This window comes from Microbacterium sp. Leaf161, assembly GCF_001423645.1.
In the GTDB taxonomy this organism is placed as follows: Bacteria; Actinomycetota; Actinomycetes; order Actinomycetales; family Microbacteriaceae; genus Microbacterium; species Microbacterium forte.
Map to the genome: position 1 here is coordinate 449,667 of NZ_LMOW01000001.1, position 112,707 is coordinate 562,373.

Annotated in this window: 112 protein-coding genes and 1 tRNA gene (2 of these 113 running past the window's edge); 30 read left to right on the forward strand and 83 right to left on the reverse strand. The window is 67.1% G+C overall.

Translation table 11 applies throughout. The features are described from left to right. The 23 genes from rplR to ASF87_RS02360 form a co-directional block, all read right to left on the reverse strand. Position 1, reverse strand: partial view of a 50S ribosomal protein L18 gene (gene rplR, locus ASF87_RS02250; RefSeq protein ID WP_042538778.1) — a 1-nt sliver only. 359 nt of this gene lie to the left of the window's left edge; just 1 of its 360 coding nucleotides falls inside the window; its start codon straddles the left edge of the window (only 1 of its three bases is visible, at position 1); its stop codon lies beyond the left edge, outside the window. 2 nt (positions 2-3) lie between these two features. Beyond that, a complete protein-coding gene (gene rplF, locus ASF87_RS02255) occupies positions 4-540 on the reverse strand; it encodes a 50S ribosomal protein L6 (protein WP_042538776.1) in 537 nt (178 codons plus the stop codon). Between the two features lie 6 nt (positions 541-546). Then, positions 547-945, reverse strand: coding sequence for a 30S ribosomal protein S8 (gene rpsH, locus ASF87_RS02260; RefSeq protein ID WP_042538774.1), 399 nt, complete (start codon positions 943-945; stop codon positions 547-549). A gap of 120 nt (positions 946-1,065) precedes the next feature. Next, on the reverse strand, positions 1,066-1,656 hold the full coding sequence (rplE, locus tag ASF87_RS02265) for a 50S ribosomal protein L5 (RefSeq protein WP_056373847.1): 591 nt from the start codon (positions 1,654-1,656) through the stop codon (positions 1,066-1,068). Further along, positions 1,656-2,015: a 50S ribosomal protein L24 gene (gene rplX, locus ASF87_RS02270; protein ID WP_056312869.1), complete on the reverse strand. Its 360-nt coding sequence runs from the start codon at positions 2,013-2,015 to the stop codon at positions 1,656-1,658. Before rplX ends, rplE begins: the two co-directional genes overlap by 1 nt. A gap of 3 nt (positions 2,016-2,018) precedes the next feature. Next, positions 2,019-2,387 carry a 50S ribosomal protein L14 gene (rplN, locus tag ASF87_RS02275; RefSeq protein ID WP_042538766.1) on the reverse strand — a complete coding sequence of 123 codons (369 nt, stop codon included), beginning with the start codon at positions 2,385-2,387 and terminating at the stop codon, positions 2,019-2,021. Continuing rightward, positions 2,384-2,701 carry a 30S ribosomal protein S17 gene (gene rpsQ, locus ASF87_RS02280; protein ID WP_042538763.1) on the reverse strand — a complete coding sequence of 106 codons (318 nt, stop codon included), beginning with the start codon at positions 2,699-2,701 and terminating at the stop codon, positions 2,384-2,386. The genes rplN and rpsQ overlap by 4 nt, the downstream gene beginning before the upstream one ends. Further along, on the reverse strand, positions 2,701-3,018 hold the full coding sequence (rpmC, locus tag ASF87_RS17945) for a 50S ribosomal protein L29 (RefSeq protein WP_017829202.1): 318 nt from the start codon (positions 3,016-3,018) through the stop codon (positions 2,701-2,703). Before rpmC ends, rpsQ begins: the two co-directional genes overlap by 1 nt. Next, positions 3,018-3,437 (reverse strand): 50S ribosomal protein L16, encoded by a 420-nt coding sequence (gene rplP / locus ASF87_RS02290; RefSeq protein WP_042538761.1) that lies wholly within the window; start codon positions 3,435-3,437, stop codon positions 3,018-3,020. The genes rpmC and rplP overlap by 1 nt, the downstream gene beginning before the upstream one ends. Continuing rightward, complete coding sequence (gene rpsC / locus ASF87_RS02295) at positions 3,437-4,192, reverse strand: 30S ribosomal protein S3 (RefSeq protein ID WP_042538759.1); 756 nt, start codon at positions 4,190-4,192, stop codon at positions 3,437-3,439. Before rpsC ends, rplP begins: the two co-directional genes overlap by 1 nt. Then, entirely contained in the window at positions 4,192-4,590 is a 399-nt protein-coding gene (rplV, locus tag ASF87_RS02300) for a 50S ribosomal protein L22 (protein WP_042538756.1), read from the reverse strand. The genes rpsC and rplV overlap by 1 nt, the downstream gene beginning before the upstream one ends. A 25-nt stretch (positions 4,591-4,615) precedes the next feature. Further along, entirely contained in the window at positions 4,616-4,897 is a 282-nt protein-coding gene (gene rpsS, locus ASF87_RS02305) for a 30S ribosomal protein S19 (protein ID WP_017829205.1), read from the reverse strand. 12 nt (positions 4,898-4,909) lie between these two features. Next, the gene (gene rplB / locus ASF87_RS02310) at positions 4,910-5,749 is read right to left on the reverse strand and encodes a 50S ribosomal protein L2 (protein ID WP_042538755.1); all 840 of its coding nucleotides are present in this window, start codon (positions 5,747-5,749) and stop codon (positions 4,910-4,912) included. A 20-nt stretch (positions 5,750-5,769) separates the two neighbouring features. Beyond that, complete coding sequence (gene rplW / locus ASF87_RS02315) at positions 5,770-6,093, reverse strand: 50S ribosomal protein L23 (RefSeq protein ID WP_042538754.1); 324 nt, start codon at positions 6,091-6,093, stop codon at positions 5,770-5,772. Then, the gene (gene rplD / locus ASF87_RS02320) at positions 6,090-6,752 is read right to left on the reverse strand and encodes a 50S ribosomal protein L4 (protein WP_042538752.1); all 663 of its coding nucleotides are present in this window, start codon (positions 6,750-6,752) and stop codon (positions 6,090-6,092) included. Before rplD ends, rplW begins: the two co-directional genes overlap by 4 nt. A gap of 2 nt (positions 6,753-6,754) precedes the next feature. Then, positions 6,755-7,414 (reverse strand): 50S ribosomal protein L3, encoded by a 660-nt coding sequence (gene rplC / locus ASF87_RS02325; RefSeq protein WP_042538750.1) that lies wholly within the window; start codon positions 7,412-7,414, stop codon positions 6,755-6,757. 8 nt (positions 7,415-7,422) lie between these two features. Beyond that, on the reverse strand, positions 7,423-7,731 hold the full coding sequence (rpsJ, locus tag ASF87_RS02330; RefSeq protein WP_005050520.1) for a 30S ribosomal protein S10: 309 nt from the start codon (positions 7,729-7,731) through the stop codon (positions 7,423-7,425). Positions 7,732-8,592: 861 nt separating this feature from the next. Next, positions 8,593-8,805: a hypothetical protein gene (locus ASF87_RS02335; RefSeq protein ID WP_056373849.1), complete on the reverse strand. Its 213-nt coding sequence runs from the start codon at positions 8,803-8,805 to the stop codon at positions 8,593-8,595. A 158-nt stretch (positions 8,806-8,963) separates the two neighbouring features. After that, positions 8,964-9,914 carry a M23 family metallopeptidase gene (locus ASF87_RS02340; protein ID WP_157549979.1) on the reverse strand — a complete coding sequence of 317 codons (951 nt, stop codon included), beginning with the start codon at positions 9,912-9,914 and terminating at the stop codon, positions 8,964-8,966. Positions 9,915-9,982: 68 nt separating this feature from the next. Continuing rightward, complete coding sequence (locus ASF87_RS02345; RefSeq protein ID WP_157549980.1) at positions 9,983-10,489, reverse strand: hypothetical protein; 507 nt, start codon at positions 10,487-10,489, stop codon at positions 9,983-9,985. 78 nt (positions 10,490-10,567) lie between these two features. Then, positions 10,568-11,992, reverse strand: coding sequence for a sugar transferase (locus tag ASF87_RS02350; RefSeq protein ID WP_056376294.1), 1,425 nt, complete (start codon positions 11,990-11,992; stop codon positions 10,568-10,570). A 155-nt stretch (positions 11,993-12,147) separates the two neighbouring features. Continuing rightward, the gene (locus ASF87_RS02355) at positions 12,148-13,884 is read right to left on the reverse strand and encodes a DUF4012 domain-containing protein (protein ID WP_056373855.1); all 1,737 of its coding nucleotides are present in this window, start codon (positions 13,882-13,884) and stop codon (positions 12,148-12,150) included. A gap of 73 nt (positions 13,885-13,957) precedes the next feature. Further along, positions 13,958-16,036: a hypothetical protein gene (locus ASF87_RS02360; RefSeq protein WP_056373857.1), complete on the reverse strand. Its 2,079-nt coding sequence runs from the start codon at positions 16,034-16,036 to the stop codon at positions 13,958-13,960. 166 nt (positions 16,037-16,202) lie between these two features. Between ASF87_RS02360 and ASF87_RS02365 the strand changes: the two genes are divergently transcribed. Both ASF87_RS02365 and ASF87_RS02370 read left to right on the forward strand, forming a co-directional pair. Then, complete coding sequence (locus ASF87_RS02365; protein WP_056373859.1) at positions 16,203-17,330, forward strand: glycosyltransferase; 1,128 nt, start codon at positions 16,203-16,205, stop codon at positions 17,328-17,330. Then, a complete protein-coding gene (locus ASF87_RS02370; protein WP_056373861.1) occupies positions 17,327-18,292 on the forward strand; it encodes a glycosyltransferase family 4 protein in 966 nt (321 codons plus the stop codon). Before ASF87_RS02365 ends, ASF87_RS02370 begins: the two co-directional genes overlap by 4 nt. Here the strand turns inward: ASF87_RS02370 and ASF87_RS02375 are convergent, their stop codons facing one another. From ASF87_RS02375 to ASF87_RS02395, 5 genes are all read right to left on the reverse strand, one after another. Then, entirely contained in the window at positions 18,293-19,393 is a 1,101-nt protein-coding gene (locus ASF87_RS02375) for a glycosyltransferase family protein (protein ID WP_056373863.1), read from the reverse strand. After that, complete coding sequence (locus ASF87_RS02380) at positions 19,390-20,439, reverse strand: polysaccharide pyruvyl transferase family protein (RefSeq protein WP_056373864.1); 1,050 nt, start codon at positions 20,437-20,439, stop codon at positions 19,390-19,392. The genes ASF87_RS02375 and ASF87_RS02380 overlap by 4 nt, the downstream gene beginning before the upstream one ends. Positions 20,440-20,565: 126 nt before the next feature. Beyond that, the gene (locus tag ASF87_RS17950) at positions 20,566-22,275 is read right to left on the reverse strand and encodes an ABC transporter ATP-binding protein (RefSeq protein WP_235558847.1); all 1,710 of its coding nucleotides are present in this window, start codon (positions 22,273-22,275) and stop codon (positions 20,566-20,568) included. Further along, positions 22,268-23,119, reverse strand: a complete 852-nt coding sequence (locus tag ASF87_RS02390) for an ABC transporter permease (protein WP_056373865.1) — start codon at positions 23,117-23,119, stop codon at positions 22,268-22,270. The genes ASF87_RS17950 and ASF87_RS02390 overlap by 8 nt, the downstream gene beginning before the upstream one ends. A 107-nt stretch (positions 23,120-23,226) precedes the next feature. Beyond that, the gene (locus tag ASF87_RS02395) at positions 23,227-24,393 is read right to left on the reverse strand and encodes a nucleotide sugar dehydrogenase (protein WP_056373867.1); all 1,167 of its coding nucleotides are present in this window, start codon (positions 24,391-24,393) and stop codon (positions 23,227-23,229) included. A gap of 53 nt (positions 24,394-24,446) precedes the next feature. Here ASF87_RS02395 and ASF87_RS02400 point away from each other — a divergent pair, with 53 nt between their 5' ends. Then, positions 24,447-26,780, forward strand: a complete 2,334-nt coding sequence (locus ASF87_RS02400) for a glycosyltransferase (RefSeq protein WP_056373869.1) — start codon at positions 24,447-24,449, stop codon at positions 26,778-26,780. 80 nt (positions 26,781-26,860) lie between these two features. Here the strand turns inward: ASF87_RS02400 and ASF87_RS02405 are convergent, their stop codons facing one another. Then, the gene (locus ASF87_RS02405; protein WP_082508724.1) at positions 26,861-31,636 is read right to left on the reverse strand and encodes a glycosyltransferase family 2 protein; all 4,776 of its coding nucleotides are present in this window, start codon (positions 31,634-31,636) and stop codon (positions 26,861-26,863) included. A gap of 24 nt (positions 31,637-31,660) precedes the next feature. On the opposite strand from ASF87_RS02405, the gene ASF87_RS02410 reads away from it, so the two are divergent. Next, the gene (locus tag ASF87_RS02410) at positions 31,661-32,866 is read left to right on the forward strand and encodes a glycosyltransferase (protein WP_162238667.1); all 1,206 of its coding nucleotides are present in this window, start codon (positions 31,661-31,663) and stop codon (positions 32,864-32,866) included. A gap of 25 nt (positions 32,867-32,891) precedes the next feature. Here ASF87_RS02410 and ASF87_RS02415 read toward each other — a convergent pair whose 3' ends face one another. The 20 genes from ASF87_RS02415 to ASF87_RS02500 form a co-directional block, all read right to left on the reverse strand. Beyond that, positions 32,892-33,965: a polysaccharide pyruvyl transferase family protein gene (locus tag ASF87_RS02415; RefSeq protein WP_056373874.1), complete on the reverse strand. Its 1,074-nt coding sequence runs from the start codon at positions 33,963-33,965 to the stop codon at positions 32,892-32,894. Further along, complete coding sequence (gene glf, locus ASF87_RS02420) at positions 33,962-35,098, reverse strand: UDP-galactopyranose mutase (RefSeq protein ID WP_056373876.1); 1,137 nt, start codon at positions 35,096-35,098, stop codon at positions 33,962-33,964. Before glf ends, ASF87_RS02415 begins: the two co-directional genes overlap by 4 nt. A 60-nt stretch (positions 35,099-35,158) precedes the next feature. Continuing rightward, the gene (locus tag ASF87_RS02425) at positions 35,159-36,283 is read right to left on the reverse strand and encodes a polysaccharide pyruvyl transferase family protein (RefSeq protein WP_056376295.1); all 1,125 of its coding nucleotides are present in this window, start codon (positions 36,281-36,283) and stop codon (positions 35,159-35,161) included. 185 nt (positions 36,284-36,468) lie between these two features. Next, positions 36,469-36,780, reverse strand: a complete 312-nt coding sequence (locus ASF87_RS02430; protein ID WP_157549981.1) for a hypothetical protein — start codon at positions 36,778-36,780, stop codon at positions 36,469-36,471. A gap of 564 nt (positions 36,781-37,344) precedes the next feature. Next, the gene (locus tag ASF87_RS17610) at positions 37,345-37,971 is read right to left on the reverse strand and encodes an acyltransferase (RefSeq protein WP_162238668.1); all 627 of its coding nucleotides are present in this window, start codon (positions 37,969-37,971) and stop codon (positions 37,345-37,347) included. 1,291 nt (positions 37,972-39,262) lie between these two features. Beyond that, the gene (locus tag ASF87_RS02435; RefSeq protein ID WP_056373880.1) at positions 39,263-39,925 is read right to left on the reverse strand and encodes a VanZ family protein; all 663 of its coding nucleotides are present in this window, start codon (positions 39,923-39,925) and stop codon (positions 39,263-39,265) included. 189 nt (positions 39,926-40,114) lie between these two features. Continuing rightward, entirely contained in the window at positions 40,115-41,305 is a 1,191-nt protein-coding gene (gene tuf / locus ASF87_RS02440) for an elongation factor Tu (RefSeq protein ID WP_042538710.1), read from the reverse strand. A 148-nt stretch (positions 41,306-41,453) separates the two neighbouring features. Further along, the gene (gene fusA / locus ASF87_RS02445) at positions 41,454-43,571 is read right to left on the reverse strand and encodes an elongation factor G (protein WP_056373882.1); all 2,118 of its coding nucleotides are present in this window, start codon (positions 43,569-43,571) and stop codon (positions 41,454-41,456) included. Positions 43,572-43,656: 85 nt separating this feature from the next. Next, a complete protein-coding gene (gene rpsG, locus ASF87_RS02450; protein WP_042538706.1) occupies positions 43,657-44,127 on the reverse strand; it encodes a 30S ribosomal protein S7 in 471 nt (156 codons plus the stop codon). A 5-nt stretch (positions 44,128-44,132) separates the two neighbouring features. Continuing rightward, a complete protein-coding gene (rpsL, locus tag ASF87_RS02455) occupies positions 44,133-44,501 on the reverse strand; it encodes a 30S ribosomal protein S12 (protein WP_042538704.1) in 369 nt (122 codons plus the stop codon). A gap of 220 nt (positions 44,502-44,721) precedes the next feature. Beyond that, a complete protein-coding gene (locus tag ASF87_RS02460) occupies positions 44,722-48,462 on the reverse strand; it encodes an SCO7613 C-terminal domain-containing membrane protein (protein WP_056373884.1) in 3,741 nt (1,246 codons plus the stop codon). Next, positions 48,462-48,680 (reverse strand): helix-turn-helix domain-containing protein, encoded by a 219-nt coding sequence (locus ASF87_RS02465; protein ID WP_056373886.1) that lies wholly within the window; start codon positions 48,678-48,680, stop codon positions 48,462-48,464. Before ASF87_RS02465 ends, ASF87_RS02460 begins: the two co-directional genes overlap by 1 nt. Continuing rightward, positions 48,680-49,156 carry a DUF2975 domain-containing protein gene (locus tag ASF87_RS02470; RefSeq protein WP_056373889.1) on the reverse strand — a complete coding sequence of 159 codons (477 nt, stop codon included), beginning with the start codon at positions 49,154-49,156 and terminating at the stop codon, positions 48,680-48,682. Before ASF87_RS02470 ends, ASF87_RS02465 begins: the two co-directional genes overlap by 1 nt. A gap of 149 nt (positions 49,157-49,305) precedes the next feature. Continuing rightward, on the reverse strand, positions 49,306-49,953 hold the full coding sequence (locus ASF87_RS02475) for a hypothetical protein (RefSeq protein WP_056373890.1): 648 nt from the start codon (positions 49,951-49,953) through the stop codon (positions 49,306-49,308). Positions 49,954-50,012: 59 nt separating this feature from the next. Beyond that, entirely contained in the window at positions 50,013-50,444 is a 432-nt protein-coding gene (locus tag ASF87_RS02480; RefSeq protein WP_056376296.1) for a hypothetical protein, read from the reverse strand. Positions 50,445-50,512: 68 nt separating this feature from the next. Further along, on the reverse strand, positions 50,513-51,523 hold the full coding sequence (locus ASF87_RS02485; RefSeq protein ID WP_056373893.1) for a hypothetical protein: 1,011 nt from the start codon (positions 51,521-51,523) through the stop codon (positions 50,513-50,515). Between the two features lie 132 nt (positions 51,524-51,655). After that, the gene (locus ASF87_RS17615) at positions 51,656-51,808 is read right to left on the reverse strand and encodes a hypothetical protein (RefSeq protein ID WP_153302240.1); all 153 of its coding nucleotides are present in this window, start codon (positions 51,806-51,808) and stop codon (positions 51,656-51,658) included. A 72-nt stretch (positions 51,809-51,880) separates the two neighbouring features. Next, positions 51,881-52,810: a sugar ABC transporter permease gene (locus ASF87_RS02490; RefSeq protein WP_056373895.1), complete on the reverse strand. Its 930-nt coding sequence runs from the start codon at positions 52,808-52,810 to the stop codon at positions 51,881-51,883. A 1-nt stretch (position 52,811) separates the two neighbouring features. Then, on the reverse strand, positions 52,812-54,416 hold the full coding sequence (locus ASF87_RS02495; protein WP_056373897.1) for an ABC transporter permease subunit: 1,605 nt from the start codon (positions 54,414-54,416) through the stop codon (positions 52,812-52,814). A 67-nt stretch (positions 54,417-54,483) separates the two neighbouring features. Next, positions 54,484-55,692, reverse strand: a complete 1,209-nt coding sequence (locus ASF87_RS02500; RefSeq protein WP_042538694.1) for a sugar ABC transporter substrate-binding protein — start codon at positions 55,690-55,692, stop codon at positions 54,484-54,486. A 187-nt stretch (positions 55,693-55,879) separates the two neighbouring features. On the opposite strand from ASF87_RS02500, the gene ASF87_RS02505 reads away from it, so the two are divergent. Both ASF87_RS02505 and ASF87_RS02510 read left to right on the forward strand, forming a co-directional pair. Further along, positions 55,880-56,368 (forward strand): YajQ family cyclic di-GMP-binding protein, encoded by a 489-nt coding sequence (locus ASF87_RS02505; RefSeq protein ID WP_042538692.1) that lies wholly within the window; start codon positions 55,880-55,882, stop codon positions 56,366-56,368. A gap of 438 nt (positions 56,369-56,806) precedes the next feature. After that, entirely contained in the window at positions 56,807-57,442 is a 636-nt protein-coding gene (locus ASF87_RS02510; protein ID WP_228385561.1) for a GntR family transcriptional regulator, read from the forward strand. 19 nt (positions 57,443-57,461) lie between these two features. Here the strand turns inward: ASF87_RS02510 and ASF87_RS02515 are convergent, their stop codons facing one another. From ASF87_RS02515 to ASF87_RS02540, 6 genes are all read right to left on the reverse strand, one after another. Further along, positions 57,462-58,469, reverse strand: coding sequence for an alpha/beta hydrolase (locus tag ASF87_RS02515; protein WP_056373899.1), 1,008 nt, complete (start codon positions 58,467-58,469; stop codon positions 57,462-57,464). 28 nt (positions 58,470-58,497) lie between these two features. Then, positions 58,498-59,541, reverse strand: coding sequence for a hypothetical protein (locus tag ASF87_RS02520; RefSeq protein WP_056373901.1), 1,044 nt, complete (start codon positions 59,539-59,541; stop codon positions 58,498-58,500). 62 nt (positions 59,542-59,603) lie between these two features. Further along, entirely contained in the window at positions 59,604-60,998 is a 1,395-nt protein-coding gene (locus ASF87_RS02525; RefSeq protein ID WP_056373903.1) for an FAD-dependent oxidoreductase, read from the reverse strand. Between the two features lie 59 nt (positions 60,999-61,057). Beyond that, positions 61,058-62,119: a polyprenyl synthetase family protein gene (locus tag ASF87_RS02530; RefSeq protein WP_042538684.1), complete on the reverse strand. Its 1,062-nt coding sequence runs from the start codon at positions 62,117-62,119 to the stop codon at positions 61,058-61,060. 45 nt (positions 62,120-62,164) lie between these two features. After that, positions 62,165-62,884, reverse strand: coding sequence for a class I SAM-dependent methyltransferase (locus ASF87_RS02535; protein WP_042538682.1), 720 nt, complete (start codon positions 62,882-62,884; stop codon positions 62,165-62,167). Further along, positions 62,881-63,444, reverse strand: a complete 564-nt coding sequence (locus tag ASF87_RS02540) for a hypothetical protein (RefSeq protein WP_056373905.1) — start codon at positions 63,442-63,444, stop codon at positions 62,881-62,883. Before ASF87_RS02540 ends, ASF87_RS02535 begins: the two co-directional genes overlap by 4 nt. A 62-nt stretch (positions 63,445-63,506) precedes the next feature. On the opposite strand from ASF87_RS02540, the gene ASF87_RS02545 reads away from it, so the two are divergent. Continuing rightward, positions 63,507-64,766 carry an isochorismate synthase gene (locus ASF87_RS02545; RefSeq protein WP_056373907.1) on the forward strand — a complete coding sequence of 420 codons (1,260 nt, stop codon included), beginning with the start codon at positions 63,507-63,509 and terminating at the stop codon, positions 64,764-64,766. Positions 64,767-64,788: 22 nt separating this feature from the next. Here the strand turns inward: ASF87_RS02545 and ASF87_RS02550 are convergent, their stop codons facing one another. The 3 genes from ASF87_RS02550 to ASF87_RS02560 are packed head-to-tail and all read right to left on the reverse strand — an operon-like array spanning position 64,789 to position 67,704. Next, the gene (locus ASF87_RS02550) at positions 64,789-65,631 is read right to left on the reverse strand and encodes a polyphosphate kinase 2 family protein (protein WP_056373908.1); all 843 of its coding nucleotides are present in this window, start codon (positions 65,629-65,631) and stop codon (positions 64,789-64,791) included. 43 nt (positions 65,632-65,674) lie between these two features. Continuing rightward, positions 65,675-67,339 carry a 2-succinyl-5-enolpyruvyl-6-hydroxy-3-cyclohexene-1-carboxylic-acid synthase gene (menD, locus tag ASF87_RS02555; protein ID WP_056373911.1) on the reverse strand — a complete coding sequence of 555 codons (1,665 nt, stop codon included), beginning with the start codon at positions 67,337-67,339 and terminating at the stop codon, positions 65,675-65,677. Next, positions 67,336-67,704: a PLD nuclease N-terminal domain-containing protein gene (locus tag ASF87_RS02560; RefSeq protein WP_042538672.1), complete on the reverse strand. Its 369-nt coding sequence runs from the start codon at positions 67,702-67,704 to the stop codon at positions 67,336-67,338. The genes menD and ASF87_RS02560 overlap by 4 nt, the downstream gene beginning before the upstream one ends. A gap of 88 nt (positions 67,705-67,792) precedes the next feature. Between ASF87_RS02560 and ASF87_RS02565 the strand changes: the two genes are divergently transcribed. Together ASF87_RS02565 and ASF87_RS02570 are read left to right on the forward strand one after the other, a co-directional pair. Beyond that, complete coding sequence (locus ASF87_RS02565; protein WP_235558848.1) at positions 67,793-68,206, forward strand: hypothetical protein; 414 nt, start codon at positions 67,793-67,795, stop codon at positions 68,204-68,206. Positions 68,207-68,293: 87 nt separating this feature from the next. After that, positions 68,294-68,947, forward strand: coding sequence for a DsbA family protein (locus ASF87_RS02570; RefSeq protein ID WP_056373912.1), 654 nt, complete (start codon positions 68,294-68,296; stop codon positions 68,945-68,947). A gap of 14 nt (positions 68,948-68,961) precedes the next feature. On the opposite strand, the gene ASF87_RS02575 is transcribed toward ASF87_RS02570, so the two are convergent. The 3 genes from ASF87_RS02575 to ASF87_RS02585 all read right to left on the reverse strand — a co-directional run bounded on the left by ASF87_RS02575 (position 68,962) and on the right by ASF87_RS02585 (position 70,666). Next, a complete protein-coding gene (locus tag ASF87_RS02575; protein WP_056373914.1) occupies positions 68,962-69,492 on the reverse strand; it encodes an RNA polymerase sigma factor in 531 nt (176 codons plus the stop codon). Next, positions 69,489-70,106: a hypothetical protein gene (locus tag ASF87_RS02580; protein WP_056373916.1), complete on the reverse strand. Its 618-nt coding sequence runs from the start codon at positions 70,104-70,106 to the stop codon at positions 69,489-69,491. Before ASF87_RS02580 ends, ASF87_RS02575 begins: the two co-directional genes overlap by 4 nt. Before the next feature lie 158 nt (positions 70,107-70,264). Further along, on the reverse strand, positions 70,265-70,666 hold the full coding sequence (locus ASF87_RS02585) for a MerR family transcriptional regulator (protein ID WP_042538666.1): 402 nt from the start codon (positions 70,664-70,666) through the stop codon (positions 70,265-70,267). 49 nt (positions 70,667-70,715) lie between these two features. Between ASF87_RS02585 and ASF87_RS02590 the strand changes: the two genes are divergently transcribed. Further along, the gene (locus ASF87_RS02590) at positions 70,716-71,696 is read left to right on the forward strand and encodes an oxidoreductase (protein WP_200933686.1); all 981 of its coding nucleotides are present in this window, start codon (positions 70,716-70,718) and stop codon (positions 71,694-71,696) included. A gap of 20 nt (positions 71,697-71,716) precedes the next feature. Here ASF87_RS02590 and ASF87_RS02595 read toward each other — a convergent pair whose 3' ends face one another. Then, positions 71,717-72,784 (reverse strand): PQQ-dependent sugar dehydrogenase, encoded by a 1,068-nt coding sequence (locus ASF87_RS02595; protein WP_082508728.1) that lies wholly within the window; start codon positions 72,782-72,784, stop codon positions 71,717-71,719. Positions 72,785-72,896: 112 nt separating this feature from the next. Here ASF87_RS02595 and ASF87_RS02600 point away from each other — a divergent pair, with 112 nt between their 5' ends. Next, positions 72,897-74,972: a bifunctional lysylphosphatidylglycerol flippase/synthetase MprF gene (locus ASF87_RS02600; protein WP_056373920.1), complete on the forward strand. Its 2,076-nt coding sequence runs from the start codon at positions 72,897-72,899 to the stop codon at positions 74,970-74,972. Between the two features lie 9 nt (positions 74,973-74,981). Here ASF87_RS02600 and arfB read toward each other — a convergent pair whose 3' ends face one another. After that, positions 74,982-75,422 (reverse strand): alternative ribosome rescue aminoacyl-tRNA hydrolase ArfB, encoded by a 441-nt coding sequence (arfB, locus tag ASF87_RS02605; protein WP_056373922.1) that lies wholly within the window; start codon positions 75,420-75,422, stop codon positions 74,982-74,984. Between the two features lie 33 nt (positions 75,423-75,455). Beyond that, the gene (locus ASF87_RS02610; protein ID WP_235558849.1) at positions 75,456-76,757 is read right to left on the reverse strand and encodes an MFS transporter; all 1,302 of its coding nucleotides are present in this window, start codon (positions 76,755-76,757) and stop codon (positions 75,456-75,458) included. A gap of 70 nt (positions 76,758-76,827) precedes the next feature. On the opposite strand from ASF87_RS02610, the gene ASF87_RS02615 reads away from it, so the two are divergent. Both ASF87_RS02615 and ASF87_RS02620 read left to right on the forward strand, forming a co-directional pair. Further along, positions 76,828-77,442, forward strand: a complete 615-nt coding sequence (locus ASF87_RS02615) for a TetR/AcrR family transcriptional regulator (RefSeq protein ID WP_056373926.1) — start codon at positions 76,828-76,830, stop codon at positions 77,440-77,442. 88 nt (positions 77,443-77,530) lie between these two features. After that, positions 77,531-78,724 (forward strand): low temperature requirement protein A, encoded by a 1,194-nt coding sequence (locus ASF87_RS02620; protein WP_056373928.1) that lies wholly within the window; start codon positions 77,531-77,533, stop codon positions 78,722-78,724. Between the two features lie 33 nt (positions 78,725-78,757). On the opposite strand, the gene ASF87_RS17620 is transcribed toward ASF87_RS02620, so the two are convergent. The 4 genes from ASF87_RS17620 to ASF87_RS17625 form a co-directional block, all read right to left on the reverse strand. Further along, positions 78,758-78,833: transfer RNA gene (locus ASF87_RS17620), tRNA-Met, on the reverse strand. A gap of 119 nt (positions 78,834-78,952) precedes the next feature. Then, positions 78,953-79,414 (reverse strand): lysozyme, encoded by a 462-nt coding sequence (locus ASF87_RS02625; RefSeq protein WP_056373929.1) that lies wholly within the window; start codon positions 79,412-79,414, stop codon positions 78,953-78,955. A 36-nt stretch (positions 79,415-79,450) separates the two neighbouring features. Beyond that, a complete protein-coding gene (locus ASF87_RS02630; RefSeq protein WP_056373932.1) occupies positions 79,451-79,822 on the reverse strand; it encodes a hypothetical protein in 372 nt (123 codons plus the stop codon). Between the two features lie 3 nt (positions 79,823-79,825). Next, positions 79,826-80,059: a hypothetical protein gene (locus tag ASF87_RS17625; protein WP_157549983.1), complete on the reverse strand. Its 234-nt coding sequence runs from the start codon at positions 80,057-80,059 to the stop codon at positions 79,826-79,828. A gap of 237 nt (positions 80,060-80,296) precedes the next feature. Between ASF87_RS17625 and ASF87_RS02635 the strand changes: the two genes are divergently transcribed. Then, positions 80,297-81,211 (forward strand): hypothetical protein, encoded by a 915-nt coding sequence (locus ASF87_RS02635; RefSeq protein ID WP_056373934.1) that lies wholly within the window; start codon positions 80,297-80,299, stop codon positions 81,209-81,211. Here ASF87_RS02635 and ASF87_RS02640 read toward each other — a convergent pair. Continuing rightward, on the reverse strand, positions 81,199-82,206 hold the full coding sequence (locus tag ASF87_RS02640) for a helix-turn-helix transcriptional regulator (protein WP_056373936.1): 1,008 nt from the start codon (positions 82,204-82,206) through the stop codon (positions 81,199-81,201). The genes ASF87_RS02635 and ASF87_RS02640 overlap by 13 nt on opposite strands. A gap of 61 nt (positions 82,207-82,267) precedes the next feature. Between ASF87_RS02640 and ASF87_RS02645 the strand changes: the two genes are divergently transcribed. Together ASF87_RS02645 and ASF87_RS02650 are read left to right on the forward strand one after the other, a co-directional pair. Next, positions 82,268-83,305, forward strand: coding sequence for an ATP-binding cassette domain-containing protein (locus tag ASF87_RS02645; RefSeq protein WP_082508729.1), 1,038 nt, complete (start codon positions 82,268-82,270; stop codon positions 83,303-83,305). After that, entirely contained in the window at positions 83,302-84,084 is a 783-nt protein-coding gene (locus ASF87_RS02650; protein ID WP_056373939.1) for an ABC transporter permease, read from the forward strand. Before ASF87_RS02645 ends, ASF87_RS02650 begins: the two co-directional genes overlap by 4 nt. 56 nt (positions 84,085-84,140) lie before the next feature. Here the strand turns inward: ASF87_RS02650 and ASF87_RS02655 are convergent, their stop codons facing one another. From ASF87_RS02655 to ASF87_RS02660, 3 genes are read right to left on the reverse strand one after another with little or no spacing between them, the layout of a single operon-like run. Further along, positions 84,141-84,833, reverse strand: a complete 693-nt coding sequence (locus ASF87_RS02655; RefSeq protein ID WP_327037333.1) for an NADP-dependent oxidoreductase — start codon at positions 84,831-84,833, stop codon at positions 84,141-84,143. Further along, positions 84,809-85,138, reverse strand: coding sequence for an alcohol dehydrogenase catalytic domain-containing protein (locus ASF87_RS18140; protein WP_327037334.1), 330 nt, complete (start codon positions 85,136-85,138; stop codon positions 84,809-84,811). The genes ASF87_RS02655 and ASF87_RS18140 overlap by 25 nt, the downstream gene beginning before the upstream one ends. A 34-nt stretch (positions 85,139-85,172) precedes the next feature. After that, a complete protein-coding gene (locus ASF87_RS02660; RefSeq protein ID WP_056373941.1) occupies positions 85,173-85,886 on the reverse strand; it encodes an SDR family oxidoreductase in 714 nt (237 codons plus the stop codon). Positions 85,887-85,991: 105 nt separating this feature from the next. On the opposite strand from ASF87_RS02660, the gene ASF87_RS02665 reads away from it, so the two are divergent. Further along, entirely contained in the window at positions 85,992-86,594 is a 603-nt protein-coding gene (locus ASF87_RS02665) for a TetR/AcrR family transcriptional regulator (RefSeq protein ID WP_056373942.1), read from the forward strand. 21 nt (positions 86,595-86,615) lie between these two features. On the opposite strand, the gene ASF87_RS02670 is transcribed toward ASF87_RS02665, so the two are convergent. The 5 genes from ASF87_RS02670 to ASF87_RS02690 form a co-directional block, all read right to left on the reverse strand. Beyond that, positions 86,616-88,037: a DUF6716 putative glycosyltransferase gene (locus ASF87_RS02670; protein ID WP_157549984.1), complete on the reverse strand. Its 1,422-nt coding sequence runs from the start codon at positions 88,035-88,037 to the stop codon at positions 86,616-86,618. Next, positions 88,034-88,906, reverse strand: a complete 873-nt coding sequence (locus ASF87_RS02675; RefSeq protein ID WP_056373945.1) for an N-acetylneuraminate synthase family protein — start codon at positions 88,904-88,906, stop codon at positions 88,034-88,036. Before ASF87_RS02675 ends, ASF87_RS02670 begins: the two co-directional genes overlap by 4 nt. An 85-nt stretch (positions 88,907-88,991) precedes the next feature. Continuing rightward, the gene (locus tag ASF87_RS02680) at positions 88,992-90,272 is read right to left on the reverse strand and encodes a cytidylyltransferase domain-containing protein (RefSeq protein ID WP_442922792.1); all 1,281 of its coding nucleotides are present in this window, start codon (positions 90,270-90,272) and stop codon (positions 88,992-88,994) included. After that, positions 90,248-91,606 carry a polysialyltransferase family glycosyltransferase gene (locus ASF87_RS02685; RefSeq protein ID WP_056373947.1) on the reverse strand — a complete coding sequence of 453 codons (1,359 nt, stop codon included), beginning with the start codon at positions 91,604-91,606 and terminating at the stop codon, positions 90,248-90,250. Before ASF87_RS02685 ends, ASF87_RS02680 begins: the two co-directional genes overlap by 25 nt. Next, entirely contained in the window at positions 91,603-92,583 is a 981-nt protein-coding gene (locus ASF87_RS02690) for a glycosyltransferase family 2 protein (protein ID WP_056373949.1), read from the reverse strand. Before ASF87_RS02690 ends, ASF87_RS02685 begins: the two co-directional genes overlap by 4 nt. A 154-nt stretch (positions 92,584-92,737) precedes the next feature. Between ASF87_RS02690 and ASF87_RS02695 the strand changes: the two genes are divergently transcribed. Both ASF87_RS02695 and ASF87_RS02700 read left to right on the forward strand, forming a co-directional pair. Next, a complete protein-coding gene (locus ASF87_RS02695) occupies positions 92,738-93,631 on the forward strand; it encodes a hypothetical protein (RefSeq protein WP_082508731.1) in 894 nt (297 codons plus the stop codon). Positions 93,632-93,668: 37 nt separating this feature from the next. Continuing rightward, positions 93,669-93,971 (forward strand): DUF4229 domain-containing protein, encoded by a 303-nt coding sequence (locus tag ASF87_RS02700; RefSeq protein ID WP_200933687.1) that lies wholly within the window; start codon positions 93,669-93,671, stop codon positions 93,969-93,971. A 1-nt stretch (position 93,972) separates the two neighbouring features. Here the strand turns inward: ASF87_RS02700 and ASF87_RS02705 are convergent, their stop codons facing one another. From ASF87_RS02705 to ASF87_RS02720, 4 genes are all read right to left on the reverse strand, one after another. Further along, positions 93,973-94,950, reverse strand: a complete 978-nt coding sequence (locus ASF87_RS02705; RefSeq protein ID WP_042538638.1) for a 1,4-dihydroxy-2-naphthoate polyprenyltransferase — start codon at positions 94,948-94,950, stop codon at positions 93,973-93,975. Positions 94,951-95,004: 54 nt separating this feature from the next. After that, on the reverse strand, positions 95,005-95,652 hold the full coding sequence (locus tag ASF87_RS02710; RefSeq protein ID WP_200933734.1) for a dihydrofolate reductase family protein: 648 nt from the start codon (positions 95,650-95,652) through the stop codon (positions 95,005-95,007). Between the two features lie 34 nt (positions 95,653-95,686). Further along, complete coding sequence (locus ASF87_RS02715) at positions 95,687-95,977, reverse strand: DUF4287 domain-containing protein (RefSeq protein WP_056373957.1); 291 nt, start codon at positions 95,975-95,977, stop codon at positions 95,687-95,689. Between the two features lie 113 nt (positions 95,978-96,090). Next, a complete protein-coding gene (locus ASF87_RS02720) occupies positions 96,091-96,549 on the reverse strand; it encodes an Lrp/AsnC family transcriptional regulator (RefSeq protein WP_056373959.1) in 459 nt (152 codons plus the stop codon). 72 nt (positions 96,550-96,621) lie between these two features. On the opposite strand from ASF87_RS02720, the gene ASF87_RS02725 reads away from it, so the two are divergent. Together ASF87_RS02725 and ASF87_RS02730 are read left to right on the forward strand one after the other, a co-directional pair. Next, positions 96,622-98,061 (forward strand): DUF6421 family protein, encoded by a 1,440-nt coding sequence (locus tag ASF87_RS02725; RefSeq protein WP_056373961.1) that lies wholly within the window; start codon positions 96,622-96,624, stop codon positions 98,059-98,061. Positions 98,062-98,166: 105 nt separating this feature from the next. Further along, positions 98,167-98,808 carry an SDR family oxidoreductase gene (locus tag ASF87_RS02730; protein ID WP_056373963.1) on the forward strand — a complete coding sequence of 214 codons (642 nt, stop codon included), beginning with the start codon at positions 98,167-98,169 and terminating at the stop codon, positions 98,806-98,808. A gap of 54 nt (positions 98,809-98,862) precedes the next feature. Here ASF87_RS02730 and ASF87_RS02735 read toward each other — a convergent pair whose 3' ends face one another. Continuing rightward, a complete protein-coding gene (locus tag ASF87_RS02735) occupies positions 98,863-100,368 on the reverse strand; it encodes an MFS transporter (RefSeq protein ID WP_082508732.1) in 1,506 nt (501 codons plus the stop codon). Between the two features lie 89 nt (positions 100,369-100,457). On the opposite strand from ASF87_RS02735, the gene ASF87_RS02740 reads away from it, so the two are divergent. Further along, positions 100,458-101,525, forward strand: coding sequence for a threonine aldolase family protein (locus ASF87_RS02740; protein ID WP_056373965.1), 1,068 nt, complete (start codon positions 100,458-100,460; stop codon positions 101,523-101,525). Between the two features lie 90 nt (positions 101,526-101,615). On the opposite strand, the gene ASF87_RS02745 is transcribed toward ASF87_RS02740, so the two are convergent. Beyond that, positions 101,616-102,215, reverse strand: a complete 600-nt coding sequence (locus tag ASF87_RS02745) for an NUDIX hydrolase family protein (RefSeq protein ID WP_042538622.1) — start codon at positions 102,213-102,215, stop codon at positions 101,616-101,618. A 113-nt stretch (positions 102,216-102,328) separates the two neighbouring features. Here ASF87_RS02745 and ASF87_RS02750 point away from each other — a divergent pair, with 113 nt between their 5' ends. The 8 genes from ASF87_RS02750 to ASF87_RS02785 form a co-directional block, all read left to right on the forward strand. Beyond that, positions 102,329-102,985 carry an alpha/beta hydrolase gene (locus ASF87_RS02750; RefSeq protein ID WP_235558850.1) on the forward strand — a complete coding sequence of 219 codons (657 nt, stop codon included), beginning with the start codon at positions 102,329-102,331 and terminating at the stop codon, positions 102,983-102,985. 257 nt (positions 102,986-103,242) lie between these two features. After that, complete coding sequence (locus ASF87_RS02755; protein ID WP_056373968.1) at positions 103,243-104,925, forward strand: ABC-F family ATP-binding cassette domain-containing protein; 1,683 nt, start codon at positions 103,243-103,245, stop codon at positions 104,923-104,925. Positions 104,926-105,036: 111 nt separating this feature from the next. Beyond that, the gene (locus tag ASF87_RS02760) at positions 105,037-109,611 is read left to right on the forward strand and encodes an ATP-dependent helicase (protein WP_056373970.1); all 4,575 of its coding nucleotides are present in this window, start codon (positions 105,037-105,039) and stop codon (positions 109,609-109,611) included. Positions 109,612-109,645: 34 nt separating this feature from the next. Next, positions 109,646-110,548, forward strand: coding sequence for an EI24 domain-containing protein (locus ASF87_RS02765; RefSeq protein WP_082508733.1), 903 nt, complete (start codon positions 109,646-109,648; stop codon positions 110,546-110,548). After that, entirely contained in the window at positions 110,548-111,321 is a 774-nt protein-coding gene (locus ASF87_RS02770; RefSeq protein ID WP_056373972.1) for a DNA-formamidopyrimidine glycosylase family protein, read from the forward strand. The genes ASF87_RS02765 and ASF87_RS02770 overlap by 1 nt, the downstream gene beginning before the upstream one ends. Positions 111,322-111,403: 82 nt before the next feature. Beyond that, positions 111,404-111,811: a DapH/DapD/GlmU-related protein gene (locus ASF87_RS02775; protein ID WP_042540126.1), complete on the forward strand. Its 408-nt coding sequence runs from the start codon at positions 111,404-111,406 to the stop codon at positions 111,809-111,811. Between the two features lie 54 nt (positions 111,812-111,865). Next, a complete protein-coding gene (locus ASF87_RS02780) occupies positions 111,866-112,606 on the forward strand; it encodes a LysR substrate-binding domain-containing protein (RefSeq protein WP_200933688.1) in 741 nt (246 codons plus the stop codon). Positions 112,607-112,672: 66 nt separating this feature from the next. After that, positions 112,673-112,707, forward strand: partial view of a glutamine amidotransferase-related protein gene (locus ASF87_RS02785; RefSeq protein ID WP_056376304.1) — the start only. 688 nt of this gene lie beyond the right edge of the window; 35 of the gene's 723 nt are visible here — the first part of the coding sequence; the start codon lies at positions 112,673-112,675; its stop codon lies off the right edge, out of view.

A 112,707-nucleotide genomic window follows, 5' to 3' on the forward strand; every position in this document is an offset into this window, starting at 1 on the left:
TGGTTACTTACCACTCTTTCCGGCCTTGCGACGCACGATCTCGCCGGCGTAGCGCACACCCTTGCCCTTGTACGGCTCGGGCTTGCGGATCTTGCGGATGTTCGCAGCTGCCTCGCCGACAGCCTGCTTGTCGATACCACTGACCGTGAGCTTGTTGGTGCCCTCGACCGTGAGCGTGATACCGGCGGGCGGGTCGATGAGGACCGGGTGCGAGAAGCCGAGGGCGAACTCGACCGAGCTGCCCTTCTGCGCCACTCGGTAACCGGTTCCGACGACCTCGAGACCCTTGGTGTAGCCCTGGGTCACGCCGATGATGTTGTTGTTGATGAGCGTGCGGGTCAGGCCGTGAAGCGACCGGGACTCGCGCTCGTCGTCGGGACGGGTGACGAGAACCTGGTTCTCCTCGACCGCGACCTCGATGGGCTTGGCGACCGTCAGGGTGAGCTCACCCTTGGGGCCCTTCACCGCGACCTCACGGCCGTCGACCGAGATGGTCACGCCCGCGGGAACGTCGATGGGAAGTCGTCCAATACGCGACATTATCGATTACCACACGTAGGCGAGAACTTCTCCGCCCACGCCCTTCTGCTCTGCCTGACGGTCAGTGAGAAGACCGGAGGAGGTGGACAGGATGGCCACGCCGAGTCCGCCGAGGACCCTGGGCAGCTCGGTGGACTTCGCGTACACGCGGAGGCCAGGCTTCGACACGCGCTTGATGCCCGCGATCGAACGCTCACGGTTGGGACCGTACTTGAGCTGCAGGGTGAGGTTCGTGCCGACGCGAGCGTCAGTCGTCTCCCATCCGGCGATGTAACCCTCCTGCTGGAGGATCTCGGCGATGTGCGTCTTGAGCTTGCTCGACGGCAGGGTCACGGAATCGTGATGCGCCGAGTTCGCGTTGCGCAGACGGGTCAGCAGATCTGCGACCGGGTCTGTCATTGTCATTGTTGTTTTCCTTTGTTCATGAGGTTCCGGCTGCCGTTACACGACAGACGGCCTGCGATGACACGCAATCTTCAATTGTACGGGATCGGGCGGGGCGCTGTGCGCCCCGCCCGAAACCGCTTACGCCGTGGCGTCTTCCGTACGGAAGGGGAAGCCGAGGTGACGCAGAAGCGCGCGGCCTTCGTCGTCCGTCTTCGCGGTGGTGACGACAGTGATGTCGAAACCGCGAACCCGGTCGATCTTGTCCTGATCGATCTCGTGGAACACGCTCTGCTCCTGGAGACCGAAGGTGTAGTTGCCGTTCCCGTCGAACTGCTTGCCCGACAGACCGCGGAAGTCGCGGATGCGGGGCAGAGCGAGCGAGACGAGACGGTCCAGGAACTCCCACGCACGGTCACCGCGGAGGGTGACGTGTGCGCCGATGGCCTGGCCCTCGCGCAGCTTGAACTGCGCGATCGACTTGCGAGCCTTCGTGACGAGCGGCTTCTGACCGGTGATCTTGGTGAGATCGTCGATCGCGCCGTCGATCACCTTGCTGTCGCGGGCCGCTTCACCGACACCGGTGTTCACGACGACCTTGACCAGACCGGGGATCTGCATCACGTTGGTGTAGCCGAACTCATCCTGCAGCTTCTGCTGGATCTCGGCCTTGTACTTCGCCTTCAGGCGGGGCTGGATCTTGCCAGCCACCGCAGCGTCGGTGGTTGCCATCAGAGGTCCTTACCTGACTTCTTCGCGTACCGCACACGAACGGTGCGCTTGACGCCGTCCTTGGTCTGCTCCTCGACCCGGTGGCCGACCTTGGTCGGCTTCTTGGTCGAGGGGTCGACGAGTGCGACGTTCGAGATGTGGATGGAGGCCTCGACAGTCTCGAGGCCGCCCGTCTTGGTGCCACGCTGCGTCTGACCGACGCGCGTGTGCTTGGTGACGTAGTTCACGCCTTCGACGATGACGCGGTTCTTGTCGGCCAGGATCTCGAGGACCTTGCCCTGCTTGCCGCGATCTCCGCCACGCTCCTGCGTCGCTCCGGTGATGACCTGAACCAGGTCACCCTTCTTGATCTTCGCCATGACTTAAATAACCTCCGGCGCCAGCGAGACGATCTTCATGAACTTCTTGTCACGAAGCTCGCGACCGACCGGTCCGAAGATACGGGTGCCGCGGGGCTCCCCGTCGTTCTTCAGGATCACGGCGGCGTTCTCGTCGAACTTGATGTACGAGCCGTCGGGACGACGCGTGGACTTGACCGTACGGACGATGACGGCCTTGACCACATCGCCCTTCTTGACGTTTCCGCCCGGGATCGCGTCCTTGACGGTCGCGATGATCGTGTCACCGAGACCGGCGTAACGACGGCGCGAGCCGCCGAGCACACGGATGGTGAGCAGTTCCTTCGCGCCGGTGTTGTCGGCGACCTTGAGGCGGGATTCCTGCTGGATCACTTGGCCTTCTCCAGAATCTCAACCAGACGCCAGCGCTTCGTGGCGCTGAGCGGGCGGGTCTCGTTGATCAGGACGAGGTCGCCGATGCCGGCGGAGTTCGCCTCATCGTGCGCCTTGACCTTCGAGGTGCGGCGGATGACCTTGCCGTAAAGCGGGTGCTTCACGCGGTCCTCGACCTCGACCACGATGGTCTTGTCCATCTTGTCGCTGATGACGTAGCCACGACGCGACTTGCGGTACCCACGGGCATCCGCATCGCGAACATCGTGTGCTGCGTGCTCAGCCTCGACGGCAGCTTCCTTCTTGGTGGCCATCACTCAGCCTCTTCCTTCACGGCGTCGTCGGCGGAGTCCGCCTTCTTCGCCTTCGACTTGGTCGCCTTCTTGGCCGGAGCCTCGACGGGAGCGGGCGTCGCACGGATGCCCAGCTCACGTTCGCGGATCACGGTGTAGAGACGCGCGATGTCGCGCTTGACGGCGCGGATGCGGCCGTGGCTCTCCAGCTGGCCGGTGGCCGACTGGAAACGGAGGTTGAACAGCTCCTCCTTGGCCTTACGCAGCTCCTCAACGAGGCGCTGGTCTTCGAACGTGTCGAGCTCTGCCGGAGCGAGCTCCTTGGTGCCGATCGCCATTACGCGTCGCCCTCCTCGCGCTTGATGATGCGTGCCTTGAGAGGCAGCTTGTGAATGGCACGGGTCAGTGCCTCGCGAGCGAGTTCTTCGCTCACGCCTGAGACCTCGAAGAGGACGCGACCCGGCTTGACGTTGGCGACCCACCACTCGGGGGAACCCTTACCGGAACCCATGCGGGTCTCGGCAGGCTTCTTCGTGAGGGGACGGTCGGGGTAGATGTTGATCCACACCTTGCCGCCACGCTTGATGTGACGCGTGACCGCGATACGAGCGGACTCGATCTGACGGTTCGTCACGTAGGCAGGCGTGAGCGCCTGGATCCCGTAGTCACCGAAGGAGACCTTCGTGCCACCAGTCGCCTGGCCGCTGCGACCGGGGTGGTGCTGCTTACGGAACTTGACCTTGCGGGGAATAAGCATCAGGCAGACGCTCCTTCTGCGACAGGGGCCTCGTTGCGCGGCGCGCGGCGGCGGTCGCCACCACGGTCGTCACGACGGGACTTCGGTGCGTTGGCCTGCTCGCGAGCAAGCTCCTTGTTGGTCAGGTCACCCTTGTAGATCCAGACCTTCACGCCGATGCGGCCGAAGGTGGTCTTCGCCTCGTAGAAGCCGTAGTCGATGTTCGCGCGCAGCGTGTGCAGCGGCACACGACCCTCGCGGTAGAACTCCGAGCGGCTCATCTCGGCGCCGCCGAGGCGGCCGGAGACCTGGATGCGGATGCCCTTGGCGCCAGCGCGCTGAGCGCCCTGGAGACCCTTGCGCATCGCACGACGGAACGCCACACGAGCAGAGAGCTGCTCGGCGATGCCCTGTGCGACGAGCTGAGCGTCAGCCTCGGGGTTCTTCACCTCGAGGATGTTCAGCTGGATCTGCTTGCCCGAGAGCTTCTCGAGGTCGCCGCGGATGCGCTCGGCCTCGGCGCCACGACGACCGATCACGATGCCCGGACGGGCGGTGTGGATGTCGACGCGGACGCGGTCACGGGTGCGCTCGATCTCGATGTTCGAGACACCGGCGCGGTCGAGCTGCGTCTTCAGCAGGTTGCGGATCTTGATGTCCTCGGCGACGTAGTCGGCGTAACGCTGACCCGGCTTCGTCGAGTCCGAGAACCAACGCGACACGTGGTCCGTGGTGATGCCGAGGCGGAAGCCGTACGGGTTTACTTTCTGTCCCATTACTTGCTCGCCTTCTTGTTGCTGTCGCTTGCAGCGGCCGGGGCCGCCTCAGGCGTCGAGAGCACGACCGTGATGTGGCTCGTGCGCTTCTTGATCTGGAAAGCGCGACCCTGTGCACGGGGGCGGAAACGCTTGAGCGTCGTGCCCTCGTCTACGTAGGCGTTAGCCACGTACAGGTCCTGCTCGTCGAGGTACTCGCCGTCACGATCCGCCTTGACCTGCGCGTTGGCCATGGCCGACGCGACAAGCTTGTAGATCGGCTCACTGGCGCTCTGCTGTGCGAACTTCAGGATCGCCAGAGCCTCCTGGGCCTGCTTGCCCTTGATGAGCGCGACGACACGACGAGCCTTCTGAGGGGTCACGCGGATGTGTCGCACGCGTGCGATGGACTCCACCATTTCTCTCTCCTCTATCGCCACCGCGTCAGCGGCGGCGGCCCTTCTTGTCGTCCTTCTCGTGGCCGCGGAAGGTGCGGGTGGGCGCAAACTCGCCCAGTTTGTGGCCGACCATGGTCTCGGAGACAAACACAGGAATGTGCTTGCGACCGTCGTGGACCGCGATCGTGTGACCCAGCATGGCCGGGATGATCATGGACCGGCGAGACCAGGTCTTGATGACGTTCTTGGTGCCGGCTTCGTTCTGCACGACCACCTTGCGAAGCAGGTGATCGTCGACGAAGGGGCCCTTCTTAAGACTGCGAGGCATCTTCTCTTACTCCTACTTACGCTTCTTGCCGGCGTTACGACGACGCACGATGTACTTGTCGCTTTCCTTGTTGGCGTGACGGGTGCGACCCTCAGCCTGGCCCCACGGGGAGACGGGGTGACGTCCACCGGACGTCTTGCCCTCACCACCACCGTGCGGGTGGTCGACCGGGTTCATCGCGACACCACGGACGGTCGGGCGGACGCCCTTCCAGCGCATGCGGCCGGCCTTGCCCCAGTTGATGTTCGACTGCTCGGCGTTTCCGACCTCGCCGATGGTCGCGCGGCAGCGCGAGTCGACGTTGCGGATCTCGCCCGAGGGCAGACGCAGCTGGGCGAAGTTGCCATCCTTGGCGACGAGACGGACGGATGCACCGGCCGAACGTGCCATCTTCGCGCCGCCACCAGGACGGAGCTCGATCGCGTGGATGACGGTACCCGTCGGGATGTTCTTCAGCGGGAGGTTGTTACCCGGCTTGATGTCGGCACCAGCGCCCGACTCGATGACGTCGCCCTGCTTCAGCTTCGCCGGCGCGAGGATATAGCGCTTCTCGCCGTCGAAGTAGTGCAGCAGCGCGATGCGAGCCGTGCGGTTGGGGTCGTACTCGATGTGAGCGACACGGGCGTCCACGCCGTCCTTGTCATTGCGACGGAAGTCGATGACGCGGTACTGGCGCTTGTGGCCACCACCGATGTGACGGGTCGTGATGCGGCCCTGGTTGTTGCGACCACCGGTCTTCGAGAGCGGGCGCAGCAGCGACTTCTCCGGCGTCGATCGGGTGATCTCGGCGAAGTCAGCCACCGACGAGCCGCGACGGCCCGGGGTCGTGGGCTTGTACTTGCGAATAGCCATTATTGTCCTTATCCCCCGGATCAGCCGATTGCCGTGAAGATGTCGATGGTGCCCGACTTCAGGGTCACGATGGCACGCTTGGTGTCCTTGCGCTTGCCTGCGCCGAAGCGGGTGCGACGAGCCTTGCCGACGCGGTTGAGGGTGTTGACCCCAGCGACCTTGACGCCGAAGATCTTCTCGATGGCGAGCTTGATCTCGGTCTTCGAAGCGCGCGGGTCCACGAGGAAGGTGTACTTACCCTCGTCGATGAGACCGTAGCTCTTCTCGGACACGACCGGCTTCAGGATGATGTCGCGCGGGTCCTTGTTCAGGGCCGTCTGGAGAACAGCTGCCTGCTCGCTCATGCGGAGACCTCCTGGTTGGCGCCGGACTTGGAGGCGATGAAGCCCTCGAGCGCGGCCTGGGTGAAGACGATGTCGTCGGAGACGAGCACGTCGTAGGCGTTGAGCTGGTCGAACGTCAGCACGTGCAGGTTCGACAGGTTGCGGATGCTCTTCAGCGTCACGTCGTCGTTGCGCTCGATCACGACGAGCACGTTCTTCGACGAGACGACGTTGGTGAGGAAGTTCACCGCGGTCTTGGTCGAAGGCGTGCCGTTGATGCCGAAGGTCTCGATGGCGTGGATGCGGTCGCCGCGGAAGCGGTCGCTGAGCGCGCCCAGGAGGGCGGCCGCGATCATCTTCTTGGGCGTGCGCTGCGAGTAGTCGCGCGGCTTGGGGCCGTGCACGATTCCACCGCCGGTCATGTGCGGCGCGCGGATCGAGCCCTGACGGGCGTTACCCGTGCCCTTCTGCTTGAAGGGCTTGCGGCCGGCACCCGAGACCTCACCGCGACGCTTGGTCGAGTGGGTTCCCTGGCGGGCCGCCGCGAGCTGCGCGACGACGACCTGGTGGATGAGCGGGATGTTCGTCTTGGCGTCGAACAGCGCGGCGGGAAGCTCGATCGAGCCAGCCTTCTTGCCGTCTGCGTTGAGGACGTCAAGCGCGAGAGTGGAGTCAGCCATGATCAGGCACCCTTCACTGCGTTGCGGACGTAGACGATACGGCCACGAGCACCGGGGACGGCGCCCTTGACGAGCAGCAGACCCTTCTCGATGTCGATGGCGTGCACCGTGAGGTTGAGGACGGTCACGCGCTCGCCACCCATACGGCCGGCCATGCGCATGCCCTTGAAGACGCGGCTCGGGGTCGACGATGCGCCGATGGAGCCGGGCTTGCGGTGGTTGCGGTGCGAACCGTGCGAAGCCGAGACGCCCTTGAAGTTGTGACGCTTCATGACACCGGCGAAGCCCTTGCCCTTGCTCGTGCCGACGACGTCGACGAGCTGGCCTGCTTCGAAGGTGCCGTCGACCGTGAGCTCCTGGCCCGGCGTGTAGTCGCCGGCATCCGCGGTGCGGATCTCGGTGACGTGACGACGCGGCGTGACGCCGGCGGCCTCGAAGTGGGCGGTCAGCGGCTTGTTCACCTTGCGCGGGTCGATCTGGCCGTAGGCGATCTGAACGGCGTTGTAGCCGTCCTTCTCGGGGGTACGGATCTGCGTGACCACGTTCGAGGCGAGCTCGATGACGGTGACGGGAACGAGCTTGCCGCTCTCGTTCCAGACCTGGGTCATACCGAGCTTGGTGCCCAGCATGCCCTTGGAAATCTTGGAGTTGATATCAACCATGTCCGACCTCAGAGCTTGATCTCGATGTTGACATCTGCAGGCAGGTCGAGACGCATCAGCGAGTCGACAGCCTTGGGCGTCGGGTCGATGATGTCGATCAGACGCTTGTGGGTGCGCATCTCGAAGTGCTCGCGGCTGTCCTTGTACTTGTGGGGCGACCGGATGACGCACACGACGTTCTTCTCGGTCGGCAGGGGCACGGGGCCGACGACCGTTGCGCCCGCGCGGGTCACTGTGTCGACGATCTTGCGTGCGGACGTGTCGATGACCTCGTGGTCATACGACTTCAGGCGAATGCGGATCTTCTGTCCCGCCATTGTCTGCTCTCTCTCTTTAAGCGTCTTACCGACCTGGGCCGGGTGACCCAGGGGCATTGGACGCACGTCGGCGCTGTTCGCGCCTCGGCACTCAGACGGCTCTCACGAGTCGATCTGCTGCACCACTGTTCTGCTGTCATCCCGCACGCCTCGCAGCGAGCGGGTGTCCGACCTCCGCCGCGCACGGCGAAGCCCTCGTGATGAAGATGTCGGGATCGTTCTGCCACCCGCGGCCTAGGTCCCTGCGCGTCTGCGCCGCCTATGCACTGTCGTGGTGGTGATCCGGCCACGCTGAGCGCGCCGGAATGTCGAACCTGTCTATTCTGCCACGGCCGATTTCACTTGCGCAAACCCGGGCGTGTCGCGTTCGCTGTGCATCTGCTGGACTCGTCCGTCCGGGGTCGGATCGACGTGCCCGCGATGCCCCGATCGATCGTCAGAAACGCGGTGAGAGCGGGGCGAGGCATCCCCATGCCTCGCCCCGCTTGGGGAGGGCGTTCAGTGCGAGGGGGCACACCGAACGCGAGGAGCCCGGCGTGAAGGGACGCCGGGATCCTCGACCGAGGGCGCGGCGAAGCGACCGCCGCGCGGGCGGGATGACGTCTGAGCGCACAGAGTGCGCGCGTCTCACGATGATCCCCAAAATCGTTATCCCCAGTTTGACGCGGCGAACCGCGTGAGTGCGGGAGGTCGAACCCCTTCGACATCCCTGATCGCAAGTTCCCCAGGCGATCGTCATCCATTCTAAGGGGACGCTGTCGTGAAACGCGATACCGCCGGACGGAATACTTGGTGCCGGACGCAGAAGAGCGGCGACTCCCCCGATGGAGGAGTCGCCGCTCTCGGTCTCAGTCGAGAGTCCTATTCGTTGCCGACGGCCTTGTCGGCGGTGTCGCGGATCTCGTCGATCTTGTCGGCGGCCCCGGGCGCGATCTTCTTGGCGAAGTCGGCGACGCCGTCGAGGACCTTGTCGCTGATGTCCTCGGCCTGCTCGCTCTTCACTGCCTCGGCGATCTTGTCCTTGTTCTGCTCGTACAGATCTCTGCCCTTGTTGACGGTCTCATCGATACCCATGCGGGCCCCCTTGTATCCGTTCTGATGCGCCGGGTCCCCGACGCACGTTCATTCTGCACGCAACGGGTTTCCGGTGGAAGTATTTCGGACCGGAGCGTCATCTGACGCCACCTGCCGCGGTGGGCGCGACGCCGGCCGCCGAAGGGAGGACGTCGGAGCTACGACTGCCAGAAGTTCTTCTTGAACACGACCTGCTGCACCCTGATACCCAAATTGAGGGCGCGGACTTGCGCGTGCAGGCGGAGAGGACCCGACAGAAAATACGGCAGAGAGTACTCGCCATATGTCAGCGAATTCGCGGCAGTCAAAGCTGTCGCGGGGACCTCGACAGTAGGTTGCGGTGATGTACTCACGACGGCGCCGCTCGAATCGAGGCTCTGCGCCAGGACTCGAATCTGAAAGCCCTTAGTCACCCCAGTCGCAGCGAGGTAGATAGTGAGATCGCCAGTCTCCTTGATCGAAGCGCTGCTCTCCGCCAGCCAGAAAGACTGTGCTGTCACTGGAACTCGATACCAGGAATCGTCGGGCAATAGCGCGTTCCACCGGAATGTCGTCGACTGATGGGTGGGCACAGGATCCTCCGCTGGGGGCTCGTAAGGATCGACTTCGACGTAGTTCTCGAAGTCGACCGAGTTGGTGAATCCCAGCTGAAGGGGCGTGCCGCCGATCCAGAGGGAGACATGGACATGGGGGCCGTAGCCGGTATCGCTGCCGAAACCGGACGCGCCCGAATACGCGATCACTTGTCCGCGAGCGACACGCGCCCCCAACGGAACCGTGCTCGACTGCAGATGCAGATATCGGATGTAGTTGCCGTCGTCTGCCCGGAGCGCGAGGTAGCGTCCGGTCGCGGTCGTCGTGGAATCCTTCCGATCGACGATCACGCCGTTGGCGGCCGCCCGGATCTGCGTGCCGGTGACGACCGCGTAGTCGGTTCCCGGTTCACCCGACGGCGGATTCCGGTTCTTGTGCCCCTGCCAGGAGCTCGAGATGCGGACGTCGCCGCACGGCCGGAGATAGCTCCCCGCCGCAGATGCGCTGAGGCCCGGGGAGAACAGGTCCCACCCGATGGCCGAAGCGCCGACGACCGTACCCGCAGCGATCAGCATCGTACGACGCGAAAGGATCGGCTGCGGCGAGTGGCTGCCCGAGAGTTCGGCGTCAGCCGCGTCACACACTAGCGATCGCCGCCTTCGTTCTCGCCGCGGATCAGGTTCGCGATCTGCTCCTCCGGGAGCGGCTCGAGCGACGCCGACGACATGCCGAGCTCAGGCGCCGAGGGCGAACCACCGATCGTGCACTGGGCCTGCGCCTCGAGCCCAGAGGCCTGAGCCGGAACCAGCACGAGCCATTCGGGCGAGACCAGCCTCTGCTCGATGCGGGTGTCCTCGATGGTGAAGGCGACGTCGGCAGGGAACGCCGAGAGCGTCGCGTCGATGCAGATCTGCGCCAGCTCCTCGCTTGCGAACCCGCCGAAGTCGTCAGCCGGAGCCTGCGTGGACTCCGGGGTGGCCGAGGGCTCGGTGGTGGGTTCTGCGACCGAAGGGGTGGGGTCAGGAGTCGAAGCCGTCGATGTCGGCACCGGGCTCGACGTGCTCGGCAGCGCAGCGCAGCCCGAGGCACCACCGACGAGGACGACAGCCAGAGCACTCGCGGCGACACACCGAGCAAGGGGGGATCTCATGATTTTGAATGTACCCAGAGCCGGGCCTCAGCCGTGGATGCGACGCGGACAGTCGTCGGGAATCTTCGCGACCCGGACTCAGTGCGCAGTCGCACCGGGGGCGACCACGGTGCGGACGGTGCGGAACAGGATGATGAGGTCCTGCATGAGCGACCAGTTCTCGACGTAGTACAGGTCGAGACGGATGGTCTCCTCCCACGAGAGCGAGGAGCGTCCGCTGACCTGCCACAACCCGCTCATGCCGGGCTTGACGAGCAGACGACGATGCGCGAAGTCATCGTAGAGCGCGACCTCCGAGGCACGTTGGGGTCGCGGGCCCACGAGACTCATATGCCCGAGAAACACGTTGACCAGCTGGGGCAGCTCGTCGATGGAGTGCCTGCGGAAGAAGCGTCCGACCCTGGTGATGCGCGGGTCGTCGTTGATCTTGAACAGCGGCGTGCCGGCGTCGCCCTGCAGGTCGAGAAGAGTCGCGAGCTGGTCGTCGGCGTCGGCCACCATCGACCGGAACTTCAGCATGCCGAAGGTGTGTCCTCCGCGTCCGATCCGCTCCTGACGGAAGAAGATGCCACCCGGCCCGTCGACGCGGATCGCAATGGCGGCGATGAGGAAGACCGGCGACATGACGACGAGCAGCAGCGAGGACCCGACGATGTCGAAGGCCCGCTTGAGGAAGCGCTTGGCGCCTTCCATGCGCGGGAAGTCGACGTGCACAAGCGGCAGACCGGCGACAGGTGTCGCATGCATGCGAGGCCCCGCGATATCCGTCAGCACGGGGGCCATGATGAGTTGGATATCTCGGTCGGAGACGGAGTACCCGAGGCGGCGCATCGTCAGAGGGTCGAGATCGTCGGATCCGACGATGATCAGGGCGTCGAAGCGCACCTCATCGAGCACCCTCTCGACGTTGGCGATGTCGCCGAGCACCTCGAAGCCCGAGATGTCGGCAGCGGAGGTGCTCTCGGTGATCACCCCGAGGATCTCGTACCCGCTGCTCTTCGCCCGCCGGATCTCGCGCCCGACGAGGGCCACCTTCGACGGCTCGCCGATCACGACCGCCCTGTGCAGATACTGCCCCGTCTTCTGCCGACCACGCAGCCACTGGCGGCACATCCATCGCGACAGCAGCAGAAGCACCAGACCGAGGGGGAAGACGACAGCGACGAGGGCCCGGGAGAGCTCCATCCCGAGGAAGAACGCGATCGCGACGGTGACCGCGAACACTCCGATCGACGCGTTGACGATGCGTCGGTATTCATCCGCTCCGTGCCCGACGGTGTGGCGGTCCCGCGAATCCGCCACGTCCAAGGCGATCAGCCAGAGGATGCCGATCGATGCGAGCACGACCAGGTACGACACTCGGGGTCCGCTGGGCCAGGACACACCGGTCAGAAGCCCGGGAAGCACGATGATCGCGGCGACGATCAGCGTGACCAGCACGACCACCACGTCGTTGTAGAAGAGGCGACTCGCGTAGAGCCGAGTCCACGCTGGTCGCCGCATCTTCTTCACGCGAACCTGGGCGGTGCTCGTCGACTCACGCGGGGCACTGAAGCCACCGTGCTCGACTTGAACGACGACGACTCTCACCCCCCTCGGCTGTACTGACGCCAGAACGCGAGCAAGTATATCGGTCTGCCCGGAATCGGGGACAGGCCTCAGCCGGAGCAGCCGTCCGTGACGACGGGCTTCGCGCCCCGCACCATCGGGTTGGTCCTCACCTCGAGAGGGCCGTAGTCGTCATCGCCGCCGACGAACGTCGCGGTGACGTCGACCGAATCCCCCGGGTCGAACCAGGCCTCGAACGCGACCACCGGCCGACCGAGATCATCGATGTCACGATGCATGACCGACACCTCGTCACCGTTGAAGGTCGCATCCGCGAGCGTGGTCCCCGGAGGACCGTAGACGAAGATCCAATCGCGGAACCGGGCGCCGAAGGTCATGCTCTGCACATAGCGCGGCAGCGCCTCGGCCTGGCGCTGCGTCAGCGGCAACGTGAGCGATGCGGTGGCCGTGAACGTCGCCGTGTCTGCTTCGCACACGGCAGTGGCCGTCGTCGCCGTCTCCGTGAAGTAGTCGATCTTCGAGCCGTTGCTGTTGTTGAAGTAGATGCCCATGGTGGTCACGTTGGAGTTGTCCGCCGGAAGCACCCCGCTGATCTTGGCCCCTTCGATCGCCTCAGCCACCTGCTCGTCGTCGCTCCAGACCAGCACACTGCCGTGAGACGCGCTCTCCGTGATGGCCCACAGCATGTCCTTCAGATCGAAGTCACCGGCGGCGATCTTGTCGAAGACCGCGGCAGCCGTGTCGGCGAAAAATCCGTCGACGAGTTCGGGCTCCTTGTACGAGTCCCAGCGCCCGTAGACCTCGCTCAGCAGCAGGGAGACCGCGTTCTCTTCGGAGAGGACCTCGCCCGAGGCGAGCTCGATGGGGCCCGTCGCCTTGAGGATGCGCCCCAGCGCCAGCGGATCGATCGAGACCACACCGGCGATCTCGTCGTCTGCGATGTCGCGCTGCCACCAGGCACGCATGATCTTCGCTGCGGTGGGGAAGTCGGGGCGGCTCATGCTCGTGTTGATGTGGTCGACGAGATAGCGCGTGTACAGCTGGATGGCGTTCGGGGGCACCTCCACGTCGACAGCGACGCCGTTCTGATAGTTGCCGCTGTCTCCCTGCGCGCCGATCGCGATCGACCCCTCATCGACCTTCACGAGAGTCTGGGCGGCGGCGCTGCCCCCGAGCGCGAGCGTTTCGGCGTTGTTCTGGAAGACGAGGAGATACTTGCGCTCGCCGTCGCCGCCGAGCAGTTTCGGAAGGACCCCGATCATCGGGGCGGCCGCCGACATCACCTCGTCGACCTGATCGACTCCCTCGCGCACGACGGAGACCAGGAAGGGCGACTTGGAGACGGACTCCAGTCCGTCGGCGAGCTCGGTGATGTGCGTCGCCTGGTCGTCTGTGGCATCGAGGAGCCGCTCGGTGATCGATCCGGTGGAATCCTCGTCACCCATCACCGGCACGGCGACGCCGTTGACGAGTGCGTCGAGCGACTGCGCCGCGAGGCGCACACCTTTGAGGTTGTCGCCCACGACCGGGACCCACTCCATGACCCACCACACAGGGTCGGACGCCGCGGCACCGGCGCTGGCGGCGCTTTCGGAGAGCTGAGGGAGCGCATCGTCGACGTCGCCACCGCCCTGGATCTCCGAGATGAGGTCCTGGCTCTGGACGAGTCGGTCCTTCACCGTGATCGCGCGCAGTCCCACCCAGCACACCGCGATGAGGAAGGCGATGATGACCAGGATGACAACGGTCCAGATTCGGCGCCGCCGCCGCTGACGGCCCGGCATCCGCTCGTCGATGCCCTGCGCATCCTGACGCTCTGCGCTCATGGACGACGTACCTTTCGTGCGGGGGTGATCTGGTGAATTGTACCGGCGACGCCTGAAGCCGCCCCGTCCGCGCTCACTCGGACTCCGAGGAGATGAAGATCGGAGACGCGCCGAGAGTCAGCGAGACCTCGCCGTCCTCGGGCTCGATCGTCTCGGTGTTTCCGGACATGTCGGTGACAACCAGGGGAACGTCGGACGTGAAGGTGCGCTGCACCTCGCCCTGCGGCGCCCACGCGATGCGCGTCGCCTCATCTCCTGAACCGAAGACCTCGACCGAGGTCTGCTCGTCGGATTCATCCGAGGTGAAGGCCTTGTCGCGCAGCTGAGTGATCATCAGCGCCTGGGCGAAAGCCCCGGGCTTCGGAGCGAGAGCGACGACGCCTGCACGTGGTGCGTTCTCATAGAGCCCGAAGTTCGCTTCGCCCGCAGCGGGGTCGGGGGTGTCGTTCACCAGGTCGTACCAGAAGTACTTCTCGACGCCGTTGGCGAAGGCAAGCGCCTGGTTGCGCACCATCATCTGCCCCTGCTCGAGCAGCGAGACTCCTGCATAGTGCGTCGGGAACCCCATCTCGGTCACCCACACGGGCCGGGTCTCCCCCGCGGTCTCCTGCATGTCGGCGTAGGACTGCTGCACGGTTTCCGCGATCAGATCGGCGTCGCGGTTGATCCACGATTCGTACGGGTGGTAGCTCGCCACATCGGTCACGCCCATCCCGCCGGCCTGCCAGAACCCGACGAACCAATCGCGGTCGTAGAGTGCGGTGGAACCGGTGACGATCGGGAGCTCCGGATACGCCGTGCTGACGTGGTCGCGGACCGACTGCGCGATGGGCACGTAGCACGCCGGCGCCGCCCCGCACGCCGTGTCGTTCTCACGATGGTTGAACTCGTTCAGCACCTCGAGTCCGACGAGGTCGAACCTGTCGGCGACGGCCTTCGCATAGGCGCCGTATGCCTGGATCGAGGTCTCATTGCCCGGTGCCTTCCTGGCGCCGTAGAGCCTGTTGCCGTAGACGACGAGGCCCAGCAGCTTCACGTCGTTCGCGTGCATGCGCTCGAACTCGCGCACATAGTTCTCATCCCACGCGTACTGCCCGGCGACCTTCTCGTTCCGCTCCCACGAGATGTCGTTGCGCACCTCGGCGAAGCCGATCGCAGCCGCCAGCGAACCCGTGCCGACGAAGGCCTCCTTCTCGACATGCGCTCCCACCCCGAAGCGGCCGTCCTGGGCCACGGCGAAGCCGTCGGCGTCGATCACAGCGACATCCGTCTGGATCTGCCGACCCGCGGAGTCGTTGACGGCGACCGTGTAGTGTCCCTGCGATACGCCGGTCAGGGGCAGGGCGGAAAGCGGACCCGTGGAACCGAACTCGCCGGTGATCGGCTCACCACCGGACGTCGACGTGGCGCTCCACTGCACGGGCCCTTCAGCGAGCGAGACGGCGAGCAGAGCGGATTCGTCGGTCATGATCAGAGAGTCGTTGACGATGCCGGCCGGCGTCTGCACGGCCTCGAACGATCCGTTGGGCACGAGGTTGTCGCCGCCGGCCGCGGTGATCGACACGTCGTCGATCCCGAAACCTCGCACGGCACCGGAGAACGCGACGTCGAACGTCGACGCGGCGGGCTGATCGCTCGCCGACGTGAACGGGAACTCGATCGTCTCCCACTCCGCATCCAACTCGGGAAGCGTGAAGGTCTGACCCGCCACGTTCAGGCGAACCCCGGTCTCGGTCTTCTCCTCGGCGAGCACCCGCACGGATACTCGGAGCGTGTAGTCCGTGCTCGGAGCGAGCGCGACGGGTGCGGACGCAGCGATGATGTCCGCATCGTCGGCCGGCGCATCCACGCGCAGCGACACGGCGCCCTGCGCCGCGTCGCCGACCTCGGGAAGGACCGTGCCTACTACTCTGCGGTCCGCGAGCGTCCATGCGTCGACCGAGGCCCGCGCGACGTTCGTGACAGGGACCACGGCCGGCTGTTCGGTCACGACCGGCTCGGGAGTGGCCTCAGGCGATGGCGATGCCTCGGCGCGAGGCTGGGCCTGCTGTCCGGAGATCACCATCGCAGCCGCAGCACCGCCGCCGACAAGGAGCACGGTGACCGCGCTCGCGATGATGATCGTCTTCTTCGTCGCGCGCAGAGCCATCATGTCCTTTCCCCCGAGTGTTCGTCTCCAATGTATCGGGTCGTACTCGGGACGAACCTGACAGCCGCCCTGGGCCCGCCCGCCGAGAACTTCCCTAGACTCGACGCATGCTTGCAGAGGCCCAGCCGACACTGCGCGCCCGCGTGCCCTGTGGTGCGAGGTCGGCGCTGTGAGCGGTGTGCTGGTGCACGAATGGCTCGCTCCGAGAGGCGGCTCCGAGAACGTCTTCGAGGCACTCAGCCGGGTCTTCCCGGACGCAGCGCGCTATTGCCTGTGGAATGAGAGCGAAGGCCGCTTCGTCGTCGATGGCGAGACATGGCTGGCCCGCACACCGCTGCGCGGACGCAAGGCCGCAGCCGTCGGTCTGATGCCGCTCGCCTGGCGGACTCTTCCGAGCATCGATGCGGACTGGATCCTCACGAGCTCGCATCTCTTCGCGCACCATGCGAGATTCGGGGGCTCCGGGCGCGGCGCCCCGAAGCTCGTCTACGCCCACACCCCGGCGCGCTACATCTGGAACCCCGAGCTCGATGTGCGCGGCGACACGTTCGCCGCGAGGGCCGCCGCGAACATGCTGAAGGGGCTCGATCGCAGGCGTGCTCAGGAACCAGTCGCGATCGCCGCGAACAGCGTGTTCGTGCAGAAGCGCATCGAGCAGGCGTGGCATCGCGAGAGCACGGTGATCCACCCTCCCGTCGATGTGACGGGTTTCCTCCGCGCACCCGAACCGGACGAACGCGACGAGGACGCCCTCGCGCTGCTGCCTGAGACCTTCCTCCTCGGCTTCTCCCGATTCATCCCCTACAAGCGACTGGATCTCGTGATCGAGGCCGGCATCGCCGCAGACGTGCCCGTCGTTCTCGCCGGTGCGGGACCGGACGAGGCACGTCTGCGCTCGCTCGCCGAGGAGCGCGCACCCGGTCGGGTCTTCTTCGTGCGGTCGCCGGGAGCGGAGCTCTACCGGGCGCTGCTGCAGCGCTGCATCGCCCTCATCTTCCCCGCGGTGGAGGACTTCGGCATCGTCCCCGTGGAGGCCATGGCAGCAGGCCGACCGGTGATCGCCGCCGCCGTGGGCGGGACGGCCGAGACGATCGTCGACGGCAGCACCGGCGCGTTCGTCGAGGACTGGTCGCGCGACGAGCTGCGCCGTGCGGTCGAGGTGGCCGCCGGCGTCTCACCCGACGCCTGCCGAACGCAGGCGGAGAAGTTCTCCGAAGCCGTGTTCGCCGATCGCATCAGGGAGTGGGTGGCGGAGTCTATCGACGGCGCACGCCAGCCGGAGACGAGGAGCGCGTGACCGTTCTCGTCGACGACCGGTATCGCGGCACGCACGGCATCGGCCGCTATGCCGCAGAGGTCCTCCCCCGGCTGACTCTGCCCTGGGCACCCCTGCATCTCGGTGGCACCCCGTTCTCCGCGGTCGACGCGTTCCGTTCCGTGGGTGCCGCCGCTGCTCCCGGCGCTCTCGTCTATTCGCCCGGCTACGGTGCGCTCGTTCGAGCTCGAAAGCAGCTGCTCACGCTGCACGATCTCATCCAGCTGAGCGCCCCGGGGCTCGACCGCTGGAAGTTCGCCGCCTACTACTCCGGTCCGGTCAGAAACGTCGTCCGCAGAGCAGGCACCGTGCTCACCGTCTCCGAGACATCGGCCCGAGCGCTTCGTTCGTGGGTGAACGACGACGATGTCGAGATCGTCAATGCGGGCAATGGGTGCTCTGACGCCTTCCACCCCCGCTCAGGCGCGCTGCAGCAGTCGGATCCCTACGTGCTGTTCGTCGGCAACGGCCGCGCCCACAAGAATCTCGACGTGGTCCTCGACGCCCTGGTCTCGGCGCGCGACGTGCGCCTCGTCGCCGTGGTTCCCGAGCGCGAGATCGCCGACCTCGAGACCAGGGCGACGCAGCGGCTCGTCGACGCCCGAGTGCGCTGGGTGAACGGAGTCGACGACGAGAGGCTCGCTGATCTCTATCGGGGCGCTGCGGCGACCGTGATGCCCTCGACGCTCGAGGGGTTCGGCCTCCCGGCCCTGGAGTCGGTCCGCTGCGGCACCCCTGTCGTGTACTGGGCAGGGTGCGAATCGGTCGCGGAGATCGTCGGAGACCGCGGTCACGCGGTGTCCTCCCCGGGCGATGCGCAGGAGTGGGCGCACGCATTGACCGACGCCGTGGCCGCCCGGCGACGGGTCGCGCCACCCGAGGGCTACGACTGGAATCGCACCGCGGGGATCGTCTCTGAGACGATCACCCGACTGCTCGGCTGACTAGGTTCGGCGTCGCTCGACCGACCAGAGGAAGTCCTCGAGCGAGTCGGTCTTGCGCCCCCACGACGCGGAGGATGCCGCGTCCATGCCGGCGTGGTTCGGCGACGGGTGTCCCAGGGCGCGTTCGAGCGCGGCATCCGCACCTCGGTCGTCGTCGTACACCTCGATGCCGAGGTGGGGTGAGGCGCGGATTCCGGGCGTCTCACGCGCCACGACGGCGAGCCCCGCCGCGAGGTACTCGTAGAGCTTCATCGGGCTGCGGCCGGCATTGAGCGGACTGTCGGAGAGCGGCAGAAGGCCGACGCGCGCCGTGTGCAGCAACGCCGGAACCTCGGCGTAGGGAACGGGCCCGATGATGTCGACGTTCGACGGCACCGGTTGCGGCGGGCGGGCGTCTGGACCGGCGATGACGAAGCCGACGTCTGGTCGTGCTCGCGCCCAGGCGACGACGCGCTCCCAGTCGAATCGGTCGTCGAGCGCCCCGACGTAAACGCACCGCGCCGCACGGGAGCGATCCTCGCCGACCTGCGGTGCGAAACGGGCGACCTCAGCCCCGTTGCCCAGCACGAGCGAGGGGGTGCCCAGGGTGCCGAGTCCGCGCAGGACTTCGTCGGAGGTGGCGATCACGCCGTCGACCTCGTCGAGAATGCGACGCTGCAGGGCGTGTTTCACCCCACCGGGGTAGAGATCGGTGGGTCGATAGATCACGCGATGCGAGAGCGATCGCACAGAGGCGTCCCACAGCAGCGGCTGATCGATGAGCACGGCGTCGAATCCCCCGGCGATGCCTTCGTGCTGCAGCATCCGGGCGACGCGGGGAGCTCCGACCGGCGCCGGCAGGATCGTGCGCGGGACGACCTGCAGCACCCCGTCAACGTCTCGGTGAGCGCGGCGCGGCACGCCTGCCAGCTGCTGACGATCGACCCGTCCGGTCAACCGGTGGATGAGCGAGATCGGGGTGCTCAGATGCACGACGTCCGCTCCGCGTTCGGCGAGCACACGCGCGTAGTGGTGGCTGCCGACCCGGAAAGCACCGAAAGGATGACTGTGTGAGAGGAACAGGATGCGCGCGGACGCGGCTCGCGCCGCCGCGTGGGTCATGCTCGCACCCGACGCACAGTGTCGCGGATCTCCTGCCGAATGCCCTCGAGCGTCGCCGCCGCTATGCGCACACGTTCGGAGACCTCCGCCGCGCGTTCCGGCGTCGGGAGAAGCGCCGCGCGCATGCGCGTCTGGTCGCTCGCGGACGAGTCGACCGAAATGCCGTGCAGCCCGATGGCCGCGAACGCCTTCGTGATCTTCATCGTGGGGCCGGGAACCAGTTCGACGGGAACCGCCCCGCTCAGAGCGGCGAGCACGAGCACGTGCATGCGGTCGCTGACGACGATCTGCGCCGCGTCGTAGCGGTGCCGCAGGCTCTCTTCCTGCACGAGGGGATCGGTGTCACCCCAGGCGTCGAACTCGCCGCCGAGCAGCTGCGCGAGCTCACGCGCTCGGCTCTCGTCTTCGCGCACCTGCACGACGGTGCGGATCGAGAGGCCTGCACGCTCGGCGGTCTCACGCACTGCATCCAGCCACTCCGCATCCGGCAGCGGGCGCGCACCCCGCAGACTCACCAGCAATTCGGAGCGCTCACCCCAGGGGAGCCCGGCGCGTGTCCCCGCCGAGAAGCCGATGTCCGGTGCGAGCCTGCCACACCGCGCGGTCGTCAGCGTGGCTTCGTCACGCCACAGCGTCACCTGCGAGAGGCGAGCCGCCAGGCGATGAATGGCGAGGGCCGGCCACGAGGGCGCACGGATCCCCCTCGGTGGACGGACGACCACCCCGCCCTTGAGTCGGACGATCAGAGTCTCGGCCAGGAAGACGAGCTCCCTGAGACCGTTGCCCCGGTCGAGCGGGATCTCTCCCGCTTCGAACACCAGCACGGGGTGACGCGGAACCAGAACGAGAAGCCGGAGCCAACGAGGCACCGACTTCTTGGTCCGCAAAACGAGGGACTCGGCAGACAGACCCAGTTGCCTCAGCCAGACATCGGGTGCATCTCCGGTGTAGGCGACCAGCTCGTCACTCGTGCCCACCGCCCATGCGAGCGTCTCGCGGCGGATGAGCGCGTCGCCGATGTTGCCCGCGGGGCCCGTGAGCGACACGAAAGTTCGGGTGGCGCGGGGCGCTCTGGACGATCGTGGAACCCGGCGGCGCATGAGGTAAATCTAGTCTGTTCGCCGATGCGAGCCGTTCACGGATGCCGCGCGGCACCGGGCATGCCGTTGCGATCAGGGGATGATCGTGACGGGGTCTGTGCCGGTTCCGGGGTCCGTGCCGGTTCCGGGGTCTGTGCCGGTTCCGGGGTCTGTGCCGGTTCCGGGGTCCGTGCCGGTTCCGGGGTCCGTGCCGGGATCAGTCGGCGGCGTCGGCGTCTCGGCGGGGGGCGCAGGCTCAGACGGAGCAACAGGCTCGGGCACGGGCGTCTGCGACGGGCGCCGAACAGGACCCGTGTTCTCCTCGGGCTCTTCGGTCTCGACGGGCAGCACGCGCGTGACGGTGACGGGCGCGCTGACTCGCACGCCGTCCTCGTTCTCCGCGGTCACCGTATAGACGACCGTCTCCGCCGCACAGGTGAACGGAACGGCACGGTCGGTGAGATTCGACGGCAGGGCTGCGGCGATCGGCAGCTCGAGCGCGTCGACCTGCGTCTCCCCCGCGGCGATCGCGACACTCTCGGCGTCGTCGATCTGCCAGCTCAGCAGCACCTGGCCTTCGGCCTCTTCCGAGGCGCATTCGACGGTCGCCGTGTTCGCGGTGAAGCTCTTGATCACCGGAACCGGCGCAGGTGTGGACTGCTCGGGCGTGGGACGCACGGACGGTTCGGTGTCGACCGGTGCGGCGACGCTGCTCAGCGTTCCGATGATCGCACCGGCGGCCACCGCGAGAAGCACAGCGACACCGGAGAGCACCATCAACAGAACGCTGCGCTTCCTCGTGCGCCTCTCGGCCCGGCGATGCCGGTCGCGTCGGGCGCGAGCGCGGGGCTCCTCAGCGCCGGACGACAGCGCGGCTGCGACGGGCGCCCCGCCCGCGACACGGTCGTTCTCTGGTTGCTCGACGCCACCGGCGTCGAAGCCAACGGCGACGGGAGCGTTCTTCGTCGAGGGTTTAGGTGCCGACGCCGCTCCGACGGCACTGGAACCCGGGTTCTTCGTCCACGCGACGTATTCATCGATGACGTCGTCGGTGGGGCCATCGGCGATGAGCTCGCCCTTGTGCACCCACAGCACCCGCTCGCAGGTCTCCTTGAGCGATCCAACCGAGTGGCTGACGATCATCACCAGGCCGGCGCTGTCGCGCAGCTCGTTGATGCGCTTCTCGCTCTTGGCCCGGAATCGCCGGTCTCCCACGGCGAGCGCTTCGTCGATGAGCAGGATCGAGTGCGCCTTGGCCGAGGCGATCGCGAATCGCAACCGCGCCGCCATCCCGGAGGAGTATGTGCGCATGGGGTGATAGATGAAGTCGTTGAGCTCGGCGAAGTCGGCAATCTCGTCGACGTGCTCGGCCGCTTCTTCCGGGGTGAAACCCATCGCCAACAGCCCGAGGCGGATGTTGTTCTCGCCCGAGAGCTCGGGCACGAGAGCCGCGTTCACCCCGAGCAGCACGGGGCGCTCTCTGGCGAAGATGCGCCCCTCCGAGGGCGGGATAAGACCGGTCATCGCCCGGAAGAGCGTCGATTTGCCCGAGCCGTTGTGCCCGACGACGCCGATCGACTCGCCTTCTGTAGCGGTGAAGCTCACTCCTCGCAGCGCGGGGACGGTCTGCAGATCGCGTCCGCCTCTGAAGGATCGCATACTAGTCAGAGACTCGCGCGCCGTCATCCGCTTGCCAGAAGCGTAGACGCGGTAGTTGATATGTACGTCGTCGGCGACGATCATCGGCCGACGCACGCGATCTCCGACGCTCGCGCGCCCGGTGGGAAGAAGAAGATCAGTCACTGAGCCCGTACCTCTCCTCTGCGCGCCAGAAGAAGATGGCGCCGCCGACAAGCGTCACCAGCGCCCAGATCGGAGCAGCGACCCATGCGAGCAACGGCGCCGAGTAGCCGTCGAGCAGCACATCTCGCGCGATGGCGATGAACTCGTAGATCGGGTTGAGGTGCACGATCGTCAGCAACACCGGGTACTCGGCAAGCGCTCCATCGACGTCGAAAAAAATGCCGCTGACGTAGAAAAGCACGCGGCTGATGATCGGGACCAGCTGCTGCACGTCACGCGTGCGTACCGAGATGCGGGCGACCACGAAAGCGACTCCGAGATTGAACAACCCCATCCCCGCTAGCGTCGGGATCACTAGCAGCCAGGACCAGGAGATCGGTTCGCCGAGCACGAGCAGGAGAATGCCGAGCAGCAAAATCACTGGCACCATCCGCATGGCCTGCTCGGCGACGACGGAGATCGGCAAAAGAATACGCGGGAAGCCGAAGCTCTGCACGAGTTTGGTGTTGCTCGTGATTGCTTTCGAGCCCGTGCCGAAGCAACCAGTGAAGAACTCGAAGATAAAGACGCCGACAATGAGGAACTGCACGAAATTCTCCGGGCGAGCAGGCCCCGAAAGAATGAAGTGGAAGATCACTCCGTAGATGATCGCGAGAGACAGCGGTTTGAGGACAATCCAGAGCACGCCGAGGCGATTGGGCAACAGGCTTGCAACCAGGCGGCTGCCCGCCAGCCGCAGCGCAAACATGCGCATACGCCACGTGGTTGCGAGATACTCACCGAATGGAGGTCGCTTTCCCACCTCGGTCAGACCGGCGGTCGCGGGCACAGCCATCGCTCCCATTCGGAATCCTCTACCTCTCTCTACCCCGGTGCGCGGTGAGTGTGCACCCGGGGCGGCATATCGGATTATGTTACCCCACCCGCCGATTCCGCCACCCGTGAGGCGACTCAGTCGCGGCCGTAGATGTCGCGCGTGTAGATCTTGTGGGCGACGTCGTCGAGGGCATCGGTCGCGCGGTTGGCGATGATGACATCGGCCCTGGCCTTGAACTCGTCGAGGTCGCGCACGACCTCCGAGTGGAAGAACTCGTCTTCGTCGAGGGACGGCTCGTAGACGACCACCACGACGCCCTTCGCCTTGATGCGCTTCATGATGCCTTGGATCGACGACGCCCGGAAGTTGTCAGACCCCGATTTCATGACGAGGCGGTAGACGCCGACGGTGCGGGGCTCTCGGGCCAGGATGTCGGTGGCGACGAAATCCTTGCGGGTGCTGTTGGCATCGACGATTGCGGCGATGAGGTTCTGCGGCACCTTGGAGTAGTTCGCGAGCAGCTGCTTGGTGTCCTTCGGCAGGCAGTATCCGCCGTAGCCGAAGGAGGGGTTATTGTAGTGCGACCCGATGCGCGGGTCGAGTCCCACGCCCTCGATGATCTGCTTGGTGTCGAGCCCGTGCACGACCGCATAGGTGTCGAGTTCGTTGAAGTACGCCACGCGCAGCGCCAGGTAGGTGTTGGCGAAGAGCTTGATCGCCTCGGCCTCGGTCGACTCGGTGAGCAGCACCGGCACGTCGGTGGCGATCGCTCCCTCGAGCAGAAGTTCGGCGAAACGCTCTCCGACGGGGCCCCGGTCTCCGACGACGATGCGCGAGGGATAGAGGTTGTCGTGCAGCGCGCGCCCCTCGCGCAGGAACTCCGGCGAGAAGACGATTTTCGACTGCGGATGTTCGGCTTTCATACGCGCCGTGAACCCGACCGGCACGGTCGACTTGATCACGATCGCGGCGTCGGGGTTCACCGCGAGCACGGTGTCGATGACGTTCTCGACCGACGAGGTGTCGAAGTAGTTGGTGACCTCGTCGTAGTTCGTCGGCGTCGCGACGACGACGAACTCGGCATCCCGATAGGCGGCGTCAGCATCGACCGTCGCCGTGAGGTCGAGTTCGTGCGTGGCGAGGTAGTCCTCGAGCTCGACGTCGGCGATGGGCGACACCCGACGACTGAGCATCTCCACCTTCGCAGGGTCGATGTCGACGGCGAACACCTCGTGGTGCTGGGCGAGGATGACGGCGTTGGACAGGCCGACGTATCCGGTCCCTGCGATGGCGATCTTCATGCCCTCAGGCTACTGGTGTGTCTAGCCGAACCCGACCGAGTAGAGTCGAGCCGATGACTGTCCCGCTTGTGTCGATCGTGATTCCGGTCTTCAACGACGTGACCACCATAGCCTCCGCGATCGAAAGTGCGCTCGCGCAGACGCTCCACGATGTCGAGATCGTCTGCATCGACGACGCGTCAACCGATGGCACCGACGTCGTCATCGAGCGCTTCGCCTCACTCGACGATCGAGTGCGACTGATTCGCCTTGAGAGCAACGTCTCTGCGTTCCAGGCACGCCGCACCGGTGTGTTCGCCGCACGCGCTCGGCATCTGCTCTTCTTGGACGGTGACGACGAGCTTGTACCGGCTGCGGCTGAGACGGCGCTCTCCCTCGCCATCTCCTCTGACGCAGACCTCATCGGATTCGGTGTGACGATCGTCGAGAGAGACGGCCGTACGGGCAATGCCTACGAGCGGCGGCTACAGCCGATCCATGCCGAACTGCGCGGCGATGAGGTACTCGCCGGCCTTTTCCCCATCGACAAGCCCGCCCAGGGGCAGTTGTGGCGGTATCTCTTCCGGATCGAGATTCTCCGCACGGCCTACTCGCTTCTTCCAAGCGAGCTCGCCCTGCCGCGTATCAATGACTTGCCGCTGATGTTCCTTGCCGCAGCTATCGCCGAGAGCTACGTGTCTGTGAACGAGAAGCTGTACCGGTATCACTTCGGGCGGGGCGGAAGCGGTCATCGAGTAGATTCTCTCGATCGGGCCGAGTTCTACGCATCGGCTATCCGCTCGATAGACAGCATCGGCCCTGCCGTGGAGCAGCTCGCGAGCGAGCGAGCGGATGCCACCCCGCTGACGTCTTCATACGCATCGACCCGGCTGTCGATCATCGGTTACGTCTGCTTCCAGCTCGTCGAGCGCAGCGACCCCGGTTTGCTCAGCTCATCGCTGAACCTCCTCGTCTCACTCGCTCCCGCGGAAGACGTGATCCGCGCAGCGGCGCGGTTTTACCCGGCAACCTTGAAGATCCTGAAGTACCACATGCCGCGGCCATCCCTCGGTGGTAAGGAGGTGCGAAACGTGTTGCTGGCGACATCGAATCTCCGAACCGGTGGCGTCTCTGCAGTCCTCACGTCTCAAGCGCGCTACCTGACCGACGCCGGCTACCACGTGACCGTAGTGGCGCGAAGTCCGAGTAGCGAGCCACACGCCGTGCCGGATGGGGTCGATTTCGTAGAGCTCGCGTCACGCGATCTGCTTGGCCGGTTGAAGGAATGGCAAGCGATCTGCAGCGAGCGCAAGATAGACGTGGTCATCGACCATCAGATGCTGTACACCCAGTACTGGCCCGAATTCGCGCTTGCTGCGCGCGCAGAGGGTGCAGTGACGATCGGGTGGATCCACAACTTCATTGCTCGGCCGATTCTCGATGGCACTGATCGCCTACGACTCATCGAAACATGCAGCGGCACGCTTGCCCACATCGCCGTGCTTTCCCCCCTCGACGTGGCCTATTTCCGGCTCCGCGGTATCGATCACGTTTCGTATGCGCCCAACCCGCCGTCACCGTTGCTGCTCGACAGCCTCTCCCACCCACCAGAAAGGCGCGCGCCAGGCGAGAAGATCCGACTGGTCTGGTGGGGGCGACTGGAACAGCGCACGAAGCAGGTCTACGAACTGATCGAGATCGGCACGCAGTTGCGTGCGTTGGGAGCCTCGTTCTCGATCACGGTGATCGGCCCCGACTGGGACGACGTGACGGCGCGGAAGTTCAACGCTCGTGCCAGGCAAAGCGGAGTGGCGGACGCTGTCGTCGCAATTGGAGCTCTCCGCGGCGAGCGCCTGGTCGCGGCGATGGACGCGGCTGACGCCTTCGTGACTACGAGCCTGATCGAGGGATACCAACTGACCATCGCCGAGGCTCAAGCGCGCGGACTGCCTGTGTTCATGTACGACCTGCCCTGGCTCACGCTCGTTCAGGACAACGAAGGGATCGTTTCGGTTCCGCAGGGCGACGCCGAAGGACTCGCCGCTCAGATCATCCGTACAATGCGCGACGACGCGACCTATCGCCGGCTCTCGGCGGCCTCGATCACCAGCGCACGCCGAGTTCTCGACCGCGAATACGCTCGCCTCTACGACGATCTCCTGCAGGGCGCGCCCCAGCCGGAGATGTCCCCATCTCCCACGTTGGAGGATGCGGGGCTTCTGCTCGAGCTGTTCGCCTTCTACGCCGCTCGTTCCCATTCCACGGGCTTGAGCGGTGCAGTTGCGCCCGCTGAGATTGGCGTTCGCGTTTGGGGCTGGGTCGCCCCGCTCGGCAGGCACACGCTTCGACGTCTCCCCGGGCTGCGGCCGCTGGCACATCGCGCAAAAGGCTGGTTGCGCGCTCGCTGACCGCTTGCACGTCGGCGCACGAAGTTGCCCCCTCGCGTCGGCTCCGTTGCCCCGGCGCATCAGCACCGGGGCAACGAGGCTCAATCTTTTTCGAAGGACTGCGAGATTACCGCGCGTCTCCGCGCGTACTCGCCCTGCAGCTCGGCGGGGACACGTCCCTGCGCCCAACTCAGCAAGTGGGCCGCGAACTTCACCCACTCTTCTCGCACATCGTCGTAGTGGTCGAGGTGAGAGATACGCGCGTGCGTATCGCGCAGCGCCTCCAGTACAGCCATGCGGCGTGCGTCGTTCACGTTGGTCACCTGTTTGCGGATCGCGAACTTTCGGTGGACGCACACTTCGGCATCAAAGAACTCGATCGCGCTCGCGCTCGCGATGCTGTGCCAGTGGAACAAGACATCGTTATGCACCACCGTCGCACCGAAGAAGATGTTGGCGTCGTGCAAAAGCGTGGTACGGATGATCCGGTTCCACGGATAGTTGATCAGCCGGGCCGCCAGGCTCTCCTTGTCCGCCTCTGTTCTCGCCTCTGCCGCCTGCTTCCACAAGTCGCGATCGGCATCGAACATGCCCCGGCTGCGTCCCTCGTCCACATAGTCGATCCGGTACTTCACGAAGAGAAGATCTGCTGAGGTCGCGTCGGCCTGCCGAACGGCCGCCGCCAGCGACCGGCTGTCGACATGGTCGTCGGCATCGAGGAAGTAGGTGTATCGGCCGGTACTCAACGGAATCACTGAGTTGCGTGCACGACCGGCACCCTTATTCCCCTGTGCGAACACGTGCACGTTGGCGTGACGGGATTCGTACTCCCGGATGACGGCCAACGACTCATCCGTCGAGCCGTCGTCGACAAGCAGGATGTTGAAGCTGATCCCTCGCAAGGTGAGCAAGGAGTCGAGGGTGCCGCCGACAAGATCGGCGTTGTTGAACACGGGAATCACGATCGTCAGGTCGACGTCCGGATACGCTGCCTGGTCTTCGGCCATACGTGTCTTGGTTCGGGCGGAGAGCTTGACACCCGGAGCTGCTGCCACGGCCTTGCGGTAGACCTCGCCGAACCCTCGCTTGACGAGCGCCGATGCCGCCGGTTGTGTCTGTCGAGTGGCGGTCCAGTGGGTACGGTCCAGGTACCCGATGAATGACTCGAACAGCTGCGTGCGACTCTCGCCCTTCGCGCCATCCAAGAATCGCAAGATCGTGTTGGCGTGATTCACGAAGGCGCCGAGCTTGTAGGTCTGGGCGCTCATCGTCTGGCCTTCGCGTTCCATGCGGTGGAAGCTCACGACCGTATCGCACAGAACCACGCGCTGCGCGCGAGAGAGCACGAACCAGTGAAGCGGGTTGTCCTCGTAGAAGTAATCGCCCTCGGGGTACAGGATGCGGTGCTCCTGTAAGAACTCGCGACGATAGAGCTTTCGCCACGGAACCGGCGATAGGCGGAAGAGATCCGGATTCGTGACTGCCGAGATCACTTGCCCGATGGGCAGGTCACCCCACACGCCGCGATCGTAGGATTCGGTCCCGGTTGCATCTTCCGCGGTAAACGTTCTGAAGTCTCCGATGGCGAGGTCGGCGGAACTGCTCTTCGCGGCCGCGACGAGCGCCGCGAGCCCGCCAGGTGAGACGTGATCGTCACTGTCTGCAAAAGCGATATAGTCCCCAAGCGCTGCGCGGATGCCGACGTTGCTCGGAATCCCCGCTCCACCCAGCGTGTTGTGGTCGAGAGCAAAGACTCGAACCCTGCGGTCCTTCTTCCAGTATTTCTCTATGATCGAGCGGCCGTTATCCGTCGAGGCATCGTCGACGATGATGAGCTCAAGATCCGAGAAACTCTGATCGAGCACAGATGAAATGGCCACATCGAGATAGGGCTCGACGTTGTAGACGGGCATGACCATTGAAACGACGGGCGTACTCGTCAGCCGAGAGGCGGTGTGCTGTGCGCCGAACACGACCTCGTTCTTCGCATTCCCGCGCGGCGCGATCGTTCGCAGGGCTTTCCACGCCGGATCAAGGATTGCTCCCTGTGCTGCTTTCGACACGCGATGACCTGCGGACGCGATGCGACCGGGAACCGGAGGCGCGAGATAGATGCGTCCCCCGGTCAAGATCTGGGGCTGCCAGTCCTTCGTACCCCTCGTCGTCGCCGTCGCGTTGAGAACGAGTGGGAACTCCACTCGTCCAAGCGGGGTCTGGAAACTCCCGAAGAGCCGCCAGCGCGAGCCCGCGAACTTCGCGAGAGTGCGTCGCCAGCTCTTATGTCCGTCCGCGCCAGTGGTCGCGGTGAAATCGCGCCGCCGGACGACCCCGTCGTCAACTTCGCGCAATGCGTAGACGCCCGCGATCGGTGCAGCGCTGTTCTCTTTGAGCGTGAGAGTGATATGTCCTTGGTCGACGATCGCTTCGGCGACCGTCGCCGTCAGATACTCCTGGCTGAAATCGCTGCTGCTCGGAGCATCGGTGGTCGACACATCCGGAAGATGCCTCAGAGATCCGTTCGCGACCCTCACGACGACGCTGTCGGCACTGTTCCACAGCACCGCATCAGGCGAGACAGGGCACATCTGTTCGACCACGTGGCCGCCGCCGGCGTCCACGTCGACCGTCGCGCGCCACTCGCCGGCACCAACCGCGCCCGATGCGGCAATCGCCGAGACGAGTTCTGCCCCGACCACGGTCGGCACGAAAGTGACGTTCGTCTCTCCGTTGCTCAGCCGAACGCTCCGAATTCGCGTCGGTGAGGTATCCGAGATCATCAGGCGAGCACCAGATGCGCCGAACGAAACCGCCGTGACAGCAGGTATGGGCATCTCCGGTCGGGCAGTCACCCATTCTGGTTCGACACCGAACCACGAACCGACTGTCTCGACGACGTCGATGCTCGCCACCGTGCGACCACGCTCGTCACCGGCTCGCGCATCCTCCACCACGATGACCCGCTTGGTCTTGATCGGGCGCCTCTCTTGTGGGTGTCCTTGCGCTGCGCCGGCGTGGCGAACGATGACGACCTCGGCACTGGCATCGGCGTCATCGTCCAGGAGGGTGACCTGTTTGCCGTTGATCATGCCCTGCAAGACGGCTGGGAAGTATGCGTTCGCTCGCGGGCCGAGCATCGAGTAGGACTGCACGAGAGCGATACGTTGCCCGGCATCACGAGCCGCCGACAGCTCGGCCATGACCGTACGCAAGAAACCACGGCGCGACGATAGTTCCCGACCATCGAGCACGACGATGATGTCAAACTCGCGGCTCGGCAGACCATCAGTCAAGTCGGACCATGGCATCTCCGCACTCGGCTCGGAGGGCTTCACATGCGAATCCGTCTTGCCCGCCTCGACGAGCTGCGCGCGGTACCGCGCTGCCGCGAGGTGAGCCAACGTCGCGGTCGATACCCACAGGCCTTCGCGGTTCTCCTGCGTGTTCGAGACCAGATCAAGGACCAGTGGCGCGCCAGGAACGAGCAGTCCGACCTTGGTCTTACTGGCCGCTTCGAGCCTCATTCGGTATTCGGCGTCGATGACGGGGCTGGCAACGTCAAAGAAGCCTATGGTCTCAAGCGTGATGTCCCGGCGGAACAGAAGCGTCGAGTCCGACACTGTCAATGTGGAACCGGAGGCGGTTATTACATCGAGATGCTCGGAGACGCCGAGCGCGTGGACCGCATTTGCCATACGTGACGGGCTGATCAACAGGTCATGGACCTGTACCTCGAGCCGGTGGGGATGCGCCCATGAGTCCGCCCCCTGCAGTGTGAAGAACTCGCCCCGGGCCTCGCGAAGGGCCACGTTCCGCGTGCTCCGCCCGCCGATCTCGGGCGTCTCAACCTCAATCGATCGGATACGTTCATCCGACCTGACGAGCTCCTCGAGGGCCGGGGTGGCTGACGACCCCAGCAGCAGCAGCTCCCAGTTCTGGTAAGTCTGCGTGATGATCGAGCGCACAGAGACAAGCAGTGCCTCATCGGGGCGATCGTAGATCAAACCAACACTGACGAGTGGTCCTTCTGCCACCAGCGCCTGAGGCGTGGCCCGAAGACCGTCGAAGGAGGTCGACCCTGTGACGCCCAGCTCGATGTCCTCGATGCCCAACCGGCGGTATGGCTCGTTCAACTCTGCAAGCATGCTGACGACCGCGCCCCCCGAGCGCGGATGAGCCAACTGGACTGAGACGACGTGTGTCAGCCAGGTGCCCTTCTTCACAAGTGGCAATACTGCTCTTGCTTGATCGATCATGCTGTTCTGCATCAGTCTCTCGAGCAGGGATCCTGGGTCCTCCTTCTTAAAGGAGTCCCCGGCGATGAACCTCTGCGCGATCAGCGACAGAATCGCTTTCTCAGCCTCGCGGTCGAGGTCACGCTCGTGAAGGGTAACTACCAACCCGAACAGCCGGTCTAGCGGAACACCGGCGAGCTTCGAGAGGCGCATGCTGTCGGGAGCAGTCTCTTGGATCACGGCGGAGCGAAAGGACGCCCAATCATGTCCGAAGCCGGTCGCTCGACCAGCCAGGGCGTCGAGCGCCCACAGCGAACGGGTCCGCGCGCCGAAAACCTCCAAAGTGCGGTCTTCCCACGCATCAGATCGCAGGACGGAGAGCCGCTCGTGTCGCGTCGAGTCACTAGCAACGAGAGCGAGACTCGGAACGCCAAAAGCTGCCCCGTCGCTTGAATCCCTCTCGTGGCCGCTCCATGTCTCAAGATCCTTCGGCGAGCACGTCAACTCCTCGCCACTCGAGAGTCGAAGAAGGAAATCATCAGTGTGCCAACGCCGCTGTGCGAACGCCCCCGAGCCAGTCATATGCTCGATTGTACGGGTCTGGCTCAACGCGCTCGAACGCGCGGCGTACTGTACGTTGTCCATGCACCCATGGGAGATTACGGAAAGATGACTGGCAACGAGCACGACTTCGCCGAAGAACTTGCAAGCGCCCGTCGACAGCGAGATGCTGCTGTGGCGCGCTTGCGCCAACTGGAGTCCTCGCTCTCCTACCGAATCGGTCGCGCTGCTACGCGGTTGCCGCGCGCTCTCAAGTCGATTCGCGGCGTTTCGGTTCGTCGTAACAAACCTTCCGGCGGGATCGCCGGATCTGCCCTACCGGCTAAGAGCGTTCCGACGCCGCATCCCGTTCGCTCGTGGACACCTCTGCCCCGTGTCGATAGTCCCGACGTCAGCGTCGTGATACCGGTCTACAACTCGGTCGACTGGCTTGAGGATTGCCTTTCCAGCGTGCTTGCCCAGACAGGGCCGACACTCGAGGTCATCTGCGTGAATGACGGTTCGACGGACGGGTCGGAACGTATCCTCCAGCGCTTCGCGGAGAAGGATGAGCGCGTCCGGATCGTCACCCAGCCGAACAGCGGACAATCCGTCGGGCGAAACAGGGGATTCGCTGAGACGGCCGGCCGGTATGTCATCTACCTCGACAGCGATGATTTGTGGCAGGAGGATTCACTCTCTGATCTTGTGGGTCACGCGGACTCCGAACGGCTCGATCTCCTGCTCTTCGACTCTTTCGCGTTCCGTGACGGTGACGTCGATAAATCCATCTGGGAGCGATACGCGACCTACTACCAGCGTTCGCAGGAGTACCGGAAGGTGAGATCCGGGATCCAGATGCTCGCCGACATGCGCCACCAGCGCGACTACCGTCCGCATGTGGGCCTGTATCTCGCACGCACTGCCTTCGTGCGTGATCTCGGAACCCGGTTCATTCCGGGGATCGTGCATCAGGACAACCCGTACACCTTCTCCCTGCTGCTGCATGCGAAACGCGTCGCCCATGTGCGCACGGATTTCTACGCGCGTCGAATCCGCCCCGGCTCGACGATTACCGGACTCGATGATCTTCGCTCAGCGAAGGGCTATTACCTCAGCTACCTGGCGATGATTCGGGAACTGGGATCTCGCGGTCTGGAACCCGATACCTCGGACATGGTTGCTGACGTGGTGCATGGGGTGTTCCAAGGAGCGCGGCAGAAGATCGCTCACCTGACCCCTGATGAGGTCCAGTCTTTGGTCGATCTTGACCTCGGCATGGACGCCCAGCTCGTGATGCGCGCACTCCGGCCAGTACGCGCACGTTCGTACTGACGGCCGTGCGTCGCAACCGGAATCTTCAGGGAAGCAGATGAAGAAGTTGGCGTGACTGCGCTTTCAGCTGCCGGAGCCTCTCCTCGTCAAACGGACTCCATCGTGCGGTTTCCATGGCTGCGATCAGACGACGCACGTCGTCCGGAGTTGCGGTTCGCAGATCCACTGCTCGTTCGGGGTGACCGATCTGATCGTAGAACCGACGCGTCTTCTCTCGGACGTACAGCGAGAATGACGGGATGCGCTGAGAATAGGCGGTGATCGCGAGATGCAGGTGGGACGTCATGAGCCCGTCGAGGTCTGCCAGCCGAGGCAAGAAATCCTTCAGCGTCGTATACCGCAGGAGTTCGCAGTCCGGAGCGGCGTCAGCCAGTTGTGAGCGGTGACGTCCATTGCTGACGAGCACCATGTTTCGTGCGCTGCTGTTCGCGAATCCGGCAACTGCGGCTTCGACCGTGGCCAGGTGGGGGTTCTCCCTCATGTCTTCGAACTGGGCGATGTCGAACTGAAGCCCGATCGTCCGCCCTCGGCTGCGCCGACGTCGGAATCGTAGATAGTCCGAGGTGAGCAACGCGAGATCCGCCCCCGCGACGATCTTGTTTTCTTCGACACCGAGTCTGCTCAGGTGCTCCTGCGACTCCCGGTCTCGAACGCCGACGAACTGAGCTCGACCCGAGATCTCAAGTGCCAAGCGACGCGACTTATCGCGAAGCCACGGCCCCGCACCAACACCAGTGACCACCATCGGCTGGTCTGTCAGGGCGCCCTGGGCTATTGCCTTAGCGACGATCTCAAGGTACGAAGCTCCAGGCTTGGCCCCGGCCGTATCCGACATGATGCCACCGCCGCCGACGACAACGAGATCTGCTGTCGCGAACAACCCGTCGTACGTTTCTGCGTAACGCGTCCCCAGCCATCGGGAGTTCTCGACCGACAACTTGGGAATGGAGACGCGATAGCCCTCCTTCTGCAGCCGCTTCGCGATGACCGCACCGATCAGATCGTCCCCGAAGTTGTGCACACGGTACGGGCCCACGACCAGGGCGTGCTTGTCGGTCTTTCTCGTTCGATCCCGCCCGCCCCAAAGCGGACGAATCATGCGAGCTCGTTGTTCCACATCGACAGCGCGGAGCCGATCGCCATGTGCATGTCGAGGTACTGGTAGGTGCCGAGGCGACCGCCGAAGTGCACCCCGCTCTCGCCCTTGGTCAACTCGCGGTACGCCAGTAGACCGGCACGGTCGGTCGGCGTGTTGACGGGGTAGTACGGCTCGTCGTCACGCGTGGCGAAGCGCGAGAACTCGCGCATGATGACCGTCTTGTCCTTCGGGTAGCGATCCTCGCGCTCGGGGTGGAAGTGACGGAACTCGTGGATGCGCGTGTAGGGGACGTTCGCGTCGGCGTAGTTCATCACGGGAGTGCCCTGGAAGTCGCCCGTGTGGAGCACCTCTTCCTCGAAGTCGAGCGTGCGCCACGACAGCTCACCCTCGGCGTAGTCGAAGTAGCGGTCGACCGGGCCGGTGTAGATGACGGGCACCTGGCCGACGGTGGCGTTCTTGTTCAACGGCTGCGACTCGTCGAAGAAGTCGACGTCGAGCTTGACTTCGATGTTCCCGTGGTCGGCCATCCGCTCGATCCACGCGGTGTACCCGTCGGTCGGCAGGCCCTCCCACGTGTCGTTGAAGTAGCGGTTGTCGTAGGTGTAGCGCACCGGCAGACGGCTGATGATCTCGGCCGGGAGATCCTTGGGGTCCGTCTGCCACTGCTTCGCCGTGTAGTCACGGATGAACGCCTCGTACAGCGGCCGGCCGATCAGGCCGATGCCACGCTCCTCCAGGTTCTGCGCGCCCTTCGGGTCAAACTCCCCGGCCAGCTCTGTGATGAGCGCGCGCGCCTGGTCAGGCGAGTGCGCCGCGTTGAAGAACTGGTTGATCGTTCCGAGGTTGATCGGGAGAGGGAACACAACACCGTTGTGGTTCGTGTGCACCCGGTGGACGTAGTTCGTAAACGTCGTGAACCGGTTGACGTACTCCCAGACCGTCGGGTTGGAAGTGTGGAAGAGGTGCGCACCGTACCTGTGCACCTCGATCCCCGTCTTCGGCTCGTTCTCGCTGTATGCATTGCCCCCGATGTGGTGGCGACGGTCGATGACCGTGACCTTCCGACCTGCAGCTGCAGCGCGTTCAGCGATGGTCAGACCGAAGAAGCCCGATCCGACGACAAGAAGATCCATAAGACCATCGTATCCACGGGCGTGAGGTGTGCAGAAATTGGACCTTCTACGACATCATCCTCAATCGACCCAATCCATCGTCTCGGGGAGGACGTACTGGCGAACCGTTGAGGAGTTCCGGTAGTCATCCCAAATCCGCTGGCTAAGCACTTTGAGGAAGCGGATAGCCTCGTCGCGGAGTTGATCGACTCTGTCCATCGGAACGTCGGGAACGCCGTTCTCGAGTATCTGGACAAGCCGGGGATCGGTCGGCTCAACCACCAGGTCCTCTCGTCCGATCGTTGCCATGAACGCGCGAATCTTGGCTACGGGGTGCACACTTACTGTCGGCACGCCATACATGGTCGCGACGATCGTCGTATGCAGCTTCATGCTCAGCAGGAGCGAGCACTCGCCGAGCGCGTGCGTTATCTCGTCAAGGTAGTTCGAGTGAAAAGTCTCTTTGCCCTCAACTCTGAGGTTCTCGGAGTTCTCCAGGTCGCGCCTGCCATGGTCCTCAACACCGCCGATGATGTGACGAACGCGCCATCCCTTCGCAATGTATGCCGCGGCGATCTCCTCGAGCTGTCGATAGTCCTTCGGATCCCTGACGTATCGCGTAACGATGCCCAGGATGGGTGCGCCCTCGGGTGGCTCAACCGGAGGCAGCGGTAAGGCACAGACAAGGTCCGCATGCGTAGCCACGGTCGCCTGGGGATCGATGTGCTCGGTGATCCACTGCGTCGACCCCGAATCGCGGGTCGAGATGGAGCGAACGCTCGGGTTAGTGAGAAACTCGGTCCACCGCTCGACCACAGTCGCGTCGATATCCGGACGGTCGCGCTCCACGCCGATTCCCGCAACATGAACGGGCCGCCGAAGGTACATGGGATTGATGAAGTCGGGATCGATCCACTCGCGGTAGGGGCAGAGCAGGTCGCCGCCGCCGAGCACCACGGCATCCATAAGATCGACTTGAGTAGTGCGAATCTCGCGAAAATACCACGGTCGGTGGAGCCCGGTGAGGAGAGTCAGATCCGCCCACTGGCCGAGCCAATGCTCGTAGACCCGAACATAGAGTTCATCTCCGTAGTTCCCGCGAGCCAAAGATCCGGTGATCCCGACCCGTGGCTTCAGCACCCCCCGTAGCTCAGCCGTCAGGTTATGATTTGAAGGCCCGCTGCTCACTACTGGGTCTGCATTCATCAGAGCGTCGTCGCTCTTATTGCGTCGGAATATCATGACGAGAACTCCGGAAGATTGGGTAAATGGGGACTGGAGTACGTTGACCCATCAATGAAGCAAATCAGTCTTTAGAATACTGCCGAAATAAGATAGGCATTCGCAATCGCGCGGCCCGACGGCCGCCCCCGTGTGGGCGTCATTGTTATTTACTCAGCGTTCTTCACACCCTGGCTCGTCTCAATAGGCATCGCCCTTCCAGACATTTGCCATGCGAGATCGGCAAAGCTCGACCAATAGGGCGCCAAAATATAGTCGGTCTTCGAGAGCAGCGCAAGGTCCGCGACGGACTCAATGAGACCTTCGCGAGAATTGTATCTGCCCGCTTTTTTCACAAACGATACGTTTGGAACTGCGGAAGAGATCTCGATCTCAGCCTCCCGGGTGTCGCACGACAAGAAGAAGGAGACCGAATCGTCGCGTGCGTGAAGCTCACGCATTCGCCGGATATACCACTCCACCGGGGACTTCTCAAGGGTCCGTGGGTGCGTTAACGTGGGATGACTCCGAACCTGAACCCCGACGACCGCGGCGGATCGACTACTCGCATTGTTAAAGTCACGAGAAATCAGGGTCTCTACCTCCTGGCTCACGGGAAGGCTGCGAAGCACTTCAGTCCATTCGCGCTCCCCTCCCCATCCGTGCAGAACGTAGGCCGTACTCACAGAGATGACCTCATCGTGCCGGTGACTATCTATTGATGCGGGGCGCCATTGCCCGTCAATCTGCTCATCCAGGATGAGCGGCTCCGGCCCAGGACTCTCCAGGGCGGTGCCGGGCACAGATGACCAGAGCTCATCGACACGTGCGCCGAAGGAACCAGTGATCGGCCAGTGGTAATAGAAACGCCTCCCCTCCGCTTCCGCAACTGCGGCCGCTGAGAGCAGCGCACGAACCCTGTTACCCAGGCCTGAACCGGGCCGGAGCGAGAGAACTAGGCTTCGAGCCGAGATATCGACGGTAATTTGGATCCTCCATCTGCGCGTAGGGGCCGTTCTTGGGCCATTGGCCCGCGGCGCAACTGCCTATTCTGGATAGCTGGAAATATAATCGCGCGACCAACCAATTCCGCGCTTCACCACAGCGGCTGGCGTCCCGGCAAGAACAGCATTCTTTTCATCGAACGCCTTCGAGACGACTGAGCGTGTAGCGACCACGCAATCCTCGGCTACCGTCGATCCCTTCAAAAAGACAACCCCGGAACCGATCCATACGTGATCCGCAATTCGAATCGGGCGTGTCCTGTTGATCACAACGTCTGGAGCGTCAAGGTTGAACATGGCATGGCCGTCACCAACCCGGAATTCGATGTTGGAGCTGATCAGACAGTTCGCGCCGATTGATATCGAAGCCTTATCCTCGTTTCCCATCGAGATTCGGCAACCCTCGATGGAGGTATTCGCGCCGACATTGACCCGTGCGCCGTCGCCGCCTCGCATATCAATCGCCGTATTGCGCAGCCCTCGCGGGTGAGTCGGCTCGAATTCAAGATGCGAGTTAGATCCAGTGAATATCTTCACATTTACAAAAACAGCGCCTTGGTGCACAACCACCGTCGACCCAGTGCGCTGGAAAGCGACTTCAAGCCCTGGATATTCTCCAACCTCGGCATCACCATCGGCGGACCTGACAATAATCCGATTGAGGCTCAATCCCACTCCTAGAGTTCGGGTTTCGTCGGAAGACTCAGTAGCCAGAAGGGACCTGGTCCATGCCATGAACTTCCTCGTCACTCGCATCAGTATATGCTAGCGGGCCGCGCACGCGGCGTTGACGTTCGATGCCTAGCTCACCTGCAGCGCGCCCACTGACTAGTTGTTGGGCGCCGAACGTCGAAGAGGTGTTTCGGCTTGCCCGTGCTCTCCGCTACTGTTAACGGGTGGCCACAGCGACTGATGAACCGTACGCCCGCAACGAGATCTGGTACGGCGGTAGTCGGGTTCGCAACGCCACAAGTCTGCCGTCTGGAGTCACGGTCAACTTTCATGCTCGCTCAGCAGGAAACGTGGTGCGGCTATCCGAAGGCGCACGATATCAGGGTGTAGTGGTAGATCTTGGTTCTGCGATCGAGTGCTCCGTGACGATCGGTCGAGTGAAGGTCCAGTTCGGCGGTATCCGCGTCTCGTTCGTTTCGAATGCGGGCCGCTGCTCGACCCGAGCCCACGTGTCGATCGGCGACGGCTGCGTCTTCAACGGCGCAACTCACATCATTGGACCACTGACTCCTGGCGTTGGCGTCCGCGTCGGGAACGATTGTCTTTTCGCGTCCGGAATTTCACTCCGTGGATCTAGCCACCATGGCCTTTGGGATCGCGAGACCGGCGCTCTCCTCAATCCCGAGGTGGGGATCGAGATCGGTGACCATGTGTGGCTAGGAGATCAGGTCGTAGTACTGAACAAGGCTCGTGTACCCGGTGGCTCTGTTGTTGCAGCTCGAAGCATAGTTAACAAGGCCTTTACTGAAACGCACTCAATTCTTGCGGGCTCCCCCGCATCCGTTCGCCGGACCGGAGTGGACTGGACCCACGAGTTTCCCCTCGACAATGGCGTAGCCGAACGAGGTGGCGCCCGGGCTTAAGCACGGCGAACCGAATGGTGGCGCGTGGTCTGCAAATCCGCACCAAGGCAACTGGCGATTGGTCTTGCACTTGTCCCGAGACCGACCCTGAGCTGATACCAGCGGGTCTCGCGTGGTTGCGACCATGACGTGTCGGTGAGGGGTGCCACCGCGGAATTTGTTAGTACCCCTCGGCCGCAGAACCATCTGCTCTCTCTACGCGTGGAGGATCATTGCGACCATCCGAAGAGCGCATGGCCACGCTTCGGATAAATAGGGAGGTGGCCCGCTGCTAGGACTAGCGTTTGACCATCCGTGTGTGTGTATCACCACAGCCCGCCACCGGCAGATTAGGTTCGGGCGAGGCTCTTCTCGCTTGATTCACCTCACACCGGAATCCGCACGGTAGGCGCGTCACCGGTCTCCCACAAGTCCGCGTCCAGCACGCGGGTCACCGGATCGGGCTCCTCAGCCCACGCCTGCGCGTGCGGCGCCGGCTGTGACGCGCGAGCAACCGCGCGCGCCGCGTTCTGCCGCTGCAGTTCGGCCGCAGCCGCACGTCGCTCCCACAGCTCGCGTTCGATCATGGTGCGATCCCTGGCGTGGATCATCGCCCGCAGGATCATCGCGAGCAGCAGGCCCGTGTATCCGCCGATCGTGTTCGCCAGCACGTCGAGCACGGTCGACACGCGCTCGTCGAGCGCGATGCCCTGCGTGAACTCGATCGCGCCCGAGAAGGCGGGCAGCAGGAAGATCGCGACCCACCACGCTTTGCGCGCGAGTGCGAGACCGAGCAGGAAGCCGAGCGGCACGAACATGCCGATGTTGGCGGCGAACTCGAGTTCGTTGTAGTCGAATCGCTCGGGCACGCCGAGGTTGTGCAGTGCACGGAGCACACGCCCCGCGATGCTGTCGAACTCGAGCTGCTCAGGCTGCGGCCACATCGTGACCAGCAGCACGAACGCGGAGTACACGATCAGCAGCAGCGTCGAGATCCACAGCCGCGCGTGGCTTCGCGGCGGCGGGGGTCCCACCTGGATCTGTGTCATGGTCGCGTTCCTCTCTCACGCCCGAGTCGGGCGACGGCGATGCCCGCAGGCAGGCTCGGGCCATGTTATCCATCGCGAATCGACTCTCGCCGCGAAGTGACCGAGAACCGCACGCGCACGCACGCACCGCCCAGGTACGACACAGGGGCCGGACCCGAAGGCCCGACCCCTGTGCGAGAAAGCAGATGCTTACTTGATGATCTTCGTGACCGTACCGGCGCCGACGGTGCGTCCACCCTCACGGATGGCGAAGCCGAGGCCCTCTTCCATGGCGATCGGCTGGATCAGCTCGACCGTCACGTCAGTGGTGTCGCCGGGCATGACCATCTCGGTGCCCTCGGGCAGCGTGATGACGCCGGTGACGTCGGTGGTGCGGAAGTAGAACTGCGGGCGGTAGTTCGTGTAGAACGGGTTGTGACGCCCACCCTCGTCCTTCGACAGGATGTACGCGGTACCGGCGAAGTCGGTGTGCGGCGTGACCGAACCCGGCTTGACGATGACCTGCCCGCGCTCGACGTCCTCACGCTTCGTGCCACGGAGCAGGAGACCGCAGTTCTCGCCGGCCCATGCCTCGTCGAGCTGCTTGTGGAACATCTCGATACCCGTGACCGTGGTCTTGACGGTCGGACGGAGTCCGACGATCTCGACCTCGGAGTTGATGGCCAGCGTGCCACGCTCGGCGCGGCCGGTGACGACGGTTCCACGACCGGTGATCGTGAAGACGTCCTCGACGGGCATCAGGAACGGCTTGTCCTTGTCGCGCACGGGGTCCGGAACGTTCTCGTCCACGGCCTCCATGAGGTCGAGGATCGACTGAACCCACTTCTCGTCGCCCTCGAGGGCCTTGAGAGCGGAGACGCGGACGACAGGAGCGTCCTCGGCGAAGCCCTGCGAAGCGAGCAGCTCGGAGACCTCGAGCTCGACGAGCTCCAGGATCTCCTCGTCGTCGACCATGTCGGACTTGTTCAGCGCGACGAGCAGGTACGGCACGCCGACCTGCTTGGCGAGCAGCACGTGCTCACGCGTCTGAGCCATCGGGCCGTCGGTGGCGGCGACCACGAGGATCGCGCCGTCCATCTGAGCAGCACCGGTGATCATGTTCTTGACGTAGTCGGCGTGGCCGGGGGCGTCAACGTGCGCGTAGTGGCGCTTCGGGGTCTCGTACTCGATGTGCGAGATGTTGATGGTGATTCCACGCTGGCGCTCTTCCGGCGCCGAGTCGATGGAAGCGAAGTCGCGCTGCACGTTGGTGTCAGACGGGAACTTGTCAGCAAGCACCTTCGAGATCGCTGCGGAGAGCGTGGTCTTGCCGTGGTCAACGTGACCGATGGTTCCGATGTTGACGTGCGGCTTGGTCCGCTCGAACTTGGCCTTAGCCACTGGGTCCTCCTCAGGACGTCATGTAGAGGGTGCCGGGCACTGGTTTGCGACCGGTTCTCTACGGGTGTGAATCTCAGTTTAGTAGAGAGGGAATGTGAAGTTGTAGGTGACCTGGGAGCCGAGCCGAAACCCGGCTCCCAGGAAAGTGTTACTCGCCGCCCTGGTGCTTCTGGACGATCTCGTCGGCCACAGCGCGGGGAACCTCAGCGTAGCTGTTGAACTCCATCGAGTAGACGGCGCGACCCGAGGTCTTCGAGCGCAGGTCGCCGATGTAGCCGAACATCTCGGACAGCGGCACGTGCGCACGGACGACCTTGACGCCTGCGGCGTCTTCCATCGACTGGATCTGGCCGCGACGCGAGTTCAGGTCACCGATGACGTCGCCCATGTACTCCTCGGGAGTACGCACCTCGACCGCCATGAGCGGCTCGAGGAGCGTCGGGTTGGCCCGACGAAGAGCTTCCTTCATACCCATGGATCCTGCGATCTTGAACGCCATCTCCGAAGAGTCGACGTCGTGAGCAGCACCATCGACGATCGTCGCCTTGACGCCGACGATCGGGTATCCGGCGAGCACGCCGACGTTCATCGCATCCTGGAAGCCGGCATCGATCGAGCCGATGTACTCACGCGGGATGCGACCACCGGTGACCGAGTTGACGAATTCGTACGTCTTCTCGTCGTCGAGGTCGAGCGGCTCGATGTTGAACTGGATCTTCGCGAACTGACCCGAACCACCGGTCTGCTTCTTGTGCGTGTAGTCGTACTTCTCGACGCCCTTGCGGATCGTCTCGCGGTACGCGACCTGCGGCTTGCCGACGTTGGCCTCGACGTTGAACTCGCGCTTCATGCGGTCGACGAGGATGTCGAGGTGCAGCTCGCCCATGCCCTTGATGGTCGTCTGACCGGTCTCGGGGTTGAGCTCCGTGCGGAAGGTCGGGTCCTCTTCAGCGAGCTTCTGGATGGCGACACCCAGCTTCTCCTGGTCGGCCTTGGTCTTCGGCTCGATGGCGACCTCGATGACAGGCTCGGGGAACGTCATCGACTCGAGGACGACCGGCGCTGCCGGGTCGGTGAGGGTGTCACCGGTGGTGGTGTCCTTCAGACCGATGACGGCGTAGATGTTGCCAGCGGTGACCGAGGGAACGGGGATCTCCTTGTTGGCGTGCATCTGGAAGATCTTCCCGATGCGCTCCTTCTTGCCCTTGGTCGAGTTGACGACCGCTGCGCCGGAGTCGAGCTGGCCGGAGTAGACGCGCACGTAGGTCAGGCGACCGAAGAACGGGTGCACCGCGACCTTGAACGCGAGAGCCGCGAACGGGTCCTTGGCGTCGGGGTGACGCTCGATGATCGTGTCGTAGTCCTTGGGGTCGTGCGCCTCGATCGAGCCCACGTCGAGCGGGTTCGGGAGGTAGTCGACGACGGCATCCAGCATCGGCTGCACACCACGGTTCTTGAACGCCGAGCCGCAGAGGACCGGGTAGATCTCGGAAGCCACGGTGAGCTTGCGGATCGCGCCCTTGATCTCGGCGACGGTCAGCTCTTCGCCACCGAAGAACTTCTCGAGCAGAGCGTCGTCGGTCTCGGCGACGGTCTCGAGGAGCTGCTGACGGTACTCGTCTGCCTTGTCCTTGAGGTCGGCCGGGATCTCCTGGACCTCGTAGGAGGCGCCCATGGTGACGTCACCCTTGGAGTCACCAGCCCAGACGAGCGCACGCATCTCGACGAGGTCGATGACGCCGACGAAGTCGTTCTCTGCACCGATGGGCAGCTGGATGACCAGCGGCTTGGCGCCGAGGCGGTTGATGATGGTGTCGACGGTGAAGTAGAAGTCCGCGCCGAGCTTATCCATCTTGTTGACGAAGCAGATGCGGGGGACGTTGTACTTGTCAGCCTGACGCCACACGGTCTCGGACTGGGGCTCGACGCCCTCCTTGCCGTCGAACACTGCGACAGCACCGTCGAGGACGCGGAGCGAGCGCTCCACCTCGACCGTGAAGTCCACGTGACCGGGGGTGTCGATGATGTTGATCTGGTTCTTGTTCCAGTAGCAGGTCACGGCGGCAGACGTGATCGTGATGCCGCGCTCCTTCTCCTGCTCCATCCAGTCGGTGGTCGAGGCACCGTCGTGGGTCTCGCCGAGCTTGTGGTTGACGCCCGTGTAGAACAGGATGCGCTCGGTGGTGGTGGTCTTGCCGGCATCGATGTGAGCCATGATGCCGATGTTCCGAACCTTGCTCAGGTCGGTGAGCACGTCTTGTGCCACAGGAGTGTCCTTATCTTTTTGGGCAGTCGTACTGCGAAGAGGGGGTGCCTGCCCCCGGCGTGTGGCCGGGGGCAGGCGAAGCTGTTTACCAGCGGTAGTGAGCGAACGCGCGGTTCGACTCAGCCATCTTGTGCGTGTCCTCGCGGCGCTTGACCGCTGCACCGAGACCGTTCGACGCGTCGAGGATCTCGTTCTGGAGACGCTCGGTCATCGTCTTCTCACGACGACCCTTGGCGTAGCTGACGAGCCAGCGCAGCGCGAGGGTGTTCGCGCGGTGCGGCTTGACCTCGACCGGAACCTGGTAGGTCGAGCCACCGACGCGGCGGCTCTTGACCTCGAGAGTCGGGCGCACGTTGTCGAGCGCCTTCTTCAGAGTGGCGACGGCATCCTGACCGTTCTTCGCCTCGACGCCCTTGAGGGCGTTGTAGACGATCGACTCGGCGAGCGACTTCTTTCCGTCGACCAGGATCTTGTTGACCAGCTGGCTGACGATCGGAGCGCCGTATACCGGGTCGTTGACGACGGGACGCTTGGGGGCGGGACCCTTACGAGGCATTGGACTCAGCCCTTCTTTGCGCCGTAGAGGCTGCGAGCCTGCTTACGGTTCTTGACGGCCTGGGTGTCCAGGGCGCCACGGACGATCTTGTAGCGAACACCGGGGAGGTCCTTGACACGACCACCGCGGACGAGCACCAGCGAGTGCTCCTGGAGGTTGTGACCCTCACCCGGGATGTAGGCGGTCACCTCGGTGCCGTTGCGGAGCTTCACACGAGCGACCTTGCGCATCGCCGAGTTCGGCTTCTTCGGGGTGGTGGTGTAGACGCGGGTGCAGACCCCGGCCTGCTGCGGGTTCGACTTGAGTGCGGGCGCCTTGGTCTTGGTGACCTTGGGCGAGCGACCCTTGCGAACCAACTGCTGAATGGTTGGCACGTTCTCTCCTCATAATGCTGCACGGTGACAGCGTGATGGGTTTCACATCAGTGACCCACCGGCACGCCGGAATCGACGTGCCTTTGTGGTGGTGGGTATGCCGTGGGGGCGGACCGGCATGGTGCCGACGCCCAGCGCGCACGTCGAGACGTGCACACACCTGATCAAGTGTAATGCCACGTAACGTGGTGGTCAAATGAGGGCCGCGGTTCACCCCCGCTCAGCGCAGGTCTCGGACGCGGGCAGCAACACCGCTTCCCTCCCCCGTTCGGCGCTCGGCGGTGACCGCGATGATCAGCAGCACCGCGCCCATTACAGCGAGCGTGATCCACCACGGCATCGACTCCACTCCCCGACCGATCTGCACCGAGAAGACGAACACGTTCTCGACGGGCAGCACGACGAGACCGAGCAGGAAGGGGGCGGCGAGCCGCTCGCGAGAACCCACCAGGATCGCGATCAGTGCGAGCACCATCACGAGGATCGCCCGCCAGGTCAACGGGTCGGTGAAGGTGGAGACGATCGACGCGATCATCATCGTGACGATGCCCGGCGCGAGCAGTGCCCACGACCCGGTCCAGCGCCCCGGCCAGCTGTCGATCGTGGGGCGCCGCCCACCGTGGTCCGACGACTGCCGTCGCAGGGCGATCGCTCCGGCGAGCAGGAGGAACGCCCCCAGCGGCAGAGAGAACCACTCGACACGCAGGTCCCGCGGGCTCCACGCCACGACAGCTGTCGCGAACGCGATCGCGAACAGGAACCACACCGGCGGGGCCGTGGTGTCACGCCGAGTCACGCTGTGTGCCGTGACGACGGTCGCCACGAGGTAGCCGAGCATCAGGATCCACATGGGCCAGACCGAGAACCAGTCACCCTCGATGGCGAACCACGTGCCGGCTGCGAGTGCGAGCGCGGCGGGTGCGCCGAGCCACCTCGCTGCGCGCAGCACCGAGCGGTCGGCGGCGGCGCGTCTGATCCCGCGGCCCGCGAGCATCAGTGCCGCGGCGCCCGCGGCGCTCACCCCGAAGCAGCAGAGGAAGAGTCCGAGACCGTGCACCGAGGGCAGGTCCCAGCCCAACCCGATGCGGATGCCCTGCAGCGGCCCGACGGTCGCCGCGAGTGCCGCGGCCGCGAGGATCGGGATGCGCAGGGCGCGGACGCGATGCAGGCGGGACCCTGCCCGAACCCGACCCAGGAGCATCTCCGACACCAGCAGCGCCCACGATGCGGCGAGGAGTCCACCGACCCGCCATGCGACAGCGGGCTGATCGGCATCCGGCCCGGCGACGGCGACGGCTGCCAGCAGCGGCGCGACGGCGATGAGGAGTCCGGCGGAGAACAGAGCTGTCGAACGGCGTCCGCGAAGCGTGAGGATCAGGCCGACGAGCGCCGCCCCGAGGGTCGGCGGAAGCAGGTAGGCCTCGAGCACGTCGATGCTCGCGATTCCCCAGGTGCACCACAGGGCGCCGGTGAAGGCGGCCGCGGCGACGACCCACGCATAGCGGCGGGCCGCGAAGAGTGCGGCGGCCACGCCCCCGACACCGATGACCAGCAGCACGAGGAGGGCCGTGCCGAGCCCTGCTGCCTCGCGTGCGAGCGCGAGTGCCGTCGCGATCGCGCCGGTGAGCAGGGCGGAAGCCTCGATGGCGACGCGGGCCGCGTTCACCGTGAGCGCCGGGTGCCCTCTGCCGACGAGCACGTCCTTCACGAGCGACGAGGAGGCGAGGGCGAGCGCGACCACGACTGCCACGATCGGCAAGACGATCGGAGACCCGCTCGATGCCAGGAGCTGCGCACCGAGGCAGACCACCACGACGGCGAGCGTCGGCACGAGCATCCCGGCCGCCGTCGTGCGGACCAGCAGTGTGAGCCCCGGTCGACGGGTGAGCAGCAGCGTCATCGCCAGCACGAACATCAGCCCGGTCGACAGCGCCGTCCAGCCGCTGCGCTCTATGACGACCTGGAGCACCCCGATGCCGAACGGCACAGCAGAGACGACCAGGATCGCCTGCCATGAGCGGGCGCCGATCGTCGTCAGATAGGTGGCCGCTATGGCGACCACCAGACCCGAGGATGCGGTGAGGCACAGCTGCGCGATGCCGTCGACCCCGCCCTCTGCGAGCGCAGTGGCGACCAGCACCAGACCGTAGGCGAAGCCGGCGCCGACGTAGACGAATCGCCAGCGCGCAGGACGCACCGCGGCGAGGGCGGCGACAGCGAGAAGGGTCGCCACCCCCGCTGCCGGGACGATCGACGGCTCGCGCCAGGCCACCAGCACTGTCGAGACGAGAGCCAGATGAGCGGCGACGAGAAGGATCGGACGGATGCCCCTGCCTGCTATCCGGTGCGGCATCCACCGCAGTATCGCCGAGATCGCCAGGACCATCACGATCAGCACGGCAACCGACGCCGGCAGAACGAGCAGACCGCTGCAGCCGAACACGAGCATCGCGACGGCGGCGAAGGCGAGTGCGAGTCGCGACGCGGGCACCGCGAAGAACCGCACACCTTCGCGTTCGCGGGCGAGAGCACTGTAGGCGGCAAGGCCGCCGCCGACCGCGGCGAGTCCGAGCGGGCCTCCCCACCCCGCCATGCCTCCCCCGGTCAGAGCGGGAACCTGACGGAGGAAGGCGATCACGGTCGTGCCGCCGGTGATTCCGGCGAGCAGGAGCAGGATGGCTGACGGCACGGCGAGCACGGTCAACGCACCAGCGACCGTGTATGCGCGCGGCACACGAGACGGCAGCGGCACCAGCACGCCCACCAGCACCAGCGCGACGGATGCCGCAGTCGGGGCGACCGCGAACTGCCAGGTCATGTCGAGCTCGCGGATGCCGGGGACGCCGTAGACGGCGAGCACCAGCGCCGCAGCCCCTGTCGCTCCAGCGACGTAAGACCACAGCGGCCCGAGCATCCGCCGTGCGGCGATCACTGCATGCACGGCGATGAGGAGCAGCAGTCCACTCGCGGTGAACAGCGTCGTCGTCATGTCGTCGTCATCGACGCGCAACAGCAGCAGCAGAGCGCTTCCAGCGGCGATCAGCTGCACAGCGACGAGAGTGGTGCGCTCGACCAGGGGCAGCCTGAGCCACTCGACGATCGCCGCGCCCGCGAAGGCGACGCCTATCGCGCCGACGGCACCGGAGAGTGCCGTGCCGCCGGCGGCGCCGAGCATCGCCGGAGCGGCCGACAGCGCCACCACCGCGGCCCACTGCCAGATCCGGATGCCGAAACGCCTGCCCGCGCCGAGCACCCCGAGCGAGGCGCCGGCAGTGGCGACGGCCGCAGTGCCCCACGGGTCGATCTGCGGCGCCGCGAGTTGGGCGACCGCGTGGACGTCGAGGCCGGCGAACACGAGACCGAGGCCGCCGACCGCTTCGGCCGAGAAGCGCAGACCACGGCGGGACATCAGCCAGGCTCCGCCGAGGAACAGCAGAGTGATCAGCCCGACGATCACGCTGCGCAGAGCACGATCGGCGAGATCGGGGTTGAAGTACGTGAACACGATCGCTGCGACGGCGAAGAGCCCTGCCCCGGCTGTCGCCAGCACCGACTGCAGCGTCGCACTGCTCTGCGGCGGCGGCGGCGATGGCGGCGGCGGCGATGCACCCTCTCGCGAAGGTCCTGGTGCGGCCGGCGGCGGGGGCGCGGTGATCGCTTCAGAAGGCGTGGCCACCGGCACAGCCACCGACACCGTGCCGCCCGAGTTGCCGACCTGAACGACCGGAATGCGGTCCAGCACACCGTCTCGAGCGCGGACGGCTTCGGCCGCGGCGACCGACGCAGCCCATACCTCGTTGCCGATCGGACCACGCAGATCGGAACCGCATCGGGTGCAGCATCCGCCCTCGAGTGCTCCGTGGCACACCGGGCACCGTGCCGTGTCGAGGAGGTGCCGGGCGACGGACTCGCCCCACGTGGGGGACTGCGGCGAATCCGTGCGCAGGGAGAGAGACGTCATCATCGCTCCTCGGAATCGGGAACCCAGCGCAGGATGTCGCCCGGCTGGCATTCGAGCACGCGGCAGATCGCCTCGAGGGTCGTGAAACGCACCGCCTTCGCTCGACCGTTCTTGAGCACGGCGACGTTGGCCGGAGTGATGCCGATCGCATCGGCGAAGTCCTGCACGCTCATCTTCTTGATCGCGAGCTGCACGTCGAGGTCGATGACTATCGGCATCACACGACCTCCGACATGTCCTGCTCGAGTTCGAGAGCCTTGCGCAGCAGACCTCGCAGCACGACGACGAGCAGCGCGAGCGCCGCGCTGACCACGATGCCCAGCACCGCGAGCAGGGAGAGGGACAGCGACACCGAGCGGCTGGCGACGATGACCAGATACGCGGCGAGGATGACAACCCCGGCCGCGATGAGAGCCCCGAGGATGATGTCGACATATCGGAACGCCTCGACGCGGAAGATCCGGTCGTGCTGCACGAGCGAGAGCAGGAACCAGATGCAGACGAGTGTCACCTGGATCAGGGCGAGGAAGAGCACGGCGCCGATGATGCCCGGGACCTCGAGCCATGCGACGTCCGGATTGCGGACGGCCGTGATCCTGGCCACCTCGGGGATGACCAGGGTCTGGCTCGCCAGCAGGAGTCCGAGCAGAACGATGATCAGCGCCTTGAGAACGCGGGTGACTCGAGGATGCATGGTTTCCCTATCGATCGCCAATGGGTATCTATCGAAAAACGATACCCAGCGGGCACCGGTCAGCGCCAGCGACGCTCGCAGCTCTCAGCGGATCTGCAGGCAGAGCCCGTGACGCACGGGCGCGACCGACGCGTGAGGGCTGCTGCGCTTTACGACTGATCCGCGTCGAACGGGGAGTCGAGCGAGTCGGTGAGTTCAGCCAGCAGCGCCTCGATCTGCGGCTCGACATGCTGCGAGATCGCAGCCTGGATGTAGATGCGGTGGCGCAGCAGGATGCCGCAGATCTCGCGGCCGACCATGTTCGCGTACTCGTCGGCGAGCGCGACCTCCTGCCGCAGGGCGACCTTCGCCTCGTCGCTCAACGGGGGCAGGGGCGGCAGATCGGCGACAGCCTCGTCGGCCATCCCGGCGATCGTGAAGAGGAACGGCGCGCCCGGAACCGGCTCGGGGTCGAGCGGCAGCCCGTCGAACTCGGGATCCAGACCGTCGGCCGGGCGGTAGGTGCGCGCCCGGTTCCGCGCGGCCTGCTGGTCGAGTTCGCGCTGCAGCATCGGCAGGTTCCTGGCGGTGTATTCGGCCACAGCGTGGTCGACGATCGTCTTGATCCGCGTGGAGAGGCCGTGCTGCACACCGTGCGGCGTGTTCGAGCCGATGCCCGCCGCAGACAGGATCGGCGACCCCAGACAACGTCGACAGGGCGCGACCCGACCGCGATGGGTCGCCGGCTCCCAGCGCGGCACCCAGCGCAACCAGGCCTCGACGGCCTGGTCGACCTGCGTCTCCAACGAGCGCTCCACACCTAGAGCGTACGGCGCGGCCGCCGCCGACGTGGAGATTTCCGCGTCACGGCGGGGCGTCACTCGTCTTCTTCGCGCTCCCAGGGCCACTGCGGATGCTGAGCGCGCGTGCGCCGAAGCGCGATGCCGCCCCAGGCCGCGATCGCGGCCGCGACGAGGAGCACCGCGCTCGCTCCCCCGCGCACGAGATCACCCGCGACGACCGTCGCGACGATGAGGTCGCCGCTAGCAGCGAGAACGCCGATCCACACGACGACCAGGTGCGCGAGCGCCGCGGCCAATGCGACCGCCGGCGCCGACACGAACGACGGCTGCGTCCGCCGCAGCGACGACCACAGCGACAGCGCGAACGCGACCACGGCCGCCAGCATCCCGATCGCGCCGGGCAGCTGACCGAGACCGGGGACGGCGATGATGTCGCTGTCGGTGGCGATGCTCACCGCGCCGAGGCCGAACACGGCCAGCGCGAAGAAGCTGATGGTGGCGAGCACCAGCGCCAGAATGACCGAAACCCCCGGGGACTCGGGTCCACGGGGGTTCGGCGACGACATGTTCGTGACTACCTCGCCAGCGTCGGGCCGGCCTCGAGCGTGCGCTCGTACTCGCGCTGCGCTTCGGCGTTGAGCTCGGTCTTGCGTGCCCCGCTGCGGGCGACCCATGCGCCGAACCAGATGGTCAGCTCACGGGCGAAGACGAATGCTGCGATGGCGAGCGGGTGGAAGAGCTGCGACCCGATGAGCTCGCTGCCCTCCCGAGCGGTGAGCAGCCAGAACGGTGCCTCGAAGAGCGCCCCGAGGATGTGCCCGCCGTAAGCGATGAGACCGACGATGATGCCGAAGACCACCCAGAGTCCCCAGCGTCCGCGGTTGATGAAGGCGCCGAGCAGCCAGAAGCCGAGGAAGAACCCGACGACCGGAACCCAGTAGCCCCAGGTCATCAGCGGAGCGAGAGAGGCTTCGCCGATGTTCTCGCCGGTGATGTCGCCCGCGACGGCGCGGAGGCCGAGCGTCGCGCCCAGGTAGAGGATCGCGAAGGCGATGGTGGCGAGCAGACCGATCGCGCCCGCGGTGCCGCGGTTGCCGCGTTCGCGGGGCGGCTCGGGAGCCTGGACGAAGATCGGCTGCTGCTGGATCGGAACGACGACCGGCTCTGCGGCTGCCGGCTCCGACGGGACGATCCGGGTCTCCGTCTGGTCGGCCGACGAGTACGCGGCTCCGGCCAGGGCGGACTGCTCGTGCGCGGCCGGCGGCGTGTACACAGCCGTCGCGTCGGCATCCGTGTTCCACGACTTCGTCGTGTCGTCTGCGTCGTCGAGGTACTTCGGGTCGTTGAGCTCCGGCGTCGCGAAGGTGCCGGGGTGTTCGTTCTCGGCAGCCTCGAATGCGGCGACATCGGGGTCGACGGCGGGCTGGGTCGGAGCGGGAGCCGACGTCTCGTGCGTGGGGTCCGCGGGCGTGCCATGCACGCCTGCACTCGCTGCGGCGGCGTCGTCGAGTCCAGCGTTCGCGCTGTCGACGACGTCGTTGACGTCTTTCGGCCGCTCGGGCTGTGGAACCTCGGGGTCACTCATGGGTGCGCCTCTCATCGGATGTGTGCTCTGCGAGATTACCGCCGTGCGCCCGCGCCCCGACGGAGGCGTGCCGACGTGTCGCTGAGCCCGTGATCACGCATCTCGTCCTCGGGACGAGATGCGGCGGCGCCGTCAGCGAAGGGTGGCGCGGAGGGCGTCGCCGATGAACGAGGCGACGACCGGCACGATCGGCATCGAGAACCAGATCAGGGCGCCCACCACGCCGATGCACAGCACTGCGGCGATCCAGCTGATCACCGCGTTACGCCCCGCGACACGCGTCATGCCATCACGCTACGACCGCCGGCGCCGCGCCGGCGGTCGCAACGCCGGGAACGATGTGACCACGACCGCAGGTCAGCCCTTCGTCGCGCCGGCCGTCAGCCCGCCGACGATGTATCGCTGAAGGAACAGGAAGAGGATCATCACCGGGATCGCCGCCATCACCGCGCCGGCCGAGAACGCCGACCAGTCGGCGTAGCGCGGGTTCGCGACGAGCTTCGTCAGGCCGACGACCAGGGTCTGCTGGTCGACGTCGACGAGCATGACACTCGCGATCACGTACTCGTTGACCGTGCCGATGAACGACAGCAGCGCTACCACCGCGAGGATCGGGGCGACCAGCGGCAGGATCATCGTGAAGAAGATGCGGGCGTGACCGGCGCCGTCGATGCGGGCGGCCTCGTCGAGCTCCATCGGGAGGGTGTTGAAGAAGCCGTACATCAGGTAGGTGTTCACGCCGAGCGCGCCACCGAGGTAGACGAGGATCAGGCCGGTGTGCGTGTTCAGGCCGATGGCGGGGAACCAGTCCCCGAGCGTCGACATCAGCAGGAAGATCGCCACCACGGCCAGGAGCTGCGGGAACATCTGCACGACGACGATCGTCACGAGGCCGATGCGACGGCCGGCGAAGCGCATGCGCGAGAAGGCATATGCCGCGAGAGCCCCGATGAAGACGGTCACGGCGCCTGTCACCACGGCGATGACCAGCGTGTTCAGGAACCACAGGCCGTAGGGGTTCTGCGGATCGCTGAGGATGCGCACGTAGCTGTCGAAGCCGAACGCGGAGAAGAGCTGGTTCGAGCCGGTCAGCGTGCCCTTCGGATTGAGCGACGCCGAGACGACGTACAGCAGCGGGAAGAGCGCGAAGGCGCTCACGACGATGGCGACCACATGGCGCCATCCGGTGTCTGCGAACCACGCGCCGAAGCTGCGGCGACGGGGCGCGAGGTTCTGCGCGACGGCGACGGCGACGGGGCGGGCGGTGCCGGTGTCCGTGGTGCTCATGTCAGTTCAGCTCCTCGAGGGCCTTGGTCTTGCGGAAGCTGATGATCGAGATCGTCGCGACCACGATGAAGATCAGGATCGTGAACGCGGAGGCGAGGCCGTAGTCACGGGACTGACCCGTGAACGCCACCTTGTAGACCATCGAGATCAGGATGTCGGTGTGCCCGACCGGGATGCTGACGTCCTCGAACCGCGGCCCGCCCTTGGTCAGCATGTAGATCAGGTTGAAGTTGTTGAAGTTGAACGCGAAGGAGGAGATCAGCAGCGGCGCGACCGTCACGAGCAGCAGCGGCAGCTTGATGCGGCGGAAGACCTGCCACGGGTTCGCGCCGTCCATCACCGCCGCCTCGTTGACGTCCTCGGGAATGCCCTGCAGGGCGCCCATGCAGACGAGGAACATGTAGGGGAAGCCCAGCCAGAGGTTGACCAGGAGCACCGATACCTTCGCGAGGTTCGGGTCGGTGAGCCACGGGATGTCCGCTCCCCCGAAGATCACCTGGTTGATGAATCCGAAGCTCTCGTTCATCATGCCCGCCCAGACGAGGGCCGACAGGAACGCCGGGAACGCATACGGGAGGATCAGGATGATCCGATAGCCGTTGCGGAACCGCATCCGCGTGTTGTTGAAGACCAGTGCGAGCAGCAGTCCGAGGAAGAACGTGGTCGCGACCGAGAGCAGTGCGAACACGAAGGTCCAGATCGTCACCGAGATGAGCGGACCGCGGATGTTCTCGTCGCTCACCGCGCGCACGAAGTTGTCGAAGCCGACGGTGGTCTGCCAGCCGGGCAGCAGCTCGGCGCCGTCCTCGGCGATGAACGACCCCTGACCGGTGTCGGAGTACACCGCGCCGGTCGTCGTGTCGGTGATGGTGTCGGCGTCTGCGTCGTACTCGAGCGTCGAGACGTACAGATATCCCTTCTGTCCGTCGGGGGCGCGCAGGCTGCCGTCGTTGGGGTCGTCGCTGAAGGGAACCGAGAGCTGCTCGAGCTCTTCCGACAGGGTGAACACCTTCGCGAGCGGGAGCGTGGTCCAGCCGTCGACGGCTACGGCCTGATCGCCCTCGAACTCGGCGTCGACCTCCTGCAGGGGCTGCTCAGCGGTGCCGAGCAGCGCGTCACCCGACTCGGGGTCGGTCACGAGCAGACCGTAGGTGCCGAACTGCTCGACGACCGTGACCGGATAGGTGGCGGAATCCTCGACACGCTCCTGGGCGGAGGCGAGGAGCGACGAGATCGCCTGGTCCTTCGTGCCGTTGTGCCCGGTGCCGTAGTTCGTGAAGCCGATGTACCCCGTGTACAGCAGTGTGAAGACCTGGAAGATGATCAGGAAGATGATGCCGGGGGTCAGATACTTCGCGGGAATTCGCTTGCGCGAGAAGTAGATGTAGTTGACGAGCACCGTGACGGCCACGACCAGGCCGAGCACCAGCCACTCCTGCTGGCCGAAGAGGACGAACGCCGCGTACAGCGCGATGGCGTCGACGATGGCGAGCAGCAGGATCTTCAGCAGCATCCAGCCGATGGGCCCGGACGCGGCCTCGGCGATCTTCGCCGCCTGGCGCTGGCGCTTGTTCAGTGGAGCCGTGGGCTCAGCGAGTTCTGTCATCTCGTCCCCGTCGTCGAGCTGCCGGGGCGGACGAGGTCCGCCCCGGCAGGGATGGTGCTGGGTGTCGTTACTTGATTGCTGCGGTCACGTCGTCGACGAGCTTCTGCCACGTCGTCGTCGGGTCGGAGCCGTTGATGATGGCAGCCTCTGCGACGCCCCAGAACTCCCACACGGAGCCCATGGCGGGGATGGCCGGCATCGGTACCGCGTCCTCACCGACGGCCTGGAAGCCGGCGATGATCGGGTCGGATGCTGCGGAGTCGGCTGCGGCCGTCAGCGCGGGCAGGACGTTTCCTGCCTTGAACAGCTCGAGCTGCACCTCTTCGGTGCCGATGTAGTTCACGAGGAAGTCGTTCGCGGCGACCTTGTTCTTCGACTCGGAGCTCACGAAGAATCCCTTGACGCCGGCGAACGGCGAGGCGGTCTCGCCCGTGGGGCTCGGGATCGGGTCGATCGCGACGTTGATGCCGGCGTCGGTCGCGGCGCCGACGTTCCACGGCCCGGTCAGCCAGAAGGCCGCGGTGCCGTCGAGGAACTGCTGCTTGGCGATCTCACCGTCGATGTCGGTGTTCAAGGTGCCCGCTGCGCCCTGAGCGGCGAGCCAGTCGGCGAAGGCGAAGCCGCCCTCGCTGCCGAGCTGGAGGTCGCTCGAGTCGTAGCTCCCCGAGTCGTCGGTGCCGAAGACCGGGGCGCCGAATGCCGTCTGGAACGGGTACAGGTGGTACGGGTTGCCCTCGGTGCCCTGCTCGACCACGAACGTGCCCTTCGAGACCATGTCGTCGAAGCTCGTGGCGGCGGCGGGGACCATGTCGGCGTTGCGCAGCACGGCGATGTTCTCGACCGCGTAGGGAAGCATGTAGACGGTGCCGTCGTAGGTCGCAGCCTGAAGTGCGACGGGCAGGTAGTCGGCCGACGAGTCGCCGAGCTCGAGCGGAGCGACGACACCGTTCGTGGACAGCTCGCCGAGCCAGTCGTGCGCTCCCATGACGACGTCGGGGCCCTTGCCGGTCGGCACCTGCTGGATGAAGTCGTCCTTCATGTCGTCGACGGACTTGCCCACGAGTTCGACCTTGACCCCGGTCTTCTCCTCGTAAGAGTCGGCGGCGCTCTGCAGCGCGTCGACACGCTCGGCGTCGACCCAGACGGTCAGCGATCCGCTGCTCTCGCCCTCGGCCGAGTCGCCGCCATCGGTCGCGGTCGAGCAACCGGCAAGCGTAAGAGTCGAAACGATCGCGATGACGCCGGCGGCGACGATGCCCCTCTTGTTCACCTTCATTGGTGTGTGCCTCTCTGAAGTGCTGTGGCCTGCAGGACTGCAAGCGCTTACAGTATGCATCGAGATCGGCAGGAATCGCAATGCAAGAAGCCTTCGATATCAAGCTGTAACCGCGGAATGTCGGCTGAGGCGTGATGGAAGCGCTTCCAAGCGAGCATGAAAACGACGGTGTCGATACACTTTGCTTATGGCTGACAGTTCCTTTGACATCGTCTCGAAAGTGGATCACCAGGAGGCCGAGAACGCCCTGAACCAGGCACGCAAGGAGATCGAGCAGCGCTACGACTTCAAGGGCACCGGCTCGTCCATCGCCTGGAGCGGCGAGCAGATCCTGATCATCGCCGGCACCGAAGAGCGTGCGAAGGCCGTTCTCGACGTCTTCCAGTCCAAGCTCATCAAGCGAGGCATCTCGCTCAAGAGCCTCGAGTCGGGCGACCCGTTCGCGAGCGGCAAGGAGTTCCGCATCGTCTCGACCCTCAAGGACGGCATCTCGTCGGAGAACGCGAAGAAGATCAACAAGATCATCCGCGACGAGGGCCCCAAGGGTGTGAAGAGCCAGATCCAGGGCGACGAGCTGCGAGTGCAGTCCAAGAGCCGTGACGACCTGCAGTCCGTGATCTCCCTGCTCAAGGGCTCGGACCTCGATCTCGACCTGCAGTTCATCAACTACCGCTGACCTCGCAGATCTCAGGGGGACGGATGCCGAGGCATCCGTCCCCCTTCTCTATGCCCGCCGATCGCATTCCGATATATGGGCCGAAGTGCCCGAGACTGGATGCAGTCGCGTCCCGAATGCGACAGACGATGCGGCGATGCATGACGCGCTGCCGAACCACGGCTCCGCGCTTCGCGGATCGCGGTTCCCGCCTTGTGGGGACTGGGCGCAGTACAGCTCCGTGCACGCCATCGTCTGTGGCCGGCGGGTGTCCCACACCCGTCGGCCACAGAAAATCACCCGTACTGAATCCCGCGACGACGCACCGAGGACGAGCCCCGACATGCTCGTCCGAAAACTCGTCTGTGGATTATTGGCATCGCGATCCACTTCGTGATGTAGTGGCCGTCCGGGCACATCATGGGGAGCCCGGATCTGGAAAGCAACTGGGGGCAGTCCATGAACACCAACAGCTCGATGACGAGTGTCAGAGAAAGCAAGCAGCTCTTAGCAGAGGAGGTTTTTCAGCACATCGGCGCGCAGATCGTGGACGGTGTGCTGGAGCCGGGGTATCGCATCCGCGATGTCGATGTCGCCGAAGAACTGCATGTGTCGCGGACTCCGGTGCGAGAGGCGTTACAGCGCCTCGAGCGTCTCGGGCTCGTGACGATGTACCCGAGCAGATACACCGAGGTCACGGCGGTCACACCCGAGACCGTCGAGCAGACGCTCGAGTTCGCGGGTTACCAGGCGGGGATTGCGGCTCGAATGGGCGTCGCGCGGATGAGCCAGGAAGAACGCGAGAGCCTCGCCGAACTCGTCGAGCAGATGTACACAGCGCTCGATGACGACGTGCACATCTCCAACACGAGGTGGGCGGTGTTCTCGTTTCTGAGCACGCGCAGCCGGAACGCACAGCATCAGGTGCTGATCAACGATGCGAGCATGGCGCTGTTCCGCAACCTCCGCGGCTGGAGCGTTCCCGAGAACGACCGGGAGCGCATGCTCCAGGTCTATCGGGACTTCCACGACGCGGTGCTGCGCGGCGATGCCGATGACGCAGAGCGTCAGGCCCGACTGATGCACTACGTCTGACCGCTGCGTCTGATCGCTGTCAGCGCGCGGCAGTCCAGCCTCTGACCCACCGGTCGAGGCGACGATACGCTTCTTCTCTCGCCTCATGGCGAGAGAGGAAGACGTCGTGCAGGGCACCGTCGATGCGCTCGACGGTGACAGACGGACCGAGCTTGAGCGCCGCCCGCGCGATGTCGTCGACGACCAAGACCGAGTCTGCTCGGGTGAGGTCTTCGGACCATCGTGTGGGCGTCGCCGAGCGTGCGGAGAGCAGCACGCACACGGCGGCGTCGATCGTCAGTCCTGCCGCGACCTTGGCGTGTCCGGAGAGGATCGCGTGGAACCATCCCGCGTGCACGGCCATCGTCTGCGCGGGTCGCCACATGAGGTTCACCTCGACAGGATCCTCGGGGTCGGCGACCTCCTGCTGCGCCCGGGTGTAGAACCCGAGATCGACCTGCGGGGCGACCTCGCGGGGAGCCCACCGCGCTTGCAGCTCTGCGACGGGAGCGATCAGCGGGCGGGCCGATGCGACCTGGAACTCGAGCCACGGACTGTTCAGGATCACGGCATCCGCTGTCTCGGGGTGCCGCGATGCCCACAGGCTCAGCGTGAGCCCGCCCGTGGAATGTCCGAGAAGCACCAGACGCCGCGTGGATGCGGTCGTCTCGGGGCTGCGGCCCATCGCGTGCAGCGCCGCGGCGATGTCTTCGTCGTACGCGCCGAGGTCGGTGATGTACCCGGGCGTCTGACCATCGCGCAGACTGCGTCCGTACTTGCGCAGGTCAAGAGCGAAGAAGCGCGCACCTCGCGCGGTCCAGAAGCGAGCGAGTCTCTTCTGGAAGAAGTAGTCCGACCAGCCGTGCACGTAGAGCACGTCGACGTCATCGAGCGGAAGACGATGCCCCCGCATGCGATTCCACCACGGCTGCTCCCGCGGCAGGGCTCGCACGAGAGTGGCGACCAACGGCCCCTCGTCGTCCTCACCGAGTTCGAGCGTGAGCTGCTCGAATTCGTCGCCGAGAACGTCCGGTATCCACTCAGGCATGCCGCCAGGCTAGCCGACGGCGTGCGGGCTACTCGGGAGCGGTGTGTCCGACCGTGAAGTTGCGCACGACCTTCACTGCCAGAGGAGCCGGGTCGGCGGCACCGGACCCGTTGTCGTAGGTCATCAGTCGGATCCAGTCGAGGCCGACGCGCACGTCGAGGATCTTCTCGCCGTTCTGGCCCTCACTGGCCTTGGCGGCATCGGCGCCCTCGACCTCGACGGGGTCGCCATCGAGCTTCTCGAACGCCCACGCTCCCGCGGGAAGCGTCGTGAGCATCAGATAGCTCGATCCCTCGTACTCGCTTCCGGCCGACTTGACGTAGCAGATGCGGGAGCCGTTGACGACCTCGTACACCTCAGCAGGGATCCCCCAGCCGCCGAAGTCCGTGAAGAGAGCCGCGTCCGAGACTCCGAATGCGGCGTCCACCTGCTCCGGCGTCACGAAGCGCTCGCACGGAGCACCGACGATGTCGCTGTCGACGTACTCGACCTCGCGCGTGCTCGACGCCGCCGACGCCGCGATCCCCCGCAGCGCCTCTTCGATCGGAGAGGTGTCGTCCGCGCCGAGATCGGGGTCGACGACGGTGGCCGACAGCAGCACGTCTCCGTCTGGCAGCTCGAACCCGCAGCGTCCGTTCTCACAGCTCGCCGCTTCGCCCCAGAAACCCTGACGCTCGGTCGCACCGGCGATCACCGCCTTCGCATCCGGGACGATCGTGACCTCCCAGTTGCGCTCCGCATCGCCTGCCGAGCAGGCGATTCCGCCGGCCCGCTGGAACATGTGCTGCGCCGGACCGGGAAGCCAGCTCATCGCCGACACTGTTGAGAGCATCGGCTCGACGGGTGTCGACGGCTCGCCCACGAGCTCCGCCATCGTCGCGGCGACATCGTCGCACGTCACGTCGAACGCCGTTTCCGGCTCGACGATCGGCGCCGGTGTCGGTGTCGGCGTCTGAGACGGCGACTCAGACGCCGAAGCCGAGGGCTTCGGCTCGGCGGCCGGCTCGACGGTGCACCCTGAGACGAGCAGCAGGGCAGCAGTGCCGAAGACGATCAGAGAGCGCAGTCGCATGCACTCAGCCTAAGGATGCCGGCTCTCCGACACGCGAGGTGCCGACAACGATCCGGTGTCGGTCACTCTCCGCGAGAGACGCGCACCATCTCGTCACGCGGCACGACCTTGACGCGGGCACGCTCCTGCGGCGCGCCGAGGGCGACCTCGTGCTCGTCGAGTCGATGCCAGCCCTCGAGGTCGGTCCACTTGACGCCGCGTTCCTGCAGCAGCGCGGGGATCGCCTCTTCTGAAGGATCCTCCGGGTGCCACCACGACCCCTGGTCGTTGATGATGTGCCGCACGGTCTCCATGGCATCCGACTTCGTGTGGCCGATGAGCCCGACCGGTCCGCGCTTGATCCAGCCGGTGGCGTAGATGCCGGTCATCTGCTGGTTCGAGTCCTTGGCGAGCACCTGGCCCTCGCGGTTGGGGATCACGCCGTGCTTCTTGTCGAAGGGCACGCCGGGGAGCGGTGAGCCGAAGTATCCGATCGCGCGGTAGAGCGCCTGCAGCGGCACTTCGCGCATCTCACCCGTGCCCACTGCACCGCCCTGTCCGTCGGGCTTCGTGCGCTCGTAGACGAGGGCCGCCACGCGGCCGGCTTCGTCCTTGCGGACCTCGACCGGGCGGGCCCAGAAGTGCAGGTGCAGGCGACGGGATGCCGTTCCCCCTGCGTTGTTCGCATCGCCTCTGGCGTCATTGACCGACGGGCGCTTGCGCCACGACTGCAGGATGCGGTCGATGACCATGACCTGCTTGTTGCTGGCCACTGCGTCCTTCGACGCCTCGTCGTAGTCGAAGTCCTCGTCGTACACGACCATGTCGACATCGCGCAGCTCGCCGAGCTCACGCAGCTCGAGCGGAGTGAACTTGACCTGCGCGGGGCCACGGCGACCGAACACGTGCACGTCGGTGACCGCACTCGCCTTCAGCCCCTCGTAGACGTTCTCGGGGACCTCGGTGACCAGCAGGTCTTCCGCGTGCTTCGCCAGCATGCGGGCGACGTCGAGAGCGACGTTGCCGTTGCCCAGCACGCCGACCGACGCGGCATCCAGCGGCCATTCGCGCGGCACGTCGGGGTGTCCGTCGAACCAGCTCACGTAGTCGGCCGCGCCGTAGGCGCCGACCGCATCGATGCCGGGGATGTCGAGGGTGGTGTCTCGGATCGCGCCCGTGGCGAAGATCACCGCGTTGTAGTGGTTCTTCAGATCATCGAGCGTGATGTCCTCGCCGAAGCGCACGTTGCCGAACAGACGGATGTCGCCGCGGTCGAGCACATCGCGGAGCGCGTTGACGATGCCCTTGATGCGGGGGTGGTCGGGGGCCACTCCGTAGCGGACCAGGCCGTAGGGTGCCGGAAGCTGCTCGAAGAGATCGATGGAGACGTCGAACTTGCGCTCGGCCTTCAGCAGGATGTCGGCGGCATAGATGCCGGCGGGGCCCGCTCCGACGATGGCCAGTCTGAGCTTGGTCATAAAGGGGTCCTTTCGTATGCCGTCACGCCCGACGCACGCGGCCGACGGCCGCGACGCGGTCAGCTGGAGCGTTCGACGAGGGTCTCTGCGAAACGGGTGAGCGCATCGCGCACGGTGCCGCGCGGAAGCGCGGTGAGCGCATCGATCGCATCCCGGGTCCAGGAATGCGCGAGCGCGAGGGTCTTCTGAGTGCCGACGTGGTCTCGGAGCTCGGTGAGCGGGCCGTCGAGGATCCCGGGGTCCTCGCCCTCGGCGATGCGGGTGACCCCGTCGTCGATGCGGGCGGCGAGGTCGATCGACGCGTCGTCGGTCTCTGCCTTCAGCAGCAGGTACGGCATCGTCGGAACGCCGGCGCGCAGGTCGGTTCCCGGCACCTTGCCCGTGTCCTCGGGCTTGGCCGACAGGTCGATCACGTCGTCGAGCAGCTGGAAGGCGACGCCGATCTTCTCGCCGTACACACGCAGCGGCTCTTCGTATTCCGAGGGTGCGTTCGAGAAGATCACGCCGCCCTGGGTCGCCGCGGCGATCAGGGAACCGGTCTTGTCGGCGAGCACCTGGAGGTAGAACTCGATGGGGTCGTCTCCGGGCTGCGCACCGAGAGTCTCGTGCATCTGGCCGAGGACCAGCCGCTCGAAGGTGTCGGCCTGCAGGCGGATGGCGCGCTCGCCCAGACGCGACATCAGCTGGCTCGCGCGGGAGAAGAGGATGTCGCCCGTGAGGATCGCGATGTTGTTGCCCCACACCGCGTGAGCGGCGGGGACGCCACGTCGGCGGTCGGCACCGTCCATGACATCGTCGTGGTACAGCGAGCCGAGGTGCGTGATCTCCAGAGCCTTCGCGACGTCGATCACCTGCTCGGTGTTGCCGTCGCCCAGCTGAGCCGCCAGCAGCGTCAGCACGGGGCGGATGCGCTTGCCCCCCGCCTCGTAGAGGTAGCGGCTCGCGGCGTCGGCCAGCGGGTCGGCGACGCGCACATCGTCTGCGAGACCGGTCTCGACACGCTCGAGACCGTCTTCGATCGCCTGAGCGATGCGTCGACCGGCAGTGCCGATGAAGACACGGTCGCTGAAACCGAGACGGCTCGCCAGTCGCGAACCCGGGGCTACGCGGCTCGAAGTCACGGTCTCAGCCTACCGTCGTCAGCCGTGCGGGTTCGCGCGTCGTACTCACGCGGCCTTGAACGCCCGGTGCAGTGCGACGATCCCGAACGAGAGGTTGCGGTACTCGACCTCGGTCCACCCCGCCTCGCGGATCCACGCAGCGAGCTTCTTCTGATCCGGCCAGTCGCGGATCGACTCGTTCAGGTAGTCGTACGCGTCGCCGTTCGTGCCGGCGATGCGGGCCACCCGAGGCAGCACCTGCGAGTTGTAGAAACGGTACCCGGCACGGAACAGGGTGCCGGGCGGGGTCGAGAACTCGTTGATCACGAGGCGACCGCCCGGCTTCGTCACCCGCAGCAGTTCGCGGAGCGCCTTCTTCGGATCGTTGACGTTGCGGAGGGCGTACGACATGGTGACGGCGTCGAACTCACCGTCCTCGAAGGGCAGATCGGTGGCATCCGCCTGCACGAACGAGAGATTGCGGATGCTGCCGTGGCGCCGCTTGCCCTCGGCGAGCATGCCGGGTGAGAAGTCGGCGGCGACGACCTGCGCTCCGCTGCGGGCGAGGGATGCCGACGACGACGCGGTGCCTGCACCGAGGTCGAGGATCTTCTCCCCGGGCTTCGGGGCGACCGCCCTGGTCGTGGCTGCGCGCCAGAGGGCGTCGTTGCCGACCGTCATCGCCGTGTTCGTGCGGTCGTAGCCCGCGGCGACCTGGTCGAACATGCCGCTGACGCGGGCCGGGTCCTTGCCGAGATCGGCGCGGTTTGCTTCGTTCGAGGTCACGTGCCCAGTCTAGGCGCGAGGTGCAGGGCATCGAGGCGATCGAGCCAGAGATCCGGAGTCGCATCGTCGAACGGAGCGGTCTGATCGCGCACGCGCTGCTCGAGGTCGAGCGCGAGGGCCTCGAGCCGGGTGATGATCTCGGCGGGATATCCGTACTGCACGATGTGCTCGGCCCACTCGTCGCGGTCGTCGACCCAGATGCCCCGCGGCCCATCGACCCTCACGACGTCGAGGTCCATATCGATGCCGACCGCCAGCAGCGGGTCGTCCGACCAGCGCACATCCCATCCGATGTCGATGTAGACGCGCATGCCCTTCGGATGATCGCGATTCACGGTCAGGGCGAAGTCGGGCTGTCGCGGCACCAGCGTCACGTTGGGGGTCTCTGCGATGTAGGCCGCACCCGGTCGAGCGCTGGGCCAGCCGGCCGGCTGGCCCATCCAGTCGCCCCACTCGTCTGCACCGAGATACACGCACTCGTGCCGCCAATGCGGCGAGCCGTCCCATTTGCGCCACTGGAAGATCATCTCGGTGCCGGGGGCGGGGCGGGCGTCGCTCATGCACTCAGCGTAGGCGGGGTCACTCACATCCCGGTCGACGAGCGACGAACTAGGCTGGAGGGGTGAGCAGCAGGCTGGTCGTGGAGACCCGAGAGATCGATCCGGTCGAGGATCTCCTGGCCTACGCCGACCCGTCGCGGCCCCTCGCCTGGCTGCGCCGCGGTGACGGCATCGTCGCCGTGGGAGACGGCGTGGTCGAGACGATCCGCATTCCCGCAGGCGCTGCGTCCATGCGCTCGGCCGCCATCGCCGCCGCCTGGCGAGACCTGGCGAAGGATGCCGATATCGACGACGGCCTCCGGCTTCCCGGCTCGGGGCTCGTCGCGTTCGGTGCGCTGACCTTCGACGAGGACTCCGCCGCCGACAGCGTCCTCGTCGTGCCTGCGCTCGTGATCGGCCGACACCACGGACGCACGTGGCTCACCCGCATCCGCTCGGCGTCGAACTCCGCTGTCGAACCGCAGCCCGATGCGTCGACGATCGGCTACGGCCCCCACTGGGCCGGCACGGTCGGGCCGGGGGCACAGAGCCCGCAGGGCTACCAGGACTCGGTCCGCCAGGCGCTCGACCGCATCGCCGGTGGCGCGCTCAGCAAGGTCGTGCTCGCTCGCGACCTCACCGGCAGCATCCCCGCCGGATCCGACCTGCGCCGACTCGTGCGCGCGCTGTCGACCGGATACCCCGACACATGGGCCTTCGCGGTCGACGGGCTGATCGGCGCGAGCCCCGAGACGCTCGTCACCGTGCGGCAGCGCACCGTCACCGCCCGCGTGCTGGCCGGAACCATCGGCCGAGGAGCAGATGCGGACGCCGACACCGCGGCATCCGCTCACCTGGCCTCGAGCACCAAGGATCTCGACGAGCACGAATATGCGGTGCAGAGCGTGCTCGCCTCGCTGCGCCCGCACACGCGCGCGCTGGCCGCGAGCGAGCAGCCTTTCCTGCTCAAGCTGCCGAACCTCTTCCACCTGGCGACCGATGTCGAGGGCGAGCTGGCCGACGGCGGCTCGTCGCTCGATCTGGTCGGCGCCCTGCATCCGACGGCCGCTGTGGCAGGAACCCCCACATCCGCTGCGATCGCGGCGATCCGCGAACTCGAGCCGTTCGACCGCGGTCGCTATGCCGGCCCGGTCGGGTGGGTCGACGGAGCCGGCAACGGCGAGTGGGCCATCGCGCTGCGCTGCGCGCAGTTCACCCCGGCCGAGACCGACATCGCCGTCACCGCCTATGCGGGCGCGGGAATCGTCGCCGGCTCGGACCCCGAGTCGGAGCTGCTCGAGACCCGCGTCAAGTTCCGTCCGCTGGTCGACGCCCTCGCCTGAGCGACGCCCGCTCGTCACCCGGTCAGCTCGCTGCGAGACGCTTCTTCTCGGCCTCGACGTCGAAGTCGGCCGCCGGCCACTGCGGATCGATCTGCTGCAGAGCGTCGAGCAGCAGCTCCTGCACGGCGAGGCGGGCGAACCACTTATGGTCGGCCGGGATCACATGCCAGGGCGCCGCAGCGGTCGAGGTGCGCTCGAACGCCGTCTGATAGGCCGCCATGTAGTCGTCCCAGAGCAGTCGCTCGTCGACGTCGCCCGGGTTGTACTTCCAGTGCTTGTCGGCCCGCTCGAGCCGTTCCATCAGTCTCGACTTCTGCTCGTCGCGAGAGATGTGCAGCATGACCTTGATGATGCGGGTGCCGGAGGCCGCGACCTCGGCCTCGAACTCGTTGATCGCGTCGTACCGCCGTTCGATCTCGTCGGCCGGGGCCAGCGACCGCACCCGACCGATGAGCACGTCCTCATAGTGCGAGCGGTCGAAGACCCCGATGAACCCGGGCTCCGGCAGCCGCTTGGCGACACGCCACAGGAAGTCGTGCGCGAGCTCCTCCTCCGTCGGCGCCTTGAACGCCGTGAGCGCGACACCCTGCGGGTCGACGCCGCCGACGACGTGCCGCACGATGCCTCCCTTGCCCGCCGAGTCCATCGCCTGCAGGATCAGCAGCACCGAGTCCTTCGCGACTCCGACGCGACTCTCTGCGAACAACCGCTCCTGCAGCTGATTGAGCTCGTCGAGACCGGACGCGAGATCGCGCTTGCCGTCGGCCTTCGCGCCGCTGTACCCGAGCGTGCTCTGCGGATCGACGTCGGAGAGACGGAATCCGTCGCCGACCTGAAGGGTCTTCGCCCACTCGTGCGCTGTCATGCGTTCATCCTGCCACTGCGGACGCCCGCCGCGGCGAACCGGATCAGCGCGTGAGCGGCACCTCGATCAGCTGACGACCACCGGCCGGAGCGGTGAGGGCCTGATCGAGCGCGGTGCGGGTCGTGACGCGCTGATACTCCCACCCGTATGCGAGGGCCAGCTGCTCGAGACGCACCGTGTGCGGCGTGTAGAACGCTCTGTCGAGATCGGCGCGAGCCGCGGTGCCCGCGACCTCCAGGCCGTCGAAGATCGTGCCGCCGCCGTCGTTGCCCACGATGACCTGAATGCGCGGTTCGTGCTCATCCGGCGGCAGCAGCAGCGCTCCGACGTCGTGCAGGAAGGCGAGGTCGCCGAGCAGCACGCGGGTGACCCCCGGGGCTCCCCCGGCCTGACTCGCGAGAGCGATGCCCGTGGCAGTCGCGATCGTGCCGTCGATCCCCGCGAGTCCGCGGTTGGCGTGCACCGGAACCTTCTTGCCGCCGAGCACCGAGTCGGCCACCCTGACGAGGCGCGAAGAGCCGAAGACGAGCCGGTCGTGCGGCCAGGTCGCCCGCCAGACGGCGTCGGCGAGGAGTTCGCGATCGAGCGGGCGGCGCACGGCAGCCAGCTCGGCCTTCACGGCATCGCGTCGAGCGGACGGATCGGTGGAGGTGAGACCGTCCTGATCAGGGGCGCGCTCGCTGAGGTCGACGGCGTGCGCGGCGGATGCCGTGAGCCAGGCCCCGAGCCACTCGCGATCGGCCGGGCCGGAGGCGACCGCGACGGATGCCGCAGGCGTCGTGCGCCCGTTGAGGTCGAGGGCCTCACCACCGCGGTGGACGGCGATCACCTCGACGTCGGCACGCGACAGCAGGCGGGCCACCTCGCGGCTGAGAGTCGGATGCCCGAGCACTATGGCGCGCTCGATCCGGCCACCCAACTCGTCGTCGCTCAGCAGCGCTCGGTAGCCGTGCACGACCTGACGTCCGAAGCGGGCGCCGCTGACGATCTCGGCGATCAGCGGCCAGGATCCGGAATGCGCGACCTCTTCGGCATCCGGCCCGGCATCGGCACCCGCGATCACGACCGTACGCGGCCCGCGCTCGAGCACGAGCGGCTCTGCGGCGACCGGCCTCGGAGCCTCGCCCGGTGCGATGTCGACAGCGGGAACGTCGCCCGACAGCGGCTCGCGTGAGGGCAGATTCAGGTGCACGGGGCCTGAGACTCCCGGGAGGCCGTGCCCGGCATCGGCCCCCATCGCGGCCGCGACGGCTCGCACCGCCAGACCTGACCAGTCGCCGTCACCGGGAACAGGTGCGTCGATCTGCTCGCGCACCCAGGAGGCGAACATGCCCGGTTGGATCGTCGCCTGGTTGGCTCCGACTCCGCGGAGCTCGGGCGGGCGGTCGGCGGTCAGCAGCAGCAGCGGCACACCGGAATGGAACGCCTCCATCGCCGCGGGGAGGAGATTCGCGGCGGCCGTTCCCGAGGTGCAGAGCACCGCGGCGGGAACGCCGGTCTCACGCGAGAGGCCCAGCGCCGTGAACCCTGCGACGCGCTCATCGATGCGCACATGCAGGCGCAGGTGCCCCTGGTTCGCGGCGTGCACTGCGGCGAGCGCGAGCGACTGAGATCGAGAGCCCGGCGAGAGCACGAGATCGCGGACGCCGTGGCCGATGAGGTCGGCGATCAGGGATGCCGCGGCATCCGTCGCCGGCGATGCGGTCACGGACGTGTGTCCGGCGCGGTGCCGTCCGGTGCGGTGCCGTCGTCGGTCTCGTCCTCGAGCTTCGCCAGCTCCTCTTCGAGGCGGCGGATGCGCGCATCCTGCTCGCTCTTGCTGATGCTGCGGAGGAACTGGGGATCGTCGTCGGGGGCGATGATGCGGATCGCTCCGCCGTTGTCGTTGGCGCGGCGTCGGCCGAGCGTGAACCAGAGGATCCCGCCGATGACCGGGATGAAGACGACGATCGCGATCCACGCGGCCTTGGGCACGCCCCGGTGACGCGTCGGCGGCTGCACTGCGCAGTCGACGATGCTGAACACCCAGAAGATGGCGGCCAGGAAGCCACCCACGATCAACAGTCTCGCCACCCCTCCAGTGTAGGCGGGTCTGCGGGACGTGGACCTGCGGGGCGCCGTCGAGCGGGCGCCGATGCCCGATTGTTAGACTGCGCGCACCATGCATGCCCCGTCGATGCGACTGCGACACCAGGGCGTCGAGCGGATGCTGATCCTCCGGGTCGCTCTCGCGCTCGGCCTCGCCCTGGTGCTCGTGATCGGCGCCTGGTCGACGTCGCATGGCAAGGCCGATGCGCACGCGACGCTGTGCCTCGCGCCCGGTGCGAGCGTCGCGTCGACCGCCGTGCACCACGACCACACGAGTGTGGTGGAGACTGCTCCGTCGGACGCCGGGATCGTCATCGTCGCTGCGCTCTGCTGCTTCCTGCTCGTGCTGCTGTCGCTGCGGTCCGCCAGGGGCACGACGCTTCTTCACCGTGGCACCTCCCTGCGCGCATCGGCGCCCAGTCGTGCTGGCCCTCGCCGGCATGTGCCCGCGCTCACCCTCACGCAGCTCTCGCTCTCCCGCACCTGAATCAGGCACGTCGTTCATCGGCGACCCCCGGCCGCGCTCTCGTCGCGGCCTCATCACCCTGCCTGATCCGCACCGTTGGAGATCCCCATGAAGACCCCTGTCAAGGCGACCCTCATCGCCATCGCCGTCGCGATCGTCCTCGCGATCGTCGGCATCGTCTATGCCATGTCGCAGCAGGCCGCTGATCCGGCTCCGCCCGAGGGTGAGAAGCTGCAGACCGTCCGCACCGACTCGCACGTGCTCGACGACGGAGGGGCCGGTGCCGTCACGGTCGTCGAGTTCCTCGACTTCGAGTGCGAGGCGTGCGCCGCGTTCTACCCGATCGTCGAAGACCTGCGCGAGCAGTATTCCGGCGAGATCACCTACGTCGTCCGCTACTTCCCGCTGCCGGGGCATATCAACTCGACGCAGGCCGCTCTCGCCGCCGAGGCTGCGGCCGAGCAGGACCGCTTCGAGGACATGTACCACCGGCTGTTCGAGACGCAGGCACAGTGGGGCGAGCAGTCTGAGGAGACTCCGGAGGTGTTCCGCGCACTCGCCGTCGACCTCGGACTAGACATGGCCGCCTACGACGCGGCGGTCGCCGACCCGGCGACGCTCGAACGCGTGCAGGCGGACAAGAGCGACGGCGAGCGGCTCGGAGTGCGCAGCACGCCCAGCTTCTTCATCGACGGCGAACCCGTCGTGCTGGAGGCGTGGGGCGACCTCAAGGCGGCGATCGAGGAGGCGGTGAACGGCTGAATGGGCGGGACCGCTCAGCTCGCTCCTCGACTCGGAGCGGGCGATTCGTGCTGCGACAACACGCTCACGAGGCGATGACGAGCAGCCTGGTATCGACCCCGCGCGGTGGACGCGGGAATGCCGATGATCTGAGCAGCTTCCACGAGCGAGAACCCCTCCCAATGGACGAGCCCGATGAGGTCACGATGCTCGGCAGGAAGGCGGCGCACAGCATCCCTCACGTCGATCGCCTCCGCGTCGTCATGGGTGGAGGGGTGTGCGAGCAGGTGCCCGCGCAATCGGTCAGCGAGCCTCCACCGTCGCAACGACGACCGCTGCGCGTTCGCCAGGGTCAGCCGCGCGATGCCGAACAGCCACATCCGTGCTTCTGTGTGCTCGGTCGGCATCGCATCGCTTCTGCGCCATGCCGTGAACATCGTCTCGGACAGCAGGTCGGCGGCTTCGCCGTCATCCGCTCGCCGTTCGAAGTAGGCCAGAAGGTCGGCGGAGTTGTCGGTGATGATCTTCACGGCATCCGGGGCTTCGGACTCCCGCGCCCTACTCACTTCTCTCCCCCGCTGCACATCGCCTGGCCGCGCATCGATGCCATGTTCTCAGGCGCTTCAGGGTCGAAGCCTCTCTCCAGGAGCTCCGCATCGACGACCTCCATCACCGCTCGGGAGACAGCTCCCTGAGCGATCATGTCCTCGACCGTGTGGAGGTCGGACGTTCCTTCGTCCACCCACTGCTGAGCGAGATCCACGTATGCGGGATCGCTCTCGAGACGATGCCGCCACTCCTCGATGTCTGCTGCTGCGACGACATCCATCTCAGCGAAGATCCCGTGCACGGCGGCTCTGACTTCGGGGTTCTCGGCCGTGATGTCTCCGACGCGCTCCTCGCATTCGATCCCGCTGGGAAGGACATACGTGAACACTCCGTCGGGGGTCGTGGCCCAGGGCTCCCAGAGTCCGTTCGCCGCCGCAGCCGTGCCCCCGAGCAGCACGATTCCCAGCGCTCCTGCCGCTGCGAGCCTCATCGGTCTGCGCACGATGCCGCGAGCAGCTTTCGACTTGGTCGCTACGGTGAGACCGGTCAGCTCCTCCTCCAATGCGGCCGTCCGCGGTGTCAGCGACGATCCCGCCACTCTCAAGAGACGGTCAAGTTCGTCGTCTGTCATCTCAGGCATCGTGTCCCCGATTCTCTCCATGCCTATACATGTGCGGCACAGCCCCAAACGTCCACGCTCGCTTCGAGTTCACCGCGGCGTCCTGTCTCACGGCTCGGAGATGCCGGCTCGCCCGCCGCGGACGGGATCGTCACGATCCGCGCGAGCGATCAGAGCAGGCCGCGGGCGACGAGGGCCTCCTGATACCCCGCGGCCTTGTCGTGGATCACCTGTCGACAGGCGATCAGCGACTCGATCTGCGCATCGAGTGAGCGTTCGTGTGCACGCAGCAGGGCGAGTCGCTCGGCCTCATTGCCGCTGCCCGCTCGCACGAGGGCGGCGTATTCGCGCAGCAGCGCGATCGGCGCTCCGGACTCGCGGAGCCGCCCCAGCAGGGCGAGCCATGCGAGCGAATCATGGGCGTACACGCGCCGCCCGCCGGAGGTGCGGGGCACATCACGAGGGAACAGCCCCTCGGCCTCGTACCAGCGCAGGGTGTGCACGCTCACGCCCGCCAGGCGCGCGAGTTCGCCGATGCTGAACGTGCGCGTCGTGTCGACCACATCAACCACGAGGACTCCTCCTTGACTTCGAGTGCACTCTAGATCGTACGGTCGGATCATGACAGCTCCTCTCGACATGATCGCCCGCCAGCAGCCGCTCTCGTCAGAGTTCGGCTACCGCTCCACCGCGGCCGAGGTGATCGCGGGCACAGACCTCGCAGGCAAGACCGCGATCGTCACCGGCGGCTATTCCGGACTGGGACTCGAGACGGTGCGCGCGCTGGCGGATGCCGGTGTGCGCGTGATCGTTCCGGCACGGCGTATGGATGCGGCGCAGCAGGCGCTCGACGGGATCGCGGAGGCGGAGGTACGGGGTGCCGATCTCGGCGACCTCGACTCCGTCGCGGCGTTCACGGAATCGGTGCGTCGCGACGGTGAGCCGATCGACCTCGTGCTGAACGTCGCCGGCATCATGGCCACCCCGTTCGGTCACACGGCGCAGGGCTTCGAGTCGCAGTTCGGCACCAACCACCTGGGTCACTTCGCCCTGGTCGGCGGGGTGGCCGACCTGCTGTCGGACCACGCCCGCGTCATCTCGTACTCATCCGGAGGGCACTTCCGCTCCCCCGTGCGGTTCGACGACATCGACTTCGCGACGACGCCGTACGACCCCTGGGTCGCCTATGGGCAGTCGAAGACGGCGAACGCTCTGTTCGCGGTGGGCCTTGCGCGACGTGGCGCCGAGCGCGGCATCCTCGCCTTCTCGGTGCATCCCGGCGGGATCATGACCGAGCTGCAGCGGCACGTTCCCCGTGAGGAGCTGCTCTCTCGCGGCTGGATCGATGAGGACGGCACCCCGAACCCGCGTTTCAAGACACCGGCTGAAGGTGCGTCGACAGGGCTCTGGGCAGCGACCGCCACGGAGCTGGTCGAGCGCAGCGGTGCGTATTGCGAGGACTGCTCGATCAAGGGGACCGTCGCGCCCGACCACAGCGACATGACCACCGGCGGGGTGAAGGAGTGGGCGATCGACCCCGAGGCCGCCGAGCGACTCTGGGCGCTGTCGGTCTCCGCGACAGGCGTCGACGCCTTCGCCTGAGTCTGACCGCCGCGGCCCGATCAGTCGAGAGAGAGCCGGAGGATGCGGTCGTCTCCGTCTGACGGATCACCGCGTCCGTCGGTGTTGTTCGTGAGGATCCAGGCGTCTCCTCCCGGCCCGACCACGACATCGCGCAGGCGGCCGAACTCGCCGACGAACTGTTCGGTGCCGGCCGTCAGATCATCGAGCGGCACCGTGCGCAGGCGCTCGCCCCGGAGGTTCGCGATCACGATGCTCGAGCTCGTCACGGCGATGCCGCTCGGGCTCGCCGCATCCGGCCGCCACTGCTGCACGGGGTCGATGTAGTCGCCGTCGTCGGCGATTCCCTCGACCTCGGGCCAGCCGTAGTTGCCGCCGGGCTCGATGACGTTGAGTTCATCCCAGGTGTCCTGCCCGAACTCGCTCGCGTACATTCCGCCTTCCGCATCCCAGGCGATGCCCTGCGGATTGCGGTGCCCGTAGCTGTAGACGGGCGAGTCGTCGAAGGGGTTGTCTGCGGGAACCTCTCCTTCGGGTGTGAGCCGCAGGATCTTGCCCGACAGCACGTCGCGGTCCTGAGCGCTGTCACGATCGCCCGCGTCGCCCGTCGTGACGTACAGCATCCCGTCGGGCCCGAACGCGATGCGCCCGCCGTTGTGGTTGCCGGCGGCGGGGATGCCGTCGATCACCACGGTGGCGGGTCCGAGCGACAGTCCACCTGCATCCCCGACGATCGTCCGCCGCTCGACACGGTTCTCGCCCTGCGCCGTGAAATACGTGAAGAGCTCGCCGCCGCTGACTGCGAGCCCGAGCAATCCGCCCTCTCCGCCCGGCGACACCCCCTCGATCACCGCGACCTCGCGCACCTCGCCGGCCTCGCCGACCTCGAGCACGCGGGCGCTGTCGCGCTCGCTGACCAGAGGCACACCGTCGTGGAACGCGATCGACCACGGAGCGTCGAGGTCTTCGACGAACGACTGCGTGCCCGACACGGGCGTCGGTGACGGCTGCGACGTGCAGGCCGCGAGCAGGGCGACGGATGCCGTCGCGAGCGCGATCGATGCGCGCCGACGTGCGGTCGACGCGCGGAGGGATGGATGAGCGGGCATGACTCCATCCAACGCGGTATCGGCGCCGAGCGACAGCCAGGATCTGCGGTCGGCGAACGGCGGCGCATCCGCGGGCTCCCCACCGATACATCGGTCTCGCTACGCTGAGCGCATGACCGAGGCGCGAACCCCCACATCGCATCCTGTTCTCGCGGTCCTGCGACGCATGCCGGCCACCCTCACGATGGTCTCGGTGATCCTCGTCGTCGGCGTGGTCTGGCAGGGATTGTGGAGCCCGTTCGAGAAGACGGACCTGTTCGGCACCGTCGCGTACGGTCTGCCCAACCTCGCGCAGGGCATGTGGTGGACGCCGCTCACCGGAACGTTCTTCGTCAACGCACCCTGGGTGTACGTGTTCACGATCTCGGGATTCTGGGGCATGGCGTACCTCGAGTACCGCCGTGGCACCAGGGTCGCGCTCGCCTATTACTGGGTCGGGCAGCTCTTCGCGATCCTGGCCACCGCACTCGTGCTCTTCTTCGCCTCGCAGCTGCCGTGGGCCTGGGCTCAGGAGCAGGCTCAGGCGCTCGATGTCGGCGCCTCCGGCGGCACCATGGCCTGCATCGCCGCGGCGATCGGACTGTTCCGCCCACCGTGGCGGGTGCGCGGCTGGCTCGTGCTGCTCGGATTCGTCTTCATCGCGATGCTGTTCTGGGGTGCGGTCGCGGATCTCGAGCATCTGCTCGCCGTGCTGCTGATCCTGGTCGTCGACCGCACCCTGCGCGTGCAGCGGACCACCGTGCGCGAACAGCGCCTGATCGCCGTCATCTCCCTGCTGGTGCTGGGTGCGGTCGAGATCATCACGACCCTGGTGGCGACCGACGGCCCGTTCGGTCCGACGGAGCCCGTGTCGGGCGGATTCATCGACTTGGCGATCGATCTCGTGGTCATCGCCGTGCTCGTGAACGGACTGCTGCGGGGTCGACGCTGGTCGTGGGTGCTCGTGATCCTGCTCGGACTCTTCAACATCCTGATCGCGGCGCTCGTGCTCATCCTGATCACCGTGTTCTCGCAGGCGCAGGTCGACCTCCGCTGGGATGGCGAGACCGAGCTCGCGCTCGCCAACGGATTCCTCTGGGTGATCCTGCTCGTCTACCTGGTCGCGGTGCGTCGGGCGTTCCGGGCGAAGCGCAAGTCACCGCTCGGAATCCAACCGGCCCCGACCGTCGACGACGTCAAGACCGAGTTGCGCGCGCACGGCGGCGGCACCCTGTCGTGGATGACGACGTGGGAGGGCAACAGCTACGCCCGCAGCGCCGCAGGGATCGTCGCGTACCAGCGGCGAGCCGGGGTCGCGCTCGCGCTGGCCGACCCGATCGGTCCCTCGGAGTCGCGTGCAGACGCCGTCGCGGAGTTCATCCGCACCGCCGAGCTCGCGGGCCTCGTGCCGTGCTTCTTCAGCGCCGACGACGCGACGCGGGATGCCGTGCCCGCGGGCTGGCGCAGCCTCGTGGTCGCCGACGACACGATCGTCGACCTGCCGGGTCTGGAGTTCACCGGCAAGAGGTGGAACTCGGTGCGCAGTTCGCTCAATCGAGCAGGACGCGAGGACATGACCTTCCGGCTGACCCGACTCGGCGACGAGTCGTGGGGGGTGCGGCAGCAGCTGCGGGCGATCTCGGAGGCCTGGGTCGGCGACAAGGACCTCCCCGAGATGCGGTTCACCCTCGGCACGCTCGACGAGGCCGAGGACCCCGAGGTGCGACTGGCTCTGGCACTCGCCCCGAACGGCGACGTCGACGGATTCCTGTCGTGGCTGCCGGTCTACGGCGAGGGGGGAACCGTGCGCGGATGGACGCTCGACCTGATGCGGCGCCGCGACGGCGGCTTCGCTCCCGTCATGGAGTATCTCATCGGATCGTCTGCGAAGCAGTTCTCGGAGGAGGGCGCCCAGATCATGTCGCTCTCGGGGGCTCCGCTCGCCCACGACTATCCGCCGGATGCCGGCATGATCGCCGTGCTCAGCGATCGCCTCGCCGAAGCGCTCGAGCCCGTCTACGGCTTCGCGTCGCTGCACCGCTTCAAGCAGAAGTTCCACCCGCGCTACGAGACGATGTACCTGCTGTTCCGCGACGAGGCCGACCTCGCGGCCATCGGCACGGCCCTCACGCGAGCCTTCTTGCCGGATGCCACGCTGCGGCAGTTCGCCGGCGCCGGTCTCGAACTGGTGCGCGGCAGCAAGGACTGATCCGGCTCGTCAGCCGTCGCGCGGCGGCTTGCGCAATCTCTTGACGTCAGTGCGCTGCTTCTTCGCTGTCAGCCGACGCTCTTTCGACCCGCGGCTCGGCTTGGTCGCGCGGCGGGGAGGTGCGGGAGGACGCAGCGCCTCGCCGACGAGCGCCACCAGCCGCTCCCGCGCCGCATCGCGGTTGCGCAGCTGCGCTCGATGCTCGGAGGCGGCGATCGTCAGCACTCCGTTCACCAGCCGCCCGCTCAGCCGCTCGAGCAGACGCTCGCGCTGGTGCGGCGAGAGCACGGCGCTGCCGCCAGCATCCCAGAACAGCTCCACTCGCGAGTCCGCGGTGTTCACACCCTGCCCGCCCGGCCCCGACGAACGAGAGAAGCGCCACGACAGCTCGGCCTCGGGGATCGTGAGACCCGCCGAGACCCGCAGGCCGGGGCGATGAGGGGTGGGCATGCATCCATCATCCCCCGGCTCGGGGTGCCCGTATCAGCCGACGATGTCGACGGGCTCGAGCGGGATGCCGTTCGCGGTGCGCGCTGACGACTGCTCTCCGGCATCCCTCTTCGCGGTGTTCGCGATGTGCGCGCGGCCGACGACGATCGCAGCGACGACCATCAGCACCGCCCCCAGCCAGTACGGCGCCGCGTGGCTGACGGTGACGTAGAGCGCGCCCGCGATCAGCGGCGCGGCGGTGTTCATCGCGGCGTTGAGCGATTGGGTCGCTCCTCCGAGCCACCCCTGCTCGTCGTCGCCGACCGCGTTCGACATGGCACCATCCAGCGCTGCCGTGGCGGCTCCCTGCCCTGCGGCGAGCATCAATGCACCGACGATGAACACCCACGGCTGCGCGAAGACCGAGGCGACGACCGCAAGGCCGACGAGTCCGATCGTCTGCGCGACGATGCCGCTGATGATCACACCGCGCTCGCCGATGCGAGGCAGCAGGATGCCGAGCAGCACGCCCTGGATGAGGATGTCGATGATGCCGACGCCCGCGGTGAGGAGACCGATCTGGGTCGGCCCCCAGCTGATCGAGTCGAGCGCCAGCACACTGAAGTTGTTGACGAAGAAGCCGAACGGCAGCGCGAGCAGGCCGAATCCGATCATCAGTCCCCGCAGCTCCTTGCGGCCGAACGCCTCGGTGAAGACGCCGAACGGCTGGATCTCACGGATCGAGATGCGCTCGATGCGGTTCTCGGGCTTCAGGCTCTCGGGCAGCAGGAAGATGCTGAGGATCGCGATCGTGAGGGCGACGGCCGCGGTGAGGAAGACCGGCAGCTGCAGGCTCACTGCCGCGAGGAGTCCGCCGATGGCGGGGCCGATCATCATTCCGATCCCCGAGAGAGCGCCGAGCAGGCCGAACCGCTGCGCGCGCTTCTCGGGCGGGGTGATGTCTGCGAGGTAGGCGAAGAGCGCCGGCAGGTCACCGGCGGTCACCCCCTGGATCACGCGAGCGAGCACCAGGACCCAGATCGCACCGCCGATGCCGAAGAGCGTCATGGCGAAAGCAGCACCGAACGCGGCGGCGATGATCACCGGGCGTCGACCGAAGCGGTCGGAGAGGCGACCGAGGAAGGGGGCTACCAGGAAGGCGCACAGGCCGTTGACGGCTTCGAGCACACCGACCCAGATCGCGAGATCGCCCTCGTGCGAGACGTACTGCAGCACGACGAAGGGGAGGACGGGGAGCACGACGGTCATGCCGACGACGGTGAGCATCGTCAACACGATGAGCATGATCCAGGCGCGCTTGTCGCTGCGCGCGGGCGGGTTCGTTAGTGAAGTCACTCCGAAACTGTATCAATACCAGTTTTGTTGTCAAGCCAGTTTTGGAACGAGTCCGCGATACGGTGGATGCATGACGAATACCGAGCCACTCGGACGACGCGAACGCAAGAAGGCGGCGACCCGCAAGAACATCTCCGATGTCGCGACGATGATGTTCCTCGAGCGAGGTTTCGACAACGTCAGCATCCGCGAGGTGGCCGATGCCGCCGACGTCTCGCCCACGACGGTGTTCGCGCACTTCCCTCAGAAGGAGGCGCTCGTCTTCGACGAGGACGACGAGCAGCGCGACCGGCTCGTCGGTGCCGTCCGAGACCGACCGGACGGCACCACGATCAATCAGGCGATCCGCGACTTCTACACCGCAGAGGTCGGGGCCAACATCGATGAGCACGGCAACGACGTGACGCGGATCTTCCTGCGCTTTCTCAACGAGACTCCGGCACTGCGGGACTACGCCGCGAAGATGTGGCTGCGACACGAGGACGCCCTGTCGGATGCGATCGCGGACGAGCTCGAGCTCCCCGAGCCGACCCCGGAGATCCGCGTCTACTCGCGTTTCGTCCTGCAGATGCAGTTGCTCGTCAACGAACACGACGACCAGCTCGGGATCCTCGACGCCGGGTTCACCGTTCTCGAGAACGGCTGGGCTCCGATCGAGGCGGCGCTCACGGAGTCGCCGGACTGACCCGCGCTGGAGCTGCGCGGTCTCCCGGCGAAGCGCCTGCCGCGCGCGGGTCCATTCCCCCGACGAAAAGCGATGCCAAGCTGGTGACATGGCATTCGGGATGGCCCGCGACGTGTTGCGCCCCACAGACTCTCCGCGCGCGGATCGAGTGACCTATGTCGAGTTGTTCTTCGACCTCGTGTTCGTCCTCGCGCTGACTCAGCTGTCTGCCTACCTCTACGAGAATCAGACGCCTTTGGGCGCTCTGGAGGGCGTCATCATGGTGTGCGCCCTGTGGTGGGCGTGGGTGTCGACCACCTGGGTCACCAATTGGCTCGACCCCGTCACGCTCCCCGTGCGCGGGGCGGTGATCGCACTGGCCCTCGTGGCGCTCGTGATGAGCGTCTCGATCGCTGAGGCGTTCGGCGATCGCGCATGGGCGTTCGCCATCGCCTACGTCGTCCTCCAGGTGGGACGCACGGTCTTCATCGTGTGGGCGACAGCCCGTCACGACCGGCGGGTGGCCCGCGATTTCTCCCTCCTCCTCTGCTGGGCGGTCGCCGGTGGCGTGTTGTGGATCGTCGGCGCGCTGCTGCCCCTCGGGTGGCAGCTGCCGTTGTGGGCCGCCGCGCTGGCTCTCGAACTGCTGGGCACCGTGCTCGGTTTTCCGGTGCCCGGACGGGGGAAGGTGCAGCTGAAGACCTGGGATCTCTCCGGCCCGCACATCGCCGAGCGCACGTCCCTCTTCGTGCTCATCGCACTCGGTGAAGGCCTGCTGGTCACCGGCTTCGCGTTCGTCGACAAGGAATCGTCCGTCGCATCCATCGCTGCCTTGGTGACGGCGTTCGTCGCCGCCGCGGCGACCTGGTGGATCTACTTCGATCACGGCGAACGCATCGGCGCCGAGGCGATCGAGGCGTCAGGCGAACCGGCCCGGCTCGCTCGCACCGTCTACACCTGGGTGCATCTTCTGATCATCGCCGGCATCGTGCTGATGAGCGTGGGCGACAAGGAGATGCTCGCGCTTCCCGACCAGCGCGGCCTCGCCGCGGCCGTCGTGGTCGTCGGCGCGCCGTTCCTCTTCCTCACCGGCACCGTGCTGTTCCGCCGCGTGCTCGAAGGGCGCTGGGCGCGAGCGCAACTCGTCGGTCTGGTGGCTCTCGCTCTGCTCGCCGTTGTGCGGCTCGCGGGCTTCACCGTCGACGCGCTCACGCTGTCGATCACGACGGCGACGGTTCTCGTCGGTGTCGCAGCGGGCGAGACCCTCGAGCGTCTGCGTCGCGGTCGCCGCGCAGGGGGCTGACCGCGGGTGGGTCGCGGGCAGAGCCCGAACAAGTGGACGCGACGGCGGGAGTCGAACCCGCCACGCCTTCAGGTATGAGCTGAGGCCCGGGACCGCCCGGATCGCCGCGATGGGAATGACGCTACCCGGCTGCGACCGGGAAGGCCAGGATCGTTGCGGGGATTGACAGAGTGCGTCCCCGCATGACAAGAGGCGTCACGCCGCGTCACACGGCGGCGTCCGACCTCGTCAGTAGACCCCGTGGACGTAGAGCGCAGATTCCGCACGCCGACGGTTCACGAGGCCGGGCAAACCGCCGTTCGTCCAGCGCATCAGCTGTGCGGGAACATCGGCATGCCTGCCCCCATTCACCACCGTGAGAAGCGTCGAATCCCTGAACGCACCGCTGCCGACGTTGAAGGCGAAGCTCACCAGCGCATCGAACTTGTGCTGCGTGAGCGGCACGTGCACGCTCTCGTTCACGGCGCGCTCGGCGATCTTCGCATCCGCGCGCAGGAGCGCGAGACCTTCGGCCCGCGTGATGCCGTCTCGAAAGCCCGCCGGCTCGTTGCCCGAGCATCCGCCCCGGTGCACGAGGTGGCCGAACCCGATTGTGCAATGCCCGAGAGCGTCGTCGTAAAGGCGGGCCCTGAATCCCTCCCATCCGCCGATGAAGGCGAGTCCCTTCGCGCTGATGTCACCGTTGGCCATCGTTCCTCCCTTCGTGCCGCCGTCGTGACTGGCCGGCTATATCGCGAAGTGCACGTGCCCTTTATGGCGACCCCAGGCGCTCCCCCAGAACGACGGCGGCACCCGATGGCCGCTGTCGACGGAACCGCCGGGGTTGTGGATCAGCTCCGCGAGCTCTCCCAGGTGCGTGTCGATCGCCCACCGGACGAATCGCTGCATGTCCGCTTCTGAGCCGACCAGGTCTGCGGCCCTTCCGCGGTAGTGGAACGAGTTCGGCGAGTGCGCCCCCGGGGTCACCGGCCCCCATCTGGCCGGAGCGCCGGGCGCATTGCACTCGTTGACGTTGAGACCGAAGTGCGTCTCGGCGAACGAGCACGAACGGATGAAGAGGGAGGCCTGAGAGAAATCCTCGGCCGCTTCCGCAGTCATCGTTCAGAATCCAGGATGCTGCTGCTGAGCCCGAGCGTTCAGGATCGCCAGCTGGTTGTTGGCCTCCCACTCGATGTGGGAGGGCACCGGCCCTGCACCGCAGTCGCCGCAGAACTTGGGTCCGAGCATGGTGGTGTGCTGATTCGGACACCCCCACCAACCAGGACCGGCTGTCCACACCGGCACGTTCGCCGGCGGTTCAGGTTCGGGCTGCTGCCCAGGAACGACGATCCTCATGGGGGTCTCCTTCATTTCGGCGCTGAAACGATCGGTCCCCCCTGAGGGGATTCTCCTCCCGCCTGCGTCCGTGGACAAGAGCGATCTAGGGCGCCGCCGGGGCGGGATCCCCGCGCGTGAGAGGTCGCACCGAGACCCTCTATCCGAACCGGCATATCGGGTGTACTGTCACCTGCAATCGCAGCCGCTGGGGACGCATCGACGCCATCCCCGGCGCGCCCAGAAGGGACGACGACGATGGTCGAAGAGGACCCCGCCTCCACCAGCTTGAAGACGCATCGCTACCTGCGCCTATCCCTCGTCTTCGTCGTGTTCGCGCTGTTGACGAGCGTTTTGATCCAGACCGTCGTCACCGCCTGGGACCCGTTGACCCTCGGGTGGAATCTGCTCCCATCGATCAGCCACTACTTCTACACCCCGGCCCGGAACATCTTCGTGGGATCGCTGATCGCGGCATCCCTGGCCCTCCTGGCCCTGTCCGGTCGGCATCGGGCCGCCACACTGCTCGACGTATCGGCCATCTTCGCTCCGCTGATCGCGCTCATCCCCACCGGCATCGCGCCCGATCAGATCGTGGACGGGCTGACCTGCCGACAGACCGAAGACTGCGTTCCCGTGGAGTACCTCGGGGATCTACGGGTCGGCGTCGCCACCTACGTCGTCGTGGTGATCGCAATGGTGATCACGCTGACCGCGATCCGCACGAAGAAGGAGATCCGCACGCAGTCCGCTCGCCTCGTGTCGACCATCGCCGTGGTCACCGCGGTCGTGCTCGCGGCTCTCGCCTTCATACCGGCGTTGAACGCGGACTTCCCGTTCAACTTCTGGCCGTTCCCGCAGAGCATCCACTTCGCCGCGACCCTGCTGTTCTTCGGCACGTTCGCGGCTGTGCCGATCATGCATTCGTTCGGGTCGGTGGATGACAACGAGACGGCCCCCACCCCGCGCCAGCAGGCGATCTACCGGTGGATCACCTGGCTGATGGTCGCGAATCTGGTGATGCTGTTCGCGGGCTTCATCCTCCGCCGATTCCTCGGCGACTTCCCGATCGTGCTCATCGGCGAGGCCATCGCTCTCTGCCTCTTCGCCTGGTTCTGGTGGGTGCAGACGTTCCAGCGCTGGAACGATCCTGATGCGCCCTACCTCACCTGACCACGACCGCTTGCGGCACCGGTCGGAGCCGGCGCATCGAGCGCCCGCAGCAGCCGCTGCACCGACTCCCGCAGCTCGGCGCGATGCGGCTCGGGGAAGCTGGTCGTGTACTCGACACCCTCGGGGATCCAGAGCAGCGCGTACATCGCCTCGCGCCAGTCCGAGCCGCCGAAGGGCCAGCGCGTGCGATGCTCCCCCTCGGGAGTCGCGCCCTCCGACCAGGGCCCGAACATGTCCTGCATCTCGGGGAACGGCAGCTGCATCACGGCATCCGCCTCGATCTTCTGCGGCGACCACGACGCGGCGATGAGCACCCGCTCGTCGATCTCCTCGGTCGAGATCTCGCGTCGCGTGAACAGCACCCTGGTGTGCTCGACCGAGACGATGCGGTCGACGCGGAAGGTCCGCCAGTCATCGCGGTCGAGATCCCAGCACAGCAGGAACCACTTGCGGCCCGACGGTGCCAGCGCGTGCGGCTCGACCCGGCGGACGCTCTCGACCCCCGCCCCGTCGACGTAGCGCATCCGCAGCCGTTCATGGTCTCGGGTCGCGAGAGCGATCTCCCCCAGCACGACGGGCGAGACCACCGGGGCGTCGCCGATGCGCTGCGGCTGCACGGCGGCGGCGAGAGCGTTGACCCGCTGACGCAGCGGCGAGGGCAGCACCTGCTCGAGCTTCGCGAGCGCCGTCAGGGTCACCTCGGCGCCGCCGACGAGCTGCTGCGTCGCGGCGACGCGCAACCCGATAGCCATCGTCACCGCCTCGTCATCGGTGAGCAACAGCGGTGGCACGGCGCTTCCGGCCTCGAGACGGTATCCGCCGGCGGCTCCGGGCGTCGACTCCACGCGGTATCCGAGCTCTCGCAGCCGATCGACGTCGCGGCGCACCGTGCGCTCGGTGACGCCGAGCCTGCTCGCAAGTTCCGTGCCTGGCCAGTGCCGATGCGTCTGCAGCAGATTGAGCAGGGCGAGGGCTCGGGTCGTGGTGTCGGACATGCTTCAAGAATCTCAGATATCGCGGACAGAATCTGTCCTGGTTGCTTCGTACTCTCTGAGCATGTCGAACGAATCCATCATCGAAACCGAAGGCCTGACCAAGGTCTTCACCGTCAAGAAGACGTCGGTCGAAGCGGTCACCGACCTCTCCTTCACCGCGGTGCGCGGCGAGCTCGTCGCGTTCCTCGGCCCGAACGGCGCGGGCAAGTCCACGAGCCTGCGGATGCTGACGACGCTCATCCCGCCGACGTCGGGGACGGCCCGCGTGGTCGGCCACGACATCCGCGCGGATGCCGCCGGGGTGCGCGCCCGCATCGGGTACGTCGGTCAGCTCACGAGCGGCAGCTTCTCGCAGCGGGTGCGCGATGAGCTGCTCAGCCAGGGCGCGTTCTACGGCATGAGCCGGCGCGACAGCACCCGTCGCGCCGACGAGCTGATCGACTCCCTCGATCTCTCCTCGTTCGCGACCCGCACGGTGCAGCAGCTCAGCGGAGGACAGAAGCGTCGGCTCGATATCGCGCTCGGCCTCATGCACGCGCCGCCGCTGATCTTCCTGGACGAGCCATCGACCGGCCTCGACCCGCAGAGCAGGGCCAACCTGTGGGAGCACATCCTCGACCTGCGCACCCAGCACGGCACGACCGTCTTCCTCACCACCCACTACCTCGAGGAGGCCGACAGGTATGCCGAGCGAGTGATGGTCATGGACAAGGGCCGCATCATCGCCGACGACGACGCGGCAGCACTCAAGGCGACGCTCGCCGGCGACGTGCTCACCTTCGGCTTCGCGAACGACGCGGATGCGGCGAGCGCGCGCTCCGTCGTCGCTCGCCTCAGCGCGGCCGAGGTGTCGATCGACGGCGACTCGCTGACGCTTGCTGTGCCGGACGGCGACCGACTGCTGCCGGTGATCGTGCGCGAGCTGGATGCCGCCGGCATCCTCGTCCGTCGGGCGACCGGCGTCCCGCCCACCCTCGATGACGTCTTCCTCGCCCTGACCGGTCGCACACTGCGCGAAGCGGGCGAGGGCAGCGCCGATGCATCCGAGTCCGACGCCGACACCGGTGTCGAGAACGACAAGACAGGAGTCCTCTCATGACCGCCACGACCGACACCCTTGTGCGCCCGAACCTCGTGCGCGACACCAGGAACGTGCTGACCCGCGAGCTCAAGCCGGTGCTGCGCGACCCGTTCACGCTGATCTTCAGCCTGCTGCAGCCGCTCGTGTTCCTCGGCCTGTTCGCGCCGCTGCTGATCGGCGGCTCGGGTCAGCCCGCCGGTGAGACCCTCGCCTGGTTCGTGCCCGGCGTGCTGGTGATGATCGTGCTGTTCGGCACCGGAGCCACCGGGTCGAACCTGCAGTACGAGATGATGACCGGCTCGCACGAGCGCACGCTGGTCGCACCGCTCGCGCGCTCATCGCTGCTCGTGGGTCGTGCGCTCAAGGAGATCGCGCCGATCGTGGTGCAGGCGCTGATCATCGTGCTGATCGCGTGGCCGTTCGGCTTCGCGATCGACCTGCCGGGCCTGCTCATCGGGCTCGCGCTGCTCGCGGTCTTCGGCGTCGGACTCGGCTCGCTGTCGTACTCGCTGGCACTGGCCACCAAAGACCGCGAGTGGCTGTTCTGGGGAGTGCAGCAGTCGCTGATCTTCCCGCTGCTGATCCTGTCGGGCATGCTGCTGCCGCTCGACGACGGCCCCGCCTGGATGCGGGCGGTCGCATCGGTCAACCCGGTCAACTGGGTGGTGCAGGCCGAGCGCGCGCTGTTCGCGGGCGATCTGGGCGATCCGACCGTGCTGTGGGGCTGGGTCTCGGCGCTGGCCGTCGCGGCCGTCGGACTGGGGGTCGGAGTGCGGGCGATCCGCCGCAGCAGCTGACGCGACACGTCCGCACCGCCGACCCGATGTCCGGGCGTGCGGTGCGGACGCTGCGATCAGGACTCGAGGGTGGCGACGATCTTTCCGCGGCTGCCTCCGGACGCGAGATCGGCGAGCGCGGCGGAGATCTGCTCGAACGGATAGGTCTTCGCGACCACGGGCCGGAGGACGCCCTCATCGACGAGGGTCGCGATGCGACTCAGCTGCTCGCCATCCGCGCGCATGAAGAGGAACTCGTAGGTGACTCCGAGCCGCTTCGCCTGACGTCGGATCCGGCGGCTCAACACGGCGACCGCGAGGCGCACCATCACGCCCAGCCCCATCCGCTTCGCGAACGCCGGGTCGGGTGGCCCCGAGATCCCGATGGCGAGGCCGCCGGGCTTCAGGACCCGCAGCGACTTCTCGAGATTCTCGCCGCCGAGGCTGTCGAGCACGAAGTCGTACTCCGAGAGGATCTTCTCGAAATCCTCCGCGCGGTAGTCGATCACGACGTCGGCGCCCAGCTCGCGGACGAAGTCGGCGTTCGCCGCGCTCGCGGTGGTGGCGACGATCGCGCCGAGATGCTTCGCGAGCTGGATCGCGATCGAGCCCACGCCGCCGGCGCCCGCGTGGATCAGCACCCTCTGCCCCGGTCCGACGTGGCCTCTCTCCACCAGCGCCTGCCACGCCGTGAGGGCCACCAGGGGCAGCGACGCCGCCTCAGCCATCGAGATGCCGTCCGGAATCAGTGCCAGATCCGCTTCCGCCACCGCGATCCGTTCCGCGAACGCCCCATCCGATTCTGATCCGGCCGGGCGAAGACCCGGTCGCCCGCTCTGAAGGACTCGACCAGGCGGCCGACCCGGATGACCGTGCCCGCCACGTCGTTGCCCATCACGACGGGCAGAGAGTACGGCAGGATCTGCGCGAACTCGCCTGCCCGGATCTTCTCGTCCAGCTGGTTGAGGCCGACGGCCTCGACCGCGACCAGGACGTCTCGCTCCCCCACCTGCGGCTCTTCGACCTCGATGAGTTCCAGCGGCTGCTTGTACTTAGTGAGCACGACTGCGCGCATCGTCTTTCCCCTGTTCGTTCTCGTTCGACCGGGATCAGCCGGCCGCGGGCTGGAGCTGCGGGTAGACCGCCTCGAGCGGCGCACTGAGCCCGGCCTTGAGCTGCACGGAGATCTCGTCGGCGAGCACCTCGTACTCCCCGCGCTCGGTCGCGTCGAGGATCGCACGCACCAGCTCGGCGGGGTCGGTCTTGGGGTCCGACACGTGCTCTGCCATCGCCGTGTCGACGTAGCCGACGTGCACGCCGACGACGTGCACGCCCGAGGGAGCCAGCTCGAGACGGAGCGAGTTGGTGGCCGACCACAGCGCCGCCTTCGTGGCGCTGTAGATGCCGCCGACGGCGAACCAGGCGAGAGCAGAGTGGATGTCGATGACCGTCGCTCCGTCGCGACCCGACAACAGCGGGGCGTAGGCCCTGGTCAGGAAGAGCGGTCCGAGGAAGTTCGTCTCGACGTTGTGGCGGATCTCATCGTCCGTATGCGTGAGGATCCCCGCGGTCGGCACAGAGGCGCCGGCGTTGTTGATGAGCACCGTCACATCAGGTGCCGCCTCGACGACGGCGCGGATCGACTCCGCATCCGTGACGTCGAGTCGCAGGGGCACCACCCGCTCGTCGGCCCACTCGCGCGGCGTCCGCGCCGTGGCGTACACCTTGGCCGCTCCGCGCGCGAGCGCCTCCTCGACGAAACGGGTGCCGATGCCCCCGTTCGCTCCGGTGATGAGGACGACTGCGCCGTCGAGTGAAGGCATGGAATGCTCCTTGATGTTTGGGACAATGTGATGTCTGCTGAGTTCGCACGTAAGCGACTGCAGTCATAACTGAGCCCAATCAGTTCATATTCCCGAGAGGACGAGATGTCGACCCCAGCACCGACCCTCGGGCGCCGCGAGCGCAACAAGCAGCAGAAGCTCGAGCGCATCACCGCGGCCGCGACTGAGCTGTTCGCGCAGCACGGCATCGACGACGTCACCACCCAGCAGATCGCCGAGAAGGCAGATGTCGGCACGGGCACGCTGTTCCTGTATGCCAAGACGAAGGGCGAGCTGCTGCTGCTCGTGCAGAACGCGCACTACGCCGTCGCGCTCGAGACCGGACGTACGGCCGCCGAGGCGACACCGGACACGCTCGGGGCCACGATGGCTCTCCTCCGCCCGATCATCGAGTGCAATCGCGCCCAGATCGAGAACGGCCGCACCTACCTCCGCGAGATGGTGTTCGGCAATCCGAACGACTCGCACCATGCCGAGGCTCTGCGCATCGTGGGCGACACCGAGGATGCGCTGGCGGACATCCTGCGGCGCGATCCGACTATCGACGACAATCGGGCTGCCGCACTCGCCCGGATCGTGTCAGCGGTGATGTTCGTCACGATGGCGGCGAGCGTCAATGTCGAGGCGAGCATCGATGAGATCGCCCAGGACGTGAGGACGCAGGTCGGCGCACTGCTCCGCCTCTGAGCCCGATCGCCCGCCGGTGCCTCAGCGCCGGATCGAGTCGTGGAACGGGTTCGGCTCGAGCGTGAAATCGGTGGTCGCGTCAGCCCAGGTCCCTCCGCCGCCGGACGTGCGACCGCGGCGCAGCGCAGCGAGGAGCGTTGTCGCAGGCACCCCCAGGGCGAGAGCGGCCGTGCCGCTCACCGTGCGGTCCTTCGAGCCGAGCACGCTCGCGCGATGCCACGCCTCGTGAAGCGCCCCGCCTCGGGCTGCCGGCACGCGCTTCGCCGGCAGAGCACCGGCCCGCCGCAGGGCGACGAGCTGCTCGACGTGGTTCCACCAGGTCGACTCGGCCGCCGGGTGGAAGTAGTTGTCTCGCAGCCAGGCGGGGTGCGGATGCCGGAATCGACCGGCCACGACCTCGTTGCGTCCGCCGAGCAGGCCGCTGCCGACGAACACCGTGTTGAGCAGGCTCTTGCTGACGCCGAACGAGTCCAGCGCGATGACGGGCACGCCGAGCGCCACGGCTTCGACGGCCGCGGTCGAGCTGACGGTGACGAGTCCGGCCGCCGTCGAGAGCGCGGCAGCCATCGAGGAATACGAGACCACGAGGTTGTCGGGACGCCTGGCAGGCAGCAGCTCGAGATACGGATCGCGCTCGAGGTGGGTCTCGGACTCCCCCGGGCGCGAGCGCAGCTTGACGACGACTCGACGGTTCGGGTCGGCCTCGGCCGCTCTCATGAGGGTGGCGGCGATCTCGGCACGTTCGTCCCTGTCGACCGGCACCAGCGCCTGCGCCGCGAACACGATGTCGGTCGCCGGCATCCGCACGGCGCTCGGAGCGGGCGGGCGGTCGGCGATGAGGGTTCCCGCCGGGTGGCCTGCGTCTGCGCCGAGCACCCGGGCCCGGTCAGCGGCGAGCATCCGCGATCGCGATCGGGCGAACGGCAGCGTGGCCAGCGCCGTCGGCACCTGCACGCCGATCCGATGGCCCAGCTCGGCGAACGCGCGTTCCTCACGGTGGGAGTGCACGACGAGCAGGTCGGCGTGGCGGCGGTACTCGAGGGCGCCGCGCTGGGCGGGGATCGCCATTCCCGGCAGACCCGCGACGACCACCGGGCGGTGCGCGAGCGCGTCGATCAGGCGTCCCATCAGGCGCACGAACGGCCCGCGTCCGGCGAGCAGGACGACGTCGGGCCGCTGCCCCCCGAGCCACGCGGCAGCCTGCGCGAAACCGATGCGGGTGACGTCGTCTGACGGCATCCCCGTGCCGGCCAGCGCCGTGCGCTGCTGATCGACGCTCGCGGTGAGCGGCGTCTGCACCAGCAGCAGATGCGGACGGATGCCGGGCACACTGCCGAGCAGCGACGCCGACCACTTCACGAACGAATCGGCGTCGGCGATCGCGACGACCCGCAGTGCGCCCGACCTGCTCATGCCCGATCCGCTCATGCCCGGTTCGCTCATGCCGAGATGCGCCGCAGCTTCGCCATGGGCGCGCGCTCGCTTTCGAACACGCGCTTGACTCCGTCACCCAGAGCCATCTCGATCACACGGATGTCGCGCACGAGGTGCTCGAGGCCGGTGGGCTCGAGGGATGCCGCATGGTCGGAGCCCCACATCGTGCGGTCCAGCGTGATGTGGCGCTCGACGGCGACGGCTCCGATCGCCACGGCTGCGAGCGAGATCTGCAGGCCGCGCTCGTGACCCGAGTATCCGACGGGCACTCCGGGGTAACGGTCGCGCAGCGTGGCGATCGCGCGGAGGTTGGCCTCATCGGGCTCGAGCGGGTACGTCGATGTGGCGTGCATGAGCACGACGCGGTCGGTGCCGAGTGTGGCGAGCGCGCGGTCGATCTGCTCGATCGTCGACATGCCGGTCGAGAGGATGATCGGCTTGCCCGTCTCGCGCAGCGCGACGAGCAGCTCGGTGTCGGTGAGGCTGGCCGAGGCGACCTTGTGAGCGACGACATTGAGGTCTTCGAGGAAATCGACGCTGGGCACGTCCCACGGGGACGCGAACCAGTCGAGGCCGAGCATCGTGGCGTGATCGCCGATGGCGATGTACTCGTCGCGGCCGAACTCGACGCGGCGACGGTAGTCCAGGTAGCTCATGGTGCCCCACGGCGTCTCGCGCGGCACGTCGCGCATGTGCTCGGGGGTGGAGATCTCGGGAGTGCGCTTCTGGAACTTCACCGCGTCGGCTCCCGCCTTCGCCGCGACGTCGATCAGACGCTTGGCGATGTCGACGTCGCCGTTGTGGTTGAGGCCGATCTCCGCGATGACATAGGCGGGGTGGCCGCCGCCGATCACGCGTGAGCCGATGCTGACAGTCATGGTTCCTCCGGTCGTCGAAATGGCCTTCTCCCCTGAGTACGCGCCGAGAATGAACGCCACACGACAGGAGGGTTACCGGCACCGGTCAGGCGGGCAACACCCGTTCGATCAGCTCGCGGACGGCACCATGACCGCCGCTGCGGCTCAGCACGACACGGGCAGCCTGCAGCACGAGCGGATGCGCGTCGGCCACCGCGACCGGCCAGCCGACGATGCGCAGGGCCGGGAGATCGTTGACGTCGTTGCCGAGGTACGCGATGTCGGCGAGCGGGATGCCGACCTCTTCCGCCCACCCTCGCAGCGCCGACTCCTTGTCGTCGATGCCGTGCAGAACCGGCACGCGGAGCTTCTCTGCCCGAGCCCGCACGACGGCGTTCACCTCGGTCGAGAGGATGAGCATCGGGATGCCGGCGCGCCGCAGCAGTGACACTCCCATGCCGTCCTCGCGGCTCACCCGCACGCGTTCGACACCATCGGCGTCGACGGTCGCGGTGTCGTCGGTGTGCACCCCGTCGAAATCGGTGACGATCGCTCGCACCGGCACCCGCTCAGGGCTCTCGTGGAGGGCAGCGAGCGCGCGGGCGATGCGCAGCTGCTGTTCGTCGTCGATCTCGATCGCCGTCCACTCGGGCACCTCGGCGATGCGGATGCGGCCGAAGAAGCGATGCTTCGCCGCACGGAAGCCGTCGGCGCGGAACACGTAGAACGCCCCCGTCTCGAGGAAGTGCGGGTCGCGGTCCTGACGCCGAGGTCGATGCGCGGCGTCATGGTTGAGTGCGACGGCTGCGCCGGCATCCGCTTGCCCTTCGCCGCTCGGCTGCCCTGGGCCGCCACGCGACCACAGGAATCCATAGGTCTCGTGGGCGGCGAACACGCTGTCGGCCCTGCGCTCGCGCACCTCGCGCACCGCACCCGACAGTGCGTCCTGGGCGATGAACGGCGAGGTCGCCTGCAGGAACGCCACCACCTCGGCCGGCTCTCCTTCGGCCTCGAGCACGTCGAGCGCGTGCAGGATCGCGGACTCCGACGAGGCCGTGTCACCGGAGATCTCCGCCGGTCGCCGCACGACTCTCGCCCCGGCCGCCTCGCCCACCGCGGCGATCTCATCGTCATCGGTCGAGACGACGACGAGATCGATGCCGTCGGTCTGCGACGCGGTGCGCACAGCCCGTTCGATGAGCGGCACCCCTCCGACGCGTCGCAGGTTCTTGCGCGGCACGCCCTTCGACCCGCCTCGCGCCGGGATGATCGCGACGACCCTGACTGGGTCCGCCTTCTGCTGTTCCGCGGTCATGTCGCTCGTCCCCTCGCCGTCGTCGTCTGTCATCGCCGTCACCACGCTCATCGCCCTCTGAGAACCCGCCACGCGCGCGCGAGTCTGCGCCGCGCCGCGAGCACCGTGAGCCTCGCCTGTTCGACCCGGCCGATGCCGCCGACCGGGCGCAGCGCGCGACGCACGGCCGTCTCGCGCGGCGCACCCGGGAGTCGCAGCTCGGCCAGCCTCTCGGGTGTGAAGTACCGATCTCGATCAGAGGCACGGATGCCGGTCAGCAGCTGCTCGGCCCGACCGCGGAGGTGCCCGGCGACGACGGGCTGCATGGCATAGCCGACCGCGTCGATCAGCAGCTGCATGCGCTCAGGGTCGCGATACGCGGAGTCTGCGCGGGTGAGCGCGTCGACGATCGTCGCCGGCACTCGGTTGCTGTTCTCGTACGGAGTCAGCCGCGCGAGCACGGTGCCTGCCCCGACCGCATCGATCTCCCGGCCGAACAGCGCCTGCACGGTCGGCAGGGCGGTCGAGAACCCGGCGATGACGGCTGTCGCGTCGATCCGTTCGGCCAGCACCTCTGCGGCGAGCGCGCCGCGGTACTCGCGGAAGTCGATGCCGTGCACCTGTGCCCGGTGACGCAGAGCGTCGCTCAGTCGCGGCGGGGCGGCGGGGTGCGGTTTGAAGACGATGTGCTGCGGTCGCCGGCTCGCCGCGCGGTCGATCATCTCCTTCTGCAGCGCGATCTCCTCGCCCTCGCTGACCAGGCCCAGAGCCGAGAGGTACTGGCCGAGCACGAGCACGGCCGAGTCACCGTCGAGAGCGCTCTCGAGGTCGGCCGTGTCGTCGACCGCCGCGGCTGTCTCGGCGAGCACGGCGCGGAACAGGTCGGGCGAGACCGGCACGGGCGTCGCGGTGGGCGAACCCACCAACGGGGTCACTCCGGGCACCACGTCGACGTGCACGACACGACCGATCCGCGCGGTCACCGTGTGCGGCATCCGCACCCGCATCGGCGAGTACGTCATCAGCCCGTCGCCGATGATCGTGAGTCGCGCGTGGGGGAAGAGCAGCATCAGGGTGCGCGCCGGGGCGACCTGCGGGCTCTGCACGAGCAGCTCGAGGTCGCCGGGGTCGATGCCCCACGCCCGGATCAGCAGGCGGCGCAGCAGCGGAAGGTCGGACGCATGGGGTTTCCACGAGCTCGGATGCAGGGGGCCGAGCAGCGCGTCGAGATCCTCGATGCGGTCGAACCTGTCGCGGAGGGTCGCCAGCGCGGGGTCGGCGGCGATGCTCACCGATGTCTCGGGCACTCGCGACGACACGAACGGAACGAGGATGCGCTCACCGTGGTCGCCGAGCAGCCCGCCGTCGAGCGCCGCGGCTGCGGTGGCCAGCCCGTAGGCGCTGTGCACCGCGAAGAGCTGCGTCATGCGGCGATCCCGACCGTGCGCAGCAGCGGTGCCAGCACGCGGCGCCGGGGTCCGTCGAGACGCGACAGCACGGCCGATGCCTCGTTCTCAGGCAGGCGGGCGAGCAACCCGCGCAAGCCCGCGCGCATCTCGCCGCGCAGCGACGGGGTCATCCTCCTCGACCGCACGAGATGCCGAGAAGAGAGCGCCATCACGCTCCACACGGCCTTCGGCATGAACCGGTCGGACTCGGCATCCGCAGCGACGATGTCGAGCACCTCGCCCATCGCCCGCACGAAGTCGAGCTGTCGCCGGTCACGCACCTGCGTGAGCGATGTGGAGACCCCGCGGCGGTACAGCAGGGCCGGGGCGTCGACCACCGCGAACGAGCGGGCCTGCAGATGCAGCCGCCAGATCCACGGTCGGTCCTCGGCGGTGAACAGGCCAGGCGTGAAACCCGCGAGTCCCTGGTCGATCAGGCGTCGGTGCATGATCCCGGCCCAGGCGAACGGGTAGTCGACCATGGTCGGCTCGTCGTCGGGCAGGATCGCCTCACGCGGCGAACCGACGGTCTCCCGCCACGGGTACGGCGCCGGCACGAGGGTGCGCACGCCGGTCTTCACCGTGACGTGGTCGGTGCGGAGGAAGTCGCAGCCCAGCTCGTTCAGCCGCCGGGCCAGCACCGAGAGTCGCCGGGGCTGCATCCAGTCGTCTCCGTCGAGGAAGCAGAACGCATCGCCCTCGACATGCTCGAGCCCCTGGTTGCGGGCACTCGCGAGCCCCTTGGGCCGAGGGTTGACGATGACCTCCGCGTGCGGGAACCGCTCGGCGTATCGCCTCATGAGCGTGCCGGTGTCATCGCGCGAGCCGTCGTCGATCGCCACGAGCTTGAGCGAGGCGGGGTCGTCGAACTGCCGTGTCAGCGTCTCGAGCGTCGTGCCGATGTAGGCGCCTGCGTCTTTCGCGGGCAGGATGACGGTGACGAGCGGTGTGCGCACAGAACTCCCCCGGGTCGACGGTCTCGGAATGCTCTCAGGCGCTCCTTGCCGGTCGGGAGCCGGCGGGTGAACGCGCGGTGACGCGATGTCCGCCGACGCACCGGTGCCCTCTGCCGGATTCGCACCTGGCCCGACGATCGGCGACGATGGGTGCATGCTCTGGCCGTTCGGAACCACCTGGCGCCCGGTGCGCCAGAAGCGACGCACCACGGTCGACCTGCGCTGGCTGAGCGCCCGCACCTGGACGCGCCGCTGGTATCCGCAGGGCATCGATCTCGGTCTGTGGCACGGGCGACGCACACTCGCCGTGAGCTGGTTCCGTCAGCGGCTCGACGGTCACCATCTGGCGTCCCGCGTCGCATTAGTCGACCTCGAGCGCTCTCGCCATCTCGACGTGCTGCTCGCCGTCGACGAGGGCGGAGAGCTGCAGCCCGCCCCGATCCACGCCGGCGGCCTCGCGTGGTTCGACGATCGGCTGTTCGTCGCGGCGACCGGTCGCGGCATCTGGGAGTTCGACCTCGCCGACATCCGCCGGGTGCGGGGCGCCGAGGCACGACGCATCGCCGGTGCGAGCGGGCGAGGCCTGCGCGCCTCCGCGCTCGTCGCGGTGCGCACTCGCGTGCACCCGATCGAGCTGCGCTGCTCGTACCTCGGTCGCGTGTTCAACGACGACGGAGCGCCCCTGCGGAGAGTGCTCATCGGGGAATACACGAAGGACGACAAGGGGCGGATCGCGGAGTTCGCGGTTCCCGACTCCGATGGCGACGGCTTCCGCGAAGAGAGCCGCTTCACTCCCGGCATCACGCAGATGCAGGGAGCGGCGCGCTGGGGCGACCGGCACTTCGTCTCGCAGTCCGACGGCATGCGCCCCGGCGCACTGTGGACCGGCAGCCGCGACGCCCTGGTGCGCGATCGGATGCCGCTTCCCGTCGGCTGCGAGGATCTCGCTCTCGACCTCGACGCGAAGCTGCTGTGGTCGCTCGGCGAGCACCCGTGGAAGCGCGTCGTGCGCGGCATCCCGTTCCAGGCACTCGGCCTCGACGGCTGACAGCAGACCCCTCAGCTCGCGAACGTAGACTGTGCGGGTGAAGAACCGTGCACCTTTCCTCGTCTACACCGTGCTGCGTCTGCTGGCCTTCCTCGTGCCGCTCGCGATCATGTGGTTCTTCTTCCCGATCTTCCGCGAGTACTGGTGGCTCGCCGCGATCTTCGCCGCCCTCATCGGCATGAGCATCTCGATGCTGTTCCTGCGCCGACCTCTCACCGATGCCTCAGCGCGGATCGTCGAGCGTCGCGGAGGCCGCAGCTCGGCCGAGCAGGCCGATGCGGATGCCGAGGACGAGGCGATCGCCGGCGAGGCCGGCGCCACCACACGCCGCGAGGACTGACTCAGCCGGCGAGCGCCCAGAAGAACGCACCGGCGTAGAGCAGCGCGGTCAGCGATGTCAGGGCCAGGGCCGTGACCAGCTCCTTCGCCTGGCGGTAGGTCCAGACGATGAGAATGGCCGGGAGTCCCGCGAGCAGCGCGAGCAGACCGATCCACGCGATCGGGTACAGCAGCGCGATCAGCACGAGGATGCCGAAGGGCACGATCACGAACAGAGTGAACAGCACCTGGGTCGCCCGCTTGCCGATCAGCACCGTCAGGGTGCGCTTGCCGACCACGCGATCCTGGTCGATGTCGCGCAGGTTGTTGGCGAGCAGCACAGCACAGGCGAAGAGACCGGCGGCGATCGCTCCGAGCCACGCCTGCTGCGGCAGCTCGAAGACCTGCACCCACGTGGTGCCGAGGGTCGCGACGAGTCCGAAGAAGATGAAGACGAACACCTCGCCGAGCGCGTTGTACCCGTAGGGTCGCTTGCCGCCGGTGTAGAACCAGGCGGCGATGATGCAGGCCGCACCGATCGCCAGCATCCACCACTGCTCGGTGCGGATGACGATCGCGACGCCGACCGCCGCGGCGAGCGCGAAGAACACGAGAGCCGCGACGAGCACGGTGCGCGGCTTCACCCGACCGGATGCCGTCAGGCGAGCCGGCCCCACGCGCACGGCGTCTGTGCCGCGGATGCCGTCGCTGTAGTCGTTCGCGAAGTTGACGCCGATCTGCAGCAGCACGGCGACCGCGAGGCACGCCAGGGCGATCACCCAATGGAACTCCGGACCGGTGCTGCGTGCGGCGCCGGTGCCGATGACGACCGGGGCGACGGCGAGCGGCAGCGTGCGCAGACGGGCGGCGCCGATCCAGTCGCCCAACGTCACGGGCCCGGCGTCGATGACGGCCTGGCTCGCGGGGTTGCCGCTCGCCCGCTTCGCGGGATTGCCGCTCACACGGGTCTGGTTCTTCTTGCGCTTCGAGGATGCTGCCACGCAGGGAATCCTACTGGGGCCGCCGATGGACGACGCGCGGACGATGCCGCGGGCTCAGCCCCGGCGGAAGGTCAGATGCGTGACTCCCGACTCGGCGACCTCGGACTCGACGTCGTAGCCGTTCTCGATCCCGCGCAGACCGTCCCAGATGCGCTCGCCTCGGCCGAGCACGAGCGGGTTCACCGCGAGGTGCACCCGATCGACCAGCCCCGCCCCGAGGAACTGCCGCACCACGTCGATACCGCCACCGATGCGCACATCGCCCCCGTTCGCGGCGTCGAGGGCACGCGGCAGGATCTCTTCCGGGCTCCCGTCGACGAAATGGAAGACGGTGCCGTTCGCGAACTCGATCGAGTCGCGCGCAGTATGGGTGAGAACGAAGACCGGCACCTCGAACGGCGGCTCCTCACCCCACCACCCGCGCCACTGCGGATCATCCGGGAACTGGTGCAGACCGAACATCCCCGCCCCCATGATCTCTGCGCCGATCCCCTCGAAGTAGGCGTGGGCGTACTTCTCGTCGACTCCGGTCGTGCCTGCTCCTGAGTCGTCACCGAGCACGCGGCTGCGGAACGTCCGCGTCGCGGCGTAGGCAGCGACCAGACGCGGCCAGTCGTCGCCGAAGGGGTTCTCCGGCGTCTGGTCGGTGGTGGTCGCGAATCCGTCGAGGGAGACGTTGAGATCGACGCGGACGGCCATGATGCTCTCTCTTCTGTCGTTTGCCGGGAGACGCAGGTCAGGGGTTCGGGTTGCTGTCTTTGCCGTCGAGCCAGAGGGTGTCGGACGCGTCACCGTGCGCTCCGCCCTTGCCGACGTGCTTGTCGCTGATCTTCGGGCCCTTGAGGATCACGTGCACCATCGCCTGCGCGTGGCCGTGGCCCAGGCCGTAGTCCTGCTTGAGCCAGTTGAGGACGGCGGTCGACTTGGTCGACTCGTCGAATCCCTGCTCCTTGGCGAGTGCGATGAACTGGCGAGGGGTGAGGCCGGTCTGGGTCTCGACCTTGTCGAGGTATGCCTGGAAGGACATGGATGCTCCTGGGAGTCGGCGCTGGCATGGGATCCTCTGCGACGAGAGATCTGTCACAGTATGGCCGGTGCGACGCTGTTCTTCCAGAGTGCGATCAGGGTTCGAGACGAGAATCAGGCGTCGGGGGCGACCGCGATGATCGGCCGGTGCTCGTAGTAGGTCTGCAGCACGACCGTCGTGCGGGTGCTGACGTTCGCGGCGAGCCGGATGTCGCGCACCAGCTCTTCCAGCGCACGCGGCGATGCGACCCGCACGAACAGCATGTAGCTGGCGTCGCCGGCGATCGAATGGCACGCCTCGATCGCGTCGAGGTGCTCGAGAAGCTCGGGGGCGTTGTCGGGCTGGGCCGGGTCGAGAGGGGTGATCTCGATGAACGCCGAGAGCGGGGTGCCGACCAGCTCGGGGTCGAGGATCGCGCGGTAGCCGGTGATGACGCCTCTGGTCTCCAGGCGACGGAGTCGCGACTGGACGGCCGAGACGGAGAGCCCGACGGCGTCGGAGAGCTGAGACAGCGTCGCACGCCCGTCTCGTGAGATCTCGGCCAGGATCGCGCGGTCGACGGAGTCATCCATGGATGTAATATTATCGTCAGGATTCCGTATATGCCGGAATCTTTCCGTGAAAGTCTCCGATCGGAGGTCCCGATGTCCATCATTTCCGCCAACAGCTCCGCTGCACAGGCCATCGTCGGCGAACCCGAGGTCGTCGAAGACGCATCGACCGCGGAATCCTCCGCAGCGTGGGCGCAGCTCAAGGACGCGGCGATCGCGATCCGCGAGATGCAGATCAAGGACGGCTCGATCCCGGATGCTGCGCACCACGCCGCAGCCCGCGATCTCGTCGGGGCGGTCACCGCCGGCATCCGCGCCCTCACCCCTGCCTTCCCGCACGACGCCGAGTACCTCGCCGCGTCGATCGTCGATTTCGACCGCTGGGTCTCCGAAGGATTCGGCGTGCCGGACTTCTTGGATTCGCTCATGGCCTTCCAGCCTCAGCAGCACCGGGTCGACGGCATACGTCATCTGGTCGTCTTCCCGATGTACACGCAGAACGGCTCGAGCGATCGCCTCGTCGAGGCGCTCATCGTCGAGACCATCTGGCCCGAGTTCATCGCGGCGCTCGAGGCCGGCGACTACGGCAACAAGCTGTTCGTGTCGCTGAGGCTCGTCGACTTCACGCCCGGGTATGACACGAACTCGGCCGTGCTGTTCCCCGAGACCGTCGCGATGCGCGAGATCCCCTCGTTCACGTGGGGCGCGATCTTCCAGGACCGTGAAGCCGCCCGCTACCGTCGGGTCACCCGCGCGGCCGCCGAGATCACCAAGCTCGAGCTTCCCGAGCGTGCGGCCGCGATGCTCGACGACCAGGCGCTGACCGAGCGCGCGTTCGTGATGTGGGACATCATCCACGACCGCACCCACATGCGCGGCGACCTGCCGTTCGACCCGTTCATGATCAAGCAGCGGATGCCGTTCTTCCTCTACTCGCTCGAGGAGCTGCGGTGCGACCTGACCGCGTTCCGCGAGTCGGTGAACATCGAGCGGTCCCTGCGCGCGCGCGCCGAGGCCGGCGAGAGCCTCTCAGACTCCGAGCACGAGATTCTCGACCACGCGGACCTCGTGCAGTACGCCGTGATCTTCGACCGGATCTTCCGCTTCGCGATCACCGGATCGCGCGTGCGCAACTACGACGGTCTCGGTGGACAGCTGCTGTTCGCCTGGCTGCACCAGCGCGGCGTGCTGCACTGGACCGACACCGCCCTCGCGTTCGACTGGGCTGCCGTGCCCGATGCGGTCGTCGCCCTCGGCGATGCGATCGACGAGCTCTACTGGCGCTCGATCGATCGCCCGAAGACGGCTCACTGGCTGGCCGCCTACGATCTCGTCCGTTCCGTGCTCACCCCGAACCCCGCCTCGCGTTGGGCCCGCGGCCTTCCGGACGAGATCCTTGCCGGCGCCCCGAAGGGTTTCACCGACGCGGTGCTGGACGATGAGTTCCCCCTCTCCATGTTCTTCGAAGCCCTCGACAAGAAGATGAAGCCGGTCATCGAGTCGACCGTCGGCATCCGGGGCACCGACGACTGACTCGCGCATTTCTGGGGTCCGGTCGCGGGGGCGATCGGACGCAGCGTCTGCGGCCATTCCTGCCCGGGGTGGCCGCAGAACTGTTTCTTCACGAGAGTTGAGCACATGAGCGTCACCGACAGAACCGTCCTTCTCGCCGGAGCCACCAGCCCTTCGGGGCTCGCGCTCGCTCGGGCACTCGTCGACGCCGGGGCGCGGGTGATCGCCACCGGTCGCTCCGCCGAGCGGCTGCAGTCGCTGCGGTCGATCGGAGCCCAGGTCGCGGTGGCTGACGCGACCTCACTGGAGGCGATGACGGAGCTGGCCTCACGGCTCGACACGGTTGACGCGGTGATCCCGCTGGTCGGCGGCTGGCGCGGCGGCGGCGGGCTCGCCGGGCAGTCCGATGACGACTTCCGCGCCCTCCTGCCGGCGCTCGATGCGGTGCGTGCGACCAGCCGGGCGTTCGACGGTGCACTGCGTGCGTCGGATGCCGGGCGTTTCGCGATCGTCTCGTCCACCGCCGTGGGGCGCCCTCTGGCGGGCGGTGCGAACTACGCGGCCGTCAAGTCGGCGAGCGAGGCGTGGACACGCGCCGTGGCTCAGGGCTTCGCCAAGGCGGCCAGGGATGCCGGGGAGCCGCTGCGCGCGGCATCCGTGGTGTTCCGGGCGAAGGCGCTCGACCCTGAGTCGCTCGCACCGCGCGTGCTTGCGCTGTGGGACGGCGACGCCGCCGATCTCAACGACCAGATCGTCACGCTCGACTGACCCGGTCACCCCGCATCGCCGCACGCGAGTCCGCCCCGATCAGACCGGCCGCGGCTATCGCCGCGAATCGGGAACCTCGGGCGGCAGTCCGCGCAGCGGCGCCGGCGCATCGGCGAACCGCGTGCCGTCTGCCGTCGCCCTGCCGTTCGTCGCCCGCTCGACCGTCGCGCTCTCGCTCGTCTCGCTGACGTCCGCGGCCGCATCTCCATCGCCGTCGGTCGCTGCATCCTCGCCGTTCGGATCCTGCTCCGGGGCGTTCGCATAGAGCTCGGTGAGCTTGCGGTACGACTTCGTGAAGAACGCGAGTGTGGCAGCGACAACCATGATGATGCCCGCGAACAGGCAGATCAGCGCGATGCCCCGAGCGTCACCCGTGCCGAGCAGCCACTCCCACTGCTGCTTCCCCTCGGAGGTCTTCATGTACGGGATGATCAGGAACTCGGCGATCGGCGCGATCAGGAACGCCGTGATGGGAGCGGCTGCGGCCTCCATCGCGGCGGCGACGCCGAACACGCGCCCCTGCCGGTCGTAGCGGACCACCTTCTGGATGATCGTCTGCTCTGCCGCCTCGACAGGAGGCACGAGAGCCATGTAGATCCACATGCCGATCACGTAGAGCGGCCACCACTCGCGCAGCATGAAGACCGAGCCGAGGATGCCCATCGCGATCACGACCAGCAGCAGCGTGCGCATCGGCTTCGCGCCGAGGCCGAACTTCGCCACGAGCCCGCCGCCGATCAGGAATCCGGTCGACGCGAACGCGAGAGCGAACCCCCACATCTGGGCGTCGAAGAGAGTGAGACCGTAGGGGTCCATCAGCGCCATGTACACGCCGCCGATGAGGTTGTTGAAGGTCGAGAAGATGATCAGCGCGAACAGCCCGGGCGCCAGCCGGATGGCCGCCACGCTGCCGCGGAAGTCGAGTGCGCTCTTGGCGTCGGGGTCGGGGTGCGGTGCCCCCTCGGGGATGCGGATGAAGAGCAGGTGCACGAACGTCAGCACCATCGCGCCGATCGCGATCGCCAGGGTCCACCCCATGCCGAGGAAGCCGATCGAGAGCCCCGAGAACACGCTCGTCACGAGGAAGGCCAGCCCCTGCACCGTGCCGACCAGGCCGTTGGCGTTGGCCCGCCGGTCTTCGGGCACCAGCAGCGTGACCGTGGTCGAGAGCGCGATGTTGCGCAGCTGCTCGATGACCCCGCCGAACAGGATGATCGCCGAGAACAACCAGAACCAGGGGCCACCGAGGTCGAGCAGCGCCGACTCGGGCTGCCAGACGTAGAGCACCCCCGCGATCAGGAACGCGACCGCCGAGATGACGCTCGAGAGCAGCATCACCGTGTGCTTGCGGTTGCGATCGACGATCGTGCCGAAGATCATCGCGAAGAAGGCGACGAACAGCATGTAGGCTCCGCCGATGATGCCGGTCGCGAGCACCGACTGCGTCTCGATGTACACCCAGAACGTCAGCGCGAACCACAGGAAGCTCGTCGTCACGTTCGCGATGAGCGTGTTGACGAGGACGTTCGCGAAGGCCGTCTTCACTGCGGTGCGCTCCATGCTTAGAGGGTAGGCGGGGCCTCGGACATTCGGTAGAGCGGTTCCGCAGCGCGGCGTCTGCGGCCGGCATCCGGCAATAGGCTTGTCCGGTGAGTATTCAGCATGACCCCGCCGTCCGGGGCTTCGCCAGCGACAACTATTCCGGCGTCCACCCCGAGGTCCTCGCGGCCATCGCAGCGGCGAACGGCGGCCACCAGGTCGCATACGGCGAGGACGCCTACACGGCCCGTCTGCAGGAGGTCTTCCGCGCACATTTCGGCGAGGCTGTGGAGGCGTACCCGGTGTTCAACGGCACCGGCGCGAACGTCACCGGCCTGCAGTCGATGCTGCCCCGCTGGGGCGCCGTCATCGCGGCGTCCACCGCTCACATCAACGTCGACGAGGGCGGTGCCCCCGAGCGGATCGGCGGGTTCAAGATCCTCGCCGTGCCGACGGACGACGGCAAGCTCACGCCCGAGCTCGTCGACCGCGAGGCCTGGGGCTGGGGCGACGAGCACCGCGCACAGCCGCTCGTGGTCTCGATCACGCAGTCGACCGAGCTCGGCACGCTGTACTCCGTCGACGAGATCCGCACGCTCGCAGACCACGCCCACGAACGCGGCATGATGCTGCACCTCGACGGCGCACGCATCTCGAACGCGGCCGCGGCCCTCGACGTGCCGTTGCGCGCCTTCACCCGCGACGCCGGTGTCGACGTGCTCAGCTTCGGCGGCACGAAGAACGGAGCCATGCTCGGCGAGGCCATCGTGGTGCTGAACCCCGAGGCGTCGACCGGTCTGCAGTACTCCCGCAAGTTCAACATGCAGCTCTCGTCGAAGATGCGGTTCGTCTCGGCGCAGCTCATCGCGCTGCTCGAGGGCGACCTGTGGCTGCGCAACGCCCAGCACGCGAACGCCATGGCCCAGCGCCTGCGCGGCGCGATCGAGGCCGGCATCGCCGCCGGCGAGATCACCGGAGTGTCGTTCACGCAGCCGACCCAGTCGAACGGCGTCTTCGCGACCCTTCCCGACGGCATCGCCGACCGGCTGCGCGAGAAGTTCCGCTTCTACGACTGGGATGCCGCGCGCAACGAGGTCCGCTGGATGTGCGGGTTCGACACCGAGGAGTCGGACGTCGACGAGTTCGTCGCAGAGCTCGCGCGCCTCACCACGCGCTGAGAATTCGGTCGCGGCGCCCGCGACCGACGAGAGAGACCCACCATCAGAAGTCGTGACGGTGGGTCTCTCGCGTATGCGGTGACTGCGCCGCTAGCGGAGCAGACCCAGGTTGGCGAGCGCCAGACGGATGAGCGTGCCGCGCCCGCCCTCCATCTCGGCGGCGACGGTGTCTGACGCCGCCGCCTCCGGCGAGAACCAGGTGACCTCGAGCGCGTCCTGTCGCGGCTCGCACGTGCCGGTGACCGGCACCACGAACGCGAGTGAGACGGCGTGCTGACGGTCATCGTGGTAGGCGCTGACCCCCGGGATCGGGAAGTACTCGGCGACCGTGAACGGCAGTGGCTGGGGCGGGAGCAGCGGGAACGCCATCGGACCCAGGTCGTTCTCGACGTGGCGGAACAGCGCATCGCGGATCGTCTCGCCGAACCGGACTCGACCCGAGACGATCGTGCGCGTCATCTCGCCCATGGGGGTCGACCGCAGCAGGATGCCGATCTCGGTCACCTGGCCCGAACCGTCGGTGCGCACCGGGATCGCCTCGACGTAGAGCATCGGCAGGTGGCGTCTCGCCTCTGCGAGCTCGTATTCGCTCAACCACCCCGGATTGGAGTCGCGCGAGGGCTGTGCGGAGCCGAAACCCTCGAGGCCGTCGTCGGGCTCGGGATCGGGATCAGGTGTGCGGACGGACATGTCTCCTTTCTACCAGCCGCATCCTCGCCCGAACACCGACTTGCGGCCACGACCGGCATACGATCCGACGATCAGCGCCTGCGCGTGTCGGAAGGCGCTGGCAGGATGGACGGGTGAGCGAAGAACTGATGATCGACGGGCTCCTCACGCGCTGGTCGACCGAAGATCGCGCGGGGATGCCGCTGCTGGTGCTGCTGCACGGATACGGCGCCGACGAGCACGACCTGTTCGGCTTGGTGCCGTATATGCCCGAGGGCATCGCCGTGGCATCCGTCGCCGCCCCGCTCGCACCCCCGTGGCCGATGCCAGGGCGCTCCTGGTATGCCATCGAGGGCCTCGACGGCCGCAGCGCCACGTCGGTGACGCTGGCGGCAGAGGCATTCCTCCGCTGGCTCGACGATGCTCGGCAGGATGCTCCTGCGGTGGCTCTCCTCGGCTTCTCGCAGGGCGCCGCCGTCGCGCTCCAGGCCATGCGTCTCGACCCGCAGAGCATCGACACCGTGGTGGCGCTCAGCGGCTACGCCGCGGCCGGCGAGCTTCCGGGAGACGAAGCGCTGACCGAGTCGCGACCGCACGTCTTCTGGGGCCGAGGCACGAACGACCAGGTGATCCCCGAGGCGCTGGTCGCGCACACCGCAGAGTGGCTGCCCTCGCACTCCGAGCTGTCAGGGCGGGTCTACACCGGACTCACGCACAGCATCTCGGAGGAAGAGCTCCGAGACGTGCACGTCTTCCTCACGAAATGGCTGGAGCGGGCCGCCAAGGCCTGACCGAGCCGGTCCGCAACTGCGACACGCCCGGGGTTGCGAAAGTCCGACACGCCCGGGTATCGTCGTGGAGTCCTGTCCGCCGTGTCTGGAAGTCCTTTGATCTGATCCGTCGCCTCCGCGCTCACCTTTCCGCGCGCTGACCCGACGATCGCCGACTCCACGGCAGACCACGCCCGCTGTCCTCCGACAGCGCCCCGCTCAGACGGGGCCCTCGGGCGACCGGTGTCAGTGCACCCTCGCACTCGACAGGAGACACCATGTCAGTACCCACCCTCCACGCGTCGGTCACCCTCGACCGACTCACCTTCACCTGGCCGGACGGCACGACCGCGCTCGACTCGGTCTCGGGATCCTTCGGCTCCGGTCGCACCGGGCTGGTCGGCCGCAACGGCGCCGGCAAGTCGACGCTGCTCCGCCTCATGGCGGGCGAGCTGAGCCCCACGACCGGATCCCTCATCACGACAGGCGAGGTCGCGTACCTGCCGCAGCAGCTCACGCTCGACGTCGACCGCCGGGTGTCCGAGCTGCTCGGAGTCGCCGAAGCCCTCGATGCCGTCCGGGCGATCAGCGCGGGCGACGTCGACCAGGCGCACTTCGACGCGGTCGGCGACGACTGGGACATCGAGGCACGAGCCGAGCAGTCCCTGGCCGAAGCGGGCCTCGCCCCCGAGTTCCTCGACCGACGTGTCGGCGAGCTGTCGGGCGGAGAGGCGGTGCTGGTCGCGATCGCGGGCATCCGTCTTCAGCGTGCACCGATCACCCTGTTCGATGAGCCGACCAACAACCTCGATCGTGACGCCCGCGCGAAGCTGGCGGCGATGGTCAGGTCGTGGAAGGGCACGCTCATCGTGGTCAGCCACGACCTCTCGCTGCTCGAGCTGATGGACGACACCGCCGAGCTCTACGCCCAGACGCTGAGCGTGTTCGGGGGCCCGTACTCCGAATGGCGAGCCTGGCTGGACGCCGAGCAGGAGGCCGCCAGGCAGGCAGAGGTCACTGCGAAGCAGGAGTTCCGCAAGGAGAAGCGTCAGCGCATCGAGGCCGAGGTCAAGCTCGCGCACCGGTCGCGCACGGCGAAGAAGGCGGAGATCGAGAAGCGCGTGCCGAAGATCGTCGCGCACGGTCGAAAGATGGCCGCCGAGGTGTCGGCAGGAAAGCTGCGCACCGAGGTCGGCGCGAAGGAGGATGCCGCTCGCATCGCGCTCGATGAGGCGGGACGTCGTCTGCGCTCGGACGCGTCGATGAAGATCGAGCTTCCGGACCCGCAGGTGTCGCGCTCGCGGCGCATCGCCATGATCGGCGACGGCGAGAGGTCGTGGATCGTCCAGGGCCCGGATCGCGTCGCGCTGATCGGGCGCAACGGGGCGGGGAAGACGACGCTGCTCGAACGGTTGGTGGCCGAAGCCGGCGTTCACGATTCAGCGCAGATGCCGAAGATGGGTCCGGATGACGGCTTTACGGCCCACTCGGAGGAATCCCTGCTGAATACCGAACGGCCGGCGCTGACGGCGACGGCGCTCACCGACCGAATCGGCTACCTGCCGCAGCGGATCGACGGGCTCGATGAGACCCGTTCGGTGTTCGAGAACATCGCGGATGCCGCGCCCCAGGTGCCTGAGAAGGAGCTGCGCAACCGGCTCGCCAGGTTCCTCATCCGGGGAGCCACGGCCGAGCGCCCTGTCGCCGCGCTGTCCGGCGGCGAACGCTTCAGGGTGGCGCTGGCCAGGCTGCTGCTCTCGGATCCCGCACCACACCTCGTGGTGCTGGACGAGCCGACGAACAACCTCGACATCGACACCGTCGACCAACTCGTCGAGGCGCTGCGGGCCTACCGCGGGGCGGTGCTGGTCGTGAGTCACGACGACGCGTTCCTCGCCCGTCTCGACCTGGGGCTCACGCTCGAGATCGACGACGAGGGCGCGCTGCACGAGGCGCTCTGACGAGGTGGCGCCGGCCGGAAGGCGGGCGCCACCTCGGATCTCGCCTATCGCATAGTCGTCTCCGCGGACAACGGTCGCCCCGATGTCGGTGGCACGGGTGATGATGGACTGATGGGTGACGTGCTCGACCGCTTCACTCCTGCCACGCAAGACTGGTTCAGGGGTGCGTTTCCCGAACCCACTCCCGCGCAGGGCGGCGCGTGGAATGCCATCTCAGCCGGCAAGCACGCGCTCGTGGTGGCTCCGACCGGGTCGGGCAAGACCCTCTCGGCCTTCCTCTGGGCGATCGACAGCGTGTTCCGCGAGCGCACCGAGCAGCCCGCCAGGGCCAGGGACAGCTCGCGCACGCGCATCCTCTACATCTCGCCGCTGAAGGCTCTCGGTGTCGACGTCGAGCGCAACCTGCGCTCTCCGCTCATCGGCATCGGGCAGTCGGCCAGGCGCCTCGGCGTCGAGGCCCCCTCGGTGACCGTCGGCGTGCGCTCGGGCGACACGACGTCGAGCGACCGCCGCAAGCTGGTCTCCGATCCTCCGGACATCCTCATCACCACCCCCGAGTCGCTCTACCTCATGCTCACCAGCCGCGCCGGCGAGACTCTGCGCGACGTGCACACGGTGATCATCGACGAGGTGCACGCGGTCGCCGCGACCAAACGCGGAGCACACCTCGCGGTGAGCCTCGAACGACTCGACGCGCTGCGCCGCACTCACGGCCATGACGAGCCGGCCCAGCGCATCGGACTGTCGGCGACCGTGCGCCCGATCGACGAGGTCGCGCGGTTCCTCGGCGGCGCCGCCCCCGTCGAGATCGTCGCCCCGCCCGCATCGAAGACGTTCGAGCTGGGCGTCGTCGTCCCGATGGACGACATGACCAATCCGCCGCCGCCTCCCGGGGCGCCGAAGGACGCCGGCGATGCCGCCGATGCGGAATACACCGAGGTCACCGGCTCCGTCTGGCCGCACGTGGAGGAGGCGATCGTCGACCGCATCCTGCAGAACAAGTCGACCATCGTGTTCTCGAACTCACGACGGCTGGCCGAGCGGCTCACCGGGCGACTGAACGAGATCTACTCCGAGCGCATCGGCGTCGCCCTGCCCGAGGCATCGGTGCCTGCGGCCATGATGGCGCAGGCGGGCGCGACAGGCGGCGCCGACCCCGTGCTCGCCAAGGCACATCACGGCTCGGTCTCGAAAGAGCAGCGGGCGCAGGTCGAGGAGGAGCTGAAGTCCGGCGTCCTTCGGTGCGTCGTCGCGACGAGCAGCCTCGAGCTCGGCATCGACATGGGCGCGGTCGACCTGGTGATCCAGGTCGAGGCACCGCCCTCGGCGGCCTCCGGTCTGCAGCGAGTCGGTCGAGCGGGTCACCAGGTCGGCGAGATCAGCCGCGCTGCGCTGTTCCCCAAGCACCGGGGCGATGTGCTGCACACCGCGATCGTCACCGAGCGGATGCTGGCCGGCAAGATCGAGGCGATCCAGGTGCCGCGCAACCCGCTCGACATCCTCGCGCAGCAGACGGTCGCGGCGAGCGCCCTCGGCGAGATCAGCGTCGAGGAGTGGTTCGAGACCGTGCGCCGCTCGGCGCCGTTCCAGTCCCTCCCGCGGTCGGCCTACGAGGCGACGCTCGACCTGCTCGCCGGGCGCTATCCCTCCGACGAGTTCGCCGAGCTGCGCCCTCGACTGGTGTGGGACCGAGACGCCGGCACGCTGACCGGGCGTCCCGGCGCGCAGCGCATCGCCGTCACCAGCGGCGGCACGATCCCCGACCGCGGACTCTTCGGCGTCTTCGTCGCCGGCGAGTCGACCGGTGCCCGCGTCGGCGAGCTCGATGAGGAGATGGTCTACGAGTCACGTGTCGGCGATGTGTTCACGCTCGGCACGACGAGCTGGCGCATCGCCGAGATCACGCATGACCGCGTCAACGTGATTCCCGCATACGGCCAGCCGGGCAAGGTGCCGTTCTGGCACGGCGACGGAATCGGCCGCCCGTTCGAACTCGGCGAGGCGCTCGGCAGGTTCTCACGCGAGGTGTCGGCGGCGACCCCTGAGAAGGCGGCTCAACGTCTGATCGACGCCGGTCTCGACGAGCAGGCCAGGATGAACCTGATGGCGCACCTCACCGAGCAGCGCGAGGCGACAGGCACCCTGCCGACCGACCGCACCCTCACGGTCGAGCGCGGGCGCGACGAGGTCGGCGACTGGCGGGTCATCCTTCACTCCCCCTATGGCATGAAGGTCCACGCGCCGTGGGCTCTGGCGATCAACGCCCGCATCCGCGAGCGCCTCGGAGTCGAGGGCTCGGCGGTCGCGAGCGACGACGGCATCATCGTGCGCATTCCGGATGCCGAGGCCGAGCCTCCCGGCGCCGAGCTCTTCGTGTTCGACCCCGACGAGCTCGAGCAGCTGGTCACGCAGGAGGTCGGCGGATCCGCGCTGTTCGCCTCCCGGTTCCGCGAGTGCGCCGCCCGCGCCCTGCTGATGCCGCGGATGAACCCGAACAAGCGCACTCCGCTGTGGCAGCAGCGACAGCGCTCGGCGCAGCTGCTCGAAGTCGCCCGCCGGCATCCGACATTCCCGGTGATCCTGGAGACCCTGCGCGAGGTCCTGCAGGACGTCTACGACCTGCCGTCGCTGCGCACGCTCGCGGTATCGATCGCCGACCGACGCATCAGACTCGTCGAGACCCAGCCGTCTCAGCCGTCGCCGTTCGCGCGCGACCTGCTCTTCGGCTACGTCGGCGCATTCATGTACGAGGGCGATTCGCCGCTGGCCGAGCGTCGGGCGGCCGCTCTCTCGGTCGACCCGGCGCTGCTCGGCGAGCTGCTCGGCACGGTCGAGCTCCGCGAGCTGCTCGACCCCGACGTCATCGCGCAGTTCGAGCGCGAGGCGCAGCGCCTCGACCCCGAGCGCCATGCGCGAGGTCTCGAGGGCGTCGCCGACCTGCTGCGGATGCTGGGTCCGATGGATGCGGCCGAGATCGACGCGCGACTCGACCCCGAGACCGGTTCGGCCTCCGACCACCTCGCCGCGCTGATCGACGCGCGCCGCGCGATCCCGGTCACCGTCGCCGGCACCACGCGCGTCGCCGCGATCGAAGACGCCGGCCGCCTGCGCGATGCGCTCGGCGCGGCGCTGCCCACCGGCATCCCCGTCGCGTTCCTCGAACCCCTCGCCGATCCGCTCGGCGATCTCGTCGCACGGTACGCCCGCACGCACGGCCCCTTCACGACGGATGCCATCGCGACGCGCTTCGGCCTCGGCGCCGCGGTCGCGCGACACACGCTGCAGAGGCTGGAGCACTCGGGTCGACTGACCAGCGGCTACTTCCTGCCAGAGGCCTCCGGCACGGGCAACGAGACCGAGTGGTGCGACACCGAGGTGCTGCGCCGACTGCGGATGCGGTCGCTCGCCGCGATCCGAGGCAGCGTCGAACCGGTGTCGCCCGAGGCGTATGCGCGCTTCCTGCCCGACTGGCAGCACCTCGGCCGCCCGCTCGAAGGACTCGACGGCGTGCTCGCCGTGATCGAGCAGTTCGCCGGGGTGCCCATTCCCGCGAGCGCCTGGGAGTCGCTCGTGCTGCCCTCTCGAGTGCGGGACTACTCCCCCGCCCTGCTCGACGAGCTCACGGCCGCGGGAGAGGTCATCTGGTCGGGCCACGGCACGCTGCCCGGTCGTGACGGCTGGGTCTCGCTGCACCCTGTCGATCTCGCGCCCTTCACACTCCCCGAACCCGACGACGAGATCGCCACCGATTCGCTCGAGGCCCGGGTGCTCGCCGCACTCGAGGCGGGCGGGGCGTACTTCGCCGGCCAGCTGAAAGACATGGCCGGAGCCGAGAACGAGCAGTCCGTGCTCGAGGCACTGTGGTCGCTGACCTGGGCGGGGCGCGTGACGAACGACACCTTCGCCCCGATCCGGTCGCTGCTGGCCGGGGGGTCGCAGGCTCACCGCGTGACCAGACGCGCCCCGCGCACTCGCACCTACCGGGGCATGTCGCTCGCGCGCACTGCGGCGCGCCCGTCATCGATCGGCGGACGCTGGTCGCTGCTCCCCTCGGTCGACACGGATGCCGCTCGGCGGGCGACCGTCACAGCCGGCCTGCTGCTCGACCGCTACGGCGTGGTCACCCGCGGCGCCGTGCAGGCCGAGGGCGTGCCGGGCGGCTTCGCGCAGACATACCGGGTGCTCGCGGGATTCGAAGAGGCCGGGCACTGCCGACGCGGTTACGTGATCGAGAGGCTGGGTGCCGCGCAGTTCGCGGCATCCGCCACCGTCGACCGCCTGCGCACGTTCGCGGGGCTCGCCGACCCGCCCCCGCGCAAGGCCGTGACGCTCGCCGCGACCGACCCCGCCAATCCCTACGGCGCAGCGCTCGGGTGGCCCAAGCGCGAGGAGGTGTCGCATCGTCCTGGGCGCAAGGCCGGCGGCCTGGTGGTGCTCGTCGACGGTTCACTCGTGCTCTACCTCGAACGCGGCGGGCGCACGGTGCTGTGCTTCACCGACGACTCCGAGGTGCTGCGAGCCGCGGGATCCGACCTCGCCGCGACGGCGCGCGCCCGGCGCCTCGACACCCTCACGGTCGAGAAGGTCAACGGCGAAGGCGTCTACGGCACCGAGCTCGCCCTCGCGCTGCAGGAGGCCGGGTTCGTCGCCACGCCCCGCGGCTACACGCTGCGCAAGGTGATCTGAGCGCCGCCATGACCGCTGCTTCTAGGCTGGACGCATGATCGGGGAGTTCGTCTACGGCATCCGCACGCTGCTGCGCGGCTTCGGCACCTGGCGACGCCGCCCCGGGCTGATGGCCCTCGGACTCGTGCCAGGACTCATCGCGGCGCTGGTGCTGCTCGCCGGTCTCGTGCCGCTCGCGCTGTCGCTCGGGCCGATCTCCGACGCCGTGACACCCTTCGCCGACGGCTGGATCGCCGAGTGGCGATCGGTCTTCCGGGCCGCTGTCGGCATCGTGATCTTCGCCGCGGCGCTCGCCCTGGCCAGTGCGGTGTTCAGCGCCCTCGCCCTGGCCATCGGCGACCCGTTCTACCAGCGCATCTGGCGGGCCGTCGAGGCTGACCTCGGCGACGCGCCGCCTTCCGACGGCGGCGGATTCTGGATGGCGGTCGGTGAGGGACTGCGGTTGGTGCTCCTCGGCATCCTCATCGCGATCTTCGTGCTGGTGCTCGGCTTCGTCCCTCTCGTGGGCGGCGTCCTCGCAGCGGTCGGAGGCGTCGTGCTCTCGGGCCGCATGCTCGCACGCGAGCTCACGCAGCGAGCCTTCGACGCCCGCGAACTCACTCCCGCCGACCGTGCAGTGCTGTTCCGCGGCAATCGCGCGCGGGTGCTCGGCTTCGGCGTCGCGACGCAACTCTGCTTCCTGATCCCCGGAGGTGCGGTGGCCGTCATGCCCGCCGCCGTGGCAGGCGCCACGACTCTCGCGCGCACCATGCTCGAGCGCACGCCCCTGGCGCAGCAGACCTCGCCTCCGCTCGCGACCCCGCAGCCGGCACAGCCCGCACAGCCCGCACCGCCCCTGCAGCCGGCACAGCGCGCGCAGCCCGCGCCGCCCGCGCCGCCCGCGCCGGGCAGCGTCTCCGCGCCGCTTCCGCCGCCCGCCGGTTCAGGGCACGTCTGATGCCCGAGGGCGATACCGTCTTCCGGACGGCGAAACGTCTCGACGAGGCCTTGGTCGGCGCCGAGGTGGCGCGCTTCGACCTGCGCGTCCCGCGCTTCGCGACTCTCGATCTGACGGGTCAGCCGATCCTCTCCTCGATCGCTCGCGGCAAGCACCTGCTGCTGCGCATCGGCGACAGCACACTGCATTCCCATCTGCGCATGGACGGGGCCTGGCTGGTCTACCGCACAGGCGAGAAGTGGCGGCATCCGGCGTTCAAGGTGCGCGCGATCGTCGGCACCGCGCAGCGCGAGGCGGTGGGCATCGACCTGGCCGAGATCGAGGTGGTGCCGACGCGCGAAGAGGACGAGCTCGTCGGATACCTCGGGCCCGATCCCCTCGGTCCCGACTGGGACGCCGTCGAGGCCGCCAGGCGCGTGAGCGCCGATTCCCGCAGCATCCACGTCGCCCTGCTCGACCAGCGCAACGTCGCCGGGTTCGGCAACGAGTACGCCGCCGAACTCCTGTTCCTGCGCGGGATCCTGCCGACCACCCCCGCGCCAGAGGTCGACGTGCCCGCACTGCTCGACCTCGGCGTGCGCACGATCCGAGTGAACCGCGATCGTCGTCACCGGACCTTCACGGGAGTCGATCGGCCCGGTCAGGGGACGTGGGTCTACGGCCGTGCCGGCAAGCCATGCCGTCGCTGCGGAACGCTCATCAAGCGCGGCGAACTGGGCGCGGATCCGACCCGTGAACGCATCACCTTCTGGTGTCCCGTGTGTCAGCGCTGACCTGCATCCATGCTCGGGAATGAATCCGGCACACCCGTGGTTATTGATATATCCGGAGCACTCCGGAACACGGGGAGGAATCGTGGGCAAGAACTACGTCGACATCGAGAACGACCAGGGCGCGACGCTGCGGTATCGCAAGCACGCCAACGGTCGCGGTCTCGTCGCGCATGGCGCGAAGGTCCATCCGAAGGCGCATGTTGAAGCGGGCGCCTACATCGAACCCGGCGCGCGTATCGGCGCGGGGGCGACCATCGCGCGTGGCGCGTGGATCGAACCGGATGCCGTGATCGGCGAGGGTGCGCACGTCGACGCGCACGCACACATCGGCCAGGGCGCTGCCGTCGGAGACGGCGCGCACATCGGAGTCCGCACCGAAGTCGGAGCGGGTGCTCGCATCGTCCGCGGCGCGCGCATCGGCGACGACGAGACGGTCGCCGCCGGTCTGACGGTCGCCACCGACCCGAAGGGGCTGTGGCTCGCGGCCTGATCACGGCCGCGATCTCAGACCGTCTCACCGCGTGCGCCGGGTACCCTGGAGCACATGGCGACTCAGGGACGACGACCGGCAGGGCGTGCCGGCAAAGGCTCGCCCGTGCGACGCAACAGGGCGGCACCGGCGCAGCGGTTCCCGCCGCCCAAGCCGCCGAAGAAGACAGCCAAGGTCGTCTTCGATGCGCCGGAACCCGAGTCCGACGAGCCGCGCACGTTCCGACTCGGAGTCGTGCCGGGCGCCACACCCGGCAAGTGGATCGACGCCTGGAAGCGGCGGATGCCGCACGTGCCCGTCGAGCTCGTGCCTGTGGAGGTCGCCGCTCAGCGCGAGGCGCTCGACGACCTCGACGCCGCGCTGGTGCGCCTGCCGCTGACCGACGAGACCCTGCACGTCATCACGCTGTACGACGAGGTGCCCGTCGTGGTCGCCTCGATCGATTCGCACCTGCTCGCGGCCGACGAGCTGACCATCGCCGACCTCGCGGGTGAGGTCGTGATGATCCCCACCGACGACCCGCTGGGCCCGATCGACATCCCGGGTGCCCTCTCCCCGACGTTCGCGCCGCTGACCGTCGCAGAAGCCATCCCGACCGCTGCCGCCGGAACAGGGATCGTGGTCCTGCCCATGTCTCTCGCGCGCGTGAACCACCGAAAGGATGTCGGCCATCGACTCCTCGTCGACGGCCCGACTTCGACAGTCGCCCTCGCGTGGCGCCGCGACCACACCACACCCGACGTCGAGACGTTCATCGGGATCGTGCGCGGTCGCACATCCAACTCGTCACGGTGATGCGAGCGTGACGTCCCGATGACAGCGATGACGGCGACCCCCTCCGGTCGTCGTTAGACTCTCGTGGTGGTCTCGCTTCTCTACGTCTGTGTGCGCCCCGA

Excerpts from the sequence above, each read along its gene's own strand:
- ASF87_RS18140 (WP_327037334.1), bottom strand. The coding sequence starts at position 85,138 with ATGCGCGCAGTCGTGCTCACTAAGTACAAGCAGCCGCTGGAACTCATC.
- ASF87_RS02595 (WP_082508728.1), bottom strand. The coding sequence starts at position 72,784 with ATGCCCGCTCATCCATCCCTCCGCGCGTCGACCGCACGTCGGCGCGCA.
- ASF87_RS02375 (WP_056373863.1), bottom strand. The coding sequence starts at position 19,393 with ATGACCCACGCGGCGGCGCGAGCCGCGTCCGCGCGCATCCTGTTCCTC.
- rplD (WP_042538752.1), bottom strand. The coding sequence starts at position 6,752 with ATGGCTGACTCCACTCTCGCGCTTGACGTCCTCAACGCAGACGGCAAG.
- ASF87_RS02525 (WP_056373903.1), bottom strand. The coding sequence starts at position 60,998 with ATGACCAAGCTCAGACTGGCCATCGTCGGAGCGGGCCCCGCCGGCATC.
- glf (WP_056373876.1), bottom strand. The coding sequence starts at position 35,098 with ATGGATCTTCTTGTCGTCGGATCGGGCTTCTTCGGTCTGACCATCGCT.
- ASF87_RS02730 (WP_056373963.1), top strand. The coding sequence starts at position 98,167 with ATGAGCGTCACCGACAGAACCGTCCTTCTCGCCGGAGCCACCAGCCCT.
- ASF87_RS17615 (WP_153302240.1), bottom strand. The coding sequence starts at position 51,808 with ATGACGCGTGTCGCGGGGCGTAACGCGGTGATCAGCTGGATCGCCGCA.
- ASF87_RS02400 (WP_056373869.1), top strand. The coding sequence starts at position 24,447 with ATGACTGTCCCGCTTGTGTCGATCGTGATTCCGGTCTTCAACGACGTG.
- arfB (WP_056373922.1), bottom strand. The coding sequence starts at position 75,422 with ATGCCCACCCCTCATCGCCCCGGCCTGCGGGTCTCGGCGGGTCTCACG.
- ASF87_RS02335 (WP_056373849.1), bottom strand. The coding sequence starts at position 8,805 with ATGGGTATCGATGAGACCGTCAACAAGGGCAGAGATCTGTACGAGCAG.
- ASF87_RS02425 (WP_056376295.1), bottom strand. The coding sequence starts at position 36,283 with ATGAATGCAGACCCAGTAGTGAGCAGCGGGCCTTCAAATCATAACCTG.
- rpsG (WP_042538706.1), bottom strand. The coding sequence starts at position 44,127 with ATGCCTCGTAAGGGTCCCGCCCCCAAGCGTCCCGTCGTCAACGACCCG.
- ASF87_RS02345 (WP_157549980.1), bottom strand. The coding sequence starts at position 10,489 with ATGAGATCCCCCCTTGCTCGGTGTGTCGCCGCGAGTGCTCTGGCTGTC.
- ASF87_RS02695 (WP_082508731.1), top strand. The coding sequence starts at position 92,738 with ATGCTCTGGCCGTTCGGAACCACCTGGCGCCCGGTGCGCCAGAAGCGA.
- ASF87_RS02670 (WP_157549984.1), bottom strand. The coding sequence starts at position 88,037 with ATGAGCGAACCGGGCATGAGCGGATCGGGCATGAGCAGGTCGGGCGCA.
- ASF87_RS02410 (WP_162238667.1), top strand. The coding sequence starts at position 31,661 with ATGACTGGCAACGAGCACGACTTCGCCGAAGAACTTGCAAGCGCCCGT.
- ASF87_RS02355 (WP_056373855.1), bottom strand. The coding sequence starts at position 13,884 with ATGAGCGCAGAGCGTCAGGATGCGCAGGGCATCGACGAGCGGATGCCG.
- ASF87_RS02675 (WP_056373945.1), bottom strand. The coding sequence starts at position 88,906 with ATGACTGTCAGCATCGGCTCACGCGTGATCGGCGGCGGCCACCCCGCC.
- ASF87_RS02645 (WP_082508729.1), top strand. The coding sequence starts at position 82,268 with ATGTCGAACGAATCCATCATCGAAACCGAAGGCCTGACCAAGGTCTTC.
- ASF87_RS02405 (WP_082508724.1), bottom strand. The coding sequence starts at position 31,636 with ATGGACAACGTACAGTACGCCGCGCGTTCGAGCGCGTTGAGCCAGACC.
- rpmC (WP_017829202.1), bottom strand. The coding sequence starts at position 3,018 with ATGGCGATCGGCACCAAGGAGCTCGCTCCGGCAGAGCTCGACACGTTC.
- ASF87_RS02590 (WP_200933686.1), top strand. The coding sequence starts at position 70,716 with ATGACAGCTCCTCTCGACATGATCGCCCGCCAGCAGCCGCTCTCGTCA.
- rplF (WP_042538776.1), bottom strand. The coding sequence starts at position 540 with ATGTCGCGTATTGGACGACTTCCCATCGACGTTCCCGCGGGCGTGACC.
- ASF87_RS02715 (WP_056373957.1), bottom strand. The coding sequence starts at position 95,977 with ATGTCCTTCCAGGCATACCTCGACAAGGTCGAGACCCAGACCGGCCTC.
- ASF87_RS02550 (WP_056373908.1), bottom strand. The coding sequence starts at position 65,631 with ATGACAGCGCACGAGTGGGCGAAGACCCTTCAGGTCGGCGACGGATTC.
- ASF87_RS02435 (WP_056373880.1), bottom strand. The coding sequence starts at position 39,925 with ATGACACAGATCCAGGTGGGACCCCCGCCGCCGCGAAGCCACGCGCGG.
- rpsJ (WP_005050520.1), bottom strand. The coding sequence starts at position 7,731 with ATGGCGGGACAGAAGATCCGCATTCGCCTGAAGTCGTATGACCACGAG.
- ASF87_RS02360 (WP_056373857.1), bottom strand. The coding sequence starts at position 16,036 with ATGATGGCTCTGCGCGCGACGAAGAAGACGATCATCATCGCGAGCGCG.
- rplC (WP_042538750.1), bottom strand. The coding sequence starts at position 7,414 with ATGGTTGATATCAACTCCAAGATTTCCAAGGGCATGCTGGGCACCAAG.
- ASF87_RS02565 (WP_235558848.1), top strand. The coding sequence starts at position 67,793 with ATGCATGCCCCGTCGATGCGACTGCGACACCAGGGCGTCGAGCGGATG.
- ASF87_RS02640 (WP_056373936.1), bottom strand. The coding sequence starts at position 82,206 with ATGTCCGACACCACGACCCGAGCCCTCGCCCTGCTCAATCTGCTGCAG.
- ASF87_RS02485 (WP_056373893.1), bottom strand. The coding sequence starts at position 51,523 with ATGAGTGACCCCGAGGTTCCACAGCCCGAGCGGCCGAAAGACGTCAAC.
- ASF87_RS02765 (WP_082508733.1), top strand. The coding sequence starts at position 109,646 with ATGATCGGGGAGTTCGTCTACGGCATCCGCACGCTGCTGCGCGGCTTC.
- rpsH (WP_042538774.1), bottom strand. The coding sequence starts at position 945 with ATGACAATGACAGACCCGGTCGCAGATCTGCTGACCCGTCTGCGCAAC.
- rplE (WP_056373847.1), bottom strand. The coding sequence starts at position 1,656 with ATGGCAACCACCGACGCTGCGGTGGCTGGCAAGATCCAGCCCCGCCTG.
- ASF87_RS02600 (WP_056373920.1), top strand. The coding sequence starts at position 72,897 with ATGACCGAGGCGCGAACCCCCACATCGCATCCTGTTCTCGCGGTCCTG.
- ASF87_RS02515 (WP_056373899.1), bottom strand. The coding sequence starts at position 58,469 with ATGCCTGAGTGGATACCGGACGTTCTCGGCGACGAATTCGAGCAGCTC.
- ASF87_RS02620 (WP_056373928.1), top strand. The coding sequence starts at position 77,531 with ATGGCATTCGGGATGGCCCGCGACGTGTTGCGCCCCACAGACTCTCCG.
- ASF87_RS02630 (WP_056373932.1), bottom strand. The coding sequence starts at position 79,822 with ATGACTGCGGAAGCGGCCGAGGATTTCTCTCAGGCCTCCCTCTTCATC.
- rplW (WP_042538754.1), bottom strand. The coding sequence starts at position 6,093 with ATGAGCGAGCAGGCAGCTGTTCTCCAGACGGCCCTGAACAAGGACCCG.
- ASF87_RS02350 (WP_056376294.1), bottom strand. The coding sequence starts at position 11,992 with ATGCGGCGACCAGCGTGGACTCGGCTCTACGCGAGTCGCCTCTTCTAC.
- rpsC (WP_042538759.1), bottom strand. The coding sequence starts at position 4,192 with ATGGGACAGAAAGTAAACCCGTACGGCTTCCGCCTCGGCATCACCACG.
- ASF87_RS02540 (WP_056373905.1), bottom strand. The coding sequence starts at position 63,444 with ATGAGCGACGCCCGCCCCGCCCCCGGCACCGAGATGATCTTCCAGTGG.
- rplP (WP_042538761.1), bottom strand. The coding sequence starts at position 3,437 with ATGCTTATTCCCCGCAAGGTCAAGTTCCGTAAGCAGCACCACCCCGGT.
- ASF87_RS02780 (WP_200933688.1), top strand. The coding sequence starts at position 111,866 with ATGGCGACTCAGGGACGACGACCGGCAGGGCGTGCCGGCAAAGGCTCG.
- ASF87_RS02500 (WP_042538694.1), bottom strand. The coding sequence starts at position 55,692 with ATGAAGGTGAACAAGAGGGGCATCGTCGCCGCCGGCGTCATCGCGATC.
- ASF87_RS02625 (WP_056373929.1), bottom strand. The coding sequence starts at position 79,414 with ATGGCCAACGGTGACATCAGCGCGAAGGGACTCGCCTTCATCGGCGGA.
- ASF87_RS02390 (WP_056373865.1), bottom strand. The coding sequence starts at position 23,119 with ATGGGAGCGATGGCTGTGCCCGCGACCGCCGGTCTGACCGAGGTGGGA.
- ASF87_RS02755 (WP_056373968.1), top strand. The coding sequence starts at position 103,243 with ATGTCAGTACCCACCCTCCACGCGTCGGTCACCCTCGACCGACTCACC.
- ASF87_RS02465 (WP_056373886.1), bottom strand. The coding sequence starts at position 48,680 with ATGCCGATAGTCATCGACCTCGACGTGCAGCTCGCGATCAAGAAGATG.
- ASF87_RS02660 (WP_056373941.1), bottom strand. The coding sequence starts at position 85,886 with ATGCCTTCACTCGACGGCGCAGTCGTCCTCATCACCGGAGCGAACGGG.
- ASF87_RS02580 (WP_056373916.1), bottom strand. The coding sequence starts at position 70,106 with ATGACAGACGACGAACTTGACCGTCTCTTGAGAGTGGCGGGATCGTCG.
- ASF87_RS02770 (WP_056373972.1), top strand. The coding sequence starts at position 110,548 with ATGCCCGAGGGCGATACCGTCTTCCGGACGGCGAAACGTCTCGACGAG.
- ASF87_RS02685 (WP_056373947.1), bottom strand. The coding sequence starts at position 91,606 with ATGACGCAGCTCTTCGCGGTGCACAGCGCCTACGGGCTGGCCACCGCA.
- rplV (WP_042538756.1), bottom strand. The coding sequence starts at position 4,590 with ATGGTGGAGTCCATCGCACGCGTGCGACACATCCGCGTGACCCCTCAG.
- ASF87_RS02720 (WP_056373959.1), bottom strand. The coding sequence starts at position 96,549 with ATGGATGACTCCGTCGACCGCGCGATCCTGGCCGAGATCTCACGAGAC.
- rpsS (WP_017829205.1), bottom strand. The coding sequence starts at position 4,897 with ATGCCTCGCAGTCTTAAGAAGGGCCCCTTCGTCGACGATCACCTGCTT.
- ASF87_RS02395 (WP_056373867.1), bottom strand. The coding sequence starts at position 24,393 with ATGAAGATCGCCATCGCAGGGACCGGATACGTCGGCCTGTCCAACGCC.
- ASF87_RS17625 (WP_157549983.1), bottom strand. The coding sequence starts at position 80,059 with ATGAGGATCGTCGTTCCTGGGCAGCAGCCCGAACCTGAACCGCCGGCG.
- ASF87_RS02470 (WP_056373889.1), bottom strand. The coding sequence starts at position 49,156 with ATGCATCCTCGAGTCACCCGCGTTCTCAAGGCGCTGATCATCGTTCTG.
- ASF87_RS02635 (WP_056373934.1), top strand. The coding sequence starts at position 80,297 with ATGGTCGAAGAGGACCCCGCCTCCACCAGCTTGAAGACGCATCGCTAC.
- rplB (WP_042538755.1), bottom strand. The coding sequence starts at position 5,749 with ATGGCTATTCGCAAGTACAAGCCCACGACCCCGGGCCGTCGCGGCTCG.
- ASF87_RS02650 (WP_056373939.1), top strand. The coding sequence starts at position 83,302 with ATGACCGCCACGACCGACACCCTTGTGCGCCCGAACCTCGTGCGCGAC.
- ASF87_RS02745 (WP_042538622.1), bottom strand. The coding sequence starts at position 102,215 with ATGTCCGTCCGCACACCTGATCCCGATCCCGAGCCCGACGACGGCCTC.
- ASF87_RS02415 (WP_056373874.1), bottom strand. The coding sequence starts at position 33,965 with ATGATTCGTCCGCTTTGGGGCGGGCGGGATCGAACGAGAAAGACCGAC.
- ASF87_RS02735 (WP_082508732.1), bottom strand. The coding sequence starts at position 100,368 with ATGGAGCGCACCGCAGTGAAGACGGCCTTCGCGAACGTCCTCGTCAAC.
- ASF87_RS02665 (WP_056373942.1), top strand. The coding sequence starts at position 85,992 with ATGTCGACCCCAGCACCGACCCTCGGGCGCCGCGAGCGCAACAAGCAG.
- ASF87_RS02570 (WP_056373912.1), top strand. The coding sequence starts at position 68,294 with ATGAAGACCCCTGTCAAGGCGACCCTCATCGCCATCGCCGTCGCGATC.
- ASF87_RS02520 (WP_056373901.1), bottom strand. The coding sequence starts at position 59,541 with ATGCGACTGCGCTCTCTGATCGTCTTCGGCACTGCTGCCCTGCTGCTC.
- ASF87_RS02615 (WP_056373926.1), top strand. The coding sequence starts at position 76,828 with ATGACGAATACCGAGCCACTCGGACGACGCGAACGCAAGAAGGCGGCG.
- rplX (WP_056312869.1), bottom strand. The coding sequence starts at position 2,015 with ATGGCGAAGATCAAGAAGGGTGACCTGGTTCAGGTCATCACCGGAGCG.
- ASF87_RS02495 (WP_056373897.1), bottom strand. The coding sequence starts at position 54,416 with ATGACAGAACTCGCTGAGCCCACGGCTCCACTGAACAAGCGCCAGCGC.
- ASF87_RS02460 (WP_056373884.1), bottom strand. The coding sequence starts at position 48,462 with ATGACGTCTCTCTCCCTGCGCACGGATTCGCCGCAGTCCCCCACGTGG.
- rpsQ (WP_042538763.1), bottom strand. The coding sequence starts at position 2,701 with ATGGCCACCAAGAAGGAAGCTGCCGTCGAGGCTGAGCACGCAGCACAC.
- ASF87_RS02505 (WP_042538692.1), top strand. The coding sequence starts at position 55,880 with ATGGCTGACAGTTCCTTTGACATCGTCTCGAAAGTGGATCACCAGGAG.
- ASF87_RS02490 (WP_056373895.1), bottom strand. The coding sequence starts at position 52,810 with ATGAGCACCACGGACACCGGCACCGCCCGCCCCGTCGCCGTCGCCGTC.
- ASF87_RS02760 (WP_056373970.1), top strand. The coding sequence starts at position 105,037 with ATGGGTGACGTGCTCGACCGCTTCACTCCTGCCACGCAAGACTGGTTC.
- ASF87_RS02510 (WP_228385561.1), top strand. The coding sequence starts at position 56,807 with ATGAACACCAACAGCTCGATGACGAGTGTCAGAGAAAGCAAGCAGCTC.
- ASF87_RS02340 (WP_157549979.1), bottom strand. The coding sequence starts at position 9,914 with ATGCTGATCGCTGCGGGTACGGTCGTCGGCGCTTCGGCCATCGGGTGG.
- ASF87_RS02725 (WP_056373961.1), top strand. The coding sequence starts at position 96,622 with ATGTCCATCATTTCCGCCAACAGCTCCGCTGCACAGGCCATCGTCGGC.